The 115343-nt window shown below is 63.1% G+C and carries 90 protein-coding genes, 2 pseudogenes and 1 riboswitch (2 of these 93 only partly in view); of the genes and pseudogenes, 45 read left to right on the top strand and 47 right to left on the bottom strand.

Annotated elements, in window-relative coordinates:
* The 4 genes from AOT83_RS07725 to AOT83_RS07710 form a co-directional block, all read right to left on the bottom strand.
* Window positions 1-54, bottom strand: the 5' portion of a protein-coding gene (locus AOT83_RS07725; protein ID WP_057965557.1) for an SDR family oxidoreductase. Its footprint begins 813 nt before the window's first position; 54 of the gene's 867 nt are visible here — the first part of the coding sequence; its start codon is at window positions 52-54; its stop codon lies off the left edge, out of view.
* Between the two features lie 66 nt (window positions 55-120).
* The gene (locus AOT83_RS07720; protein WP_030097442.1) at window positions 121-1539 is read right to left on the bottom strand and encodes an aldehyde dehydrogenase family protein; all 1419 of its coding nucleotides are present in this window, start codon (window positions 1537-1539) and stop codon (window positions 121-123) included.
* Window positions 1540-1695: 156 nt separating this feature from the next.
* Window positions 1696-2646: an SAM-dependent methyltransferase gene (locus AOT83_RS07715; RefSeq protein WP_057965558.1), complete on the bottom strand. Its 951-nt coding sequence runs from the start codon at window positions 2644-2646 to the stop codon at window positions 1696-1698.
* Complete coding sequence (locus AOT83_RS07710) at window positions 2643-3560, bottom strand: class I SAM-dependent methyltransferase (protein ID WP_057965559.1); 918 nt, start codon at window positions 3558-3560, stop codon at window positions 2643-2645. The genes AOT83_RS07715 and AOT83_RS07710 overlap by 4 nt, the downstream gene beginning before the upstream one ends.
* A 335-nt stretch (window positions 3561-3895) precedes the next feature.
* On the opposite strand from AOT83_RS07710, the gene AOT83_RS07705 reads away from it, so the two are divergent.
* Window positions 3896-5155 carry a KasA/KasB family beta-ketoacyl-ACP synthase gene (locus tag AOT83_RS07705; protein WP_057965560.1) on the top strand — a complete coding sequence of 420 codons (1260 nt, stop codon included), beginning with the start codon at window positions 3896-3898 and terminating at the stop codon, window positions 5153-5155.
* 100 nt (window positions 5156-5255) lie between these two features.
* Here AOT83_RS07705 and AOT83_RS07700 read toward each other — a convergent pair whose 3' ends face one another.
* On the bottom strand, window positions 5256-6437 hold the full coding sequence (locus AOT83_RS07700; protein ID WP_030097449.1) for an acyl-CoA dehydrogenase family protein: 1182 nt from the start codon (window positions 6435-6437) through the stop codon (window positions 5256-5258).
* 119 nt (window positions 6438-6556) lie between these two features.
* On the opposite strand from AOT83_RS07700, the gene AOT83_RS07695 reads away from it, so the two are divergent.
* The 4 genes from AOT83_RS07695 to AOT83_RS07680 are packed head-to-tail and all read left to right on the top strand — an operon-like array spanning window position 6557 to window position 9548.
* Window positions 6557-6934 (top strand): DUF427 domain-containing protein, encoded by a 378-nt coding sequence (locus tag AOT83_RS07695; protein ID WP_057965561.1) that lies wholly within the window; start codon window positions 6557-6559, stop codon window positions 6932-6934.
* A 45-nt stretch (window positions 6935-6979) separates the two neighbouring features.
* Window positions 6980-7624, top strand: coding sequence for a methyltransferase domain-containing protein (locus tag AOT83_RS07690; protein WP_057965562.1), 645 nt, complete (start codon window positions 6980-6982; stop codon window positions 7622-7624).
* On the top strand, window positions 7621-8349 hold the full coding sequence (locus tag AOT83_RS07685; protein WP_030097452.1) for an alpha/beta fold hydrolase: 729 nt from the start codon (window positions 7621-7623) through the stop codon (window positions 8347-8349). Before AOT83_RS07690 ends, AOT83_RS07685 begins: the two co-directional genes overlap by 4 nt.
* Before the next feature lie 11 nt (window positions 8350-8360).
* A complete protein-coding gene (locus tag AOT83_RS07680) occupies window positions 8361-9548 on the top strand; it encodes an MFS transporter (protein WP_057965563.1) in 1188 nt (395 codons plus the stop codon).
* On the opposite strand, the gene AOT83_RS07675 is transcribed toward AOT83_RS07680, so the two are convergent.
* Window positions 9539-10960 (bottom strand): short-chain fatty acyl-CoA regulator family protein, encoded by a 1422-nt coding sequence (locus tag AOT83_RS07675; protein WP_057965564.1) that lies wholly within the window; start codon window positions 10958-10960, stop codon window positions 9539-9541. The two genes, AOT83_RS07680 and AOT83_RS07675, sit on opposite strands and share 10 nt — an antisense overlap.
* Before the next feature lie 119 nt (window positions 10961-11079).
* Between AOT83_RS07675 and prpD the strand changes: the two genes are divergently transcribed.
* From prpD to AOT83_RS07660, 3 genes are read left to right on the top strand one after another with little or no spacing between them, the layout of a single operon-like run.
* Window positions 11080-12594, top strand: coding sequence for a 2-methylcitrate dehydratase PrpD (gene prpD / locus AOT83_RS07670; RefSeq protein ID WP_057965620.1), 1515 nt, complete (start codon window positions 11080-11082; stop codon window positions 12592-12594).
* Complete coding sequence (prpB, locus tag AOT83_RS07665; protein ID WP_057965565.1) at window positions 12591-13511, top strand: methylisocitrate lyase; 921 nt, start codon at window positions 12591-12593, stop codon at window positions 13509-13511. Before prpD ends, prpB begins: the two co-directional genes overlap by 4 nt.
* Window positions 13508-14629, top strand: coding sequence for a bifunctional 2-methylcitrate synthase/citrate synthase (locus AOT83_RS07660; protein ID WP_030097457.1), 1122 nt, complete (start codon window positions 13508-13510; stop codon window positions 14627-14629). Before prpB ends, AOT83_RS07660 begins: the two co-directional genes overlap by 4 nt.
* A gap of 72 nt (window positions 14630-14701) precedes the next feature.
* Here the strand turns inward: AOT83_RS07660 and AOT83_RS07655 are convergent, their stop codons facing one another.
* The 4 genes from AOT83_RS07655 to metE form a co-directional block, all read right to left on the bottom strand.
* A complete protein-coding gene (locus AOT83_RS07655; RefSeq protein ID WP_057965566.1) occupies window positions 14702-15529 on the bottom strand; it encodes a DUF6578 domain-containing protein in 828 nt (275 codons plus the stop codon).
* 98 nt (window positions 15530-15627) lie between these two features.
* The gene (locus tag AOT83_RS07650) at window positions 15628-16158 is read right to left on the bottom strand and encodes a GNAT family N-acetyltransferase (protein ID WP_057965567.1); all 531 of its coding nucleotides are present in this window, start codon (window positions 16156-16158) and stop codon (window positions 15628-15630) included.
* Window positions 16159-16219: 61 nt separating this feature from the next.
* Window positions 16220-17119, bottom strand: a complete 900-nt coding sequence (locus AOT83_RS07645) for a mycobacterial-type methylenetetrahydrofolate reductase (protein ID WP_030097459.1) — start codon at window positions 17117-17119, stop codon at window positions 16220-16222.
* Between the two features lie 99 nt (window positions 17120-17218).
* Window positions 17219-19483 carry a 5-methyltetrahydropteroyltriglutamate--homocysteine S-methyltransferase gene (gene metE, locus AOT83_RS07640; protein WP_057965568.1) on the bottom strand — a complete coding sequence of 755 codons (2265 nt, stop codon included), beginning with the start codon at window positions 19481-19483 and terminating at the stop codon, window positions 17219-17221.
* 139 nt (window positions 19484-19622) lie between these two features.
* Window positions 19623-19832: riboswitch (cobalamin riboswitch) on the bottom strand.
* 99 nt (window positions 19833-19931) lie between these two features.
* Between metE and AOT83_RS07635 the strand changes: the two genes are divergently transcribed.
* Window positions 19932-20351, top strand: coding sequence for a PaaI family thioesterase (locus AOT83_RS07635; protein WP_030097461.1), 420 nt, complete (start codon window positions 19932-19934; stop codon window positions 20349-20351).
* Window positions 20341-20931, top strand: a complete 591-nt coding sequence (locus tag AOT83_RS07630) for a TetR/AcrR family transcriptional regulator (RefSeq protein ID WP_030097462.1) — start codon at window positions 20341-20343, stop codon at window positions 20929-20931. The genes AOT83_RS07635 and AOT83_RS07630 overlap by 11 nt, the downstream gene beginning before the upstream one ends.
* Here the strand turns inward: AOT83_RS07630 and fadD8 are convergent.
* Both fadD8 and AOT83_RS07620 read right to left on the bottom strand, forming a co-directional pair.
* Window positions 20928-22517, bottom strand: coding sequence for a fatty-acid--CoA ligase FadD8 (gene fadD8, locus AOT83_RS07625; protein WP_030097463.1), 1590 nt, complete (start codon window positions 22515-22517; stop codon window positions 20928-20930). The two genes, AOT83_RS07630 and fadD8, sit on opposite strands and share 4 nt — an antisense overlap.
* 139 nt (window positions 22518-22656) lie before the next feature.
* Window positions 22657-23754, bottom strand: a complete 1098-nt coding sequence (locus AOT83_RS07620) for an LLM class flavin-dependent oxidoreductase (RefSeq protein ID WP_030097464.1) — start codon at window positions 23752-23754, stop codon at window positions 22657-22659.
* Window positions 23755-23805: 51 nt separating this feature from the next.
* Here AOT83_RS07620 and AOT83_RS07615 point away from each other — a divergent pair, with 51 nt between their 5' ends.
* The 3 genes from AOT83_RS07615 to AOT83_RS27820 all read left to right on the top strand — a co-directional run bounded on the left by AOT83_RS07615 (window position 23806) and on the right by AOT83_RS27820 (window position 25722).
* Window positions 23806-24465, top strand: a complete 660-nt coding sequence (locus tag AOT83_RS07615) for a VOC family protein (protein ID WP_030097465.1) — start codon at window positions 23806-23808, stop codon at window positions 24463-24465.
* Between the two features lie 21 nt (window positions 24466-24486).
* Window positions 24487-25371, top strand: a complete 885-nt coding sequence (locus tag AOT83_RS07610; protein ID WP_057965569.1) for an AIM24 family protein — start codon at window positions 24487-24489, stop codon at window positions 25369-25371.
* 117 nt (window positions 25372-25488) lie between these two features.
* Window positions 25489-25722: a hypothetical protein gene (locus AOT83_RS27820; RefSeq protein ID WP_057965570.1), complete on the top strand. Its 234-nt coding sequence runs from the start codon at window positions 25489-25491 to the stop codon at window positions 25720-25722.
* 316 nt (window positions 25723-26038) lie between these two features.
* On the opposite strand, the gene AOT83_RS07600 is transcribed toward AOT83_RS27820, so the two are convergent.
* Window positions 26039-27748, bottom strand: a complete 1710-nt coding sequence (locus AOT83_RS07600; RefSeq protein ID WP_057965572.1) for an alpha/beta hydrolase fold domain-containing protein — start codon at window positions 27746-27748, stop codon at window positions 26039-26041.
* 96 nt (window positions 27749-27844) lie between these two features.
* Between AOT83_RS07600 and AOT83_RS07595 the strand changes: the two genes are divergently transcribed.
* From AOT83_RS07595 to AOT83_RS07585, 3 genes are read left to right on the top strand one after another with little or no spacing between them, the layout of a single operon-like run.
* Window positions 27845-28849, top strand: a complete 1005-nt coding sequence (locus AOT83_RS07595) for a GlxA family transcriptional regulator (RefSeq protein WP_057965573.1) — start codon at window positions 27845-27847, stop codon at window positions 28847-28849.
* A 44-nt stretch (window positions 28850-28893) separates the two neighbouring features.
* Window positions 28894-29268, top strand: coding sequence for a Rid family hydrolase (locus AOT83_RS07590; protein ID WP_030097471.1), 375 nt, complete (start codon window positions 28894-28896; stop codon window positions 29266-29268).
* Window positions 29269-29308: 40 nt separating this feature from the next.
* Entirely contained in the window at window positions 29309-30070 is a 762-nt protein-coding gene (locus AOT83_RS07585; RefSeq protein WP_057965574.1) for a DJ-1/PfpI family protein, read from the top strand.
* 75 nt (window positions 30071-30145) lie between these two features.
* Here AOT83_RS07585 and AOT83_RS07580 read toward each other — a convergent pair whose 3' ends face one another.
* Complete coding sequence (locus AOT83_RS07580; RefSeq protein ID WP_030097473.1) at window positions 30146-31003, bottom strand: helix-turn-helix domain-containing protein; 858 nt, start codon at window positions 31001-31003, stop codon at window positions 30146-30148.
* A gap of 93 nt (window positions 31004-31096) precedes the next feature.
* Here AOT83_RS07580 and AOT83_RS07575 point away from each other — a divergent pair, with 93 nt between their 5' ends.
* Both AOT83_RS07575 and AOT83_RS07570 read left to right on the top strand, forming a co-directional pair.
* Window positions 31097-31888 (top strand): SDR family oxidoreductase, encoded by a 792-nt coding sequence (locus tag AOT83_RS07575; protein ID WP_030097474.1) that lies wholly within the window; start codon window positions 31097-31099, stop codon window positions 31886-31888.
* A 22-nt stretch (window positions 31889-31910) separates the two neighbouring features.
* Window positions 31911-32984, top strand: coding sequence for a diacylglycerol kinase (locus AOT83_RS07570; RefSeq protein ID WP_057965575.1), 1074 nt, complete (start codon window positions 31911-31913; stop codon window positions 32982-32984).
* On the opposite strand, the gene AOT83_RS07565 is transcribed toward AOT83_RS07570, so the two are convergent.
* Together AOT83_RS07565 and AOT83_RS07560 are read right to left on the bottom strand one after the other, a co-directional pair.
* Complete coding sequence (locus AOT83_RS07565; protein ID WP_057965576.1) at window positions 32949-33467, bottom strand: hypothetical protein; 519 nt, start codon at window positions 33465-33467, stop codon at window positions 32949-32951. The genes AOT83_RS07570 and AOT83_RS07565 overlap by 36 nt on opposite strands.
* A gap of 37 nt (window positions 33468-33504) precedes the next feature.
* Window positions 33505-34080 (bottom strand): TetR/AcrR family transcriptional regulator, encoded by a 576-nt coding sequence (locus AOT83_RS07560; protein WP_030097477.1) that lies wholly within the window; start codon window positions 34078-34080, stop codon window positions 33505-33507.
* Window positions 34081-34200: 120 nt separating this feature from the next.
* On the opposite strand from AOT83_RS07560, the gene AOT83_RS07555 reads away from it, so the two are divergent.
* The 6 genes from AOT83_RS07555 (at window position 34201) to AOT83_RS07530 (ending at window position 38592) form a co-directional block, all read left to right on the top strand.
* Window positions 34201-35454, top strand: coding sequence for an NADH:flavin oxidoreductase/NADH oxidase family protein (locus AOT83_RS07555; RefSeq protein ID WP_057965577.1), 1254 nt, complete (start codon window positions 34201-34203; stop codon window positions 35452-35454).
* A complete protein-coding gene (locus AOT83_RS07550; protein ID WP_057965578.1) occupies window positions 35451-35867 on the top strand; it encodes a nitroreductase family deazaflavin-dependent oxidoreductase in 417 nt (138 codons plus the stop codon). Before AOT83_RS07555 ends, AOT83_RS07550 begins: the two co-directional genes overlap by 4 nt.
* Window positions 35868-35885: 18 nt before the next feature.
* A complete protein-coding gene (locus AOT83_RS07545; protein ID WP_030097480.1) occupies window positions 35886-36314 on the top strand; it encodes a tautomerase family protein in 429 nt (142 codons plus the stop codon).
* Window positions 36315-36375: 61 nt separating this feature from the next.
* Window positions 36376-37323 (top strand): oxygenase MpaB family protein, encoded by a 948-nt coding sequence (locus AOT83_RS07540; protein ID WP_030097481.1) that lies wholly within the window; start codon window positions 36376-36378, stop codon window positions 37321-37323.
* Entirely contained in the window at window positions 37320-37901 is a 582-nt protein-coding gene (locus AOT83_RS07535) for a helix-turn-helix domain-containing protein (RefSeq protein ID WP_030097482.1), read from the top strand. The genes AOT83_RS07540 and AOT83_RS07535 overlap by 4 nt, the downstream gene beginning before the upstream one ends.
* A gap of 70 nt (window positions 37902-37971) precedes the next feature.
* Window positions 37972-38592 carry a TetR/AcrR family transcriptional regulator gene (locus AOT83_RS07530; RefSeq protein ID WP_030097483.1) on the top strand — a complete coding sequence of 207 codons (621 nt, stop codon included), beginning with the start codon at window positions 37972-37974 and terminating at the stop codon, window positions 38590-38592.
* On the opposite strand, the gene AOT83_RS07525 is transcribed toward AOT83_RS07530, so the two are convergent.
* The gene (locus AOT83_RS07525) at window positions 38582-39136 is read right to left on the bottom strand and encodes an SRPBCC family protein (protein ID WP_057965579.1); all 555 of its coding nucleotides are present in this window, start codon (window positions 39134-39136) and stop codon (window positions 38582-38584) included. The genes AOT83_RS07530 and AOT83_RS07525 overlap by 11 nt on opposite strands.
* Window positions 39137-39373: 237 nt before the next feature.
* Between AOT83_RS07525 and AOT83_RS07520 the strand changes: the two genes are divergently transcribed.
* A complete protein-coding gene (locus AOT83_RS07520; RefSeq protein WP_057965580.1) occupies window positions 39374-39649 on the top strand; it encodes a YiaA/YiaB family inner membrane protein in 276 nt (91 codons plus the stop codon).
* Window positions 39650-39659: 10 nt separating this feature from the next.
* Here AOT83_RS07520 and AOT83_RS07515 read toward each other — a convergent pair whose 3' ends face one another.
* From AOT83_RS07515 to AOT83_RS07505, 3 genes are all read right to left on the bottom strand, one after another.
* Complete coding sequence (locus AOT83_RS07515; protein ID WP_057965581.1) at window positions 39660-40562, bottom strand: hydroxymethylglutaryl-CoA lyase; 903 nt, start codon at window positions 40560-40562, stop codon at window positions 39660-39662.
* Window positions 40559-41758, bottom strand: coding sequence for a CoA transferase (locus AOT83_RS07510; RefSeq protein WP_030097487.1), 1200 nt, complete (start codon window positions 41756-41758; stop codon window positions 40559-40561). Before AOT83_RS07510 ends, AOT83_RS07515 begins: the two co-directional genes overlap by 4 nt.
* A gap of 128 nt (window positions 41759-41886) precedes the next feature.
* Entirely contained in the window at window positions 41887-42660 is a 774-nt protein-coding gene (locus AOT83_RS07505) for an SDR family oxidoreductase (protein WP_030097488.1), read from the bottom strand.
* Window positions 42661-42809: 149 nt separating this feature from the next.
* Here AOT83_RS07505 and AOT83_RS07500 point away from each other — a divergent pair, with 149 nt between their 5' ends.
* Genes AOT83_RS07500 through AOT83_RS07490 form a run of 3 tightly spaced genes read left to right on the top strand, consistent with a single transcriptional unit; the run spans window position 42810 to window position 44891 of the window.
* A complete protein-coding gene (locus AOT83_RS07500; RefSeq protein WP_057965582.1) occupies window positions 42810-43814 on the top strand; it encodes a LysR family transcriptional regulator in 1005 nt (334 codons plus the stop codon).
* On the top strand, window positions 43804-44436 hold the full coding sequence (locus tag AOT83_RS07495) for a phosphoribosyltransferase family protein (protein WP_057965621.1): 633 nt from the start codon (window positions 43804-43806) through the stop codon (window positions 44434-44436). Before AOT83_RS07500 ends, AOT83_RS07495 begins: the two co-directional genes overlap by 11 nt.
* 26 nt (window positions 44437-44462) lie before the next feature.
* Entirely contained in the window at window positions 44463-44891 is a 429-nt protein-coding gene (locus AOT83_RS07490; RefSeq protein WP_057965583.1) for a hypothetical protein, read from the top strand.
* Window positions 44892-44894: 3 nt separating this feature from the next.
* Here the strand turns inward: AOT83_RS07490 and AOT83_RS07485 are convergent, their stop codons facing one another.
* Window positions 44895-45932, bottom strand: a complete 1038-nt coding sequence (locus AOT83_RS07485) for an endonuclease/exonuclease/phosphatase family protein (protein WP_057965584.1) — start codon at window positions 45930-45932, stop codon at window positions 44895-44897.
* Between the two features lie 155 nt (window positions 45933-46087).
* Between AOT83_RS07485 and AOT83_RS07480 the strand changes: the two genes are divergently transcribed.
* Window positions 46088-46747 (top strand): VTT domain-containing protein, encoded by a 660-nt coding sequence (locus AOT83_RS07480; protein ID WP_057965585.1) that lies wholly within the window; start codon window positions 46088-46090, stop codon window positions 46745-46747.
* Here the strand turns inward: AOT83_RS07480 and AOT83_RS07475 are convergent.
* Window positions 46744-47364, bottom strand: a complete 621-nt coding sequence (locus AOT83_RS07475) for a CGNR zinc finger domain-containing protein (RefSeq protein WP_057965586.1) — start codon at window positions 47362-47364, stop codon at window positions 46744-46746. The genes AOT83_RS07480 and AOT83_RS07475 overlap by 4 nt on opposite strands.
* Before the next feature lie 135 nt (window positions 47365-47499).
* Between AOT83_RS07475 and AOT83_RS07470 the strand changes: the two genes are divergently transcribed.
* Together AOT83_RS07470 and AOT83_RS07465 are read left to right on the top strand one after the other, a co-directional pair.
* Window positions 47500-47814 carry a hypothetical protein gene (locus AOT83_RS07470; protein ID WP_057965587.1) on the top strand — a complete coding sequence of 105 codons (315 nt, stop codon included), beginning with the start codon at window positions 47500-47502 and terminating at the stop codon, window positions 47812-47814.
* Between the two features lie 224 nt (window positions 47815-48038).
* Window positions 48039-48323: a hypothetical protein gene (locus tag AOT83_RS07465; protein WP_057965588.1), complete on the top strand. Its 285-nt coding sequence runs from the start codon at window positions 48039-48041 to the stop codon at window positions 48321-48323.
* Between the two features lie 83 nt (window positions 48324-48406).
* On the opposite strand, the gene AOT83_RS07460 is transcribed toward AOT83_RS07465, so the two are convergent.
* Window positions 48407-49195 (bottom strand): SDR family oxidoreductase, encoded by a 789-nt coding sequence (locus tag AOT83_RS07460; protein ID WP_057965622.1) that lies wholly within the window; start codon window positions 49193-49195, stop codon window positions 48407-48409.
* Window positions 49196-49547: 352 nt separating this feature from the next.
* Here AOT83_RS07460 and AOT83_RS07455 point away from each other — a divergent pair, with 352 nt between their 5' ends.
* Together AOT83_RS07455 and AOT83_RS07450 are read left to right on the top strand one after the other, a co-directional pair.
* Entirely contained in the window at window positions 49548-49835 is a 288-nt protein-coding gene (locus tag AOT83_RS07455; RefSeq protein ID WP_131726928.1) for a hypothetical protein, read from the top strand.
* Complete coding sequence (locus tag AOT83_RS07450) at window positions 49820-50278, top strand: GNAT family N-acetyltransferase (RefSeq protein ID WP_057965590.1); 459 nt, start codon at window positions 49820-49822, stop codon at window positions 50276-50278. The genes AOT83_RS07455 and AOT83_RS07450 overlap by 16 nt, the downstream gene beginning before the upstream one ends.
* 63 nt (window positions 50279-50341) lie before the next feature.
* Here AOT83_RS07450 and AOT83_RS07445 read toward each other — a convergent pair whose 3' ends face one another.
* On the bottom strand, window positions 50342-51055 hold the full coding sequence (locus AOT83_RS07445) for a DUF1326 domain-containing protein (protein ID WP_057965623.1): 714 nt from the start codon (window positions 51053-51055) through the stop codon (window positions 50342-50344).
* 142 nt (window positions 51056-51197) lie between these two features.
* Here AOT83_RS07445 and AOT83_RS07440 point away from each other — a divergent pair, with 142 nt between their 5' ends.
* Window positions 51198-52091: an amidohydrolase family protein gene (locus AOT83_RS07440; protein WP_057965591.1), complete on the top strand. Its 894-nt coding sequence runs from the start codon at window positions 51198-51200 to the stop codon at window positions 52089-52091.
* On the opposite strand, the gene AOT83_RS07435 is transcribed toward AOT83_RS07440, so the two are convergent.
* From AOT83_RS07435 to AOT83_RS07405, 7 genes are read right to left on the bottom strand one after another with little or no spacing between them, the layout of a single operon-like run.
* On the bottom strand, window positions 52088-53722 hold the full coding sequence (locus AOT83_RS07435) for an AMP-binding protein (RefSeq protein WP_109394526.1): 1635 nt from the start codon (window positions 53720-53722) through the stop codon (window positions 52088-52090). The genes AOT83_RS07440 and AOT83_RS07435 overlap by 4 nt on opposite strands.
* Window positions 53723-53745: 23 nt before the next feature.
* Window positions 53746-54051, bottom strand: a complete 306-nt coding sequence (locus AOT83_RS07430) for an acyl carrier protein (RefSeq protein WP_030097502.1) — start codon at window positions 54049-54051, stop codon at window positions 53746-53748.
* Window positions 54048-54734, bottom strand: coding sequence for an ABC transporter ATP-binding protein (locus tag AOT83_RS07425; protein ID WP_057965624.1), 687 nt, complete (start codon window positions 54732-54734; stop codon window positions 54048-54050). The genes AOT83_RS07430 and AOT83_RS07425 overlap by 4 nt, the downstream gene beginning before the upstream one ends.
* Window positions 54735-54739: 5 nt before the next feature.
* Window positions 54740-55846, bottom strand: a complete 1107-nt coding sequence (locus tag AOT83_RS07420) for an ABC transporter permease (RefSeq protein ID WP_057965593.1) — start codon at window positions 55844-55846, stop codon at window positions 54740-54742.
* Window positions 55843-57033 (bottom strand): cysteine desulfurase family protein, encoded by a 1191-nt coding sequence (locus AOT83_RS07415; protein ID WP_057965594.1) that lies wholly within the window; start codon window positions 57031-57033, stop codon window positions 55843-55845. Before AOT83_RS07415 ends, AOT83_RS07420 begins: the two co-directional genes overlap by 4 nt.
* On the bottom strand, window positions 57008-57409 hold the full coding sequence (locus tag AOT83_RS07410) for an iron-sulfur cluster assembly scaffold protein NifU (protein WP_030097506.1): 402 nt from the start codon (window positions 57407-57409) through the stop codon (window positions 57008-57010). The genes AOT83_RS07415 and AOT83_RS07410 overlap by 26 nt, the downstream gene beginning before the upstream one ends.
* The gene (locus AOT83_RS07405) at window positions 57409-58542 is read right to left on the bottom strand and encodes an acyl-protein synthetase (RefSeq protein WP_030097507.1); all 1134 of its coding nucleotides are present in this window, start codon (window positions 58540-58542) and stop codon (window positions 57409-57411) included. Before AOT83_RS07405 ends, AOT83_RS07410 begins: the two co-directional genes overlap by 1 nt.
* Window positions 58543-58652: 110 nt before the next feature.
* Here AOT83_RS07405 and AOT83_RS07400 point away from each other — a divergent pair, with 110 nt between their 5' ends.
* Window positions 58653-60197 carry a carboxyl transferase domain-containing protein gene (locus AOT83_RS07400; RefSeq protein WP_057965595.1) on the top strand — a complete coding sequence of 515 codons (1545 nt, stop codon included), beginning with the start codon at window positions 58653-58655 and terminating at the stop codon, window positions 60195-60197.
* Here AOT83_RS07400 and AOT83_RS07395 read toward each other — a convergent pair whose 3' ends face one another.
* Window positions 60198-60881, bottom strand: a complete 684-nt coding sequence (locus AOT83_RS07395) for a hypothetical protein (protein ID WP_057965625.1) — start codon at window positions 60879-60881, stop codon at window positions 60198-60200.
* An 83-nt stretch (window positions 60882-60964) separates the two neighbouring features.
* Between AOT83_RS07395 and AOT83_RS07390 the strand changes: the two genes are divergently transcribed.
* Both AOT83_RS07390 and AOT83_RS07385 read left to right on the top strand, forming a co-directional pair.
* Window positions 60965-61384 (top strand): TIGR03618 family F420-dependent PPOX class oxidoreductase, encoded by a 420-nt coding sequence (locus AOT83_RS07390; protein ID WP_030097510.1) that lies wholly within the window; start codon window positions 60965-60967, stop codon window positions 61382-61384.
* A gap of 18 nt (window positions 61385-61402) precedes the next feature.
* Complete coding sequence (locus AOT83_RS07385; protein WP_030097511.1) at window positions 61403-62197, top strand: alpha/beta hydrolase; 795 nt, start codon at window positions 61403-61405, stop codon at window positions 62195-62197.
* On the opposite strand, the gene AOT83_RS07380 is transcribed toward AOT83_RS07385, so the two are convergent.
* The 4 genes and pseudogenes from AOT83_RS07380 to AOT83_RS26720 form a co-directional block, all read right to left on the bottom strand.
* Entirely contained in the window at window positions 62198-62974 is a 777-nt protein-coding gene (locus tag AOT83_RS07380; RefSeq protein WP_057965596.1) for a glucose 1-dehydrogenase, read from the bottom strand.
* Between the two features lie 238 nt (window positions 62975-63212).
* Window positions 63213-63593, bottom strand: a pseudogene (locus AOT83_RS07375) (hypothetical protein); the annotation flags it as partial.
* 802 nt (window positions 63594-64395) lie between these two features.
* Window positions 64396-64698, bottom strand: a complete 303-nt coding sequence (locus AOT83_RS07365) for a hypothetical protein (RefSeq protein WP_030097515.1) — start codon at window positions 64696-64698, stop codon at window positions 64396-64398.
* A 49-nt stretch (window positions 64699-64747) separates the two neighbouring features.
* Window positions 64748-65029: a hypothetical protein gene (locus tag AOT83_RS26720; RefSeq protein ID WP_030097516.1), complete on the bottom strand. Its 282-nt coding sequence runs from the start codon at window positions 65027-65029 to the stop codon at window positions 64748-64750.
* A gap of 253 nt (window positions 65030-65282) precedes the next feature.
* On the opposite strand from AOT83_RS26720, the gene AOT83_RS07355 reads away from it, so the two are divergent.
* The 4 genes from AOT83_RS07355 to AOT83_RS07340 all read left to right on the top strand — a co-directional run bounded on the left by AOT83_RS07355 (window position 65283) and on the right by AOT83_RS07340 (window position 68518).
* Window positions 65283-65927, top strand: coding sequence for a TetR/AcrR family transcriptional regulator (locus AOT83_RS07355; protein ID WP_057965599.1), 645 nt, complete (start codon window positions 65283-65285; stop codon window positions 65925-65927).
* Window positions 65927-67159 carry a glycosyltransferase gene (locus tag AOT83_RS07350; protein WP_057965600.1) on the top strand — a complete coding sequence of 411 codons (1233 nt, stop codon included), beginning with the start codon at window positions 65927-65929 and terminating at the stop codon, window positions 67157-67159. The genes AOT83_RS07355 and AOT83_RS07350 overlap by 1 nt, the downstream gene beginning before the upstream one ends.
* 224 nt (window positions 67160-67383) lie before the next feature.
* Complete coding sequence (locus AOT83_RS07345; RefSeq protein ID WP_030097519.1) at window positions 67384-68001, top strand: TetR/AcrR family transcriptional regulator; 618 nt, start codon at window positions 67384-67386, stop codon at window positions 67999-68001.
* Window positions 68002-68074: 73 nt separating this feature from the next.
* Window positions 68075-68518 (top strand): hypothetical protein, encoded by a 444-nt coding sequence (locus tag AOT83_RS07340; protein WP_030097520.1) that lies wholly within the window; start codon window positions 68075-68077, stop codon window positions 68516-68518.
* 3 nt (window positions 68519-68521) lie between these two features.
* Here AOT83_RS07340 and AOT83_RS07335 read toward each other — a convergent pair whose 3' ends face one another.
* The 4 genes and pseudogenes from AOT83_RS07335 to AOT83_RS07315 form a co-directional block, all read right to left on the bottom strand.
* Window positions 68522-69196, bottom strand: coding sequence for an isoprenylcysteine carboxylmethyltransferase family protein (locus AOT83_RS07335; RefSeq protein ID WP_057965601.1), 675 nt, complete (start codon window positions 69194-69196; stop codon window positions 68522-68524).
* A gap of 10 nt (window positions 69197-69206) precedes the next feature.
* Window positions 69207-77363 carry a non-ribosomal peptide synthetase gene (locus tag AOT83_RS07330; RefSeq protein ID WP_057965602.1) on the bottom strand — a complete coding sequence of 2719 codons (8157 nt, stop codon included), beginning with the start codon at window positions 77361-77363 and terminating at the stop codon, window positions 69207-69209.
* Window positions 77363-101745 (bottom strand): annotated as a pseudogene (locus AOT83_RS28130) (non-ribosomal peptide synthase/polyketide synthase). The gene AOT83_RS07330 and the pseudogene AOT83_RS28130 overlap by 1 nt, the downstream one beginning before the upstream one ends.
* Before the next feature lie 17 nt (window positions 101746-101762).
* A complete protein-coding gene (locus tag AOT83_RS07315) occupies window positions 101763-101993 on the bottom strand; it encodes an MbtH family protein (RefSeq protein ID WP_030097524.1) in 231 nt (76 codons plus the stop codon).
* Window positions 101994-102533: 540 nt separating this feature from the next.
* Here AOT83_RS07315 and AOT83_RS07310 point away from each other — a divergent pair.
* Complete coding sequence (locus tag AOT83_RS07310) at window positions 102534-103937, top strand: cytochrome P450 (RefSeq protein ID WP_057964639.1); 1404 nt, start codon at window positions 102534-102536, stop codon at window positions 103935-103937.
* A gap of 25 nt (window positions 103938-103962) precedes the next feature.
* Here the strand turns inward: AOT83_RS07310 and AOT83_RS07305 are convergent, their stop codons facing one another.
* From AOT83_RS07305 to AOT83_RS07295, 3 genes are all read right to left on the bottom strand, one after another.
* A complete protein-coding gene (locus tag AOT83_RS07305) occupies window positions 103963-105228 on the bottom strand; it encodes a glycosyltransferase (protein WP_030097526.1) in 1266 nt (421 codons plus the stop codon).
* A gap of 7 nt (window positions 105229-105235) precedes the next feature.
* On the bottom strand, window positions 105236-106516 hold the full coding sequence (locus AOT83_RS07300; RefSeq protein WP_057964638.1) for a glycosyltransferase: 1281 nt from the start codon (window positions 106514-106516) through the stop codon (window positions 105236-105238).
* Window positions 106517-106830: 314 nt separating this feature from the next.
* Window positions 106831-107811: a class I SAM-dependent methyltransferase gene (locus tag AOT83_RS07295; protein WP_057964637.1), complete on the bottom strand. Its 981-nt coding sequence runs from the start codon at window positions 107809-107811 to the stop codon at window positions 106831-106833.
* A gap of 129 nt (window positions 107812-107940) precedes the next feature.
* On the opposite strand from AOT83_RS07295, the gene AOT83_RS07290 reads away from it, so the two are divergent.
* Together AOT83_RS07290 and AOT83_RS07285 are read left to right on the top strand one after the other, a co-directional pair.
* A complete protein-coding gene (locus AOT83_RS07290; RefSeq protein WP_057964655.1) occupies window positions 107941-108735 on the top strand; it encodes a GAP family protein in 795 nt (264 codons plus the stop codon).
* Between the two features lie 135 nt (window positions 108736-108870).
* Complete coding sequence (locus tag AOT83_RS07285) at window positions 108871-109656, top strand: GAP family protein (RefSeq protein ID WP_030097530.1); 786 nt, start codon at window positions 108871-108873, stop codon at window positions 109654-109656.
* Window positions 109657-109686: 30 nt separating this feature from the next.
* On the opposite strand, the gene AOT83_RS07280 is transcribed toward AOT83_RS07285, so the two are convergent.
* Window positions 109687-110682, bottom strand: a complete 996-nt coding sequence (locus AOT83_RS07280; RefSeq protein WP_232784678.1) for a sulfotransferase family protein — start codon at window positions 110680-110682, stop codon at window positions 109687-109689.
* Window positions 110683-110707: 25 nt separating this feature from the next.
* On the bottom strand, window positions 110708-111487 hold the full coding sequence (locus tag AOT83_RS07275; protein WP_057964654.1) for a methyltransferase domain-containing protein: 780 nt from the start codon (window positions 111485-111487) through the stop codon (window positions 110708-110710).
* 331 nt (window positions 111488-111818) lie between these two features.
* Here AOT83_RS07275 and AOT83_RS07270 point away from each other — a divergent pair, with 331 nt between their 5' ends.
* Window positions 111819-113234 (top strand): hypothetical protein, encoded by a 1416-nt coding sequence (locus AOT83_RS07270; RefSeq protein ID WP_057964636.1) that lies wholly within the window; start codon window positions 111819-111821, stop codon window positions 113232-113234.
* Window positions 113235-113283: 49 nt separating this feature from the next.
* Here AOT83_RS07270 and AOT83_RS07265 read toward each other — a convergent pair whose 3' ends face one another.
* Both AOT83_RS07265 and AOT83_RS07260 read right to left on the bottom strand, forming a co-directional pair.
* Window positions 113284-113622: a hemophore-related protein gene (locus AOT83_RS07265; RefSeq protein WP_057964635.1), complete on the bottom strand. Its 339-nt coding sequence runs from the start codon at window positions 113620-113622 to the stop codon at window positions 113284-113286.
* A 42-nt stretch (window positions 113623-113664) separates the two neighbouring features.
* On the bottom strand, window positions 113665-115343 hold the 3' portion of the coding sequence (locus tag AOT83_RS07260; protein WP_057964634.1) for an RND family transporter. The gene runs 1183 nt beyond the window's last position; the window shows 1679 of its 2862 coding nt (coding positions 1184-2862); its start codon lies beyond the right edge, outside the window; it ends in the stop codon at window positions 113665-113667.

Raw genomic sequence — 115343 nt, 5'->3', positions numbered from 1 at the left:
CAGGCCTCCACCGGCTCCGGTCACGACAATTACCCGGTCTTGCACTCCCGGCATGCAGAACTCCTAATTCACTTGGCACTTCATTGGGTTGCTGAATGATATGGAGGACGAAAACTACAACTACATAAGCTTTTTCATCAGCTTAAGGTTCTTCTCCAGGTACGGCGGGTACGGAAGCTTGAGGTCCATCTTGGTGCTCTTGTACAGAGTCGACTTGAGGTGACTGAACTCGTCGAATCCGGCCTTGCCGTGGTAGGCGCCCATACCGCTGGCACCGACTCCGCCGAAGGGCAGGTTCGGGATGACGGCGTGGTACAGCAGATGATTGATCACGGTGCCACCCGCGGGCACGTCGTCGATGAATCGGTTGCCGATGCGCTTCGACTCCGTAAAGGCATAGGCTGCCAGCGGCTTTGGCCGCGAATTGATGAAGTCGATGGCGTCGTCAAGGGTGTCCGCCGTCAGCACCGGAAGGATCGGGCCGAAGATCTCGTTCTGCATGAGCGGCTCGTCAGCGCTGGGATCAACAACGATCGTCGGCTCAATGGTCAGCGCGGACGCGTCGGAGGCACCGCCGGTGGCGACCTCTCCTTCGGTCGCGGCCAAGTAGCCCACCAAGCGATCGAACTGGCGCTGGTTCACCACGCGCAGTCCCTTGGATTCCTTGTCCGCCTGGAAATCTGCCCATGCCGCGGTGATCTTCTCGACCAGCTCATCGCGAACCGCCGGGTCCACCAGGACATAGTCGGGAGCCAGACACACCTGACCGGAGTTGAGGCCCTTCATGTATCCGATGCGGCGGGCGGCCACTTCGATGTTGGCATCGGCGGCGACGTAGACCGGCGACTTGCCACCCAATTCCAGTGCGACCGGTGTCAGGTGTTGTGCGGCGCCTTCCAGAATGCGCTTGCCGATCTCGGTGCCGCCGGTGAACAGAGCCTTGTCAAAACCCTGCGCCAGCAGTTCCTGTGTCACCGACCCGTCGCCCTCGACAACAGCAACGGCGTGCGGGTCGAGGTACTGCGGAATGAGTTTGGCCATCAACGCCGAGGAAGCGGGCGCGATCTCCGAAGGCTTGATGGCCACGGTGTTGCCAGCGGCCAACGCACCGACCACGGGACCCAGCGTCAGATACAGCGGGAAGTTCCACGCACCGATGACGAGCACTGTGCCGTAGGGCTCCGGTACCGACCATGCCTTGGCCGGTTGCTGTGCCAACGGAAGACCCCGTACCCGCTTGCGTCGCATCCAGCGCCGCAGGTTCTTGCGCGCATAGACCACCTCGACAACCGACCCGACCACGTCGGCGATCCAGGCCTCGGCCGACGAGCGACCCAAGTCCTCGTGCAATGCGGTGGCGATCGCCGCCTCGTTCTCGGAGAAAAGTCGCTCCAAGCCGACGAGCTGCGCCTTGCGCCAGTGGTACTCGCGGGTCCGGCCTGTTGCGAACGTCTCCCGCAGGCCCCGGACGATCCCCGGAATGCGGGAAGGCTCGGACGCAGCGTGCTGGTCGGCAGGCGTAGAGATCTCGGTGGTCATATCCGTTCCTCTCGATGGCACGCTCATCAGTGAGTGCATCTACGCAGGTCACGTACGCGCATACGGACTAGCGATGGCAGCTACGTGAGCTGTATCACCGATGGTAACCAACCAGTTGGGACCTGAGAACCCCGCACCCCTGAGGGCCGCGCTCCATCAGCCCTTGAGCTCGGCTTCTATCAGGGTGTTCCCCCGTATGTCTTCTTCCGAGTGCACCAGTCGGCCGGCATCCGCCATCTCGGCCTCGGCCGGAACCGCCCGGACCGTCCACCCACGCCCGGCGAGCCATTGCGGAACATCGGTGCGGTTCTCGTCGTGGTACATCAGCGATCCGACGTCCAGGGACTCGCCCTCGATTCCCGCCAGCTTGCGGGCCCGGTCGAAGTGTTCACGCATCTTGCTGCGGACCTCATGCCGTTTGGCGTTGTCCGGCCCGACGGCCTCGACGGCGATCCGGCTGCCCGGTGCGCTCTGATCCACGATCAGTTCGAAGAGCCTGTCCTGCGCCTCGGTCGGTAGGTACATGAGCAGGCCTTCGGCCAGCCACGCCGTGGGCACTGTGACGTCGAACCCCTCGCGTTGCAGCGCGACCGGCCAATCCTGTCGAAGGTCGACGGCCACCTCACGGCGCAGGCAGGCAGAGCGCACGTCGTGCTCGTCGAGTGTCTGACGCTTGTACTGCAACACGAGTGGCTGGTCGATTTCGTACACGGTGGTACCAGCCGGCCAGTCCAGGCGATACGCACGCGAGTCCAGGCCGGCGGCCAGGATCACCACTTGGGTGATTCCCGCCCGCGAAGCCCGTTCGAAGAAGCCATCGAAGAACCGCGTGCGGACGGCCTGATAGTCCACCGCGTACTGCATGATGCGGTCGGCTTCGGGATCGAGCTCGGCAAGCTGCTGTCGCACGTCGTCGCTCGCAATCACCGACCATGCCCCGGCACCGGCGCGCTCCACGAGAAGCTGCGCAAAAGGGTCCCGGATCAGTGGCGCGTCACTGCGGGTTTCAGCCGCCCGCGCGGCGGCCACCATGACCGCGGTGGCGCCCACGCTGCTCGCGATGTCCCAGCTGTCGTCGTCGGAGCGCGCGGTGGTCACATTGCTCACCGGAGTTCACCCTGGATCAGCTGGCCTCGGAATGTCCCCTGTTCGACGTCCTCGGTCACCGGCCTGCCCAGCCGGGCCATCTCCTCGTGCGCATCGGTCTTGGTCACCGACCAACCGTGTGCACCAAGCCATTCCGCAGGGTCGGCGCGGTTCTCATCTTCGTAGATCAAGTTCTCGATCGCGACGTCGACATCCACGGCGGTCTTGAATGCGGCTCGCACCTGCTCCCGGCGAGCGGCTTCCTCCTCGCTCTCGTCCAGAACCAGCTTTCCCTCATACCCCTCGACCGCGATGTGGCTGCCCGGAGCGCTCAACGCACCGATGCTGGCGAACAGACTGTCTTGGGCGTCGGCGGGCAGATACGGCAACAGGCCCTCGGCCAGCCATGCGGTGGGTTTCGCGGCATCGAACCCCGCCTCACGCAAGGCGGCCGGCCAGTCCTCGCGCAGATCGATGGCTACGGCGTGCCGTTGCGCCTTCGGTTCATGGGCGGCCAGTGCGGCGGCCTTGAATTCCAGAACCTGCGGCTGGTCAATTTCGAACACCATGGTGCCGGCCGGCCAGTCGAGGCGGTAGGCGCGCGAATCCAGACCAGAGGCCAAGATGACCATCTGCCGGATGCCCGCAGCCGCCGCTGCCAGGAAGTAGGCGTCGAAGAAATTGGTGCGGGTGGCCTGGTAGTCGACCATCCGCCCGTAGATCCGGCCCGCCTCGGGATCTGGCCACTCGATGTCGCCGGCCGCCAAACGCTCCCAGCCAGTCGATTTACCGGTCGCGTCAACGAGTATCTGCGCGAACGGATCGTGGATGAGCGCGTCGGTCCGCAGCGTCTCGGTGGCGCGTGCGGCTGCCACCCCGAGGGCGGTCGCCCCCACGCTGGAAGTGATGTCCCAGGTGTCCCCGTCGACCCGCATGCGGCTCCTCTCAAGGCAAACTAGACCCAATAGTGAGCAATGCTACAGATCTCCGTCTGTGGCCGGCATTGTGCGACGGGTCACATTCACCCAGGTGAGACCCAGGTAACCGAGCCCTAAATTCATTTGCCCGTTGCGTTTCGAGCACTGTGCTGGAGGACGTCAACCTCCCGGACACACTTCATCGATTTGTGCAGTTCCTACCCGAATCTCGCATAGGGTTCATGAGCGCATCCGCATAGATACCCACCCTGGCGGAGTTCGCTAGCAGAGACATCATTAAAATTCGGTTCAGCAGATAGCTCAGAAGAGTTTGAAAGGGGAGGGCGCTTCCAATGCCGAAGCCATCCACCGCCAACGGCGGTTTCCCAAACATTGTTGTGACCGGTATGGCCATGACGACATCAATCGCACCCGATGTCGAGGGCACCTGGAAAGGGCTCCTCAACGGCGAGAGCGGCATTCGCGTACTCGACGACGATTTCGTCGCTCAGTACGACCTGCCGGTGAAGATCGGCGGGCACCTCAAGGTCCGCGACTTCGACAAGGACATGACGAAGATCGAGCTTCGCCGCCTGTCCTATGTGCAGCGCCTGGCCGCGATCCTGGGCCGTCAGGTCTGGGCAGACGCCGGTGCTCCCGACGATATCGATCTGGAGCGCCTGACGGTTTCGGTGGGCACCGGCCTAGGCGGCGGCGAGAAGTTGGTCGAAGCCTATGACGAGATGCGCGCCCGGGGTACGAAAGCCGTTTCCCCCCTTACCGTTCAGATGTTTATGCCCAACGGTCCCGCCGCTGTCATCGGCCTGGAGCGCAAGGCGCGCGGTGGTGTGATCACCCCCGTCTCGGCATGTGCCTCCGGTAACGAGGGCATCGCCCACGCCTGGCGCCAGATCGCTTACGGCGACGCCGATATCGCCATCTGCGGCGGTATCGAAGCCGCCATCGAGGCCGCACCCATCGCCGCATTCGCCAACATGCGCATCGTGATGTCTACCGACAACGACAACCCCGCGGGGGCATCGCGACCGTTCGACAAGAACCGCACCGGCTTCGTGTTCGGCGAGGGCGGCGCACTCATGGTTATCGAGACCGAGGAGCACGCCAAGGCACGCGGCGCGCGGATCTACGCGCGCCTGCTCGGCGCGGGCATCACCTCGGACGGCTTCCACGTAGTGGCACCGCATCCCGATGGCATCGGGGCGGCCAAGGCGATGGACCGGGCTCTGGAGACTGCCGGGCTCGATGCCAAGGACATCGACCATGTCAACGCACACGCCACCGCCACCAGTGTCGGTGACGTCGCCGAGGGCAAGGCTATTCACAAGTCCGGTCTGCAGAACGCCGCGGTCTACGCACCCAAGGGCGCCCTCGGGCACTCGGTGGGTGCGGTCGGTGCCGTCGAGGCCATCATCACGGTGAAGTCGTTGCAGGAGGGCATCATTCCGCCCACCCTCAACTACGAGACGCCGGACCCCGAGATCGATCTCGACATCGTCAGCAAGGAGCCCCGCAAGGGCGACTACAAGTACGCGATCAACAACTCGTTCGGGTTCGGCGGCCACAACGTGGCCATCGCCCTCGGCAAGTACTGATCACCGCTCTTCCCCGACACGCCGTCTGGCGGCGGATTCGTATCGCACGATTCCGCCACTAGGCGGCGTGTCGGCGTTCAGGCACGGTCGGCCGCGCTGATCAGCGGAAGGCTGCGATCCCGGTGAGCGCCTGGCCGATGACGAGCGTGTGCATCTCGCTGGTGCCCTCGTAGGTCAACACCGACTCCAGATTGTTGGCATGCCGCATGACGGGATACTCGCCCGAAATGCCGTTCGCACCAAGAATTGTCCGGGCCGTTCTGGCGATCTCGATCGCCTCGCGCACGTTATTGAGCTTGCCGAGGCTGACCTGGGGAGTACTCAAGGTGTCCGCATCTTTACGACGTCCTAGATGCAACGCCAACAGCACGCCCTTGCCGTATTCGAGCGCCATGTTGGCCAGCTTCTCCTGGGTCAGCTGGAATCCCGCAATCGGCCGATCGAACTGTTCCCTGGTGTTGGCGTAATCGAGTGCGGTACGCAAGCATTCACGCGCCGCGCCCATCGAGCCGAAGATGATGCCGAAGCGCGCCTCGTTGAGGCATGACAGCGGCGCCTTGAGCCCAATGGCCTGCGGCAGCCGGTTCTTCTCCGGCACCCGCACATCGCTGAGGTTGAGTTCAGCGGTCACGGACGCACGCAAGGACATCTTGGAACGGATGGTTTGAGCGTTGAATCCCGCGGAATCGGTCGATACCAGGAATCCGCGAACACCCTCGTCGGTCTGTGCCCAGATAACCGCGACATCGGCAATCGACCCGTTGGTGATCCACATCTTGGTGCCGTTGATGATCCAGTCGCTACCGTCTCGCCGGGCATGGGTGCGCATTCCCCCAGGGTTGGAGCCAAAATCGGGTTCGGTAAGACCGAAACACCCCAGCTCCTCGCCTGTCGCCATCCGCGGCAGCCACTTCTGCTTCTGCGCATCACTGCCGTAGGCATAGATGGCGTACATCGCCAGCGACCCCTGCACGCTGACCAGCGAACGAATCCCCGAGTCGCCCGCCTCGAGCTCCATGCATGCCAATCCGTATGCGAGAGAAGATGTTCCGGAGCATCCGTAACCCTGAAGGTGCATGCCAAGCACACCGATCTTGCCCAGTTCCAACGCAAGCTTGCGCACCGGGAGGTCACCGTCTTCGTACCACCGCTGCACGTTCGGAACCACGCGCGCCTGAACCAGGGCTCGCACGCTGTCGCGGATCGCGCGCTCCTCGTCGCTGAGTAGCGCGTCGATACCGAACAACTCGTCGGGGTCACTTCGATCAGCATCCACAGCCATGCCGCCGACCCTAGCGCCCCCGGGCCTTCCCTCGGCCAGAAACCGAGGCGGGACAGCCGCTCAACCTACAGAGCCAGGGCAGCCTAGCCATAGTCCAGAACAGGCCTACCCTCGGAGATATGTCCACCCCCGACAGGCCGCGATTGGTTCCCGGCCCCGACCATCCGATCACCATCGAGCCCGCCAGCACCCGCGTCGTGGTCACGTCCGGCGATGTCACCATCGCCGACACCACCGGCGCCTTGCGGCTGCAGGAGGCCAGCTATCCGCCCGTGTACTACCTCCCACCCGATGCGGTGAACTGGGAGGTGCTGCAGCGCACCGACACCCACACGTACTGCCCGTATAAGGGCGAGGCCTCGTACTACTCGGTGCGCACACCCGAGGGAACGATCGAAGATGCCGTCTGGACCTATGAAGATCCCTACCCGGCGGTCGCCCGGATTGCCCGTCATCTGGCCTTCTATCCCGATCGGGTCAACGTCATCGCGGACTGACGCACCCGTCTGGCGACCCCCTGATTGCTGGCGTACGTTGTGCCCATGACGACGGTTCAACGACGAGCTTTCAACGACCAGGTGACGCGGTTCTGGGGACGCGCTGCCAAGGCATACGACTGGGCACCGTTACAACAATGGGTGTACCGCCCGGCACAGGACGAGATGATCGCCCTGCTGCGTCAGCACGAGTCGCAACGTGTTGTCGATATCGCCTGCGGTACCGGCATTCTGGCGACACGCATCCAGGAAGAACTCGAGCCCGAGCAGGTGCACGGGGTTGATATGTCCGAGGGGATGCTCGCCCAGGCGAAGGCCCGTTCCGCGTTGGTCGACTGGCAATTCGCGCCGGCCGAAAAGCTGCCGTTCGACGACGGCGCACTGGATGCGGTGGTCTCCACATCGGCGTTCCACTTCTTTGACCAGCCCGCCGCCCTCGCCGAGTTCCATCGCGTGCTGGCGCCCGGCGGCTTCACCGCGATCACCACCTTCACGCCCGACCGCGCCTCCGCCCCCATCCTGCGCCGGATCTTCGGCGATCGCGTGCCCGCGAGCGTTCCGTCGAAGGCCGAGATGCGCCAGATGTTCGAGGCCGCCGGATTCGAGGTCGCGGTGCAGCGACCGGTGCACCATCCGTTCACCCTTCCGTTCGTGGAGTTCGATCGACTCACTGTGGGCATCAAGCGATGACACGGTGGCTGCTGCTTCGTGGCTTGAGCCGCGAGAAGCGCCACTGGGAGCAGTTCCCACAAGTCTTTGCCGAATCGCTTGGCGTTCAGGTGGAATGCCTAGATGCGCCCGGATTCGGCACCGAATTCCAACGTGTCTCGCCGGCGAAAATCTCGGCCATCACCGATGACATCCGGTCCCGGCTGGACCGGGATAGCGACGGTTGGTCACTGCTCTCGATATCTCTGGGCGGCATGATCGGACTCGACTGGTGCGCGCGTTACCCCGGAGATTTCGAACGCGCCGTCATCATCAATTCGAGCACTGCCTCGACACCGATATGGCAGCGATTTCAGCCGTCGTCGATCCCCAACTTGGTACTCGGACGGTTCCGCGCCGACGTGCCTCGCGAACGTGCCATCCTGGAACAGACAGCCAATAGCCCCGATCTGGATCTCGACGCGCTGTCCCAGCGGTGGGCCGGTTACCTACAGACCCAGCGTCCGTCGAGCGCCAGTGTCGCCCGGCAGATCGCCGCGGCCATCAGCTTCCGGATGCCGAAGCGCGTCGATACTCCTCTGCTGGTTCTGACCTCCACGCACGACCGGCTTGTGAGTTCCGCGGCGTCACGCGCGATCGCCAACAGCTTCGGCGCACCCCTCGCGGTGCATCCCACCGCCGGCCACGACATTCCCCTCGACGACGGCGCGTGGATCGCCGAGCAGGTAAGACGGTGGATCGACTAGATTCACCAGCTGTGCCACAACGTCTTTCGGCCTGGCGATTCGTCACGACATTCGGCGTCATCAGCATGTTCGCCGATATCGTCTATGAGGGCGCGCGCTCGATCACCGGACCACTTCTGGCATCGCTCGGGGCATCGGCTCTCGTGGTCGGCGTCGTGACCGGAATCGGCGAGGCCGCCGCCCTGGCGCTGCGTCTGGTGTCGGGCCCACTCACCGACCGCACCCGCATGTTCTGGACCTGGACCATCGCCGGTTACGCACTGACCGTGATCACCGTCCCGTTCCTGGGCGTGGCCAGCGCGCTCTGGGTTGCCGCCACGTTGGTGATCGCCGAACGGGTGGGCAAGGCGGTACGCAGCCCCGCCAAGGACACCTTGCTGTCGCACGCCACCTCCGTCACCGGCCGTGGCAGGGGCTTCGCGGTGCACGAGGCCATGGACCAGGTCGGTGCGATTACCGGCCCACTCGTCGTCGCGGGCATGCTCACCCTCACCCACGGGAACTATCTGCCGACGTTCGCCGTGCTGGCGGTCCCCGGTGCCGCGGCGTTGGCTCTGTTGTTCTGGCTTCGCCGCCGGGTGCCCCACCCGGAACGGTATGAGGCCAGTGCGGACAGGCATGACTCACCCACTGCGCGCCAAAAACTCCAACTACCGATGCGTTTTTGGCTGTACGCGGGGTTCTCCGGGATCACCGTGTCCGGGTTCGCGACGTTTGGCGTGCTGTCATTTCACATGGTCGACCGGGGCATCCTGGCGCCCGCCGCGGTGCCGTTGGTGTACGCCGTCGCGATGGCCGCAGCCGCCATATCCGCCCTGTTCTCCGGCTGGACGTACGACCGGATAGGCCCCAAAACCCTTGTGGTCTTGCCTATTGTCGGCGCGGTCGTGCCCATGTTGGCATTCACAGACTCACTCATGGGCATCGTGCTTGGCGCGCTGTTATGGGGTGCCGCCATCGGGATTCAGGAATCCACCCTGCGTGCGGTGGTTGCAGACCTGGTGCCGCCCGCACGACGGGCCACCGCATATGGGGTCTACGCCGCTGTGCTCGGCACGGCAACCGCCGTCGGCGGGACACTCACGGGGTACCTCTATGAGGTGTCGATTCCCATGCTCATCGGGGTGGTCGGCGTGATTCAACTGGTCGCGCTGGTCGCCGCCGCACCCACAGTGCTGCGGCATGCCGATCAGGTGTAAGGCAGGCGACTGCTGGCGTCTTCGTCGACGTGGACGCTGCGGCCGATGTAGGGAAAAGCTCGCTGGGCACAGGAATCGCGGACGCACACCTTGCAGCCCGGGCCGATCGGCACCGCGGTTGACGGATCGTCGATGGCGATCCCCGTCGAGTACACCAGACGATGCGCATGGGCGATATCGCATCCCAGACCGATCGCGAACGATTTTGGTGTGCTGAGGAATCCGCCTGTTGATGTACTACTCGTGCGTGCCACCCAGAAGTACGTGCGGCCGTCGGGCATCTCGGCAACCTGGGTCACAAACTGTCCCGGATTCGAGAACGCCTCGTGAACGACCCACAGGGGGCAGTTTCCACCCACTCTGGAGAAGTGAAACGCCGTGGCGGATTGGCGTTTCGAGATGTTCCCCGCACGGTCGGTCCGGACCAGAATGAACGGAACTCCCCGCATGGAGGGGCGCTGCAGGGTCGACAGCCGGTGGCAAACGGTCTCATGCCCGACCTCGAACTGTCGCGCCAGGATGTCGACGTCATATCTAGTGGACTCCGCCGCATGGTGAAACTGTTTGTACGGCAACAGGAAAGCACCAGCGAAGTAGTTGGCCAACCCGATCCGGGCCACACCAATGGCCTCGGGGCTCAGCTGCTCGGCACCGGAGAGAATTGCCGCCATGGTTTCGGTCTGCGTCAACAGCGCCAGCTGCGTGGCCATTTGAAATGCGCGCTGGCCGGGCGTGAGCCAATGCGCGATACGCAAAACCCCTGCGTCCGTGTCGAACCGGCGTTTCGAAGAATCCGAAAGCGCCCCACCCTTGGCCACGGTGACGGCAATACCGTGGTCTTGCTTCAAGACCGTGGCCAGCTGCGTGTCGAGACCGCCGATGTGCAGCCCGTAGTGCTCGAATAGATCTTCGGCGGCGGTGTCGAGTTCACCAAGATAGTTCTTGTGATCGTAGAAAAGGTCGCGGACTTCTTCAAATGGCATGGGACGCAGCGGTTCTCTTATCGAATCACCGATCGTGGCCGCATTCTCGGTCGCGCGATAGCTCTCCAGCTCAGCGGTGACGTCCCGCAGCCTGCGGTGCATGCCCACCAGGGTCTGACCCACCGACGGCATCCGGGCGACTAGCTCTTCGAGCTGCAGGTCACTGATCTCGCCCACGGCAGCCTCGGTGAATATCTCGCCAAGGTCCGCGACAAGCCGGGCGTCGGAGTCCGGGGAGAAATAGTGCGGTGACAGATCGAATCGTTCGGTGAGGCGCAGCAGCACCGCGACCGTCACCGGGCGCGCGTCATTCTCCAGCTGGTTGACGTAACTCGTCGACAAATCCAGGACGCGTGCGAGCGCCGCTTGCGTCAGGCCGCGCTCCTCGCGCAACCTCCGCAACCGCGCTCCGGCGAACGGTCTGGACATGTTCGCCAGGATAACTCCATAACCATTCGCAATGTTTGCAAGATATGCGAACTAAGGATACAGAAATACGCATTTACATGGTCTTTTTATCTACTGACCACGTGCGTAATGTGCGAATCATGCACGTTCACTCCGTACACACCCGCCGCAGCGCCGACGTCTTCCCTCGCGACCAACACCTCGCCTGGAAGATCGCCGAGGTCGCTTCGGATCCCGTTGCCGTTCCCGCCGACACCGAGGCGATGGTCATCAACCGGATCATTGATAACGCCGCCGTCAGCGCCGCGTCGGTCATCCGCCGTCCCGTCACCGTCGCACGCCGACAGGCACAGGCCCATGCGGTGTCGTCCGGTGGACGTGGTGCCAATGTCTTCGGTGTCAGCGGTGGCTACTCGGCCGAGTGGGCGGCGTGGGCCAACGGCGTCGCAGTACGCGAACTGGACTTCCACGACACCTTTCTGGCCGCCGACTATTCGCACCCCGGCGACAACATTCCACCGCTGGTGGCCGTGGCCCAGCAGCTCGGCATCGGCGGGGCGGACCTCATTCGCGGTCTGGCCACCGCGTACGAAACTCAGATCAACCTCACCCGCGGAATCTGTCTGCACGAACACAAGATCGACCACGTCGCACACCTCGGCCCTTCGGTCGCCGCCGGCCTGGGCACCATGCTGAAGCTCGACACCGAGACGATCTATCAGGCCATCGGCCAGGCCCTACACCTGACCACCGCGACCCGGCAGTCCCGCAAGGGACTCATCTCCAGCTGGAAGGCCTATGCCCCGGCGTGGGCCGGCAAGGTCGCCATCGAGGCCGTCGACCGCGCCATGCGCGGCGAGGGTGCTCCGTCCCCCATCTGGGAGGGCGAAGACGGCGTGATCGCCTGGCTGCTCGGCGGTCCCGACAAGGTCTACGAGGTGCCGCTGCCTGGCCCGGGTGAGGAGAAGCGCGCGATCCTGGACAGCTACACCAAGGAGCACTCGGCCGAGTATCAGAGCCAGGCGCCCATCGACCTGGCCCGCAGGATGCGCGAGCGCATCGGCGACCTGGATCAGATTGCGACGATCGTGCTACACACCAGCCACCACACGCATGTCGTGATCGGCACCGGATCGAATGATCCGCAGAAGTTCGACCCCGACGCTTCGCGCGAGACACTCGACCACTCGGTCATGTACATCTTCGCCGTGGCCTTGGAGGACGGCACCTGGCATCACGAACGTTCCTACGCGCCCGAACGCGCACACCGCCCCGAAACGATCGAACTCTGGAACAAGATCAGCACCGTCGAAGATCCCGAGTGGACTCGTCGCTACCACTCAACTAACCCAGACGAGAAGGCGTTCGGCTGCAAGGCCGTCGTCACTCTCAAGAACGGCGAGGTGATCACCGATGAGCTCGCGATCGCCGATGCACATCCCCTGGGGGCGCGGCCGTTCGCCCGGGAGAACTACATCAACAAATTCACCGTGCTGTCCGACGGCATCATCGAGCAGCACGAGCAGGAGCGATTCCTTTCGGTGGCACAGGGGTTGGCCGATCTGAAGGCCGGCTCACTGGGTGCGCTCAACCCGCTCGTGGATGCCGTAGTTCTCGACAAGGCGCCCACGACACCGGAGGGGATCTTTAAGTGAGCACGCTTCTTGCCTCCGCCACGGACGCGGCCACCAAGCGTGCCGCGTTCCGGGCGGGCTTGTCTTCCGGTGAACTGCTGCGTTTTCCCGGCGCGTTCTCGCCGTTGGTGGCCAAGCTGATCCAGGAGGTCGGGTTCGAGGGTGTTTACGTCTCGGGTGCCGTACTGTCGGCCGATCTCGCGCTGCCCGATATCGGATTGACGACGCTCACGGAGGTGTCGGCCCGCGGCCGTCAGATCGCGTCAGTCACCGACCTGCCGACCCTGATCGACGCCGACACAGGATTTGGCGAGCCGATGAGTGCGGCACGCACGGTCGCCGTGCTCGAAGACAGCGGAGTAGCCGGCCTTCATCTCGAGGACCAGGTGAATCCCAAGCGGTGCGGGCATCTTGACGGCAAGGCCGTCGTCGAGAGCGCCGAGATGGTTCGGCGGCTCCGTGCGGCGGTCTCCGCCCGGCGCGACCCCAACTTCGTGATCTGCGCCCGCACTGATGCCGCGGGCATCGAGGGGTTGCCCGCGGCAATCGACCGCGCAAAGGCCTATGCCGACGCGGGCGCGGATCTCATCTTCACCGAAGCACTCAGTGATATCGGCGAGTTCGAGAAGTTCCGTGCCGCGGTCGATGTTCCCTTGCTCGCCAACATGACCGAATTCGGAAAGTCCGAACTCGTGACGGCCGACCAGCTCCGCGACGTCGGGTACAACGTCGTCATATATCCCGTCACGACCCTGCGGCTCGCGATGTTCGCCGTGGAGCAGGGTCTGCGCGAAATCGATTCGGCGGGAACACAGTCTGGCCTGCTGGACCAGATGCAGCACCGCAGCCGTCTGTACGAGCTGCTCCGCTATTCCGAATACAACCAGTTCGACACCGAGATCTTCAATTTCAGCCTCAATGGAGGAGGAGCCCGATGACCACCGCGACCCCGACCATTCACAAGGGACTTGCCGGCGTCGTGGTGGACACCACCGCCATCTCCAAGGTGGTGCCCGAGACCAACTCGCTGACGTACCGCGGATATCCGGTACAGGACCTAGCCGCCCAGTGCAGCTTCGAGCAGGTCGCCTACCTGCTGTGGCATGGCGAGTTGCCGAACGATGCCGAGCTCGCGCTGTTCAACCAACGCGAGCGGGCGCAGCGCCGCCTGGACCGTTCCCTGATGGCGCTGTTGGCCAAACTGCCGGAGACCTGCCATCCGATGGACGTGGTGCGCACCGCCATCAGCGTCCTGGGTGCCGAGGATCCTTCCGAAGACGACAGCACTCCGGAAGCCAACTACGCCAAGTCGCTTCGCATGTTCGCGGTGCTGCCGACGATCGTCGCGGCCGACATGCGGCGCCGCCGTGGGCTGGACCCCATTCAGCCCCACAGCCACCTCGGCTACTCGGCCAACTTCCTGCGGATGTGCTTCGGTGAGGTACCGGACCCGGTGATCGTCACGGCGTTCGAACAGTCGATGATCCTGTACGCCGAGCACAGCTTCAACGCCTCGACCTTCGCCGCCCGCGTGGTGACCTCGACACAATCCGATATCTACAGTGCGGTCACCGCAGCGATCGGCGCACTCAAGGGCTCCCTGCACGGCGGAGCCAACGAGGCCGTCATGCACGACATGATCGAGATAGGCGACGCCGCCAAGGCTGCGGAATGGTTGCAGGGCAAGCGGACCCGTAAAGAAAAGGTCATGGGCTTCGGGCACCGCGTATACAAGAACGGCGATTCCCGGGTGCCGACGATGCGCGCGGCGCTGGAGGACGTGGCCCGGGTTCGTGACGGTCGCCAATGGCTCGAGATCTACAAGGTGCTGGAATCCGAGATGGATGCCGCCACCGGAATCAAGCCCAATCTCGATTTCCCCACCGGGCCCGCCTATTACCTTATGGGATTCGATATCCCGTGCTTCACACCGATTTTCGTGATGAGCCGGATCACCGGCTGGACCGCGCACATCATGGAGCAAGCAGCGGCCAACGCCCTGATCAGGCCGCTGAGCGAATACTCCGGTAAGCCCCAGCGGTCACTCGCGTCGTAAGTGCGATCGCCGAGTGTGCGGTTTGTGTCGAAATCTCGCTAATTATCGACACAAACCGCACACTCGAGCTGGCTAGTTCGGCATCCTGTCGCAAAGCAATTGGATGAAAAACTCGTCCGCCGGGGGCGCCTCCGGGTCGATGTTGAGGAAGCTGGTGTAGAAGCCATCTGGTGAGTGCACCGCGCGACTTACTTGCCCGGCAATGCCCGTGACAACACCCGCGTAGCCACGCGTATCGTCCACGCCCAGCCGCGGATCCGCCAGATCAACCGTCACTCGATCTCCCCGCGATGGGATCACCGCGCCAAACGCGTCTGGTGGCCCGAATAGATGCAACGTCCTGCGGCCACGATCTCGCGCATCACGCAGCGCCTCAATGTCATCGCCGGTCGGCTCCACTACTGAGGTCACACGCAGACCCACAACGGATCCGGTCATCACTCGATGCCCCATCTCACCCGACGGCGGGTGATCTGGCCAACGTGTTGCGAGTTCGGTGGGCCGGTACTGAAACGATGACGGCTCTTGGCTCACCTGACCGGACTCATTCAGACAGGTAGTGGCCGACACCTCATACAGCTCCTCGACGACACCCCGAAGACGGGGCCAGCTTTGGCTGTCATGCCAAGTAGCCCAGAGGATTACCAGCGCATTCGCAGGATCTCCGAGTGCTGGATCCCAGCTCGCACAACCGTAGGGAAACCGGACGATCTCGCGGTCCTCGTCCCAGTCGACCGTAGCAGCCGATGCCAGTAGGTAGCCACCCTCAGCGGGATGGGCAGAGATCTGCCAATCGACAGACTGGCCTATCTCGGGAGTCCTACCGCAGCACTGGTATTCCCAATGTGAAATACCCAGGTATACAAGCGATTCATTTCGATTGAGAATCTTGTTATTCACTGAAGAACCGGGTGTTAGACGAACGGAGCACGAACGCTCCGGACCCGGTGTACCGAATCCAAAGGTTAGCCAGCATCACGCCTAGCGTCAACACCCCGTCACTCGGGCCGGGACAAGAGCCCGCCAACCCACCAATCCGCCGGGGCCTCTCGCCGATACCCACGCTGACGCAGCAAGCCCTCCATGTCGAATCCGACGGCTTGCGCCACCGCCCGCGAGCCATCGTTGCCGACGACCGCCCACCATTCGATGCGGTGCGCGCCCAGCGCGTCAAATCCCCACTGGCACAGCCGCCGAATGGCCTCTGTTGTCAGCCCCTTACGGCGATGCCGTAAGGCAGACCAATACCCGACTTCCACCACGCCAGGCGCAATCGACTTAAGTGAACAGGTGCCCACGAGTTCATCTGTGTCGGCGAGGAAGAACCCAAAGCCGTATCGCGCGTTGTCCGCCCATCCCTGCGCCGACCTGGCGACGAAACTCCGGGCGTCTTCACGGGTGTACGGAACCGGCAGCGGAAGGTAGTACGCGATCTGCGGTTCGTTGCACGCTTCGACAATCGCAGCCTCGTCCGCAGCAGTGACCGCGCGCAGAACCAGCCGGTCCGTCTGCAACTCGGTAGGTTCCATGCGACCAGTCTCAACCACGAATTACAACGTGGTCAAAGGAATTCCGTAGACCGGGTCTGCGTCAGGAGGTCTCGGGTACCGGCGACCAGTACTCCAGCATTTCCGCGAAGGTCTCGAAGGCCGGCCTGGCCAGACCGTACGGCGCTTCGAAATGCACGCTCAGAGGAAAGCCGAGGTCTGCCACTCCATCGATGACTCGCTTGTAGAGATCCACAAGCTGTGGCCGCCGGACATCTGGTTCGCAGGCAGCCAGCGACTTCACGAAATCCTGTTCGCGCGCAACAGCTTCATTGCCGGGGTCTTGGATCAACCAGTCGATGAGCCCGACCTTGGACTCCAGCTTCGGGACGAAACCGAACGAGAGCAACACCTCTGGCCGGTGTTCGGTTGCGCGCGCGAACTCCTGCAGAAAGCCAACCACCGCATCGGAATACAGCAGCTGGGTCATGGCGAAGGTGGCACCCTTGTCGCATTTGAAGGAGAAGCGGCCCTGTTCGCCACTGCGGGTGGGGATCAGGATCACTCCCCTGTTGTCGACGATGTCATCGAACTTCGACAACGCATCAGTCGGTGGAATGCCCGAACCGTCGCCGTCGCTCATGGTGCGCGGTACGCCGACGAAGATCACGCCGTCCATCCCGGCTTCCGTGAGGCCGGTCAGCCGGCTCCGTAACGACGTCTCATCCGAAAAGGAAGTGACCTGCGTGCACAGTCCCCGCATAGTGGGTAGCTCCGACCGGATGATCGACCAATAGTCGACGACATCCAGCTTCGGCTTCATCTCCAGCGGACGATCCGCGTCTTCCACGATCATCGACGGGATCATGACGTGGTCGATGCGCCCATCGATGCCGAACTCCGCCGAGAACCTGGACAGTTTCTGCAGTTCTTCGGATGCCTTCTCGAGGCCGCCATCGACATTGGGAGGCACCAGCTCCAGCGCAACGGTATTCATGGACACCAAGGACCTCCGATTAGTCTCGCTAATGGTTTATACACCAATCAAATTCACGCGCGAGCAGTCCCCCGCGAAGGGGACTGCTCGCGCGTTCGTCGGGAACTAGGCGCCCGCACGCACCTCGGTCGCAGCCGCCACCAGGTTGGCCAGCGAGGCAGTTACCTCGTCAGCCTTCCGGGTCTTCAGGCCACAATCAGGATTGACCCAGAGACGCTGGGCCGGAACGGCCTGCAGCGCCTCACGCAGCGAGTTCGCCATTTCGGCCGTCGAGGGCACCCGCGGCGAGTGGATGTCGTACACACCCGGGCCGACGCTGTTGGAGAATCCGATCGCGTTGAGGTCGTCGAGCACCTCCATATGCGAGCGAGCCGCCTCGATGGAGGTGACGTCAGCGTCCAGATCGGCGATCGCACCGATCACCTCGCCGAACTCCGAGTAGCACAGATGCGTATGAATCTGGGTCGCATCGGACACACCCGAGGTGGACAGCCGGAACGCACCGACCGCCCAGTCCAGGTATGCGGGCTTATCCGCCGAGCGCAGCGGCAGGAGCTCGCGCAATGCGGGCTCGTCCACCTGGATGATCGCAATCCCGGCGTCCTGCAGATCCACCGTCTCGTCCCGGATGGCCAGTGCGATCTGGTTAGCGGTATCCGCCAACGGCTGATCGTCACGCACGAAGGACCACGCGAGGATGGTCACCGGCCCGGTCAGCATGCCCTTGACGTACTTGGGAGTCAGCGACTGGGCATAGGTGGCCCACTCGACGGTCATCGGGTTCTGCCGTGCGACATCGCCGTACAGGATCGGTGGGCGCACGCAGCGGCTGCCGTACGACTGAACCCAGCCATTCTGGGTGGCAAAGAATCCGTCGAGCTGCTCGGCGAAGTACTGCACCATGTCGTTGCGTTCAGGCTCACCGTGGACCAGCACGTCCAGGCCCAGCTTCTCCTGTAGCGCAATAACATCGGCAACCTCGGCACGCATCCGCCGCACGTACTCGGCCTCGTCGATCTCGCCCTTGGTCAGGGCCTGACGGGCCTTGCGGATCTCGACTGTCTGCGGGAACGACCCGATGGTGGTGGTCGGCAGCTCGGGTAGCTGCAGACGCTCATCCTGGCTGCGGCGACGCTCTGCGGCGTCACCGCGGGAAACACCAGCCGCCAGAATCGAATCCAGCCGCGCACGGATCTGGCCGTTGTTCAGACGCGGATCCGTCTTGCGAGATTCGACAGCCGCATTCGACGCCGCGAATTCCGCGGCGTCGCGATCCCCGCCCAGTGCCCGGGCCAGCACCACAACTTCCTTGACCTTCTCGTCGGCGAAGGCCAACCAGCTGCGCAGCTGGTCATCGAGTTCGGTCTCCGGTTCCAGCGAATAGGGCACATGCAACGTCGAGCAGGACGTGGAGACTGCCACGGCACCGGCGGATCCCAACAGCGTCCCCAGGGTGCTCAGCGCGGACTCCAGGTTGGTGCGCCAGATGTTTCGTCCGTCGACAACGCCCGCGACGATGGTCTTTCCGGCCAGCTCTGGCACCAAGGCCACACCCGATGCGGACCCGTAGACCAGGTCGACGGCAATCGCCTCGACGGGGGTACGTGCCAGCGCCGGCAGTGCGGCACCGAGGTCCCCGAAGTAGGTGGCGACCAGGATCGCGGGGCGATCGGCCACCGTGCCGAGACGGCCATACACCTGCTCGGCCAGTTCGGGACCATTCGGCAGGATGTCGGTGACGAGCACCGGCTCATCGATCTGCACCCAGCCGACGCCTGCCTCGGCGAGCTGCACCAACAGCTGCTCGTACAGCGACACCACCTCGTCGAGCCGTTCGATGGGCGCGGGGGCGCCGTCGACTGACTTACTCAACGCGAGGAAGGTGATGGGACCGACGACGACCGGACGTGCCGGAATGCCCAGCGCCTGAGCTTCTTTCAGCTCTCCGAACAGCTTGGCCGGGTTCAGTTCGAACTTCGTGTCCAGCCCGATCTCCGGCACCAGGTAGTGGTAGTTGGTATCGAACCACTTGGTCATTTCCAGCGGTGTCACATCATCATTGCCGCGAGCGGCGGCGAAGTAACGATCGAGCTCATCGGCGATACCGGCGACACGGGGCGGGAGCGCTCCCAGCAGCACCGCGGTGTCCAGCACCTGGTCGTAGTACGAGAAGGTGTTCACCGGTACGGAGTCGAGCCCGGCGGCCGCCAATGCGGTCCAATTGTCGCGCCGAAGCCCTGCGGCGACAGTTTCGAGCTCGGTACGGCTGGTACGTCCGGCCCAGTAGCTCTCGGTAGCCCTCTTGAGTTCACGCCGCGGGCCGATACGCGCGGATCCGAGCGTGGTGGCGGTCAAAGGTAGAGCAGTCATGAATTAGTCCTTCATCAACAGCGGGGTAGCCACCGCCCGGGGACGAAGAACCGAGCACGGAACCACCGCGACAGATATCTGCTCGGTGAAACCGCTTCGGCCATACGCCCATTCCGCGAGGCGATGATCCGCCGGGTGCGGCGCACCCGGCACAGCTGGCAGGTCTTCGGACTTACAGGCTTTACCCGGACTCAGGTTTTCCTACTGGCCGCCGCTTCCCAGGCTTGTTGGTGCTCAACCCAGTGCATATGACGACTGTCGTTCCTGCATACCGCTGCGGGACAGTCCCGGATTCTCACCGGGTTCCCTCTTATGCCGGACCCGAGGGCCCGGCACTCGATGCTGATAACGGCTCGGATAAAACCCGTGCCACTACCAGCAGACCAGCTGCGTTTCTCATCATATGCGCGCTATCCAACACAAATATTAGCGACTATTCTCTAATATCGTGATCACCCTGGACCAGGCTCAGCGGGTGCTCGATGCGCAGCCCTTCAGTCGCCTCCTCGGCGCATCCGTGTGCCGGGTCGATGAGTCCGGAATCCGGCTCGCACTTGATATCCGTGACGAGCTGCGGCAGCAGAACGGGTTCATCCACGGCGGCGTATTGAGCTATCTCGCCGACAACGCGATCACCTACGCCTGCGCCCTTGGTTTGGGTGCGGACATTGTGACCAGCGGATACACCATCGAGTACGTGTCCCCAGCGGGCGATGGGGTGCGACTGCTCGCGGATGCCTCGCTGGTCAGCGCCGGCCGCACCAAGGCGCTGGGCCGCTGCGAAATCTCCGTCGAAGGTCACGACGGCAAAACCAAGCTGGTTGCGGTTGCTCAGGGCACGAGCATGGTCCGGCGCCGTGGGGCGTAAAGCGCAGTACACCGCGGACGACATCCTGGACGCGGCGCTGGCCCTGGTGACCTCGGGCGGCCCACCAGCGGCCACCGCCTCCGCCATCGGACGCATCCTCGGAGCACCGTCGGGTTCGATCTATCACCGATTCGCCAGCCGTGACGAGCTCATGGCCCGGCTCTGGCTGCGATCGATCGCCCGCTATCAGAACGGGATACTCGCGGCCCTGTGTCTGCCGGATCTCGACGATGCACTTACGGCGACCATTGACCACGCCTTCGATTGGACTGCGGCGAACCGCAACGAGGCGCAGCTGCTACTCCAGTACGAGAAGGCCGATTTGGTCGCGCACTGGCCCGACACCCTCGCCGCGGAGCTCACGACACTCAACTCACGGGTCCGCACGGCGTTGCGCGAGTACACCAGGCATCGGTTCGGCGCGATCACTCCCGAACTGATCGACAAAACGATGTTCGCATTGATCGACATGCCGTACGCAGCGGTGCGCCGTCACCTGCCCGACAGGGGCGAGCCCGCGCCGTGGCTGCGCGAGTTCGTCCGGGCCAGCGCCCGGGAGCTTCTCGCCCGCGAGAGTTAGACCGTGGCGTATTTCTGGCGCAGGGCCTTCTTGTCGAGCTTGCCCAGCGCGGTCAATGGCAGCGAGTCGGCGACGATCACGTGTTTGGGTGACTGCACCGAACCCTTGCGGTCCTTGACCGCGGACTGGATCTCGGACGTCATCTTGGACACCGCGTCGCCGCTGTGGTCGGCATCCGCACGCAGCACCACGATCGCCGTCACCGCCTCGCCCCATTTCTCATCGGGCACCCCGATGACGCCGACCTGCGCCACCGAGGGATGCTCGGCGACAACGTCTTCCACCTCTCGTGGGAACACGTTGAAACCACCGGTGACGATCATGTCCTTGGTTCGGTCGACGATGAACCAGAAACCGTCCTCGTCTTCGCGTGCGACATCGCCGGTGCGCAGCCAGCCGTTCTTGAACGTGTCGGCGGTCTGTTCGGGCAGCCCCCAATAGCCACCCGCCACCAGCGGACCGGCCACACAGATCTCGCCGGGCTCACCCTGCTTCACCGGCTGATCGTTCTCGTCGAGCAGCGCCGTGCGCAGGAACGCCGAGGGCCGGCCACAGCTGGAGAGCCGCTGGGTGTCGTGATCGCCCTTGGCCAGATAGCTGATCACCATGGGCGCTTCGGATTGGCCGAAGTACTGCGCGAAGATCGGCCCGAATCGCTTGATCGCCTCCGCGAGCCGTACCGGGTTGATGGCCGAGGCGCCGTAGTAGACCGTCTGCAACGACGACAGGTCGCGGGTCTGAGAATCCGGGTGATCCAGCAGCGCATAGATCATCGACGGCACCAGCATGGTGGCGGTGATCTTGTGCTCCTCGATTGCCGCCAGCACGGCGCCCGCGTCGAACTTGGGCAGCACCACCATCGATCCGCCCTTCATCAGGGTCGGCATGAAGAAAGCCGCCCCTGCATGTGAAAGCGGGGTGCACATCAGGAATTTGGGGCGATCCGGCCACTCCCACTCGGCCAGCTGGATCTGCGTCATGGTGAGAATCGACTGTGAGGTTCCGATGACGCCCTTGGGCTTGCCCGTCGTGCCACCCGTGTAGGTAAGGCCGTTGATGTGATCCGGCGACAAGTTGATCGGAACCAAAGGCCTCGCCTCGAAGCCTGCGGCCGCGGCAACCAGGTCATGCCCCACCTCAGCCAGCTCAGCGGGCACCGGCCCGAGCGTCAGCACGCGGGTCAGCGTCGGTACCTTCTCCACCAGGGCGGCGGCGCGCTCCACGAACTGCGGCGTGGGGTCGATGACGAGGGTGGTGATCTTGGCGTCGGCCAGCACGTACGCATGATCGTCGAGCGAACCGAGCGGATGCAGCGCGGTACGCCGGGTGCCCAGCAGCTGCCCCGCGCCGATCACCAACAGCACCTCGGGGCGGTTCAGGGCCAGCATGCCCTGGCCATCGGTCGGATCCGGCACCAGCGCGGTGAAGGCCTGGATGTACTTGCTGATCTCGTCGGCCATCTGGGCGCCGGTGAGCGTCACATCCCCGAGCACCAGCGCAGGCGCGCTCGCGTTCTTTTTCAGCGCGGCGACCAGCAGGTGCCCGGAGTTGATCGACCCGTGCAGCAGGTCAAATGAGTCAGGCATCGCGCTCCTTGAGTGGATAGTCGCCGATCAGGCACTTCGCTCGACGTTAGAACATGTTCTAGTTTTGGGCAAGAACGCGCTCCTGCCCCGCTGCACCGGGGTCAATGGCCTTACAAGCGCTGCCCGCGACGGATGCCCCTCAGACTGCGGTGAATCCCTTGGCCCGCTGCGCGTCCTGCGCACCCCACAACGTCGACGTGATCTCCGCCTTCACCAGCGGGACCACCTCTTCGGCGAATCGGCGCAGGGTGTCCTTCTGCTCCTCGAAGTCGGCCTCAGGGCTCAACGAAATCGACTGGAACTCGTGGCCGAAGGCCTCATGCCACTGGATGATCTTCTCGGCCACGCGTTCCGGCGAACCGGCCAGCACCGGGCCGCGATCCGCCGCGTCCTCGATGGATTCGAAGGAAGGAAACTTGCCAACGGCCTTCGGGTGGTCCTTGAGCTTGGCCATCTGCGCCAGGCGTGCCTCGTAGATCGGCCGGTACTGCGCGATGGCCTGTTTGGTTGTATCCGCCAGGTAGAGCCCTCCCGAACCCGCACCCACGTGCAGATTGGCCGGGTCGTGCCCGTTCTGCGCGTACAACTCCCGATACCTGTCGATGAGAATCTTGTAGTTCTCCTTGGGCTGCAAAGCATTTGCTGTGACTATCGGATCGCCCCACTTCGCGGCGAGTTCAACCGCGAACGTCGAGGTCGCCGACCCATGCCAGATCCGGAACGGCCCGTCGTACGGCCTGGGCAGGGTTGTCGCGTCGGCCAGCGGATGCCGGTGCGTGCCTGTCCAGTCGACGTGTTCCTCGCGCAGTAGCCGCCGTAGCAGCTCATAATTCTCTTGCAAGTACTCATACTGCTTGGCGATATCCAGCCCCATCAACGGGTACTGCCGGTCTTCATTGCCCTTCCCGATGACGATCTCGAGCCGGCCGCGGCTCAGCTGGTCGATGGTGGCGAAGTCCTCCGCCGCACGCACCGGGTCCAAGAGGGAGAGCACCGTAACGCCGGTGGACAACAGGATCCGTTCGGTCGCCGCAGCCACCGCTCCCAGCAGTACCGTGGGCGCCGAAGACAGCACGTCTCCCGCATGCCGCTCCCCGACTGCAAAGGAATCCAAACCCAGGCTTTCAGCCAAGACCGCGGTCTCGACCACGCGGTTCAGCCGGTCGGCGGCGGGCGCCAATGCCCCCGTGGCGGGGTTCGGCAGATAGAAGACAATGTCGAGAAGCTGAAAGCGCATATCGTCAGTATGCCGAAACGGACCCCGGTCCGGCAGGGAGGAAATGTTCTGATGATCACCGAACTGGACTCGGTGCTTCTCGACGTTCCAAATCTCGCTGACGCAAAGGCTGCCTATGCGCGGCTGCTCGGAACCGACACTCCGCACCCCCAGCTCCATCTCGGGCTCCCGGATTGGGCAACGCACCCCGGGTTGCTGTTCGGCGTCGCAGACCTGTCGTCCGCGGCGCGGACGGTCGATCGCCGCGGCCTAGCACTGGCCTCGCACGGGGAGCTCGTAGCAGGACAGGCCGACGGACTCACCCTGGGACTACGCGCGCGACCGGCAACACACGCGGCCCCGGTGAGCGAGCAGATCGATCACCTGGTGCTGTTCTCCCCCAATCGCGACAGGATCATCGCGACGCTCTGCGGACGGCTCGGCTTCGATCTGCGCCTGGACCGCATGCAGTCGTGGGGCGTACACCAACTGTTTTTCCGCTGCGCGGGCCTGGTGGTTGAGGTGGTGCTGCGCGATGACGACCCCGCCGGACCCGACTCACTGTGGGGAATCGCCTGGCGCACCAATGATATTGACGCCTCGCATGCTCGGCTAACGGATGCCGACGTCACTCTCAGTGCCATCCGAGACGGCCACAAGCCAGGCACCAGAGTCGCGACGGTCAAAGATCCAGGGCTGGCAGTCCCCACAATTTTGATTGAACAGCGCTAGCCGCCGACTAGGTTGGGGTCTATGACGACTCCGAACCCGGGAAGCTGGCAACCCGACCCCGACGGACGATTCGAGTTCCGCTGGCACGACGGTCACCGCTGGACGGATCAGGTAGCCCATCAGGGAAAAGTCAGTTCAGCTCCGCTCGGAGGCTCCGCACCGGCCGCCCCACAGCCCAGCCCATCAACCCAAGCCGCACAACCGGCAGCACAGGCCCAACCTCTCGGGGACCAATTCTCAGGTATCAGTGGAGATTTGGTGGACGGCCGCTTTAGCGAGAATGAGGCCAAACCAATCTCGAACCAGAACGCCAAACTGTTGCGCGTTCGCCTTGGCGAGCCATTCCTGGCGCGTCAAGGATCAATGGTGGCCTACCAGGGCAATGTCGATTTCGCCTTCGAAGGCGGCGGTGCGGCGAAGTTCTTGAAGAAGGCACTCACCGGAGAAGGCTTGCCGCTCATGCGGTGTTCGGGCCAGGGCGACGTATTCCTGGCCGAGCGCGCCTTCGACGTTCATCTACTAAACCTCAACAAAGCGGGCCTTTCGATCAGCGGCAAGAACGTGCTGGCCTTCTCGGCAGGCCTGAACTGGAACATCGAGCGGGTCAAGGGCGCCAGCATGGTCACCGGCGGCCTGTTCAACACGACATTGAGGGGAACAGGGTGGGTGGCCTTGACTACCGACGGTCCGCCGGTGGTGCTCAATGCCGCAGAGGCGCCGACATTCGCCGACACGAACGCCGTGGTGGCGTGGTCGGCCAACCTTCAGACACAGCTCAAGACGAGCTTCAAGGCCGGCGCCCTCATCGGCCGCGGTTCGGGCGAGGCACTCCAAGTCTCATTCCAGGGCCAGGGATTCGTCATCGTGCAACCATCCGAGGGCGTTCCTGTCGTCACCGCCGGCTAGAGCGTCATCAGCCCCAACAGCTCCCGGCCCCGGATCAGTGCCTCAAAATTTGAGCATCGGTGCAGGTCGAAAGACGCTTTCACGAACCCCACGGCGCCAAGCTCGGAGAAGCACGCGGTGGAAGCCAGCACGGGGGTAACGGGTGAGCAGTTGCCCATACTCATCCCGGCGCACGCGGGCCAACGCCGGTATGCCGCTGATGTCGGCAGCATCTGCTCTCCGCATCGCCTCGACCAGAGGGTGCGGATGTCTGGCGCGGCGTATTCGGTGATGTTCGTCGATCATCGCATCAACTACCGACGAGAAACCTTGTTCTTCGGGTCGCAGCTCTGCCAGTGCTCGCCGGCGTGATTGAGGAAGATAATCCCAGGTCTGGTCATACCAAACCGCCGAGTCATGGAAGTACACAGCGACCGCTACAGGTCGGCATGTCTCTACGCCCACGGGAAACTGCAAGCCAATGAGACCAGCGACTCGCTGAACATGGCCTCGGTACGCTGCAAGGTCCTCGCCGAACACATCGGCGTCGCGACGGAACAACGCGTCAATCTCTTGATGTACACGTTCGACCGGTAATTGACTTATATCCAAGTTAACGCCTCTCAGTCTTCAAACCGAACGAATCAGACTCAAAAGCCTTGTACAACTTACTTTTAACCGCCTCAGTTCAAGGCCGGGACCGTTGTGCGATGAATCCGGCCATCCGTCTGATGGCCTCGTCAGCCTCGGGCATTTGTCCGGCGGACATGTGCCAGACATGCCAGAGGCCCGGCGAGACATCGAGTTTGGTTTCCACGCCCGCAGCATCGGCAGCCGCAGCCAGGTCCACCGCGTCGCTGTAGAGAATTTCGGCGTCTGTCACCTGAATCAGCGTTGGAGGCAGACCGCTTAGATCGGCGAACTGCGGGGACGCGAGCGGGTCGCCGGGGTTCTCGCCCGCCAGGTAGGCCTGGCCTGCATCTGTCAACGACTTCACCGTCAGTAGAGCATCGGTTGACTCGTTGGTGGCGACGCTGATTCCGGATAGTGACAGGTCGCTCCATGGTGATAGGCAAATCAGCGCGGAAGGCATCGGAAGACCTGCATCGCGCGCCTGGATAGCGCACGCGAGCACGAGTCCGGCGCCCGCGGAATCCCCCGCCAGAACGATCTTTTCGGCAGGAGTGCCGTCGGCGAGAAGAGCTTTGTAAACAGTCAGAGCATCATGCGGTGCGGCCGGGAACGGGTGTTCGGGAGCCAACCGATAGTCCACGACCGCGACCTCGGCACGGCACTCTTTGGCAAGCTTGGCGGTCAGGTTGCGGTGGGTGAGCGGCGAGCCCACCACGTAACCGCCACCATGGAAATAGATAATCAGATACTCGCGGAAGCCTTTCCGGGAACGTACCCACTCAACCGGCACGCCGTCCAAATCCTGGTGTGTCACGTGCGTGCCGGGCCGTCTGGCGAGCACGTTGAATCGCGCGACGCGGTTGAGTTGTGCGCGTTTGGTGGCCGGTGCAGCCTCGGAGGTCAGGATAGGACGCAGCAGCTTGCCCGTTACCCACCGAGAAGCGCTAGCACGCAATGAGATAGGCGGAATGTTCTCCCGATTCCGAAGTAGTGCTACCCCGAAGACGAGGAGCCACAGCGGAAGGATGATCACCGCGACAGCTTCCACCAACTTCATCGCTTCGAGGGCCCCGAAGCCGACGGTCACAAAGTACGCCGCGTACAACAGCCCCGCCGTCACGAGTAACCACCAGGACTTGAATCCAGAACCACGCAGCTGCGATCCGGTAAACAAGGCCCAGATCGCCATGGCCGGCCCCTCGAACCACCACAGACCGCGCTGCGTCGCGTACACGATTGCGAGCCAAGCACTTTCCGCTCCGGCTCGCACGGCGGCGTCGGGGGAATCATGAGCCGCCATCAGCGGGTCGATCGTGGCGAACTGGATCACGGCACCAGCAATGCCCAGTAGGGCATAAATCACGATGGCGAGCACTGCCATGTCTGCCCGCGCCTGCCCCCGTGACCGAAACCGCGACCACAGGTATCCCCCGACGACCACGAAGGAGAAATAGAAGCCGAGGCTGTCAGCCAGCATGCCTGCCCGGAACCACTGCGCCGAACTCTGCGACATGTTCAGCGCTTCGCGTGGATCGAACAGAAGCTCGGTACCGCCGGTGGTGATTCCCACGGCGACGACGGTGAACCATGCCAGCACTGCCGCGACGATCGCCGACCACCCAGTCAGCCGTCGGCCGGCGTTCGAACCGGGATCGTCATGGACTGAACGCGGAGGCGCAAGTTGCTGAGCCGGGATCAGCGGAGGTCCGGCACGAAAAGTGTCATGCACAATCTCATCCTCGACGGCGATGCAGCCGGTAGCCACGACACACTTATGTCAATTCGCGCCAACCTGCACCATGGCGTGAATTGCAATAGACGTGACGTAGACGCCACGGCGTCCCGGGCTCACGATGGATGCATGGCTCCTTCTCCTCGTCAGGTCAAGCTGGTGGTGTACGACGGGTTCCAGATGCTGGACCTGGCCGGACCAGCCGATGTCTTCAGTGCCGCCGCGGTTCTCAGCGGCAAGCCCCTGTACGACGTCGAGGTGGTCGCCACCCAAGCCGGACCTGTTCGAGCCTTGAACGGCTTGCAAGTCAACGCGTCTCGTATCGACGATCTCGATGCCGATATCGACACCTTGGTGGTCACCGGGGGGCTGTCATTCGACCACGCAGTAAAGGACCCAGCGTTAGTGGGAGAGATACAGCGTGTCGCGCGACGCTCCCGGCGCGTGGCAGGGGTGTGCGCGGGCGCGTTTCTGCTCGCGGAGGCCGATCTATTGAACGGGCGGACAGTCACCACACATTGGGCGGGGGGTGCCTTGCTCGCCGAGCGATACCCCGAGGCCAGCGTGGCCCCGGACCGCATCTACGTCCAGGACGGTCCGATCTGGACCTCCGCTGGGGTGACCGCCGGCATTGATCTTGCGATCGCGTTGATCAGCGCCGATCACGGCCCCGACCTCGCGCGCGAGGTATCGCGTTGGTTGGTCGTCTATCTGCACAGGCCCGGCGGTCAGAGTCAGTTCAGCGCACCGGTCGCGTCGTTGCCGCCGCGCAAGGAACCGCTGCGGGCGCTACAGATATGGATCGAGGAAAACCTCGCCTCGGACCTCTCGCTGGACGCTCTCGCCAAACAATCGCAGATGAGTACCCGCAACTTCTCGCGTGTCTTCGCCTCAGAGGTCGGTGTGACACCCGCTCGCTATGTCGAGACCGCACGCGTCGCCGCCGCACGTCGACTGCTGGAGACCACTGACTACCCGCTGGATCGGGTGGGTCTCGCGGTGGGAATGCCAAGGCCCGAAACCCTTTACCGCGCATTTCAACGCTCGCTCGGAGTGGCCCCGGGGGAGTATCGCGAACGTTTCGCACGCCCTCGCCCGGCACATGAACTGCCATTGCAACCCACCGGCACATAGCCAATCGTCCGCATACCGACCACACAAAGTTAGGGAATTACAGCATGATTCACCGCCTGCCGCAGGATGCTCCCTGGGAAGTCGATTATGGATACACCAAGGCAGTTGTCGCCGGGCCGTGGGTTCTGGTCTCAGGCCATGTGTCCCTCGAACAAGAGGATTCGGTGGGGCAGGCCCGCGCCGCATTCCGCGATGTGTTGGCCACGGCCAAGCGTGTAGGGGCGCAACCATCCGACGTGGTTCGCGTCCGGATCTTCTATACGGAGACCGATGACGCCGACGCCATCTCGCGGGCCTTCAAAGAAGTCTTCGGTGGGGACCACCCACCGGCAGCCACGATGGTGCGCGTGGCCAGTCTGATGCTGCCGCAACTGAAGATCGAAATCGACCTCGACGCCTACCTAGACAACACGCGCTGACGCAATCACTCCGCCGTTTCGATCCCGAAAGAGAACTCTCATGCAGATCGCTTTTGTCACCTACCCAGGCATGACCGCGCTAGACATGGTCGGGCCCTACGAAGTGCTCCGGATTCTGCCAGATGCCGAGTTACGTTTCGTATGGCACGAACCCGGGCCCATCGCCACCGACTCCGGCGTGCTTTTTATGGGTGCGACGCACTCGTTCGCCGAGACGCCCGCACCCGACATCGTCCTGGTCCCCGGCTCCGGCACATCGACGATGTCCACCGCCAGAGACGAGAAGTTGTTGGCGTGGCTGCGGGCAGTCCACGAGAACACCACCCACACAGTCTCGGTGTGCAGCGGGTCGGTAATCCTGGCTGCCGCAGGGCTTCTGGAAGGTAGAAGGGCTACCTCGCACTGGCGGGCCCTTGACCTTCTCGCCCCCTTCCGCGCTCGGCCGGATTCTCACGAGCGCATCGTGAAGGACGGCAAGATCATCACCGCTGCCGGTGTTTCCGCCGGAATCGACTTGGGGCTGTCCGTGGCCGCCGAGGTCGCCGGGGTCGCGCATGCCGAGGCAACTCAGCTCGCCATCGAGTACGACCCGCAGCCCCCATTCGACTCTGGACACATGAGCAAGGCGACGCTGATAACCAAGACACGGGCCCATGCGTTGATGGCTAAACACGGAATGTTCAAGCCCTCCGAGATGGCTGTCGGCACCCGGCTGCTGTGGGACGCCGCGCTGTCCCGGCTGCGTCAACCCAAACGCAGAGCGCTAAGGCATCGCGACGGCGCGGTCGCTGAATGGGTTTAGTGGCATAGGCACCCAGATCCTGAACTTGACGTTTGAGTGATTCGGTGTTGCAACGGCACCCATCCGGACAGTCCGCTAGAGCGTCATCAGCCCCGACAGCTCCCGGGCCCCCCGGGTCAACGTCGTGATCAGTACTTCTCGCTCCGCGCGGGTCGCACTGGGCAGCAGCGGCCCCAGCTGAAGTTCGTAGGCGGCATCGGCACCCACGAAGATGGGCGCCGCTAGATAGCTGATCGGCAGCACATCGTCGGATACCAGCTCGTCGCGCGAGTACAGACGCGAGGTGAGCCGGGACAACTGTCGCAACAGCCGTTCGCGGAGCGCCGCCTCCATCACCTCCGAGCCCACCGAACCGAGCAGATCCGAGAGCAGATCAACCATCCCGGTGTCGTCATGGTCGGGGCGGTAGATCACGTATCCGCAGTCGGAAACCTGCCGCAGAAGCCGCTGGCCGGAACGCGCGCTCAAGCCGCGGGCGGTGCCGAGCCACTGCGCGCGTTCTTCCGATGAACGCCAGGGCATCACGGCCGAACCCGCGGGAAAGGCCAGCGGTATCGTCTGCCCGACCGCGAATCCGGTGACAGCCCTGTGTCCCGCTTGCGCCTTGGCGACGATCGTCAATGTCTTCGGACTGATTCGGCTGATGGTCGCCCCCGCCTGTGCTGCCCCGGCGATTCGGCCCAGCACGTCCTGAACCTCGCGGGGCATGGTCGCCTCAACCGCACGTGGCATCGCCGGCCCAACCCGATAACGAAGCTCACCATCGCGCGTCAACCATCCCGCCGATTCCAGCTCGTTCACCACGGCGGTGGCGGTGGCACGGGGAATACCTGTACTTGCGGCGATCTCGCTCAGCGATTTGGGTTGTGTTGCAGTAGCGAGCATTTCCACGATTCTTATGACGCGTACGGTCGGCGGTGAAATGGTCGGCATAGGTTCCCTCCCTCTTGCGCGTTGCAGTGCCCAGGTCTACAGTGCATCGACTATTCGCCCCAAGGTAGTCGAATATTCGACACGGAGGTAGACATGATTCTGGACCGCTTTAGGCTCGACGGCAACGTCGCGATCGTTACCGGCGCGGGTCGTGGACTGGGCGCGGCGATCGCGGAGGCCTTCGCGCAGGCGGGTGCCGATGTGCTGATCGCCTCGCGTACCGAATCCCAACTGCACGAGGTCGCCGCGAAGGTGGCTGCTGCGGGACGCCAGGCCGAGGTCGTCGTGGCCGATCTGTCCGATACCGAAGCATCCGCCTCCCTGGCACAGAAGGCCGTCGACCGGTTCGGGCGACTCGACATCGTAGTCAACAATGTGGGCGGCACCATGCCGAAACCCTTCTTGGACACTACTAACGACGACCTCGCCGAGGCCTTCTCGTTCAACGTTCTCAACGGTCACGCACTGTTACGTACCGCGGTGCCGCACCTACTCAAGTCTGATAACGCTTCGGTCATCAACATCACGTCCACCATGGGCCGGCTTCCGGGCCGCGCCTTCCTCGGATACTGCACCGCCAAGGGTGCGCTTGCGCACTACACCCGCACGGCTGCAATGGATTTGAGTCCGAGAATCCGCGTCAACGGCATCGCCCCCGGCTCTATACTCACCTCTGCACTGGAGGTCGTGGCGGGCAACGACGAAGTGCGCGGGACCCTCGAAAAGAACACGCCACTGCACCGGCTGGGCGATCCGGCCGATATCGCGGCGGCCGCAATCTATCTCGCATCGCCAGCCGGCAGCTTTCTCACCGGCAAGGTCCTCGAAGTCGATGGCGGCCTCATCGCACCCAATCTCGACATTCCCCTACCCGACCTCGCCTGACTACTTCCAGAAGGAACCTGATATGACGAAGACACGTGTAGCCGTCTGGGGCACAGGAAATGTCGGCCAGCATGCGCTCGCCGGGGTAATCACCGACCCGACCATGGAGCTCGTCGGCGTATGGGTGTCCGGAGCCAACAAGGCCGGAAAAGACGCCGGTGAGCTGGCCGGGCTCGCCACCACCACCGGTGTCGCCGCGACCACCGATGCCACCGAGATCTTGGCACTCAAGCCCGACTGCGTGGTGTACACCGCTATGACCGACAACCGCCTGATGGAGGCGATCGAGGACTTGCGCTCGATCCTGGCAGCCGGTATCAACGTCGCTGCCAGCGCGCCGGTGTTTCTGCAGTATCCGTGGGGCGTCCTGCCGGATAACATGCTGGAACCCATCGAAGCCGCAGCACGGGAAGGCAACTCGTCGATCTTTGTCGGTGGTATCGATCCTGGTTTTGCCAACGACCTGCTGCCGCTGGCGCTCATGGGTACCTGCCAGCACGTCGATCAGGTGCGCTGTATCGAGATCGTCGACTACGCGACGTACGACAGCGCAACGGTGATGTTCGACGTCATGGGCTTTGGTAGGCCGATGGACGAGACCCCCCTCCTGCTGCAGCCGGGAGTACTGTCGCTGGCCTGGGGTTCGGTGGTGAGGCAGCTCGCGGCCGGTCTGGGCATCGAATTGGACGAGGTCACCGAGAAGTACGAAAAGCTATCCGCACCTGAGGATTTCGATATCTCATCGGGACATATCCCTGCGGGCACCATGGCCGCGCTGCACTTCGAGGTTCGTGGGATGAAGGGCGGCAAGGTGGTGACGGTCCTTGAGCACTTCACCCGCCTGCGCGAGGATCTAGCGCCGGACTGGCCACAGCCCGCACACGAGGGTGGCACCTATCGTGTCGAGATCACCGGGGAGCCCAGCTACATACTGGATTTGGGATCGTTCAGCGCACACGGTGATCACAACTACGCCAATCTGATCGCGACGGCGATGCGCGTGGTCAACGCGGTACCCGCCGTCGTCGCAGCCGATGCGGGTATCCGCACTACTTTGGACCTACCGCTGATCACGGGAAAGGGGCGCGCGCGATAGCGTCCGGGCAATGCTCCCGGCGTGAATCCAGTTGCCCAGCCACACCGGCATCGCGAGCGCACCGCCAACCAATCCAAGCGGCCCGGGGAGCAGTGAAACGATTTGCAATGCGCACCACGCTAAACCCGTTGCACGCCAGATATTTCGATTGATATCGCTAATGGTCGGCGATGCCGCAAGGCTTCCGGCGATGTCGTTGACGATGAAGAAGTCTTCAACGAAGTTGAAGGGCAGGGCGAACATCAACCACACCGACCGAGGAGACCGCGTGCGCCCCCATTCGGGTAGGCGCACGAGAATGCGCTGCAGGGTAAGGCAATAGAGGGCCACCAGGCCGAAGAACGTCACGATGGTGGTCACCGCTGCCACTGGGCCGGTTGCGGTGATTTCCCCGAGAATTCCCGATCCCCACCGCGGCGCCCATAGCGGCTGCAGCAGCAGTGCTACCACCGGGATGGTGAGCACCACGGTCCATGCACGCATCAGCAGACCCTACTGGCGGCTCTTGCGTGGTGGAGGATTACGGCGCGGTGCCGGCGGGGACGTACAGCCTGATGAGCTCTGCCAGCCGCTCACCGACGTCGTCGAGCGTCTCCGTCGACTGCGCGGCGATCGACATGATGACGGCGCCTTCGATCGCCGCGATCATGGTCCGGGCCAGCGAGCGTGCCGCCTCGGCAGCCACGTGATAGCGCGTAAGCCGCTCGGTGAGAATGGCCTGCCAATCCTCGAATGCATCCGCCGCCACCGCCGAGGCCTCGGGCGCCTCGGTGCGTCCCAGCACGGCGGCGACGATCGGGCACCCCGCCTGCATCTCGGTTTCGCCGAGTTGCGCCTTCCACAGTTCGATGAACAACTGAATGCCGTGTGCCGGATCGATATCGTCACCGGCCGCCTTGATGATGGCCGTCAGCTCTTGTCCCGCGAGGCGGGTCGCCTCGGCGACCAGTTCCTGCTTACCGCCGGGAAAGTTGAGGTAGATGGTTCTCCGTGACACACCGCTGTCTTCCAGCAGTGCGTTGAGACCGGTTCCCGCGACGCCCCGGCGCCGCACCAGACCCGTCACGCTAGCGATCAACGTGTCACGTGCCGACATCCTGCCCGCCTCCCAACTTGTCAGGTGTTAACTATACCGCTCAGTCTACCGAGTCGCCGCCGGGCCCGGGCATTTATCGGAACATTGCGGTAAACCAATCGGTGTACTACCGTCGGCCGAGTGGCAGACCTACACGATCCTCTTCCACTGGCCTCGGGCCAGGTACTGCGCAATCGACTGATGAAGTCGGCCCTCAGCGAGGGCCTCGGCGACACCTCTCAGGGACCCGACCACCGGCTCGTCGAGTTGTACCGCCGCTGGGGCACCGGCGGGTTCGGCCTCGTCGTCACCGGCAATGTGATGGTTGACCGCAGCCACCTGGGTGAGCCAGGAAATGTGGTCATCGAGGACGACCGGCATCTCGATGGCCTGTCGCGTTGGGCTAAGGCAACCAAGGATGGCGGCGGCCTGATCTGGATGCAGGTGAACCACCCAGGGCGGCAAGCCAACCCGCTCGCCACGGCGTCCCAGCCGGTGGCACCGTCCGCGATCAAGATGAACGTCCCCGGATGGCAAGCGCCACGTGAACTCACCGATGACGAGATCGAGAACATCATCGACCGGTACGCGACCACGGCGTCGATCGCCGATGCGGCCGGGTTCGACGGTGTTCAGATCCACGGCGCACACGGCTATCTGGTGGCACAGTTCCTGTCGCCACGTACCAATCGGCGCACCGACCGGTGGGGAGGCGACCCGGAACATCGGATGCGTTTCGTTCTCGAGGTTGTCCGCCGCGCGCGGGCGGCGGTGAGCCCCGGCTTCTCGGTCGCCATCAAGCTCAACTCCGCGGACTTCCAGCGTGGAGGCTTCACCGAGGAAGAGTCGCGGGCAGTCATCGCGGCACTCGCCTCCGAAGAGGTCGACCTCATCGAAATCAGCGGTGGTACTTACGAATCACCGGCGATGGAGGGCAGGCCGCTGGTGACATCGGCGTCGACCCAGGCCCGCGAGGCCTACTTCCTCGAGTACGCCCGCACCGCCCGCGAGGCGGCCGGTGACGTCCCGATCGCCGTAACAGGAGGTTTCCGCACGGAAGCCGCCATGTCCGACGCCATCCGATCGGGCGATTGCGATGTCGTGGGGCTCGGACGCCCGACAACTGTCAATCCCGAGTCCGCCGACAGCCTGCTGACGGCGCGTAAGGACAAGCTGACCGTTCCGGATGCTTCACTGCCCCTACCTGGCTGGCTGGCATCGACCGGCAGGGCGAAGTCTTTCCTGAGCGCACTGGAACTCCAGTGGCATAACACCCAACTGCACCGCCTGGGCGCGGGGACCGACCCGGACCCCACCATCGGCCCGTGGATCACGGCACTTCGACTCCTCAAGAACAACGGGGTCGACGCCTTTCGGAGAAGGAGAAGTTCATGACGGACAAGACACTGCGCAAGTTCCGCAGAGAGCGCGCCGTGGGCCGTTACCTGCTCAACCCTGCCGTCTCGGCCCTGACGAAGCTTGGTCTGCGCACAGCGCTCGCCTCGGAGCTGGAAACCACCGGACGCAAGACCGGCCAGCTACGGCGGGTCCCGGTCTCGGTCCAATTCGACGCGACAGGCGCGTGGGTGATCAGCCAGCACGGCACCCGCTCGGGCTGGGGCAGCAATATTGCCGCGAATCCCAATGTCCGCCTGAAGCAGGGAAACCGGTGGCGTACCGGAACCGCCCAGTTCCGGCCCGATGACGATGTCGTCGCGCGGGGCCGCAAGTTCGGGGCCGTCGGCGCGCGGGTGGTCAAGGCACTGGAGACCACCCCCATATCGGTGCGCATCGATTTCACCGACTGAGGACAAGGAATACGCGATATGCCTCTCTACCAGTGCATAACACGCGCGGAGAGCCTCACCGACGAGGTGCGGCAGACCATCGCCCAGGAATTCACACGTATTCACTGCGAAATCACCGGCGCTCCGGCGGTATTCGTCCACGTGGTCTTCAATGAATACCAACCAGGCCACCACTATCTGGCGGGAAAACCGGAAAGCGACACCACCTTCATCGCAGGCACTATCCGTTCAGGGCGTTCCCTGGAACAACGTCAACAACTGCTCCGTGAACTCTCGTCCGCCTGGCACGAGCTGACGGGCCAGCCGGAGGAGGAACTCGTCCTGAGCATTTCCGAACAGGACGCCTCCGCAGTCATGGAAGCCGGACTCATTTTCCCCGAGGCAGGCGCCGAGGCCGCCTGGTTTGAGCAGAACCGAGAGAAGCTGGGCTTCCTTCTCAACCAGTAGGCCCAAACCCTCTCAATGGCACACTTGCGCACTTTTGTGCCATTGAGTTAGCGTGGTGCTCATGGTTGATCAGAGCGCCATCACCCGTCCCGTCAGCCTCGACGAGGGGCTCCGGGAAGCAATCCCCATGCCCGTAGAAGACCCTGCGGACGACTCCGTGGAAACCCCGCGGCTGGGCGCCGACTCCCTGGTGTGGAAGTTCTACGGGGATGTCCGTGGCGTACTCGGCTTTCAGCGGCTCGCCGGCACCGAGAACTGCATCGAACAGCTGGGTAAGGCGGTCGAGGACCATTCGGTGATCTTCACCGACACCCTTGGCCGCGCACGCCGCTCCGGGCCGCCCATCATGAAGACCATCTACTCGGCGGACCCACAGAAATGGGGGCGGATGGTGCGTGATTTCCACAAGCCGATCACCGGAACCATCAGCGACGGATCGCGTTACCACGCACTCAATCCCGAGCTCTTCTATTGGGCGCATGCGACTTTCGTCGATCAGGTCTTGTACATCACCGACACATTCATCCGGCGTCTCTCCTACGCCGAGAAGGTGCGGATCTTCGAGGAGAGCAAGGTCTGGTACAGCCTCTACGGGGTCAGTGCACGCAATCAGCCGCAGACGTACGACGAGTTCGTCACCTACATGGAGGGCATGTTCGACCGGTTCGTGCCGACAAAGACGATCCTCTACGCGACGGGTTACATCCGCCAGGGCGTGCCCGGGCCCAAGCAGATTCCCAAGCCGCTGTGGCGTCTGCTGTCGGCGCCACTGAACGCCTTCATCCGGACGGTCGTCGTCGGAACGCTCCCGCCGCAGATGAAGCAGGTCTGCCGACTGGAGTGGAGCGACAAGAAGGAACGCAACTTCCAGCGCTTCGCCACGGTCATGCGCGCATTGAACCCGTTGTTCAACAGGCTGCCGGTGCGGGCGCTGTACCTGCCGTGGGCGTCCGAGGGCTGGAATCGTGAAGGAGTCGACCCCCGCCCGCTATACAACCGGGCGGCATGACCACACTCGTGGGGGTGACCAGCGCCCCACCCACCGATGCCGTACTCGATGCCGCCCGCATTGAGTTCGAGCGGCACGGTATGCGCCGCGCCAACATGGACGCCATCGCACGTCGCGCCGGGGTGAGCCGCCGCACCCTCTACCGTCGCTTCCCCACTAAGGAAGCGCTGTTCGAGCACCTCATCGAGGCAGAGAGTCTGGGCATCTTCGGCCAGCTCGCCGTCGCCGCCAACGGCCAGGATGCCCAGGGCGCCATCGTCGAGTGCTTCACGCTGGCCATGCGGCTCATCACGGAAAGCCGGCTAGCGGGCACCATCATCGAGAACGAACCCGAACTCGTCATCGGCCTCAACACGCCTTCTGGCGAGAAGGCCATTGTGCGAGCCAGCGCGCTGGTGGCGTCCAGCCTGCGGCACAGCGGCGCCACAATGCCCGATGACGCGGTGCTGGCGGTGTCGGAAATCCTTGTGCGACTGGTTGGTTCCCTGCTCACCAACCGCGCCGGCGTACTCGATATCACCGATACCGTGGCGGTACGGCGGTACGCACAAACCTATCTAGCTCGATTGGTCTGGTAGTACTGCTCGTTCAGAAACCGACCTTGAGTCGGCATCTGACTAAACTGCCTGCATGGCGACACGGCGGCAGATGTACGCAGAACAGACTCGTTCGGACCTTCTGGATTCCGCGCGCCGGCATTTCACGACGACCGGCTACAACAGCGTGACCGTCGACGACATCGTCAGCAGCATCGAAGTCAGCAAGGGCACGTTCTACTACCACTTCTCCGACAAGCAAGCGATGTTCAGCGCCCTGCTCACCGAATGCCTGACCGAGACCGCCGATACCGTCACCACGGCCATCCGCCTCCTGGACAAACCCGGCGCCAACGGCCCGCAGGTCGCCGCCACGTCAGCATGGGTGTACCTGTCCCGATCGCGTGACGACAGGACCTACCGGGAGCTCATGCGCCAAGCGCCGATGGTCCTCGGCGAGGAGACCTACCGCCACATCGACGAGACCATCGTGCTGCCTCCCTTGGTCACACTCATGGAGACTCTTGCCGCTCGTCATGAACTGAAGGCCGGCGTGCACACCCATATGGCCGCCCGGATGCTCATGACCATGTTTGTCACCGCCAACAGCATCATCGCCGAATCCGACGATCCCGCAACGACAATGACAGAAGTCGCCGATACGATCGCCACCATGTTCAGCGGGATCGTGCTCGGAGACGTCCCGCTGTCGCGGGCCGCCGCTAACGGATAGCCAGGAACAACAGCGTCCGCAGGAAGGGGCGCACCGCGAACGCCGTCCAGCGCAACGGGAACCATCCCACCCACTTCGGAGTGAACGCGACTGTCCAGCGCACCAGCACCTTGTTCCCATCAGCGGCGAGCTCCCAACGCTCACCGAATGCCTTGAGAACCAAGGGAACCGAAACACCGGTCCCGATCGCGACCAGCTTGAGGCCCTCTTCGCTGTGAACTACCTTCTCGGTGATCGCGAACAGCGGAGTGCGAGTCACCACCTGGTCACCCGATCTCACCGGGCCGGACACAAAGGGAATCGTCTCCAGGTAGCCGCCCTCGGAGACCTGAGTCCACACCCGCTCGACGGGCCCCGGCACGGTGACCTGCGCGGTGACAGCGAACGATGCCCGCTTGTCGAAAAAGTCGGTGTCCGGCATGGTCACCCCGAAGCGTCGCGGCCCGCTGTCGCCGGAAGCCAGGGCGAAGAGCACCACAGCCCCCAGCAAGCCCCCGAGGGCCAGCACTCCCACGACGATCCCGATCAGCACCGGAGTGGACATGGTCCTCCTTGAGTACGAGTTGCCATTAACTGACTCGCGAGTCAGTTAGCAAGCTAGCCCTCCTACCAGCACCCACAGAAGCGCAATCGCACAAGTTCGTGACCGAGGCCAGTCTGAGGCGCCCATTTCTTGTGACCCAACCCCGTATCGCTACCGGCGGCCCGCACGCAAACTTGCGTCGACGATTCGGGTAGCTCTACTCATGTTCTATCGGGCCTCAGCTGCCACCGTGGTCTCATGAGCACATCGGAGCCCACCGTCCGCGCCTCCACGGCGTACTACGTTCAGTCCGCAATCGCCTTCGCGGTCGCATTCGCCTCCACGCTGGGCGGCATCGTCTACCTACCGATATCACCGTGGCCCCGCGCGTTCCTCGCGGTGTGCACCCTGTTCTTGGTCACCAGTTGCTTCGGGCTGGCCAAGGTCATCCGGGATACCCACGAGTCACAACAGGTCCGCAACCGCATCGACGAGGCGCGCATCGAGCAGATTTACGCGAGCACAACCCGCTGAAACCGGCGATCTAGTTCAGCACCCGATCACCGGCACGCAACAAGGCACTGGGCACCTCGTGCCCGACGACCGATTGCACCACCCGGGCGGCCGCGATCGCGGCTTCGAGGTCCACATCGACGCCGATACCGCTGTCCCGCAGCAGATACACCAGATCCTCGGTGGCGATGTTGCCGGTCGCGCCCGGCGCGAACGGGCAGCCACCGAGTCCGCCGATCGAGGAGTCCAGCCGCGTCACTCCGGATTGCACAGCGGCGTACGCGCTGGCCAAACCAGATCCACGCGTGTTGTGGAAATGTGCGCCCAGCGGTGCATCACCGACGATGGGCCGCACCGCCGCAACGAGATTCGCGACGCGGCGCGGTGTCGTAGTGCCGATGGTGTCGGCAACGGCGTAACGGTCCACCCCCCAATCGCGGGCTCGGCGCACGATGTCGAGCACTCGATGTTCCGGGGTGGGCCCGTCGAAGGGGCAGTCCCATGAACAGGCCACTATCACCTCCACCGTGGCGTTGGCTTCACGGGCGAGCGCCACGATTTCCTCGATGCGCGCGGTGGCCTCGGCGCTGCTAGCGCCGACGTTGGCTCGACTGTGTCCATCGGATGCCGAAACCACATACTCCAGCGAGGTCAGTCCCGCCGCCAGGGCACGCTTGGCGCCGTTGGGGCTGGCGATCAGGGCAGAGAATTCGATATCCGGGTAGTTGTGCAGCTGCGCCGACAACTCGGCGGCGTCGGCCAGCGCCGGCATCTTGGAGGGTGAGACGAATGCGGTGGCCTCCACCTCTCGCACCCCTGTCGCCGCTATCGCATCGAGCAGTATCAGCTTGTCCGCCAACGAGATCGGTGCCTCAAGCTGAAGTCCGTCCCGCATCAGGACCTCGCGGATGGTGACGTGGGCAGGCAGACTCATACGACCCCCTCGGCCCGCAACTTTTCGATATCCTCGGCGCTCCTGCCCAGCAGTCCCCCAAAGACGTCCTCGTTGTGCTGGCCGGGCCGGGCCGGGCCGGCGTTGCGGACACCGCCTGGCGATTCGGACAGCACCGGGACCACGCCGGGCCCCAGCACCGACCGGTCGAGCCGTTCATCGAAATGTTCGACGAGCATCTCTCGGGCCTTGAGCTGTGGGTCCTGCACCACATCGGCGACGGTGTTGATAGGGCCTGCGATGACACCGGCCGCACTGAGCACGTCGATGATGTCGGCGGGTAGACGCCCAGCCGCCCATTCGGCGATGATCGCGTCGAGTTCGTCCTGATTGCGGCCCCGCGCAACGTGATCGACAAAGCGCTCATCAGTGCTCAGCTGCGGCTGATCCATTGCTTCGCACAGCCTGCGGAACACGGTGTCTTGATTGGCCGCGATGACCACCCAGCTGCCGTCCGCGCTCTGATAGATGTTCGATGGCGCAATGCCCTCCAGCCGGGTTCCCGACGGGCCACGCACCACCCCACCCACGTCGTAATCAGGAATGGTGGATTCCTGCACTGCCAAACAACTCTCGGTCAGTGCCGTATCGACGATCTGTCCGCGGCCGGTGACGGTTCGCCGGTACAGCGCGGCCAGCGCACCCTGGGCGGCGAACATCCCGGCAAGGGTGTCACCGATCGAGAGCGCCATCCGGGGCGGCGGACCGCCCGGAAAGCCGTTGAGATGCCGCAACCCACTGGCGGCCTCGGCCACCGAGGCGTATCCGGCCTTGTGCGCGTCCGGACCGGTCTGCCCGTAACCGGAAACACGAACCAAGACGATGCCCTTGTTGCGTTCGGCCAGAACGTCGTAGCCAAGGCCCCATTTCTCCAGGGTGCCGGGCCGGAAGTTCTCGACGATCACATCCGACTTCTCGACGAGATCGAGGAACAGCGCGCGTCCGGGCTCGGTCCGCAGATCCAGAGTGATGGCCTTTTTGTTGCGTGCGTGCACCGTCCAGAAAACATGGTGCCCATCGACCTCGGCCTGCCCCCACGTCCGCAGCGGATCCGGCGCACCGGGCGGCTCGATTTTGAGCACCTCGGCGCCCATATCCCCGAGTAACCGCCCTGCGAAAGGCCCGGCGATCAGGGTGCCCAACTCCAGCACCCGGATCCCATCAAGAGCACCCGTCATGCAGTCACCATAATCCGCACCGAGGGTCGACTTGTCGCGCCGTCGACTCGCACTTTCGCCCGACAAGTCGACACCCGGCGGTGGTCAGCTGCTCATAGAGCTATAGGGGTCGCTATCGCAACCGGTGACTACTTCGTGGTGTAGCCACCGTTGATCAGGATGGTCTGCCCGGTGATCCACCAACCGTCGCTGACGAGGAACCGGATGAACGGAGCGATGTCTTCGATATCGGTCAGTCCGGTCTTCGAGAACGGCGAGAGCGCGGCAGCCGTCTTGTGGTACGCCACCGCGTCTTCACCCTCGGCCGGGTAGAAGAACGGGGTGTCCATCGGACCCGGGCCCACGGCGGTCACCGAAATGCCGCGCTCCCCGAATTCCTTCGAAGCGGCGCGGGTGAAGTGCTCGACAGGCGCCTTGGTCCCCGCGTAGGCCGCGTAGAACGGGGTATACGCACCCAGCAGCGACGTCACCAGCGTGACGATCTTGCCGTTGTCGTTGACATGCTTCCCGGCCTCCTTGAGGAACAGGAAAGCGGACTTGGCGTTCACCGCGCTCGCGGAATCGTACTCCTCCTCGGTGATCTCGGTGAACGGCTTCTTGATGACCTTGCCGACGGTGTTGATCGCGATGTCGGGACGCCCAATCGCTTCAACGGTATCTGCGAACAGTTTGCTTACCGCGTCCCCGGTGGTCAGGTCTCCCTGGAACGCCACTGCCTTCGCTCCGGCCGCTTTGAGGGCAGCCACCGTCTCATCCGCGGCATCCTTGCTCGACGGGCTGTTGTAGTGGATCGCGACCGCACCAGCGCCATTGGCGACCAGATCCCGGGCAATGAGACCACCTAGATTCTTGCCGCCACCGGTGATAAGAACAGTCTTGCCCTTTAGTGAATGATCTGTCACTCGAGTATCTCCCTCTAGTACGTTGTGGCCTTGTCATTGCGGGTGGGGCTCCACGATCGCCCACATCTCCATACGAATCGTAGGTTTAGGTAGCACAAGGGAAAACCACATTATTCTTGTATAAACACAATCAGGAGTTGTCATTGCAGATGAGCGCGACAGCAGAGGGTAGTTCACTGGTCAATTTGCTGGATTCCCGGCGATTGTTTCAGTTCGTCGTGGCCGCGGAAGCCCCGACGCTCGCGGCCGCAGCGGCCGAACTGTTCATCACGCAACAGGCGCTGTCCTCGGCGATACGCCAGCTGGAGCGCGACCTCGGCGTCGCGCTCTTCTCACGCGCGCAACGCAGCCTGCAACTGACCGATGCCGGCCACGAGCTGTACACCGGTGCAAAACCACTTCTAGCCGGAATACGCGTGCTGGCCAACGCGACACGCAACCACTCGAATCCCCAGCGGGCCTTTGTCATCGGACACTCTCCGGCGATTTCCAGTGAAGAGGTCTACCGGATCATCGAGCCGACGGTCATCGCGGATCCCACAGTGTCGATCACCGTCCGGCAGGTCTTCCCGAGCACCATCGGTGATGGCCTCCTGGACGGCTCACTGGACTTGGCCCTACGGCGCGGGGTGGATATGCCCGCAGATTTGGCCACCGACACCCTGCTCTACCAGCCATTGCGTATCGCAGTCGTGCGCTCTCACGCCCTTGCCGCCCACGATCGCATCGACATCACGGAGATCGCCGAGCACCCCATCGTGGTGTGGGCTCCACCTCGACACTCGTACTACACGGACTTACTGGTTTCACATTGCCGTCGAAGCGGTTTCGAACCCCAATTGCTGGTCAATCCGGTGCAGGGCACCCCGCCGCACACGGCCGTGCTGGCCCACCCCGATCATTGCGCGTTCGTCACCGATGACCCGGGCGCCGTCTACCACGGCAAGGTGAAGGTGATCGAGATCGCCAATCCCCCATTGGTTCCCGTTCAGGCGGTCTGGCTCCCGCATTCAGTGTCGACCGTCCGTAACAGGCTTTTCGAGAATGCCCGTGGTGCAACTGTTGTCAGCGCGGGATCGCAGTTGGAAGATGGAGGCATCCGGGCAAGCATTCCGAGTACCTCCCATGTCGCACACGCATCGGATGTTCAGTGATCGCCAGGACGCGGGCCGCGTACTGGCAGGCATCCTTGCGCGGTACCAGGAGCAGGATGTGGTGGTGCTCGCGTTGCCTCGCGGCGGAATACCGGTGGGGCGGGAGATTGCGACAGCCCTGAACGCCCCGCTAGAGGTGCTGGTGGTTCGTAAGCTCGGCGTACCCGGACACGAGGAGTACGCGATGGGTGCCATCGCCAGCGGCGGAGAGGTAGTCGTCGACGAGGGCATTGTGCGCACCATGGGGATCAGTCAGGAACAGCTTCGAGCCGTGACCGCCAGCGAGCGTCGCGAGCTTGCCCGGCGCGAACAGCTGTACCTGACACATCGCAGTATCGAAATCGAGCGCAAGACAACCATTCTGGTTGACGATGGCGTCGCCACCGGTGCCACGATGCGGGTCGCACTGCTCGCGATCAGGCGAACATCGCCGGCTCGGGTGGTAGCGGCCGTTCCTGTTGCACCTCGATCGGCGTTCCACCGATTCAATTCCCTGGTGGACGATTTCGTGGTCGCCTGTTGTCCCTCTCCATTCCAGGCAGTGGGGGATGCGTACGAGGACTTTCGTCAGGTCTCCGACGAAGAGGTCCGTGCCCTGCTCTCGCCGCAGATCACCAAATAGTCCGGTCGGGCGCATACCGTGGTGCCATGCGCCTGGTTGTGATGGCAGTCCTCCACCTCGCCCTCCTGGTGGGCTGTGGCGACGGCGGGCTCGATACGCCACGAGCAGCAGCCGATACCCCGGCGGCTACCCCGACCGAGGTTGCGCTTCCCGCTTCATCTGTCGTGTTTGAGGACGACGCACGAATCCTCGACAGCCGTCCGATGACATTCGACAGCTGGAGTCGCTCCCCCGACGGCACGGCCGTGATCGTGCACTTCACCAGCGGCACCCCACAGTGCCACGGCGTGCACGCCACCGTCCGAGAGACCGACGACGCCGTCGCGGTTGCGTTGCGCGGTGGTACGCCGCCAGAGGCCGCAGGCAAGGCCTGCATCCTGATCGCCGTTCAAGGCAGCCTCGCCGTGCCACTGGCGACCCCTCTCGGCGACCGAAGAGTTCTCAGCGTCTCGTGACTGTCACTTCACGGGGTCGTGTTTGAAGCTCACCCTGACGATGCCGTGGTCTCCGGTACCAGTCTCCCGATGATTCTCGAAGTTGAGATGATCGTTGTTGATCAGCAGCCCTTCGAAGAGCCACACCCGCTTACGGCTGTGGTCATAGAACTGCTCGCTCACCATCACGTGGTCGAGCGACTCCCGCAGATCTTGATGCACGTGGGTGTAATACACGTCGCGGGTGTCCCGGTACTCCTGCAGCGTCTGCGCCGAATAAAGACCAAAATCACTGCCCCCCTGCGAGTCTCCGACGAGATAGCGCGGCTGGCTCGTCAGGATGTTGGCCGTGTTGCTCTCCTTGCCGTCGTTGATATCGCCCAGTACGACGACCGGAGTCTCCGTGTCGCGCATGACGCCGTTGAGCAGCACCCGTACGGCTACCGCCTCGGCCGTTCGGCGGATGGTTGAGATCCCATCGCCCAGCGCCTGTTGATGTGGCCGATACGTCGCCGAGGACTTCTTGTACCAGGCCTCCTTGCTGATCTGCGTCGGCAGCTTGGACTTGAGGTGCACCACAAAGATTTCCGTGGCCGGTTCGTCGTCGCGCAGCTGAACCTGAAAGTTCAACACCGGCCGGGAAAAGCTCTTGATCGAGACGTCGATGACAGGTGCCTGGGGATCGGCCGGGTCATCCCTGGATTCAAGCCGCACCGCCTTGGGGAAGTCGGTTATCCATTTGGGCTTTCCGGTGAGGAGGCCCTTGCGCACCAAGGCGGCGCAGGTAATCGAGGTTCCTACCGCCGGAGTGGCCAGGACGTCGTACTCGTCGGCCAGGCCCTGCGGATCTACCGCGAGGACCGACTCCAGGGCACTTTTGCTCCACACTTCCTGCAGGCCGACGACGTCGGCGCCGAGAGTCCCCAGTTGCCATGCCGCCCATTCGGTCTTGCGCTTGAACTCCTCGGGAGTCCATGGCTTCGACGTGGCATAGAGCGGAGTGTCTGCGTCCTGCAGGTTGTACATGTTGAACGTCGCGACGCTGAAGGTGGTGCGGGCCATGCTCGTCAAGGTATTCCGCGAACCGTCGAACGTCGAGAGTATTCACCCGGTTGCCACTCATCCGTCACACCCGAACGCTCACCGACCGCGAGCACGCCAGGTGGGGTTCTCGTGTTGTTTCCTGTCCCGCCATGTTCCGTGGCTAACTTCCAGCCATGGACATGGGTCTGGCGCCCTCGGACGTCATGGATCCGATGTATTGGCTGGGCGAGGGCGGACTATTCGGCGGCGCCGTCCTGGCCGGCGTCATGGTCATCGTCTTCATCGAAACTGGCTTACTGTTTCCCTTCCTGCCCGGTGACACGCTGTTGTTCTCCGCGGGGCTGATTGCCGCTCAGCCGAATTCCCCTGTCTCGATCCAGGTGCTGGCGCCATGCGCGGCGTTAGCGGCCCTACTGGGAAGTCAATGCGGGTACTTCATCGGACGCCAGCTCGGCCCGGCATTGTTCAGAAAAGAAGACGCACGCTTCTTCAAGCAGCGGTATCTAACCGCCTCTCGAGAGTTCTTCGACAGACACGGACCCAAGACGCTGCTCGTCGCCCAGTTCATCGGCGTGGTCCGCACCTTCACCCCGGTCATTGCCGGCATGTCTGGCATGAGGTATCCAATTTTCTTGCTGTACAACGCTATTGGTAGTGCGTCATGGGGTGTCGGGCTGACGACGGTCGGCTACTTTCTGGGTAACGTCGCCTTCGTCGGTGAGCATCTGGATGTCTTCATCCTGGTGATCGCCATTTTGTCGACGCTCCCGGCCGCCGCCACAGCGGCCAAGGTGTACTTGGAGAAGCGGCGCGCGGTCACCGACAACGGCTAAGCACCCGTCGAGGTTTGGCGGTCGTAATGCCGCTTCACCCGCGCACGGTTACCGCATTTCGGGGTGCACCACTCGCGACGAGGATGTTCCTTGACGAAGTAGAGCACGCAGTGCGACGACAGGCAGGCCCGCAGCCGGTGGCGTTCCGGGCCACCGAAGAAGTCGATTGCCTGACGCGCGATCAGACCGACCGTCAACCGTGCTTGCGATCCGCGGGCCGTCGCCGCCCTGCTGGGTTCTCCGCTCACCGGCCATACCAGCTCTGCCCGAGCACGAGCAAGCGTGTTGATCGTGGCGACGGCCTGGGTATGCGTCATGCCCGATGTCGGCGGTCTCGGATCTGCGGTGACCTCCGCGGCCAGACACCGTAGGGCGTCACGCAGAGCCCGCAGATCGTCGGCGATGAACTGGGCATCCTCCAGCGAGAAGGCAATAGAGTGCGCCCCCGATTCGGCCAGTATCCGATCCGCCATCGCCACGAGCCAGGCATGCACAGGCTGGTCGCCCTCCAGAGCATCCATTACCTCCCCGCGCCCACCGCGGACGGTGTTCATCAGCTCCACAGGGAGTGGTTCACCCAAGATCGCGGCGATAGTGCCCGACGTGCTCGTTTCCATGCCACGACCTTATCTCCCCTAATGGATAGCACCACTTGTAACCATGTGGCCTATCTAACAGTGCAGAGGAAATACCGCCTAACGCTTAGGGGTTCCCATAAGCGTTAGAACTTTCCGACGGTGGAAGGAACCGCCATGAAGACCCAGATCACCTCATTCACTCGGTCGGCCATTCGATCGGCAGTTTCGTTCATGGTGGCGCTGGCCGCACTCGGGGCGATGGCCGTGGCCTCATTCGCATTCACCGCACAAGCCTCTGCGTCCGCCGGGGGCGCCTCGTCGGCCGCCGACACCGTGAACCAATTACAGGCGCAGGGTTACACGGTTCAGCTGAACGGCATCGCAGACACACCACTATCGGAGTGTGTGGTGACCGGTGTCGAAGGACTGCGCGGCGCCACCGCTTTCTCCACGGTCTACGTTGATATCTCCTGCCCCATCCACAACTGAAGACACAACACAGAAGCTAACGCGGACTGCCCCCGGTCGAATGGCCGTGGGAGTCCGCGTTTGGCGTATTCGGTTGTCCTGCTTATTCGAACAGGCCGGTGCTCGAGATTATTCCGGCCCCGGCTGACTGACTTATCACAGGTGATGACGGATTGCAGCCGATAGCGCTCACGTTATTAGAAGCATCGCAAGCAGATCTTCAAAAGCATTGGAGCACAGACAAAATGACCGCTATCACCGCCACCTCGCAGGCAATCTCGACTAACGCTCGCCGCGTTGTCGCCGCGGCCGGCATCGGTCTCGCGATTCTGGTGCCCACCTTCGCCGCCATCGAATTGGCAACGGCCCCCACCTCCGCTCTGGTCGCTGGCGCCGGTAATAACGGCTCAGGGGGCAACAACCGCGACCACGCCCGGCTGGGCACCGGCCAGTACACGATGAGCACCTCCGGCCCACAAATGCGGTACACCCCTCCCGCTAGTGGCCAGTACATCGGCGGCATCAACTAGCCCGTCGGAAACACTAAGGGCCGCTTCCGGAATACCCTCCGGAGGCGGCCCTTAGTGTTGTTCGGCGCTAAGCCCGATTGGGACTAGGGCAGAATCGAGTCCACGTACCCGCCGTCGGCGCGAACCGCAGCACCTGTCGTGGCCGAGGCCAGCGGCGAGCTGAGGTAGCTCACCAGATTGGCGATCTCCGCCGGCTCGATCAATCGCTGCAGCAGCGACTGAGGGCGATGCTTCTTCATGAATTCACGCTGTGCCTCATCCCAGGGCAGCGACTTATCGACGAGCTGATAGACGAAATCTTCCACGCCCGCGGTGTGCGTCGGCCCGGCGATGACGGAGTTGACGGTGACACCCGAGCCGGCCGCGTCCTTCGCGAATCCTCGTGTGACTCCCAACAGCGCGGTCTTGGACACCCCGTAATGGATCATCTCCTGCGGGATGACAATCGCCGAGTCACTGGCAATCTGAATGACGCGGCCCCATCCGGCGTCAATCATTCCCGGCAAGTACTCACGGATAAGGCGCACGGCGGACAGCACGTTCACCTCGAAATAGTTCCGCCACTGTTCATCGGTGATCTCGCGGGCCGGCGCCGCCCCGAAGATGCCCAAGTTGTTGACCAGGATGTCCACTTCGGGGAGTTGCGCACGAAGCGTCTCGACGCCTTCCGCTGTCGAGACGTCCGCCGCAACACCGATCACGCTGCCGTTCTGAAGCCCAACCTCCGCGATAGCCGCGTCGACGCGTTCCTGGGACCGGCCGTTGACCACAGCGCGCGCACCACTGGCCGCGAGCTGCCTAACAATCTCCAGGCCAATGCCCTGTGTGGATCCCGTTACTAGCGCTGTCTTACCGGTCAGGTCGATGTTCACGTATTCATTGAAGTCGCCCCGCACCCGAGTTCATTCCCGAACGGGCTGATTGACTGGAATCATGAACCCGTTCCATCGCCGACGTGTCCGCTGGAGCGGTCGCAGTGCCATACCTGCCTGGCGAGTCAGGAACGTTCACGAACGGCTACTCCCAGGAATAACACTCGACGCTGTCAAGCCGTTGTTCGCGACCCTCGGATCGCCGCAGGACCGAATGTGGCCGGGAACCGACTGGAGCCCAATGATTTTGGATCGATTGCTGGCCAACGGCGCCAGCGGGGGGCATGGGAGGATCCGATACACATGCACCGCATATCTTCCGGGACGGTTCGCTGAGTTCACCTTCGACAGCGTGAATGGGAACGTCATTGACGGCAGGCATGTCTTGGAAGCGGTGCCCCGCCATGCTGGAGTGCTGCTTCGGCACACACTCGACCTCGAATGCAGCGCCAGCGATTGGATCAAGCTCAAGGCTCGCGTCATCCCCGCGCACGACGCGGTCATCGAACAACTTCTCGACAACATCGAACGCTCCATCACCGGGACCGCCGCGCATCCACATCGATGGAGACTTCGTGTGCTGTTGATTCGTCGGCTCTTTGGCCTATCCACGACAATGGCGCCATGGTCGGGCACGTGATCACCCTGGGCGATCCGGTCGATGTCGCCGCATTACGTTGGCATTGGGCACGAGACGACCTTCCAGGCCACTACGTCACCGAGACACCGCCGCCTGAGTTCGTGTCCCAAGTCGCATCCTGGATGATTTCGCGCACCGTCTGGACGGCACACTACGAGGGGTACGCCGTTGGAATGGTGTGCGTGACTACGCATGACAGGATGCCCAGCCCTAGCCCTCGATCGGCAGCAAGCTGGGGATATCTAGGACACCTATATGTCCTCCCATCCGCGCGAGATCGCGGCATCGGCGAAGGACTCATTCAGACCGCACTTGCGGAAGCCGAACGTCGGCACTACGCCAAACTCGTTCTCTCTCCGTCCGAGCTCTCCGTACCCCTTTACCGGCGCTGCGGATTCACAGACGCCCACGCGATGATGGTGTGGCGGCCGCAAGACGGCTAGTCCCGTGAGAACCGGAAACACCCCCGGATTGAGGCCAAGGGTGTTCCCGGCCCGGCGTCCTGCTCAGTCTGAGCAGCAGCATCCCCCCTGCTGAGCCGACGCCAACTCCTCCGAGACAACCTCCACCTTGCCGTCGGGGCGCCAATCGAACGGGAAGTGCTTGCTCGACTCACCGCGATGGTCATGTGACCACTCGAACCCGACCGAGTGGTCCTTCTTGACCACACCCCAGGTCGCGATCTGACCGGGGCCGACTTCGGCTCCTGGGGCGTTCGCGGTGGTAACCCGACGACTTGGGTCGGCGGTCGGGCCGGTCAGGGCCTCAACACGGAGATCCACTTTGCCGGGGATCTCCGCACCCCAGCTCGCAAGATCGTCCGCCTTGTCGAAGTTGATCGGGACGTACTCGATGCCGCGCAATTCCTCGATGAGACTCGCGAACTCCGCGGGCCAGCCGCCCTCTTTACCGGTGAAGATCCGCTCGAGGGCGATGCGCTGGCGAGCGTCCGCCGCCTCGTCGATGTAGAACATCAGCTTCATGGTCGCGTCCGGGTCACCTATCCACATGTTCCCCTTGAACTCGCCCTGAGCAACCACGCCAAGATTGCTCAACTCAACGTCGCCCCAATGGCCTTCGCTGACATGCCACACCAAGGTGAACAGGCAGTCCCCGTGTGTGGGCTCCTGCGCAAAGCTGCACGGGCAGGGCAGCTTGCAGCTGCACACGTCGAACCAATCGCCCTTGAGATTCCAGTCGTAGGTATCTGTTGCCGACATTTCGTCCATTCCTTTCCATACCCCATAGGGGTATCCGACCTCCCGAACGTAGCAGCGATCGACACGCCTTGGCAAGTACCCCTAGGGGGTATATTTCGAAGCCGTTGGAGGCCGAGAAAACTCGATTGATATAGATAGGCGTATGCCCGAATCAGCCTTCGACCCCACACCTGTCACAAAGATCTGGCAGGAGCTGGGTGTCCCGGGGATCGTGGACGTGCACACCCACTTCATGCCCAAGCCCGTCATGGACAAGGTGTGGGCGTACTTCGACTCGGCGGGGCCTCTCATCGGGCGCCCCTGGCCGATCACCTACCGCACCGAAGAGTCCCAGCGGGTACAGACGCTGCGAGAGTTCGGCGTGCTCCGGTTCACCTCGTTGATCTATGCCCACAAGCCGCAGATGGCTGCCTGGCTGAATCAGTGGGCCACCCAGTTCGCGGCACAGACCCCGGACTGCGTGCACACCGCCACCTTCTTTCCCGAAGCCGGCGCCATCGACTACGTGCGCGAGGCTATCGAGGCTGGCGCGGGCGTCTTCAAGGTCCACATCCAGGTGGGGGCGTTCTCCCCCATCGATCCGCTACTCGTCCCCGTGTGGGGGCTTCTCGAGGACGCCGCTGTTCCGGTGGTGATCCACTGCGGCTCCGGACCGGCGCCGGGCGAGTTCACTGGGCCCGAGCCAATCCGGTTGCTGCTCAAGCAGTTCCCCCGCCTGCGCCTGATCATCGCGCATATGGGTATGCCCGAGTACTCCGACTTTCTCGATATCTCCGCGCAGTACGACGAGGTACGTCTCGACACCACCATGGCCTTCACCAAGTTCTCAAATGAGAAGGCGCCGTTTCCGGAATCCGCCTACCCGCGACTGACAGATCTCGGTCACAAGATCTTGTTCGGCAGCGACTTTCCGAACATCCCCTACGGATATGCCGAAGCGGTCACCGCGCTGCAGGTGTTGCCCGGTGTCGACGACAACTGGATGCGCGATGTCCTCTACCGCAATGGCGCCGCACTATTCCGTGTTGACAGCTAGACGAGCGAGCCCGCCCGATAGGCCTCCCGGACCATGAGCCGCTGACGTTTTCCGCTCGTGGTCCGGGGAATGGTTCGCGCCGGCACCACAACCACCTCATCGAGGGAGAACCCGAAGGCGGCACGCACACCCCCGGCGATACGTGTCCGAAGTTCCGCATACTCGTCGACTGGCGCGCGCGTCCCGACGACGGCGATCACCGACTCACGGGCCCGCTGTTCGTCACGCAAGGAGAAGACGACAGATACTCCACCGGCGCCGGACATATTGTCGATCTCCCGCTCGATGTCGTAGGGCGGGAAATTGCGACCACGCACGATCAGCATCTCCTTGTGTCGGCCCACCACGAACAGTTCGCCACCGGCGAGAAAGCCCCGGTCGCCGGTGTCATGCCATCCACCCACAGGCGTGGCCACGCCCCCGTCTGCGGTGAGGTAGCCCGCCATCACCGATGGCCCCTTTACCTGAATATCGCCGACCGTACCGTCTGGTGAGCGCGTGCCTTCCGGGGTAACGATCCGAATTTCCAAGCCATCCACCACCTTCCCGCAGGAGACCACGGGCTCGCCGTCATCCGGGCCGCGACCAACCCGCACCCGTCCGAAGGATGGCGCGTCAGACATACCGGCTTGCAGCGCAACGGTTGTGGCGAGCACTGTCTCGGCCATGCCGTAACACGGAACCAACACATCGGTCCGCATGCCCAGCGGTGCAAACCTTTCGGTAACCTCGCGCAGCACCGAGAACGCAATGGGCTCGGCGCCGACGTAGGCGTGACGCAGCGACGACAAGTCCACGTCTGCTACAGCACCACCACGCGAGATCGCCTCCGCTACCGCCCGATACGCGAACGGTGGCCCCGCGGTATGGGTGGACCCATGCTGGGACATGTGCCGTAGCCAGGACACTGGATCCCGCAAAAACCCCATCGGGGTCATCACACCGACCCGAAGGCCGTAGAGCAGCGCGGCCAGCACCTGGATGAATCCCATGTCGTGGTAGAACGGTAGCCAGCTGAACACTCGATCCTGCCCCCGTAATGCCCTTGTGCCATAAGCGATTGCCGTGGTGTTGTGCACCACATTGCCGTGCGTCAACAGCACTGCTTTAGGGGCCGACGTGGATCCGGAAGTGAGCTGGACGTGGTGGATGTCGCCGGGATCGGCACGCGAGCACCGCTTCCAGTCAATCGGTTCAGAATCAGTCAGCTCGTCATACATCACGACCAACGGGTGCGTGATCGCCATCTCTACTCGTGGCTGTGTGATGACCATGGCCGGGTTCAACACGCCCAGCGCCGCACTCAGATGCGCCACTCCCGCAGATTCCGGCCGCGACGGCGTCGGCGGTGGTGCGATCGCGCACGGTACCGCGCCCAATAAGAGCACTGCCAGCAGCGTGGTCAGGTACTCCTCGTCGCTCACCGCAATCATTGCCACTCGGTCGCCACGGCGAAGACCCCGCGCAGCCAGCGCCGCAGCACGAATCCTTGTGGCATGAACCAGGTCTACCGCCGTGAGGGTATACAGATGGCGGCGCGAGTCGTAGAAGTCGATCTGCTCCAAATCCGAGCGCAGCAGCGCTGCGTAGTCGATCGCGCCGGGGGCCAGAGCCGGAGCATTTGCCCTCACATGCCGACTAATTGCTATGTCACTCATGCCTGTTCGCGGCGTTTCGCCTTATCGCTAAGACGCTGACGGATGAGCACTCCGATATCGCCCACCACCGTGAACGCGAAGGCTTCCTCTTCGGGAATGAAGACCGAGAACCTATCCTCTAGCTCGTTCATCAACGCCATCAGCACCACGGAGTCGACGGGTAAGGCGAGTAGCGGCGAATCGACGTCGACCGCCTCAAGATCGACCTGCGCCAGATCTTCCGCGGGAAGCAGCCGGGTCAAGGCATCTCGAAGCGCACCGATGATTTCCGTATCGTCCGGGAGCGCAACGGTTTCGGTCATTTTTCCTCTTTCTCCAGCAACACGCCATCTTCGAGGTGCAGCACCCGATCAGCGATCCCGGTGAGGCGCAGATCGTGTGTCACGATCACCACCGCCGCTCCTTGAGTCCGGGCGGCATCCGCGAGTTGTTCGGCCACCTTTTTCCCGGTAGCCGAATCCAGGTTCGCGGTGGGCTCATCGGCTAGGACCAGCCCTGGTCGCGCTACCAGGGCGCGTGCGGCAGCGACGCGTTGCTTCTCTCCGCCCGAGAGCGCCGGTGGGCGATGGCCGGTCCGGTGCCCCAATCCCAGCTCGGTCAGCACTTCCCTAGCCCGTGTCATCGCGGCATCCTTCTTGACCCCGGCATAACGAAGCGGCAGAGCCACGTTCTCCGCGCTTGTCAACGCGTTGAGCAGGTTGTACTCCTGAAATAGGAAGCCCAAGCGCTCCAGGCGGATTCGCGATCGCTCCCGTTCGCCGAGTTCGCCAACGTTCTGTCCGTCGATCCGGATGTGCCCCGAATCCGGGGTTAGCAGAAGCCCCATGACAAGAAGTGCGGTGGTCTTTCCTCCACCGGAGGGGCCGACGACCAGAACCACCTCATGGGGTTTGACCGTCAGATCCAGACCCCGCAGAGCGCGCACCGCGGCATCGCCGGTTCCGTATTGGTGTTCGACATTCTCAAGTTGCAGTACAGGATTCATCGAATTCACCTCCGGAAGGCCTGAGCAGGGTCGATCCGTGTGACCCGCCGAACGGGAATCAGTGATCCGATGATCGCCATGACGCCCGTGGCCGCCGCCATCGCGGCGAGCATGGTGGGAGTGACCTGCACTGTGACGTCCCCGAGCCGGTCTTTCACCAGGAACTGCACCGCGTAGGTGACGCCCGCGCCCAGCACATATCCGAGTCCGGCGATCAAGGCGGCCTGGGTAATCACAGTGCGGCACAGCTGCGCCGGACGCACACCCAGCGCGCGCAGCACTCCGAAATCACTCATCTGCTCGGTGGTTACCGCGAGCACGGTCAACCCCACCAGCGCCACACCGACAAGCGCGGCGATCCCGATCATCGTCTTCAATGGTCGTCCGATCATCGAGATCACAATCGCCCGGCTGTTCTCGGCGAACGTGTCGGAGGTGAGTGCGTCCATTCCGGGAGCTGACTTGCGGACCGAATCCGCGACCTGGACGGAACTGAATCCCTCGGCCGGTTGGACCAGGAAGTAGGACACGCGATTTCCCGCACGCAGTAGACGCGTCGCATCAGGCAGCGAGATGAACGCATAGAAGTTGCCCACGGCGGCTGTTTGGTTCGACAACCCCACAACCGTGAAATCACCGTCCACGAGCTGCACCGTGTCGCCGACATGGATCTTGTTCTTCTTGGCGAGGACGCGATCGAGCACGACCTCACCTGACCCCGCCACGTTGCGCCCCTCCGACAATGACCACGGGCCCCCCACACCGGTGGCCGTGTCGTATCCGACGACGAAGTAGGCGGTGTGCCCGCCGTTGTGCACGAAATCCGATGGGAGTCCGAGAATCGGGTCGGCCGACTGCACACCGGGGACCTTCAACAGCTGGTCCTTGCCATCGGCGGGCAACCACGACACCGCGCGGAACATCTGGGAAACGCCGGGCTGGACAACCCACACCGCCCCCTTGGAGTGGTCGATGTAAGTGGTGACCTGATTCGTGGTTCCCACGAAGATGCCGGACATCACCAACACCAGGATCACCGCGACGGCGACCCCGATCACCGAAAGGACAAATCGGGCGCGTTCTGCGACAAGATTCTTGACGGCAACGATCATCGGACCATCCCACCGGCCATGGCGCGCAACCTGTGTACGGCCCGAGTAGTGATCGCGACGACCCTGTCGACATCGTCCGGTGATACGTCGGGGCCCATCGAGATTCGCACTGTGGCCCGCGCCTGGTCCTCGGTCAACCGCATCGCCTGCAGCACATGAGAAACCGAGTCTTCTCCGGCGTGACAGGCCGATCCGGTAGATACATAGATGCCGTGCATATCGAGATCGTCAGCGAGGGTGTCGGCGCGAATTCCGTCAAAGCGGACGCTGATTGTTTCCTCCAGCACCGGCTCTGTCACGTTGAGATGCACACCGCCAACGGCACCAAGCCCGTCGAGCAGCTGCTCGCGGCGGTCGCGCATGCCCAGCCGGTAGCCCATCGAGACCGAGCTCAGACACGCGTCGGCCGCGGCGGCCATGCCCAGCGCACCGGGCACGTTTTCGGTACCCGCGCGCAGCCGGTTCTCCTGCGGTCCCCCGCGCATGACCGGCAACAGCTGATGTCCATCGCGTACCAGTAGCGCACCCATTCCCCGTGGTCCGCCAAACTTGTGCGCGGAGACCGAGATCATTGTGGCACCAATGCTTGTCAGATCAAGCTTGCCGGCCGTGTGCACGGCGTCCACATGGAACGCCGAACCCGACCGTGCGGCGATCTCGGCGATCTCCCCAACCGGCTGGATGGCACCAGTCTCGTTGTTCGCGTGCATCACCGAGATCAGACGCGTCTCGCGGCGCAACGCACGAGCCACCTGCGCCGCATCCACATGCCCGGTCGGCGCGGGATCGACGAAGGTCACTTCCACACCCAGGTCCTGCAGCGCGTGAGCATTCGCCAGGACTGCCGGATGCTCGATCGATGAGGTCACCAGGTGGCCCTGAAACCCCACAGCCGCAAAGGTTCCCCATAGTGCCAGAGTGTTGGCCTCGCTTCCGCCGGAAGTCAACACCACCTCCTCGGCATCAGCGCCGAAGAGCCTGGCAACGGTCTGGCGGGCATCGCTGAGGGCGTCCGCGGCGTCCCGCCCCGCGCTGTGTCGGCTCGACGGATTTCCGACTAGCCGGTGCCCGCTCAATATCGCCTGTGCGGCACGTGGATGCAGGGGTGCGGTGGCGGCGTAATCCAAGTAGATCTCTGCCGGCGCTATCTGCGCGGGTGGACTAAGTACCGGGGAGGGCGCTGACATCTTCGTGAATTCCGTTGCGGTAGTTGTTGGCTAGGCGTTGTGCGACATCGGCGCCCAGGGCGGCGACGTGCTGCTGTTCCGGCGAGAGGCCCCCCGACCATTCCGCGACCTGCACCGCTTCGATCGCGGCGATCGTTTCCACCGGCATGCCGGTCAGCCGCTCGGTGAGGATGGACGCGACCGCCAGGGAAGCCGAGCATCCGTAGGCCTCGAAGCCGATCTGGCTCACGGCCTCGCCCTGCACCTGCGCGGTCAGCAGAATCTGGTCCCCGCACACCGGGTTGCCAATGAAGGCCGAAACATCGGATTGCGCAAGGCGGCCCGAGTTGCGCGGGTTGGTGAAGTGATCGATCACCGTCGGACTGAACCGGGGCACTAGGCGTCCGCCAACTCGCACTCGGAAACGACTTCCCGAGAGTCGATGTACTTTTCGATACTTACTGCGCAGCAGCCTAATTCGGCGCCCTGGCGTCGCCGACGGAACTTTACGGTCTGGCCGGTACGGCCACACGGACAGTCACCCTCGTCTACCTCCCCGACGTCGTCGGAGAGCAGGAAGCCGGGATACGCGGTGTTTAGCGCGTCAAGGATCGCTATTCCGCCGGTCTTACCGGGTTCAAGCTCGACGGACGCGTCGGTGACGTCGCGGATCGAGATGTAGCACCACGGCGGCACATGTTTGCGTTGATGCTCGCACTCGATGGCGAGCATGTTGGACTCGATCATGCCGTACATGTCGCGGATGCGGGTGCGGTCAATGCCCAGCATGCGCTGTGCCTTTTCGTTGAAGTCGTCCCGGCTGATCGAGTTACCGGTGTACTGCTTCCAGCCGCCCAACATGATGATCAGTGAGTCGGGGTCGAGGGTGAGCGGAATGTCCTCCAGCTCCAGGTACTTGAGGAATCTGGCGATGATGAACGGCGGACCGATCAGGTGCCGGGTCATCCGTCCCTCCCAGCTCCGCAGCTGGGCCAACGCCTCCTCGGGGTCGAAGGAGTACTCACGCACGATGTAGCGATGGTCATCGAGCATGCCGGTGAGAAGGTTGAAGATCTTGACCATGCCCATCTCGGGCACTTCGGCGGTGGATGGGCACAGGAACAGCCCCGCGCCCTGGGAGATACCGAAGAAGTCCCGGTATCCACCGAAGATTCCGACCGATGCCCGGGTGACGGTCGTCGAATCGCGCCGCGCCACCGATGGCACACCGCTTGTGCCGGTGGAGCGGATCTCGATCTCTACATCCTCAAGGCCGCAGGTCATGAGGACGTGCGCGCCAGCCTGTTTGAACATGCTGACGGGAAGCAGAGGGATGCGCTGCAGGTCAGCCCAGGCGCGGATGTCACTCGGGGCGAGTCCGGCGGCGTCGCACTGGGCGCGGTAGAAGCCGTTACGTTCGAAGTGCAGCGCGAAGGCCTGACGTACCACGTCGGTGAGCGACTCTCGCCAGTCGTCCCGCGCCACCCGGAGGGCTTCCCCCGGCATCCCGAGCATGGTGACCAATTCCACTGCGCATCTCCTTTGACTGCCTAGCCCACACAGGGCACCGGTGGAGTGGTCGAATCATCGTGAGGAAAAGTTCCCGCAGAGTTTCGGGCTGTTATGGAAGAGTCCGGGCCATGGCTGATGAACCAATGCGCGCTGATCACGCTGAGCTATTGAGGCGACGTGCGCTTACCGAAGACGCGGCTCGCCCCGATGCAGTTGCCCGCCGCCACGCGGGCGGCGGCCGCACCGCGCGCGAGAACATCGCCGACCTGGTCGATGCGGAGTCGTTCGTCGAATATGGCCGATTCGCTATCGCTGCGCAGCGCCAGCGACGGGACATCGCCGACTTGATCGCCCGCACACCCGCCGATGGTCTGGTGGCAGGGACCGCACGGATCGCGGGTCATCCGTGTGCCGTGCTGTCCTACGACTACACCGTGCTCGCCGGTACGCAGGGGGCGCTTGGGCACCACAAGAAGGACCGGCTGTTCGATCTCATCGAGCGCATGAAGCTGCCGACGGTGTTCTTCGCCGAGGGCGGCGGCGGGCGTCCGGGCGATACCGACTATCCCGTTGTCTCGATGCTCGATGTACGGGCGTTCAAGTTGTGGGCCGCGCTCTCGGGCGTGGTGCCGCGGATCTCCGTGGTCAAGGGCCGGTGCTTTGCGGGCAATGCCGTGATCGCGGGGTGCTCGGATCTGATCGTGGCAACCAGAGACACGTCCATCGGCATGGGCGGTCCGGCCATGATCGCTGGCGGCGGTCTCGGCGAGGTACACCCCGACGAGGTCGGGCCGCTGTCGGTGCAGTCGCCCAATGGGGTGGTCGACGTTGTCGTCGACGACGAAGAACAGGCCGTCGCTGTGGTCAAACGGCTCATCGGGTACTTCCAAGGGGCAGTGGAGCCAGGACACGCAGCGGACCAAACCGTCTTGCGCACAATGATTCCCGAACGTGCTCGGCGAGCCTATCCCGTGGGCCCCATCATCGAGACGCTGGCCGACGAGCACTCGGTGACATTTCTGCGAGAGAAGTTCGCACCCGAGATGGTGACGGCACTCGCACGTATCGAGGGCCGTGCCATCGGGATTCTGGCCAATAATTCGATGGTGATGGCGGGAGCGATCACCGCGGCCGCATCGGATAAGGCCGCTCGTTTCCTGCAGCTGTGCGACGCATTCGGGTTGCCGGTTCTTTCGTTGGTCGACTGCCCGGGATACATGGTGGGTCCCGCGGCGGAGGCCGATGCGTTGGTGCGGCGCGCCTCGCGCATGCTCGTCGCCGGAGCGGCACTTCGAGTACCGCTCGTCTCAGTCATCCTGCGTCGAGGGTATGGCCTTGGCGCGCAAGCTATGACCGGCGGCAGCCTGCACGAACCACTGCTGACGGTGGCTTGGCCCGGCGCACATCTGGGACCCATGGGCTTGGAAGGCGCGGTGCGTCTGGGGCTGCGCAAGGAGTTGGAGGCCATACCCGACGAGGCTGCCCGGGAGGAAGCGGTACGTCAGGCCACCGCGGCGGCACAAGAGAATGCCAAGGCGCTCAACGCTGCTCAGATATTCGAGATCGACGATGTGATCGATCCTGCAGAGACGCGATCGCTCATCGCCTCGACATTCGCCGCGGCCATGCGAGAGCCCCTGCCGCCGCGCAAATCCGTCGTCGACACCTGGTAGCTATTCCCCTGTCGCTATGAAATCGCGTTTTCCATACTGAATACTGGCGTCCTGCCAACGGCCACCGGCCGCATCCACGAGGCGATGCGCGGTGCTCACATCCTTGATGTCGGCAATCAGGATCAGCCACCCGTCTTCGGTGATCGACCCACCGACCAACGCCTCCCGCGCGGATGCGTCCGCCGCGAGCGCGTCGTGGAACCGCACGCGGTCGACGCCCGGAACCTCCACCGCCACAGCGTTTATCTCCGCATCTCCGGCCGGTAGGTATTCGAAGGTGAGCACCGATTCCTGACCGTACTGCCGCCGCACCTGCTCACCGATGCGTTGCAAGTCATCGCGATCCACGCACGCGAGTTCGAACGCGCGCGACCGCTCGTAGGTCATGTGGTTGTTGTCCTGAGACCAGTACACGCCGTCAACCGGTGTCGACCGCACCGGCAGCACCAGATTCTGAGCGGTTATCGCGCTCACCTGCAGCGAAAAGTCATCGAGGGGATCCAGCAGACGCCCATCGGCAGGATCGATGATGACCGCGGTGTTGTTGGTGGCGAAGAGCTCCGCTTGAGGCCGGGCAGCATCACCCGGAACACATGCCTGTGGGTCGGCGTGAGCGAACCCCGCAGGCAGCCCGCCCAAGATGAGCATCAGCGCCGCAATTCCGATCGCGAACACGCGGACCATCCGGCCCATTATTCAGACACATCGCCCCTGACGGAAGTACGGATTTGACCTCAAGCGCGCTTGAGCTTCTAGGTTGTGGATCCATGACCTCGATCCACGATCCGGCCGTCCGGCAGTTCCTCGATTCGACTCCCGCTCTGGTAGGGCAGCTGGGCTATCTCGGAAACGACGGACGGCCGCTTGTGCTGCCTATCTGGTACCGGCTCAACGAGGACCACCTACAGTTCGTCACGCACGTGAGCACCCTGAAAATCCGTTCTTTGCAACGTGATCCGCGCGCGGTGATCACCGTGGCCACGCCAGCAGAGCCCTACCTGTATGTCCAGGTTCAAGGGGAAGCCCATGTGGAACCCGGCACCTCGGAGGTTCGAGGCACCCTGATCGACATCACCACCCGGTATCTGGGAGCTGACCGTGCCGACGCGTACGTGGACGAACACCACAGCGCACCCGGCGAGGCGATTGTGCGCATACATCCCGTCCGTGTCCACGCCGCTCTCTGACACTCGGGAGGAGCCACGATGTACACCATCACCGTCAATGGAGCGCAGCTCACCTTCGACGATCAAGGCCTGGACAACGGACCGGCCATCCTGCTGCTCACTGGCTGGGGGCACGACCACCGTGCGTATGACGAGCTACTGCCCTACCTCGTTCCCCACCACCGCGTGATCCGCATGGATTGGCGCGGCCACGGTATCGACCGCACACCCGCAGCCGACTTTGGTCTTACGGAACAGGTTTCAGATGTCATCGGGCTGCTTGATGCCCTCAGCGTGCAGTCGATCGTTCCCGTCGCTCATGCCCATGCCGGGTGGACCGCGCTTGAGATAGCCGACCGTCTCGGGACCGGGCGGGTGCCAAGCCTCGTGATCATTGATCTGATCATGTCAGCGGCTCCTGCTGAATTCCTCAACGGCATAAGAGACTTTCGTGATCCGCAACGCTGGCAATCCAGTCGCCTCGAATTCCTCCGAGCCTGGCTATCCGGCAGCGACAATGAAGCCGTCAACCGGCACATCCGTTCCGAGATGGGCGGTTTCGGGTTCGACGTGTGGGCGCGAGCCGGACGAGTCATCGAAGATGCCTACGCCACGTGGGGCTCACCCATGTCGCGAATGGAAAAGCTGGCCGAACCGCGACGCGTTCATCACATCTTCTGCAACCCCGAGCGCACTGCCTACGATGATCTTCACCAAGAGTTCCAATCCCGCAATCCGTGGTTCAGCTACGTTCGCCTGCGCGGCACGACCCACTTCCCGCAGCTGGAGTTACCCGCACAGGTCGCAGCGGAGATCACGCATCTGCTCTCGTAACTACTGACCCGTCATGGTCTTCAGGGTGGGGCCGGCCGTCCAGCCGCCGTCCACGGCAAGTTCGGCCCCCGTGACATAGCTCGCCGCGTCCGAAAGCAGATAGGTCACCGCACCGGCCACCTCGTCGGGAGTTCCCACTCGCCCCATGGCGGTGATGGGCATATTGCCTTGCCCCTCCCGAAAACCGGCTTGGGCCGTCATGGGGGTGTACACGACACCAGGATGCACTGAGTTCACCCGAATCCGCTCGGGGCCTAACTCAACCGCCGCAACCTTGGAAAGTCCACGTACACCCCATTTCGATGCGCCATAGCCAGAGGTGAGGGCCAGACCGACCAGACCGGCGGCAGAGGAGATGTTCACGATCGAACCGCCGCCCCGTGCGCGCATCGACGGGATAACGGCCTGCATGCCGATGAAAACACCGACCAAGTTCACCTCGATCACCTTGCGAAAGTGTTCAAGGTGCTCGTCGGCAACCAACGAGGCACTGGAGATACCGGCGTTGTTCACCAATCCGGTGACAGCGCCGAACTCCGCCAGCGTGGTTTCGACCAGCGCGCGCCACTGGTCGGCGTCTGTTACGTCCAGCCGGGCGAATCGCGCGGAGTCACCGAGCTCGGCCGCGAGCCGCCGTCCATCGTCCTCGAGCACATCGGCCACGACGACTTGGCCGCCCTCCGACACTATCCGGCGCGCAAAGGCCGCGCCGAGCCCGCGAGCGCCACCCGTGACGATGACGCTCTTTCCTTGTAGCAGAGAAGAATTGCCATTCATGTTTCCAGGCAATCACAACGTTACGAAGGCACGCGGAACTTGTCCCGCCTATCGGGAACAGTGAGCGACAACACCAATTACGGGGTGGCGCCTATGGATTGGAGATTCCTTAGATCGCGACGGCGTCTGCTTCAGCGGGGGCCTCGTCGGCGGGAGCCGGCTCGGCATCAGGCGCGAGGACCGACGCGGGGATCACCTCGGGACCTTCCCCATGAGCGGGCACATCCAGCGGAGCGGCTTCACCCTCATTGTCCATCGGCAGGTACATGTGCCGCTTGAACTGCGCCTGGTAGGCGCCGCCGCCACCGATCTTGACGCCACCGCCTTCGCCACTGGACACCGCAGTGCCGTCGGGCAGCGTGACGGCGGTGTGACCGCCGTTCCAGCCGATCACCAATGCACCTGGTGCGGTGCCGTACTTGAAACCACGCGCGAGGAGGGCACGCTCTTGGTTCCCCGTATTGAAGCGAGAACCAAAGGCGGGACGATCGGTGGCGACATTGGACACCCAGGAGGCCAGACCGGAGCAGTCGGTGCCACGGGCGGAGTCTCCGCCCGAGATATACGGCGTACCCGAGACCTGATGGATAAACGCCAGCAAAGCAGCGAGATCAGACATGGGACGCGACGCTAACAACGAGCTTGACGACCTACCAAAATATGTGGCTTGCGTCATATTTTGCTGAAAATTATGGCGAGAATTACTCTCCGCCAACGCCTTACTGATTACGGTAGAGCATGGATGAACGCTCGTCCAATCCAACAAACGCCCAGTACATGATTGGTTTGTTGAATGTTCGATGACCCTGCGTCGTAATTTGCTGTGCGCTAATCACATTGGTCACTTTTCTCACACATCCATGCATCTCTTGTATTAACGCAGGAAATTTTCTGTTACCCATCCCACCTTTTGGGCACCCTTCGTCCCACTCTCTGGGATGGCTTGCGCGCTATCTCATTCGGCGACATAGCCGCGCGTCACGCCCATGAAATAGACGCGGCATGCATTTTCTTCCGGTGGTGGCCGCCGTCATCCACGAATACGAGAACAAGGAGCTGCCGTCTGACGCCGAACCGCCTCTTGCACTTCTGAATCCGATCCCGACCCAGGTGTTCGCACTCGCGAAGCATCCGTGCGCCAGGCAACTCCAATCTCATCGACGAGTATCGGACCGTATTTACTTGTACCGCATGCGTTTCCGATGAATATCTTTATCCCACAGCACAATACGTGTCGTCCGTGGGGAGTCATGCCTCGGGCGCGCCAGCTGGGGAGACCGCGGTGCTCTCATACGTGCGGGCCGAGTTCTCTTTCGAGAATCGGCCCGCAGTCTCAGTGCTCATCCGGGTAGTGGCGACGCGGCAGGAGGATCGTTGGCAGATCCGCTCACAACCAGGTGCCGTCACCACCGAAGGGGTGGTTAGCAAGCCAGCGTGACGTACGCGACCTTTTGTCCCGCAGTAGGAACCGTCGTCGGCTGGTTGCGCATGTTGCGTCCCGGCTGCACGTTCTGAACGGCGGACTGCTGTGACACTCCTTGAACCGTGCACTGCGACGGGTGATCCGACCCCACCTTGGTGACAATGACTCGGTACCCGTTGGACTTGAGGTCATTGATGACGGAGTCCGGGTCCGCAGCGGGACCAGCCAAGGCTGCGCCGGCTGTGGCCAGGGACAGTCCCGCGGCAGCGAGTAGCGCCGCCGCGGTCGTGATCTTCTTCATGGTTGTTGCTCCTTCTGCGTCGACGAAGATGAAGCGGACTTACATCTGGTTACGAAGCGTTGTTTTTGTTGGTGCCAAAGGGGACGTGCGGGTTGGTGCCCAGCGGGACCAACGGGTTGGCGCCTTCATACGTCGGCTGGTGGACGCCCTGCTCATAAATGACATCGCCCGGAGCCACGCAAGGACGCAGATCAGTAGCGTTGACACTGGTCTCGCTGGCGTAGCAGACCGGAGGAGGCGTCGGCCCCGCCAGGGCGACAGGGGCGCCCATGACGGCGACGGCTACAGCGATGCCAGCGCCGCCGACGATTGCAGCGAGTGACTTTTTCATGTGGTGTTTCCTTTCCGCTCGGTCATCTTGCTAATGGCCTAGGAAGTGAACATCACTTGCCAAAGACATCAACGTTGATGCATTCACCCTGTTCAACGGTATTAAGGTCCACCTGGTTCCCAATTTATGAGATCCTCGGCTGATTCTCAGCTAAAACTCAGAATACCCCATGGGGGTTGGGGTCAGCGAAAAGTGGTATATAGCCGTTAACTTGCCGTTAACCAGGCGAAACAGTCTGAACTGTCTAGATCAATTGATCTATACTTCGATCATGCGATCGAAAACCGATCGGGAACCGACGTTTACCGAGGTCGCCCGCCGCGATCAGATCGTCGCGTGCGCCATCGAAGTCATCGCCGAGGTGGGTTATCCGCAGACCTCGATTCGGAAGATTGCCGAGCGTGCCGGAATCGCGATGAGCGTGGTGCTGTATCACTTCGGTTCCAAGGATGGACTCGTCGAGGCGGTGATCGCCTCCATGTACCGGTCCGGACTCGATGCGGTGATCCCCGAGGTTGATCGAGCACGGACGCAGACTGACAAGCTTGCGGCCTATATCCGTTCCAGTATCAGCTATTTCGACAGCCACCGGATTCAGTTGGCGGCGCTGACACAGCTCGCAGCGGGCTACAAACCCAGCGGCGGCAGACATCTGCGCGATATGGGATTGACACCCGAGCTGACCGCGCAATTGACCCAGCTCGACCCATCAGTCATTCTCCGAGCCGGTCAGAAGTCCGGCGAATTCTCCTCCTTTCCAGTCGATTCCACTGCGATCGCCCTGCGAGGTGCGGTCAATATCGTCGTGGAGAAGATCCTGCAAGACCCCGGATTCGATACACACGGATACACCGAAGATCTCGTGAAGATGTTCCGGCGAGTAGTGCGGAGGGTGTAGTGGCCCGTATCCTCATCGCCGCCATCGGCAGCCACGGTGATGTCGCCCCGCTGACCGGTGTCGGTGTCCGCCTACGCCAGGCCGGACACCAGGTGACAATTGCCGCTTTTGATCGCTTCAGCTCCTTGATAACCGCTTCAGGCCTGCATTTTCGTGGCGTTGCTCAGCCGGACACACCGGCCCAGGACGCCGACGTCAACGTCTCCAAGGGGCTCGCCGAGTTTCTCGCCCCGAGCGGCATGCGGTCCCTCGGCGCCGCAATAATCAGTGCCGTTCAGGACGTGACGACAGACATCTTGCTGCTGTCGCCCTTCTCCGAATTAGCAGGGCATCCCCTAGCCGAAGCGAAAAGCATTCCGTCCATGGGGATTCGGCTACAGCCCTGTTCTGCCACCTCCCAGTTCCCGCCAGCGACCCTCGGAGCTTGGTCCGCGGGCGGGGCGGGCAATCGTCTGGCATCCCACGCGGGGGCCTGGCTTGTCGATCGCCTCTATGGCGGGGTGGTAGCCGGCTTCCGGCGAGAGCTTGATCTGCCGAAAGTATCGGCAGACAAGTCGCGCAAGAACCGTACAGAGTCGAAATGGACTGTTCTGCACGGATTCTCGACATATGTTGTACCGCGCCCGCTGGATTGGCGGCCGGGCCTGGAGGTCGCCGGGTACTGGTGGCCGGAAACCGATCCACAGTGGCGACCCGCCCCAGAGCTGACCGATTTCCTCGCAGCGGGTGATCCACCGGTGTACTTCGGCTTCGGCAGCACGATGACGTCGGCTGCGGACGCTGCACGCCTATCGGAGCTCGTGCGCGGCGCGGTACACCTGGCGGGTGTGCGGGGAATCGTGCAAACAGGTTGGGCCGGGATCAATGCCGACGATGATGACATCCTGTCAGTGGACGAGCTGCCGCACAGTTGGCTCTTTCCACGCATGGCCGCCGTGGTACACCATTGCGGCGCCGGGACAACCGCTGCCGGTCTGCGTGCCGGAGTGCCCACGGTGGCCGTACCCGGCCTCGGAGATCAACCCTTCTGGGCTGCACGGCTCCGGAATCTGGGGCTCAGCACTGACACCATCCCACAACGCGCCCTGACGACTGAACGACTCTCGGAGGCCATCCGTGCGGCCACTACTGATCAAGAGCTCAAAGATCGGGGCCGCCGGGCGGCGAATGTCGTCGGGGCCGAGGACGGCGCTGCCTACGCTGTCGCAGCCATCGACCGACTATTGGGCTGAGGGTCGCCGCGAGTCCTGGTCAGAGGCGACCGAGGAAGTCCGCGACACCCCTCATGAGCCAGTCCACGTCATCAGCGCGGTGTGGACTCGGTCGCGGTTCCCTGGTCATGCCATCTGACTGAATTACGGAGACAGTGTTGCCGAAATTGCCGGGCGGTGTCAAGAGGGACATACTGGCCGGTGTGACGGACGAGCGACGAACACGCGGTCGCCCACCTGTACCGATGGATTCGATCGTCGACGCGGCGCTGCGGATCGTGGACGAAGAGGGCGGCGAGGCGCTGTCGATGCGCGCGCTGGCACGCCGGCTCGATTCCGGGACCGCGACGATCTACCGGCATTTCGAGAACCGCACCGAGCTCGTCGCGCATGTCGTCGATCGAGTATTTGGAGAGGTCGAGTTCGACGACGAGAAACTCGCGGAACTTCCCTGGCAGCGCGCGTGCATCGTCACCTCGCGTGCGTTGTTCGAGGCCATGCGGCGGCATCCGAATGTCGCCGCGTTGCTCACCGAGCAGTTGCCCGTCGGGCCGAAGGTCTTCATGCTCCGCGAACGCACGCTCGCGCTGTTTGTGAATGCGGGGTTCTCCCCGGGGGATGCGGCCCGCATCTATACGACTGTGGGCCGATACGTCCTGGGCTTCGCGACTCAGCTAGGAGTGGAACATAGGAGCCGCGGCACCGATCCCGCACTCCTGATGCGTCTCGTGCAGGACCTCGACCTGGCCAACTTCCCGATGACACTCGCCATCGGGAACTCCCTGGCCGTTTCGATTGAGGATGATTTCGAGTTCGGCCTGGGACTGCTCGTCACCGGCCTGGAACATCTTCACGACAAGTAACCGGGCGCTCGTGGTTGACCTCAACCGAAACGAGCGCGCGGGGCCCTAACCTCTTGGGGAAAGGACGGCGACAATGACCAGCACCGGATACTTGCTCAGCACCGACACCGCCATAACACTTCTTGCGGCCGGGCTCATCTTCCTTCTCGCCCTCGGATTGGGCGTGTGGAAATACCGTCAGATGGTGACCAGCCCAAACCATCTCGCGCACCCGTATGTGGATACCGCGCATCGCGCCGCCCTGCTCTACGCATTCGCCACCTTGCTCACCGCGGTATTCGTCGAATTGAGCGGGTGGCCCAGCTGGGTAAACCTCACTGCCGCAATGGTACTGGTCTTCTTCTTTCTCGCCGCGATCGTGAGCTACATGTTTCATGGCGCGCTGCGTGACACCACCAATCAATTCGAAGAACCCAGTGCGGCAATGCACCTGGCCATGGTCTCACTCATCGCCGGCGAGATAGGTGGTTTCGCGGTTCTGCTCGCCGGATTTGCACGTGCGCAATGGTTCTCGTGACAGTCACCACACGTACGGCAGTAGGCGATAGCGCGCCTTCTGGGCATACTCGCGATACCCGTCCAACTGCGTGACAAGCAACTTCTCCTCGTCGTGGATGCGTACGATCAGTGCACACACGCCAGGTAGAACAAAGACCAGCCCCCAGTACGAGCCAAGCGCCAGAGGAAAACCGACGATGGTGATCACGTTGCCGGTGTACATGGGGTGGCGCACCAGCCCGTACAGGCCGGTGGAGACGACGGTCTGATCCGCTTCGACCCGCACGGTGGAAGCGGCGAAACTGTTCTGAATGACCACGAGGCTTGTGATACCCAATCCCACGGCCACGAGGACGTCACCCAGTACGCATATCGCCGCGGGCACCGAAGACCAGCCAAAGCGGTGGTCCAATGCGCTGACCACGACCATCGCCACCAGCGACACATACCAACCGCCGATAAGGAACTTTTGTACCGTTCGGGACTCCGCCACCGGTCCCGCGTGCTTACGCCTCTCATGCGCAGCCGGGTTGACCTGCTGCAGATACAGGGTGGGTACCCAGGTCGACAAGGCAAACACCACGAGAAAGACCCACACCTGCCAGTAGTCGAACGTTCCCGCGAGCAAGAACAGCACCAAGCCGAACACGGCAAGTTCAACGAGCCCCAATGTCAGCACTCGTGCAATGGCATTCACAGACGTCCGATCATCGCGTGGGACTGCTTGCCAGCTGCTGGGTCAAGCTTCTGACTGACGGCGCGTCAAACAGCGCAAGCATCGTGAGGTTGGCATCCAGGGCGGTGTTGATCGCGGCAACCACACGCATCGCCCCCAGCGAGTTGCCGCCCAGGTCAAAGAATGACTCGTCGACCCCGACGCGGTCCACGCCCAGTACGTGGGCGAAGATCCCTGCCAGGATCTGCTCATTCAAAGTTGCAGGGGGACAATATGATCCCGTTGTGCTACCGACTTCACCGGCCGACATCTCCGGCATCGGCACAAGATCATCGCTCCCCCCGCTCCACCGCGCTCGGCCAAGCTGGTCCAGCAGTTCCAGGGAGGACAACGCGCGCCCGGGATGGGCACACATCGCCACCAACACCTGCTTGAACCTCTCGATCAGCTCTTCAATACTCTCCGCGCTGAACACATCGGTGTCGTACTGGACCCTAAGTTCCAATTCACGGCCGGACGCGGCCTGCACAGCGATCGGATAATGGTAGTAATCGCGACTACTGAAACCAGTGATAGCCAAGCCGTCGATTTCCGATGCCGTCCCGGTGTCGGTCGGATAGTTCTCATACACGAAGACGGTGTCGAACAGCCTTTCCTGGCCGGTGATGCGGTGGATGTCACTCAATGAAAGGTGCTGATGCTCCAGAGTGTCGTTATGGGCACTTTGCAATTGGTGCAATAGATCTGAGGTCGTCGTGGTGGGAGTGATGGTGGCCCGCACCGGCACCGTGTTGATCAACAGGCCCACCATCGATTCCGCCCCGAGGACTTCGGCCGGGCGTCCCGAGACGGTCGAGCCGAACGCGACATCGCAGTGACCGGTCACCGAACTCAGGAGCAACGCCCAGGCGCCCTGCAGCACGATGTTGATGGTGGTGTGGTGCGAACGTGCGAGCTTCGTGAGCGCACGCGTGGTCTTCGCGGGCACGCTGAACGAGTCGACGCTTCGTCGCCCGAATTGCAACTTCTGTGACGGGCCAACGAGAACGGGAGTCTCGAAGCCGTCCAGTGCCTCACGCCACGCCGCATGCGCGGCCTCATGATCTCGCTCTGACAGCCAGGTCACGAAGCTTCGATACGACGCGGCTGGGGGCAACCGCATCCCGTGATAGCCCGCGAAGATCTCCTGCATGAGGATCGGCATCGACCAGCCATCGAGCACAATGTGGTGATTCGTGAGCACAAACCGGTGCCGATCGTCCCCGATGCGGATGAGCGCGGCCCTAAACGCGGGCTGGTCGGCGAGATCACAAACAGCGGCGCGTTCCGCGGTGCAGATCTGCTCAATCTGCTCGCCAACATCGAGATCTGTTTGATCAGCTGATAACTCGACATACCGCCACGGCACCACAGGATCGGAGGGAATGATCTGCAACGGATGCTCGAACTGTTCGCAGAATCGCGCTGCCAGGTGCGGATGTCTTGCTACCACTGCCTGCACCGCATCACGCAGTCGGTCCGCCTCCAGCAATCCGCTCATCTCGATATCGAACTGCACCGCATACACATCATCACCGGAGCAGTTCGCGATGCCAGCGTGGAAAAGCAATCCCTGTTGTAAGGGAGTAAGCGGCAATACGTCGGCGATCCGGAACTGACTCTGCAGAGCATCGATCTGGCGCTGGCTGAGCCGAGCCGGAACGATATCCGAGGGAGTCAATCCCCCTCCACCCCTTCGCACATGCGCGCATATACCTGCCAGAGCGTCGAACCACAGCCGGTTGATACGCATGACCGCCATCCGATCCAGAGCCGTGGGCGCCCACGTCCAGGTCGCGTTCAGGTGCGGTCCGGTGTCAGTGTCGATGGTGACCGCGTTGAGCTCCACGGTGTGTGGCAGCGCAATGGGCATTGCCCCGGCAGCTCCGGTCAATGACAAGCCGTCTTGACTGAAGCGCCACACGTCTCCCGATGCGTAGGCTGCCGGAGCCCCCAGCCGCCCGAGATAGTTGAATCCGATTGCGGGGTCCGATCCCGGCAGATCCACCTCAGGATGGAGATAGCGCAGCAGACCATAGGTCAAACCGTCAGGCAGATCTCGAAGCTGCTCCTTGGCATCTTTGATCACCGCGCCGAGCGCGGCGTCTCCGGCGACAACCTGAGTCCAGCGCAGTCCACCGACCGCCAACGACACGGGGTACTTGGTAGTGAACCAGCCCACTGTGCGCGACAAGTCGATACTTCCGGTGGTTCCGCTCGTATCTGCCAACTCCTCTTGGCGTCCATGACCCTCCACGTCGATGGCGATGGGAGCACCACCGGTACCCAAGTGCTGAGCCCACGCCAAAGCAAAGGCAATCAACAGGATCTCGTGCACGCCGGCATGAAATGCTGCCGGCACCTCACCGAGCAGCATGTGTGTGGTCTCGGCATCCAGAAACTCGGTCAGGTACCCGGCCGTGGCGAACGTATCCTCGACCGGTTGCGGCGCCGGCAAGCTCGACGGAATCTCCCCCACCTGACGCCAGGCGCCCGCCTCCCCGACCACCTCGGGGCGGCGTGCGTGTTCAGCCAGTAGCTCCGCCCATCGCCGGAAAGACGTCCCCGCCGGTGGCAACAGCACCTCCTGGCCGCCGCGCAGCTGGGTTGACGCAATGGTCAAATCCTCCAACAGAATTCGCCATGACACCCCATCGACAGCCAAATGGTGAACGACCAGCACCAGCTGGCTGGTGCTGGTCACCCACAGCGCGCTCAGCATCACTCCCGCGGCCGGGTTCAACCGCGAACGTGCTGCCACCACTACCTCGTCGGTCAAGACATAGACCGATTGCAGACACTCGTGAGCATTGACCGTGCCCGGATCGGGCACCGTCAACGACCAGCCGCCATCCCCATCGTTCGCTGCGCGCAGCCGCAGCATGCCATGTCTATCCAGGAGAGCCTGCAACATGATGACAACGGCTGCCTCTGTGACACCTGTCGGTGATTGCAGTACTACGGTCTGGTTGAATTCGTCAATCGGACCGTCAATTCCCTTTAGCCACTGCATTATCGGTGTCGCGACGACCGCACCGAGTCCCTGGTCTGCCATGCCACCGGTACCGTCGGCCATCCTGACCACCCGCGCCAGCCGGGCTACCGTCTGCTGGACGAAGATGTCGCGCGGGCGACCGACCAGGCCCGCGCCGTGCGCCCGCCACACCACCTGAATGGCCGAAATACTGTCGCCCCCGAGATCGAAAAACGAATCGTCAACGCCGACCCGGTCCAGGCCCAGAACTTGGGCATAGATCCCGGCCAGGATCTCTTCGACAAGAGTCGCCGGGGCGCGGTAATGATCGATATCGGTGTATTCCGGTGCGGGTAAAGCCTTTTTGTCGAGCTTCCCGTTGACCGTCAAGGGCAAGATCGACAAGGCGACCACCGCGGCCGGCACCATGTAATTGGGCAGACACTCTCCCAGCTGAGCGCGAATCTTGCCTGTGTCTGCGGAACCGGTGATGTAACCAACCAGGCGCTTGTCTCCAGGGCGGTCCTCACGGGCGATCACGACAGCCTGCTCAACCCCCGCCAAACCCATGAGGGCCGTCTGGATTTCACCCAGTTCGATGCGATGACCGCGGACCTTCACCTGCTCATCGGCGCGCCCTGCGTACTGCAGCTGGCCGTCATGTCCCCAGCTCACCAAGTCTCCGGTGCGGTACATCCGCGAGCCTGCCGTCCCCAAGGGGCACGCCACAAACCGCGCGGCAGTCAGGCCCGTCCTGCCCACATATCCATAGCCCAACCCCGCGCCGACCACGTACAGCTCGCCGACCACGCCAACCGGAACGGGGCGCAGCCACTTGTCCAGCACGGAGAACGCCAGGTGACCCAGCGGCCCGCCTATCGGGCTGACCGCGTCCTCGAGATCAGCGGCCGTGATCTCCCGGAACGAGGCATGCACCGTCGTCTCGGTGATCCCATACATGTTGATCAGCCTCGGCAAGACCGGATGCCGGTCCAGCCACGGCTTCAATCGCTGCGGTTCCAGTGCCTCTCCGCCGAAGACCACTATCTCGATACCGAGCTGACCCGCGGGCTCGGCGCCCATCGCGTCCACGGTTTGCAACGCGTAGAACGCCGACGGCGTCTGACTCAACACACTGACCTGCTCGTCGACCAGCAAGGCGTGGAACTCCTCCGGCGACCGCACCACAGTTTCGGACACGATCACCAACCGCCCGCCATGAAGCAGGGCGCCGAAGATCTCCCATACCGAGAAGTCGAAGGCCAACGAGTGGCTCTGCGCCCACACCTGACCGGCCGACAACTCGAGATCGGCGTCCAGCGCTCGCAGCAGGCTGGTCACATTCCGATGCGGAATGGCCACGCCCTTGGGCACGCCCGTCGTACCCGATGTGTAAATCACGTAGGCGATGTCCTCTGCCGCCGGTCCCACCGACGGCGCACCGACCGGCTGGACACCGAGGACCGGATCGTCGATGTCGATGACCACAACTCCGAACCCATCCAACCGATCCGCGAGCTCGGTGGTTGTCACGACAGCGACTGGGCCTGCATCAGCGACCACGAATTCCATCCGTGTATCAGGCACCGCAGGATCGATCGGCACATAGGCCGCACCGGTTTTGAGCACTCCCAAGATCGCCACGATTGCCTCGACCGACCGCGAGAACAGTAACGCCACCCGCTCTCCCGGGCCCACGCCATACTGGACCAGCAGGTGCGCCAACCTATTCGACGCCTCATCCAGTTCGCGGTATGACATATGACTGCCGTCGAAACAGACCGCCACCGCGCCTGGCACACGAGAGACCTGCTGCGCGAACAAGGCTGGGATGGATACCGAAATCTCGGGCCTGACCAACTCTGCCCGGTTACCCCAGCCGTCCAACTGTTCGAGCTCCGCCGCGTCCAGCACGTCGATCGTCGACAGTGGCCGTGTCGCATCGGAGGTCATCGCCTCGAGCAACCGTCGTAGCCGGTCGATCATGGTCCCGATGCTGCCGGCGTCGTATACATCGGTACGAAACTCGACGGTCCCCGAAATCCCTGTGGCCTGGCCTGATTCGTTCCAGCATTCCGACAATGAGAACGACAGATCCATCCGGGCCGAGTGGGTATCCAGCGGTACCTGGCTGAGCTGCAAATCTCCCAACGTCAGTCCACCGCGAGCCTCGCTGATCTGTCCGGGCACGTTCTGCCATGCCAGCATCACTTGCACCAACGGATGATGGGTCAGGGACCTGGCCGGGTTCAATCGCTCGACGAGTACCTCGAAGGGCACGTCCTGGTTCTCGAAAGCACCCAAACTGCGCGCACGTACCTGTTCCAGTACCTCAGCGACACTGGGATCTCCCGCGAGCTCCACCCGCAGCACCAGCGTGTTCACGAAGAACCCGACCAGCTCATCCAGCGCCGGATCACGGCGTCCGGCGATCGGAAACCCCACCGCTACATCAGAACTCGCGCTGAGCTTAGAGAACAGCACTGCAAGTGCCGCCTGCACGACCATAAAACTGGTGGCGTTGTGTTCGCGCGCCAGACGATTGACGCGCTGTTGCAGATCTGCCGGCCAGTTCACATCGAGTCGGGCACCGCTTTGGTCGGCGACCAAAGGGTAGGGGCGATCGGTCGGCAGCATCAGACGTTCCGGCATACCGGCCAGTGTTTTCTCCCAGAACTCCAGCTGCCGGGAGATCCGGCTGTCGCCGTCATCGAGTACACCCAATTGTGCACGCTGCCATAACGTGTAATCGGCGTATTGGACCGCCAACGGCTTCCAATCGGGAGCCTGTCCTACGCATCGGCGCGCGTAGGCCACGCCCAGGTCGGTCACCAACGGCGTCATCGACCAACCGTCTGCGGCGATATGGTGCACCACCGCCACGAGTACGTGCTCGTCGTCAGCGATGCGGAAAAGCCGTGCCTTAATTGGGATCTCGGTCGCAAGGTCGAAACTGTGCCGCACCGATTCCGCGATCGACTCTTCCAGCCGGTCCGCCGGCCATTCGGCGGCGTCCGCGACATCCCAGCTGAATTCAATCTCTTCGACCGCCACGACCAGCTGCTGCGGTTTTCCGTCCACCGCCGGGAACATCGTGCGCAGACTCTCGTGACGGTCCACCACGTCCACGAACGCTGCGCCGAGCGCCTCTGCATCCAGCGGCCCCCGTAGGCGCAGCCCCACAGCCAGGTTGTACACCGGTGAAGGGCCGTGCAGTTGGTCGATGAACCATAGCCTGCTCTGCGCAAATGACAGCGGCAGCGACGCCGGTCGCACGGCAGCGACCAAGGGCTGCAGTCGACGATCGTCCCCACCGATCAGGAGCATCAACTGCGCGACCGTGGGGGCGTCGAACACCGCGCGCTCGTCCAGGCCCGCATCCATGGATCGGTTGAGCGCGGCGACCAAGCGCATCGCCAGCAGTGAATCACCACCCAGGTCGAAGAACGAATCGTCGACGCCTACGCGGTCCAGACCCAGTATTTGAGCATAGATCCCGGCCAGGATCTCCTCGGTGGGACTGACCGGGGCCCGGTACTGATCGACGCAGTGATATTCCGCTGCCGGTAGTCCGCTCTTGTCGAGTTTTCCGTTGACGGTCAAGGGGAAACTCGGCAGCGCGACCACCGCGGCGGGCACCATGTAGGTCGGCAACCTGTCGGCCAGTGCGGCGCGCAACTCCACGGGGTCGGCAGTACCGATGATGTAGGCGACCAACCGTCTATCGCCCGGACGGTCCTCCCGGGCAATCACCACGGCCTGCTCGACGCCATCGAGAACCGTTAATACCGACTGTATTTCACCAAGTTCGATCCGATGGCCACGGATCTTTACCTGCTGGTCGGCACGGCCCAGATATCGCAGTTGTCCATCGGTTCCCCAACACACCAGGTCTCCGGTGCGGTACATCCTGGCGCCCGATTCTCCGAATGGACAGGCCACAAAACGGGTGGCGGTCAGGGGGGCCCTTCCCAGATAGCCACACCCCAAGGCCGCACCGGCCACGTACAACTCGCCGACCACATCAACCGCCACCGGCTGCATCCAGTCATCCAGAACCGCGAATGCGAGATGTTCCAGGGGTACACCGATCGGGCTGTCCGACCCGTCGGCGTCCTCGGCGGTGATCTCACGGAACGAGGCATGCACCGTCGTCTCGGTGATCCCGTACATGTTGATCAATCGGGGCGATCGCGGATGGTCCTCGAACCACGCCTTCAGCCGGTTCGGCTCCAGAGCCTCCCCACCGAAGACGACCACCGCCGGAGCGAGTTGACTTCCCCGCGGCCTGCTCGTGTCCACGGTCTGTAACGCATAGAACGCTGACGGAGTCTGACTCAACACACTGACCTGCTCATCTACCAGCAAGTCGTGGAACTGCTCGGGTGAACGCACCACCGAATCCGAAACCACTACCAGCCGCCCGCCATGCAGCAGAGCGCCGAAGATCTCCCACACCGAGAAGTCGAAAGCCAGCGAATGGCACTGTGACCAAACTTGTCCCGGTAACAACTGAAGATTCGCGTCAATGGCTCGGATCAGTCGGGTCACGTTGTGATGCGCAATGGCAACACCTTTCGGAACGCCAGTGGTTCCCGAGGTGTAGATCACGTAGGCGATATCCTCGCCGCTGAGCACCGCCGATGTTGGCCCTTCGCCAACCGCGCCGGTCTCGGCGTTCGCCGGCACGTCGCCCACATCGAGGACCACTAACCCGCGACCGTCCAGACGGTGCGCCAGATCGCCGGTGGTCACCGCGAGCACCGGCGATGCATCGGTCAGTACGAACTCCAGCCGCGCGTCGGGCACCGCGGGATCAATCGGCACGTAAGACGCACCGGCCTTCAGCACCCCCATGATGGCCACGACCGCCTCGACCGATCGTGAGAACAGCAGAGCCACGCGCTGGCCCGGCCGCACGCCATGTGCAACAAGCCAGTGTGCCAACCGATTCGAAGCCTCGTCGAGCCCGCGATACGACACGTGGCTGCCGTCGCAACTCGCCGCGACCGCACTGGGGTGGCGCGCCACCTGCTCGGCGAACAACTCCGGAATCGACGCCGAGGTCACGGGGCGATCCAGCGCCGCACGATTACCCCACGCATCCAGCTCTGTGCGCTCATATGTATCGCCCAGATCCATGGACAACAAGCGCCTGGTGGCATCGGCCTTCACTATTGCTGTACCTCCCCCGTCATCGCCTCCAGCACCCGCTGGAACCTCTCGACGATCTTCTGTACCCGGCCCACACCGAACAGTCCGGTATCGAATTCGACCCGCAGGAACAGTTCGCTTCCGGGCATGGCCTGCAGGGTCAGCGGGTAGTGGTTGTACTCGCGGCCAATGACTTCGGTGATCGCCAACCCGTCGGCCATGGATGCCGCCACTGCCTCCACCGGATAGTTCTGGTAGACGAACAGCGTGTCGAACAACTGCTCGTGACCGCTGGCATGGTGTATCTCGCTGAGAGCCAGGTGCTGGTGGTCAAGGGTGGCGCTGTGCCGCCGCTGCAGATCGCCCAACAGGTCGGCAATAGTGGTATCGGGCGTGATCGTTGCCCGCACCGGCACGGTGTTGATCAATAGCCCAACCATGGAATCCGCGCCTGCCACCTCCGCCGATCGCCCCGAGACCGCAACCCCGAATGCGACATCGTGCCGGCCCGTCAGCCACATCAGCACCTGCGCCCAGGCAGCCTGCAGCACGGTGTTGACAGTGGTGTGTTCCGAGCGCGCCAATTCGGTAACGGCCCTTGTCGTCTCGGCAGGCAGCCGGTACGTCTCGGTGGCACGCGGTCCCGGTGTGGTCCTGCCCCGGGGCGCGACCAGTGCGGGGGTGTCAAAACCCGCAAGCACATCACACCAGGCTTGCCGTGCGCCCTCGATGTCTCGATCAGCCAGCCACGTGACGAACCTGCGGTACGACCCGGCAGCAGGGAGACGCTGCCCGTAGTAGCTCGCGAAGATCTCCCGCAGCAGGATGGGCAGCGACCAGCCGTCGAGCACGATGTGGTGGTAGGTCAGGACGAATCGATGCGCGTTATCGGATAGGTGAATCAAGGCCGCCCGGAATGCGGATTGCTGGATCAGGTCGCAGACCGATACACGTTCGGCGGCACACAGCTCCCGCAGTCTCGTGTCGATATCCGTTCTTTCCGTGCGCATATCAACGTACTGCCAGGGCACACTGGGTTCTGCCGGGATGACCTGCACCGGTTCGTCGAACCGTTTGTCGAAGCGGGCCGCCAGGTTGGGATGCCGGTTGATCACCGTGCATACCGCCTCGCGTAACCGGTTGGAATCGAGCGGGCCCGTCACGGTGACATCGAGTTGCATGGCATAGACGTCGTCCTGGTTTCCGCGAGTCGCGTTGGCCTGGAACAACAGTCCCCGCTGCAGGGGTGTCAGCGGCAGCACATCGGCGATCGGATGATCTCGAGCGAGCTCATCGATCTCCAGCTGGGTAAGCCGGGCGGGGGTGATGTCGGACGGTGTAAGACCGCCGCCGCCACCACGCACATGTGCGCAGATCCCGGCCAAGGCGTCGAACCATAGCCGGTTAAGTCGGCCGACCTGGGCGTCGTCCAACGCCGAGGGGGCCCATGTCCAGTTGGCATAAAGACTCGGACCGGAATCTGTTTCGACGGTGCTCGCGTTGAGTTCCAGCGTGTGAGCCAGCGGCATGGGTATTGCGGCAGCCGCGGCGGACACCGCCGCGCCGCCGGGACAGACCTGCCAGAGCTCTGAAGTGGACACGGACTGCGCGGTGTCGGCCGCACCAAGTCTGCCGAGGTAGTTGAATCCGATGGTCGGATCCGACCCGGATAGGTCAACGTCCGGATTGAGGTAGCGCAGCAGTCCGTACGTCATGCCTTCGGGCAGCGCACGCAGTTGTTCCTTGGCGTACTTCACCACCTGCCCGAGCGCCTGATCTCCGGCCACGATCTGTTCCCAGCGCAACCCACCCACGGATCGTCCGACCTGCCCCGCAACACTCAATGCCACCGGGTACTTAGTGGTGAACCAGCCCACAGTGCGCGACAGATCGACGTTGGGCCCGGTGTCCCCCAGTTCCTCGACGCGGCCATGTCCCTCGACATCGATGCCGACCGGCAAGGTGATACCCAGGAACTCCGTCAATGCCAACGCATACGCGATGAGCAGTATGTCTTGAACCCCAGCGTGGAACGCTGCCGGAACCTCCCCGAGGAGCGCGCGGGTCGTCTCAACATCCAGTGACTCCGTGAGATGCCCAGCGGCAGCGTACGTGTCCAGGCCGGCCCGCACCGAGGGCAGTGCCGACGGCGTTGCCAGCACTCGGCGCCAGCGATCTGCCTGGTCCACAACGGTCTTGGCGTGCGCATAATCGTCGACCAGTGCGGCCCAGCGGCCGAAGGAGGTTCCCGTTGTCGGCAGCGTAAAGGATTGCCCGTGACGATGCTGGGCCCAAGCGATGTTGAGATCTTCAAGCAGAATCCGCCAGGACACCGCGTCGACGGAGAGATGATGAATAGTCAAGACCAGCTGGTTCGTGGATGTCACCCATAGCGCGCTGACCATCTCCCCGGCAGACGGATCCAACCGCGACCGGGCTGCCGTCAACGCCTCGTCCGACAATGCCTCCACGGAACTCAGATACGCTGATAGTGAAGGCTTTTCGGGAACATGAAGAGCCCAACCCTGCGCATCGTCAACCTGCACGCGTAGTCGCAACATGGCGTGCCGGTCAAGCAGGGCACCCAAGACCATCGCCACATCGGACTCAGTGACTCCCGGCGGGGCTTGGATCACTACCGTCTGGTTGAACTGGTCGATCGGGCCGCCAGTCCTTTCGATCTCACGGAGCCACCGCATGATCGGAGTCGCGGGCACCGGCCCGATACCCTCGTCCGCCGGGCCCACGTCGTGGCTAGACAATCCGACGACCTGGGCCAGCCGCGCCACAGTCTGTTCCACGAAGATGTCGCGCGGGCGACATGTCACACCGCACGCGCGTGCCCGGGCAACAACCTGCATGGACAAAATGCTGTCTCCACCCAGGTCAAAGAACGAGTCATCGACTCCAACTCGATCGAGCCCGAGCACTTGGGCGTAGATGCCTGCCAGCGTCTCCTCGATCGCATCGGCCGGGGCACGGTACCGATCGATGTCCTGATACTCCGGCACCGGCAACGCGCGAGTGTCCAGCTTGCCGTTCACCGTCAAGGGCAACGCGTCCAGGACGACGATCACGCTCGGGATCATGTATCCGGGAATGTTGTCTGCCAATCTATTTCGGAGTGCGACCGAGTCCACCGCACCCTTCTCCGATTCGGTGACATAGCCGACAAGCCGCCTGATACCTGGTTGGTCCTCGCGGGCGACCGCCACCGCCTGAGATACCTCCGCCAGGGCGGACAAAGCGGTCTGCACCTCGCCGAGCTCGATGCGGTACCCGCGGATCTTCACCTGATCATCGGCGCGCCCGAAATACTGCAGCTGTCCATCGGAACGCCAGGTCACCAGATCGCCGGTGCGGTACATACGCGCACCGCGCTCGCCGAATGGGCAGGCCACAAAGCGTGATGACGTCAGCCCCGGCCGGCCCAGGTAGCCGCAGGCCACACCATCACCGGCCACATACAACTCGCCGACCACGCCGACCGGCACCTGACGTAACCACTCGTCGAGCACGAACAGCGCCGAGGTCGCAACGGGCGCACCGATCGGCGCGGCGCCCGACCCTGCTTTCAACGGTGCACTCATCGACGCGTACACCGTGATTTCGGTGGGGCCATAGGCGTTGATCACCGTACGCCCAGGTGCCCAGCGATCCACTACCTCACCCGGGCAGGCCTCACCGCCGAGAAGCAGCGCAATCGAGTCCAGCCCATCCGCCGGCAATGCCCCAGCCGCAGAGGGAGTCTGGGTGAGCACGTTGACCCGCTCGCTGACCAACAGTGCGTGGAATTCCTCGGGTGCACTAACGACGGACTCGGGCACTATCACCAGACGTGCGCCATCGAGCAACGCGGCCCAGATCTCCCACACCGAGAAATCAAATGCGTAGGAATGACACTGAGTCCACACCTGGTCCGGTGGCAGGCAGGCGGGCCTCGAGCGCGCCAGGTGGGTCAGATTGCGATGCGTAACGGCCACACCCTTGGGTACCCCGGTGGTTCCCGAGGTGTAGATGAGGTAGGCGATGTCCTCGGGAGCCGCGGCACGCAGTGCATTACCAAGTTCGTCGTCCGCCAGGGTGTCATCGAGACCGGACATATCGCCGACATCGATGACCACCAACCCGCGACCGTCCAACCGCTCGGCCAGACCGCCGGTGGTCATCGCGACGACGGGCGCCGCGTCGGCCAACATGAACTCCATCCGGGCCGCAGGCGCCGCCGGGTCGATCGCGAGATATGCCGCACCGGACTTCAGTACTGCCAGCATGGAGACGATCGCTTCGGCGGATCGCTCCATCAGCAGCGCAACGCAACCTCCAGGCCCCGCACCCTGCGCGATTAGCATGTGCGCCAATAGATTTGCAGCGCCGTCGACTTGCCGATATGTCATCGAACGTACGCCGTCGGTGATCGCGACCGACTCGGGTGCGCGCGTCACCTGCTCGCCGAATAACTCGGGGACCGACACCGGAGCACTTCCCGTTCGGCACAACATCGCTCGATTACCCATCACGTCAAGGCGAGTGTGTTCCTCACTATCAACCACATCGATCGATGACAGATGCTGATCCACATCGGCGGTCATCGCCACCAGCACCCGTTCGAACCGATTGATCAGTGTTTCGATGCTGGCCCGGTCAAATACATCGGTGCGGAACTCCACCGTCCCGCCGATTCCGGCAGGATCACCAGTGTGCGTGCGGCGTTCGGCCATGGAGAAGCTCAGGTCCATGCGGGCGGTCTGGGTGTTCGCCGCCATCTGGGTCACCGTTAGATCACCAAGTGCCAGTCCTGGTCCGGTCTCGCCGCCACCTTGTCCGGGGACGTTCTGCCAACCCAGCGCCACCTGGACCAGCGGGTGATGGGTCAATGACCGAGTGGGATTGAGCCGATCGACGAGCACTTCGAAAGGCACGTCCTGGTTTTCGTAGGCAGCCAGGCTCCGTCCTCGCACCTGGGCAAGCAGCTCTGCCACCGTCGGATCACCAGCCAAGTCCACCCGTAATACCAGGGTGTTGACGAAAAATCCGATCAGCTCATCGAGAGCAGGGTCGCTGCGCCCTGCAATCGGGAATCCGACGGCGACATCAGTGCTTCCACTGAGCTTGCCCAGCAGCAGCCCGAGGGCGGCCTGCAGCACCATGAAGCTGGTCGCGTTGTGTTCCCTTGCCACCCTGGCGATCTGCTGCTGTAGCGTGACAGGCCAGTCCAGGGACACGGTGTCGCCCCGCTGGTCCGCAGCCGGCGGGTAGGGCCTGTCGGTGGGCAGCTCGATGCGCTCGGGCATGCCCGACAGCGCCTCCTGCCAGTGCGCCACCTGCGTCGCTATGCGGCTGCCACCGTCATCAAGATCACCCAGTTCGGTGCGCTGCCACAGCGTGTAGTCGACGTATTGGACCGCCAAGGGTGCCCATCCGGGGGCCTGGCCCGCGGACCGGCTGGCGTAGGCCACTCCCAGATCGGCTACCAGCGGCGTGATCGACCAGGCGTCCGCTGCAATGTGGTGTACAACCGCGGCCAGCACATGTTCGTCACCGGTGATGCGGAAAAGCTGTGCTTGCAATGGTATTTCGGTGGCCAGGTCAAATGTGTGGCGCGCCGCCTCACCGATGGCCGCCTGCAGTTGCACGGCCGACCAACCGGTGGCATCGACGACGTGCCAGCCGAACTGCGCGTGCTCGGATGGCAGGATCCGCTGCTGCGGCACTCCCGCTGCCGCCTGAAACAGCGTGCGCAGACTCTCGTGGCGGGCCACCACATCGGCCAGCGCCGCGCTCAGCGCGTCGACATCCAGATTCCCGCTGATCCGAAGAGCCGTCGCCATGTTGTAAACCGGTGAGGGCCCTTGCAATTGGTCCAGGAACCACAACCGAGACTGGGCAAACGACAGTGGAACCTCCGCGGGACGCTCGACCGCGACCAACGGGGAGACGGTGTGCGACTTTCCGGCGATGCGCGGTGCCAATTGGGCCACGGTGGGCGCCTCGAACACGGTACGCACCGAGATGGCGGTATCTAAGTCGGCGTTGATCGCGGCGATCAGACGCATCGCGGACAGCGAGTCCCCACCCAGATCAAAGAAGGAGTCGTCGACTCCGACACGTTCGACGTCCAGCACCCGTGCGTAAATTCCGGACAGGATCTCCTCGGTAGGAGTGCTGGGCGCACGGTAGCGATCGATGTCGTGATACTCCGGTGCGGGCAAGGCGCGGGTGTTGAGCTTGCCGTTGGTGGTCATCGGCAACGTCTCGAGTACGACTACCGCAGCCGGAACCATGTAGGCCGGTAGCTGCTCGGCCAACTGGGTGCGCAACTTGGCAGGGTTCGTTGTTCCGGTTACGTAGCCGACCAGACGCTTGTCTCCGGGGCGGTCCTCGCGGGCGATCACCGCTGCGCGCTCGACGCCGTCCAACCCCGCCAATACCGTCTGGATTTCGCCGAGTTCGATGCGGTATCCGCGAATCTTGACCTGCTGATCGGCACGGCCCACGTACCGCAGTTGCCCGTCGCCGTCCCAACGCGCCAGATCACCGGTCCGATACATCCGCTGCGGCGCTGTTCCCGCGCCGACAAAAGGGCACGCCACAAAGCGTGAGGCCGTCAAACCGGTCCGGCCCACATACCCGACGCCCACACCCCGACCAGCGATGTATAACTCGCCGACCACACCGGGTGGTACCGGACGTAACGCGCCGTCCAGCACGAACATCGCCGCGCCCTGGACCGGCACACCGATCGGGGGCGCCCCCGTGCCGACCGCCAAAGACGCTGTCCTGGAGGCACAAATTGTGGTCTCGGTCGGCCCGTAGGCGTTGACCATCAGCCGTCCGGGGGCCCAGCGGTCCACCACCTCACCCGGGCAAGGCTCACCGGCCACCAACAAAGACACCGATCCCAAGGACTCGGGCGCCAGCATCGCGACGGCGGAGGGGGTCTGGCTCAAGGCGCTGACCTGTTCGTCCACCAATAGAGAGGTGAGGTCTTCTGGTGATCGCGTCACCGGCTCCGGCACGACCACCAGCCGGCCTCCGTGCAGCAGCGCTCCCCAGATCTCTTCGACCGATGCGTCGAAGGCATAGGAGTGCCACTGCGTCCAGACCCCGCCCGCCAGGAAGGTTTCTTGTGTCCCTAACAACTGGGTCACGTTGTGGTGCGTGATCGCAACGCCTTTCGGCACGCCGGTGGTGCCCGAGGTGTAGATGATGTAGGCGATATCGTCCGGGCTGGGTGTCTGTCGTATCGACTCCGCGGCAGGGGCGACGCAATCAGCGCTATCGCAGATGTCCATAACCACTAGGTCATAACCGGCCATCCGATCGGCCAGCCCCGCTGTTGTCAGTGCGGCGACCGGTGCAGCATCGACGAGCATGAACTCGATCCGCGCGTCGGGCAGCGCCGCGTCGATCGGCAGGTACGCGGCCCCGGTCTTGAGCACAGCCAGCATGGCAACGATCGCTTCCGCGGAGCGCTCCGCCAGCAGCGCTACACATCCGCCCGGTCGCACACCATGTGTGGTGAGGCGGTGCGCCAACCGATTTGCGGCATCATCGAGTTCCCCGTAGGTCATGCCGCGTCCGTCGAAACTGATCGCGACAGACTCCGGCGTGCGCATGGCCTGTTCGGCGAACAACGCCGGAATTGACATCGGGAGCGGTGCCGGGGCCGCCAAAACCGCCCGGTTGCCCCAGTCGTCGATACGGGCGTGTTCTGGCTCGTCCAGCAGATCAATGGCCGAAAGTCGCTGGGCGGTATCGGCTGTCATCGCCGCCACGACTCGCCGCCACCGTTCGACCAATGTTTCGATGCTGGACGTGTCGAACACGTCCGTATCGACGAGATACCGGCGGGTTCACCGGCTTGGGTCCAGCGCTCTCCCAACGAGAACGTCAGGTCCATCCGGGCGGTCTGGGTGTCCACGGTCAGCGGGGAGACCTGTAGATCACCAAGACGCAGTCCGCCAGCTGGGCCGGTGTCTTGCCACGGCAGGTTCTGCCAGGCCAACGCGACCTGCACGAGCGGGTGGTGGGTCAGGTTCCGGACGGGATTGAGCCGCTCCACCAGGACCTCGAAGGGAACGTCCTGATGCTCATACGCTGCCAGGCTGCTCTGCCGCACCTGCGCCAACAACTCTGCCACGGTGGGGTCACCGGCCACATCGACGCGCAGCACCAGGTTGTTGACAAAGAATCCCACCAGCTCGTCCAGTGCCGGGTCGCGGCGCCCAGCGATCGGGAAACCCACGGCCACATCGGAAGTTCCGCTGATCCGGGAAAGCAGCACGGCCAGCGCGGCCTGCATCACCATGAAGCTGGTCGCTCCGTGCTCACTCGCCGCCGCGCGCACTTGCTGCTGTAATTCGGCCGGCCACTGGACCAGCACGGTGGCGCCGCGCTGATCGGCTACCGGTGGATACGGCCGATCGGTGGGCAGCGCCACCCGATCAGGGAGACCCGCCAGGGCGTCTTCCCAATAGGACAACTGCGCGGCGATGGCACTGTTGCTGTCGTCGAAATCGCCCAGCTGCGCACGCTGCCACAGCGTGTAATCCGCATACTGCACCGCCATCGGCTCCCAATCGGGAACTGTGCCGCCGCATCGGCTCGCGTACGCCACGCTCAGATCACGCACCAGCGGGGTGAGGGACCATCCGTCAGCAGCAATGTGATGTACCACGGCCACCAACACGTGCTCGTCCGCGGTAACGCGGAAAAGCGTAGCCCGCAAAGGAATTTCGACGGCGAGGTCAAAACTGTGACAAGCCGCGGATGCCACGGCCTCGTCCAGTCGGCTCTGCGACCAGGTCGTGGCATCAACAACATCCCAGCCGAACTCTGCCTCGTCCGCGGGCATCACCACCTGCCGAGGAACTCCATCGGGCGCCTCGAAGCGTGTGCGGAGGCTTTCATGTCGGCCGATCAGGTCTGCCAGCGCCGCACCCAGTGCACTGGTATCCAGGCACCCATGTAGCCGCAGACCCACCGGCATGTTGTAAACCGGTGAGGGGCCTTGTAGTTGATCGACAAACCACAATCGATTTTGGGCGAACGAGAGTGGAATGACCGAAGGACGATCTTGCGTCACCAACGGCTCCAGCCGACCCGTGCCCGCCCCGATACGCGGGGCCAACTGGGCAACGGTGGGCGCTTCGAAGACCGCGCGCGCGGAAAGATCGGTATCCAGGTTGGCATTGATCGCCGCAACCAGACGCATGGTGGAGACCGAATCGCCGCCGAGGTCAAAGAAGGAGTCGTCAACTCCCACACGTTCCACATCGAGGACGCGGGCGAAGATTCCGGCGAGAATCTCTTCGACCGCCCCTGCTGGAGCCCGATATTGCTCGACATCCTGGTAATCCGGTGCCGGTAGTGCCCGCGTATCAAGCTTGCCGTTGACCGTCATCGGCAATGTCTGCAGAGACACCACCGCGGCGGGCACCATGTAACCCGGCAGCCGATCGGCCAACGCGTTGCGTGCGGTGACCGCATCGGCGCTCCCGGTGATGTAACCGACCAGGCGCTTGTCTCCGGGGCGGTCCTCGCGGGCGATTACCGCCGCCTGCTCCACACCTGCCAGCGCGGCCAGTGCCGACTGGATTTCACCGAGTTCGATACGGTACCCGCGAATCTTGACCTGCTCATCGGCGCGGCCCAGGTAGTCCAGCTGCCCGTCGGCGCGCCAACGCACCAGGTCGCCGGTGCGGTACATGCGTGTTCCGGGCTCACCGAACGGGCAGGCCATGAACCTCGACGCGGTGAGGCTCGAGCGTCGCCAATACCCTATGCCGACCCCCGCACCGGCCAGGTACAACTCACCGACCACACCCGCAGGCACCGGTCGCAGCCATTCGTCCAACACGAAGAACGCCGCCCACGCCGTCGGCGAACCGATCGGCGGTGCCGCCTCTCCTGCGGAGAGGGGTGCGCTGGCGCACAACCACATCGTGGTCTCCGTGGGGCCATAGACGTTGACCATGACCCGGCCCGGCGCCCAGCGATCCACCAATGCAGGTGGGCAAGGCTCTGCGCCGATGACCAATGACGCCGCCTCCAGACCATCCACGGGCAGCATCGACACCGCCGACGGAGTTTGCGTCAGCACCGTCACCTGTTCGCGCACCAGCAGCTCATGGAACTCCTGCGGCGAGCGGGCGACCGTTTCGGGCACCACCACCAGCCGTCCCCCGTGCAGCAGGGCTCCCCAGATCTCCCACACCGAGAAGTCGAACGCGTAAGAGTGGAACTGCGTCCACACCTGTTCCGGCCCGAGCGGCACCCCGATCCGCAGCGAGTGGAATAGCTGAGTCACGTTCCGCTGGCTAACCGCAACGCCTTTGGGCAGTCCGGTAGTGCCCGAGGTGTAAATGATGTGTGCCATGTCATCCGGGGCCGGACCCGGCAGAGGGGTACTCGGCTGGGCGGCGACCGCCGGGTCATCGACATCGAAGACTGCCAGGCCGTGCCCACTGAAGCGATCGAGGAACGCCGTCGCGGTGACGGCGACGATGGGCCCAGCGTCAGACAGCATGAACTCCACACGAGCCTGTGGCAGCGCCGGGTCGATCGGCAGATAGGCCGCGCCGGTCTTGAGTACTGCCAAGATCGCCACGACCGCCTCGGCGGAACGCGAGAACATCAATGCCACCCGCTGGCCAGGGCCGACCCCTCCACCAATAAGCAGGTGCGCCAACCGGTTCGCCGACTCCTCCAGCTCCCTATACGTCAAGGTCCGGTCGCCGCATACCAGCGCCACCGCCTCCGGAACACGCCCCGCCTGAGCGGCAAACAGCTCCGGCACTGTCCCCGACTCGGGGAGATCGGTCAGCACGGTCCGGTTGCCCCACCGCTGCAGACGGGTGTGCTCGGTTCTGTCCAACATCTGCAACGAGGACAACGACCGACCTGGCTCGGCCGTCATCGCTACCAGCACCGCCTCCATCCGGCGGGCGAGGGCTTCGATCTCAGCCGGTTCGAAGACTGCGGTGTCGTATTCGATACGCAGACGCAGTTCCTCACCGGGTATCGCTTGCATCGTCAGCGGATAATCGGTCGATTCGTGGGTGGTGATCTCGGCGATGCTGATCCCGTCAGCACCTGACAGTGCGCCGCCGTCGACCGGGTAATTCTCAAACACGAACAGGGTGTCAAAGAGTCGATCATGGCCAACGACTCGGTGAATCTCACTGAGTGAGAGATGTTGATGCTCAAGCGTCTTGGCGTGGGAACGGGTCAACTGATCGAGCAGATCAACCGTGGTCGTCCGCGCGGCGATGTCCGCACGCACCGGTACCGTGTTGATCAGCAAGCCCACCATCGACTCTGCGCCCGCTACGTCGATCGGCCGTCCGGACACCACGGTGCCGAAGGCAACGTCGTGCTGGCCGGTCAACCCGGTGAGCAGTAGCGCCCAGGCGCCCTGCAGCACAGTGTTGACGGTGGTGTGCTGCGATCGCGCCAACTCTCCAACTGCCCGGGTCGTATACGCGGGCACTCGATACATACGCATCCCCCGGCGCCCCGGAACGGACTTCTGCGACGGGGCGACAAGAGTTGGTGTGTGGAAACCCGACAGCACCTCACCCCACGCGGCGTGCGCAGCGGCCTGATCCCGATCGGCCAGCCAGCTGATGAAGCTCCGGTACGGCGTGGCGGTGGGCAACCGGTGCCCGCGATAACTGGCGAAGATCTCCTGCAACAAGATCGGCAACGACCAGCCGTCGAGGACGATGTGGTGATTAGTGAGTACAAATCGGTGCCGATCCTGTGCGGTGCGGATCAAAGCCACCCGGAAGGCCGGCGGATCGGCCAAATCGCACACGGCGGCACGTTCAGCGGAACACACCCGCTGGACTTGCCCTTCGGTTTCGGCACTGAGGAATTCGATCTCGGTGTCGATACCAAGATCGACATATTGCCAGCCCGCGGTGGGATCCACGGGGATGATCTGCACCGGCTGGTCGAACTGCCCGCAGAATCTGGCTGCCAGGTGTGGGTGGCGGGCCACCACTGTTTGCACCGCATCATGTAGACGATGCCGGTCGAGTGGTCCGTTGATCGCGATGTCCAACTGCACCACGTACAGATCCTCGGGCCCACCACCCGTACCGCTGTGAAAGATCAGGCCCTGCTGTAATGCACTCAATGGCAGTACATCTGCTATGCGGTACTGCTGCTCTAGCACATCGAGCTGCCGCTGGCTCAGTAGAGCCGGCGCGATATCCGACGGGGTCAGTCCACCCCCACCGCGTCGCACGTGCGCGCAGATGCCGACCAGAGCGTCGAACCACAGTTGGCTCAAACGGGTGGCCTGAGCATGGTCGAGCACTGACGATGCCCACGTCCAGTTGGCTTGCAGCCGTGGCCCGGTACCGGTGTCAAGGACGCCGGCATCGAGTGCCACGGTATGGGTCAACGGCATCGGAATTGCCGCGGCGGCGCCGGTCGACGACATGCTTTGGGCGGCGATCCGCCACATACCATCGGATGATTCGGTGCCCGTGCCGCCGAGCCGGCCCAAATAGTTGAACGCGATCGCCGGGTCGGCGGTCTCCAAGTCGATGTCTGGGTTCAGGTAACGCAGCAGGCCGTAGCTCAGTGCATCCGGCAGTGACCGAATCTGCTCCTTGGCGTCCTTGATCACCGCACCCAACGACACATCACCGGACACCACCTGCGACCAGGACAGATCACCCAACGCCAACGCCACTGGATACTTGGCTGTGAACCACCCCACCGTGCGCGACAGATCAACTCCAGCGGCAAGATCCTCATGGCGTCCATGTCCCTCGACGTCGATGCCGACCGGCGCGGCCCCGGTACCCGAGAATTCCGCCACCGCCAGACCAAGTGCGATCAGCAGGATGTCTTGTGGCCCCGCATGAAACGCGGAAGGAACCTCGCCAAGAAGCGCTCTGGTGCTTGTGCTATCCAGCGACACCGACAGTTGTCCGGCATTCTCGTAGGTGTCGATCCGGGGGCGTGCCACCGGTAACACCGCAGGCGTCTGTGCCACCCGTCGCCACGCCAGCGCTTGCTGCTCGACCTCGGGACTGCGCGCATGCACATTCAACAGCTCGGCCCACCGCCGGAACGACGTCCCCGTGCGGGGCAGCGCCACGGGCTGCCCACCGCGGTGCTGCGCCCACGCAATGTTGATATCTTCCAAAAGAATTCGCCACGACACCCCATCGACGGCGACGTGATGCACGATCAGAACCAGCTGTGCCTTCGAGGCCGCCCACAGCGCGTTCACCATGAGCCCTGCCGCCGGGTTCAGCCGCGACCGCGCCGCAACCACCGCCTCATCGGACAACGCATCCGCCACATGCAGGCACTCTCGCGCCAGAACCGAGCCCGGCTCGGTCACCGTCAAAGACCATCCGCCCATGCCGTCGTCTTCGACGCGGATACGCAGTGCCGCATGACGATCCAGCAAGGCCTGCAGCACGGTCACGACGTCGGTCTCGGTGACATCGGCGGGAGCCTGCAGCAGTACCGCCTGATTGAACTCGCCGATTGGGCCGTCAATATCATTCAGCCACCGCAAGATTGGGGTGGCTGGAACCGGCCCAACTCCTTCATCGATCGGTCCGCAGGTGTCTGTGGCCACGTCGACAACACGCGCCAACCGGGCAACACTCTGCTCAACGAAGACATCCCGCGGCCGGCACACCAAGCCTGCCATCCGGGCCCGTGAGACCACCTGCATAGACAGAATGCTGTCGCCACCCAGATCGAAGAATGAATCGTCGACGCCGACCCGCTCCAGGCCCAGCACCTGAGCGTAGATATCCGCGAGAACCTCTTCGACGGCGTCCTCCGGGGCGCGATACCGTTCGTGGTCAAGGTAATCGGGAGCCGGAAGAGCACGCGAGTCGAGCTTTCCGTTGACCGTCAACGGCATGGTGTCCAAGACCATGATCGCCGCGGGCACCATGTAGACCGGCAGACGGGCGGCCATCGCGTGACGCAGCTCGCCAGGATCGGCAGTGCCGGTGATGTAACCCACCAAACGCTTGTCCCCCGGCCGATCCTCGCGTGCGATCACCACGGCCTGCCCGACATCGCCGAGGGCCGCCAAAATGGCCTGTACCTCGCCAAGTTCGATGCGATGACCACGGATCTTGACCTGCTCATCGGCCCGCCCGCGATAGTGCAACTGCCCGTCCGATCCCCAGCACACCAAGTCCCCGGTGCGATACATCCGCTGCGCCCGCGTCCCCGCGCCGACAAATGGACAGGCCACAAAGCGGGACGCGCTCAAGCCGGTCCGGCTCACATAGCCGTAGCCCAATCCCGCACCGGCCACATACAGTTCACCGATCACACCGGCCGGGACCGGACGCAGCCATTCGTCGAGCACAAAGAGCGCGGCTCCGGGCACGGGCGAACCGATCGGCACACCCTGCCCGGCTTGTAACGGTGCGCTGATTGCCACGCACATCGTGGTCTCGGTGGGACCGTAGGCATTGATCATCACCCTCCCGGGTGCCCACTGATCGACCACTTCCGGCGGGCAGGCTTCACCAACGACCACCAGCGCCGCTGATTCCAGACCTTTGCGTGGTAACACTCGTACCGCCGAAGGTGTTTGAGTGATCACGCCGACGTTCTGACGAACCAGCAATTCATGGAAGTCCTCCGGTGAGTTCGTCACCTCCTCCGGGACGACCACAACCTGTCCGCCCCGCAGCAGCGCACCGAAGATCTCCCACACCGAAACGTCGAATGCCAGAGAATGGGCCTGAGACCACACTCCGGAATGCCGCAGCCCGACGTCGAGCGTCTCGAGCAGCTGCGTCACGTTGTGATGGTTGAGCGCGACCCCCTTGGGCACGCCCGTCGTGCCCGAGGTGTAGATCAGATACGCGATATCGTCCGCGGCCGGCATGGGCAGCGCTCCGCAGAGCTCGGCCGCAACGGAATCGGCATCGAGACTGTCGATATCGATGATCCTCAGTCCATTCCGATCCAGCCGATCAGCCAAATCGGCGGTGGTCACCGCCACCGCCGGTCCGGCATCGGCCAACACGAACTCCAACCGCGCATCGGGCACGGACGGATCGACCGGCAGATACGCGGCTCCGGTCTTGAGAACGGCCAAGATCGCCACAATGGCCTCCGCCGACCGATTCAACAGCAGCGCGACGCACTGCCCCGAGCCCACGCCCTGTTTGATCAGCAAGTGGGCCAATCGATTGGCGGAATCATCGAGTTCGCGGTAGGTCAAGGAACTCACGCCGTGAGTCACCGCGACCGCTTCGGGAGTGCGCGTCACGTGCTCGTGGAAAAGCTCGGGAATCGACACCGGTCGCGGCGCGTTCCTCAGCAGCAACGCGTGGTTGCCCAGTGCGGCAAGACGATCGTGCTCAGCCTCATCAAGGACGTTCACCGACGACAGCCGCATCATCGGGTCTGCCGTCATGGCCGTCAGCACGCGCTGAAGCCGCGCTACCAGCACCGTGATCGATTCGGCGTCAAACACATCGGTGCGGAACTCGACCGTCCCACCGATTCCCGCTGGTTCACCGGACTTCGTTCGGCGTTCGGCGAGCGAGAAGTTCACATCCATTCGGGCTGTGTGTGTTTCCACCGGTATCGAGGTGACACGCAGATCGCCCAGCACCGCGCCGGCCGCTGAATCATTGATGTCTTGCCCGGCGACGTTCTGCCAGGCCAACGCCACCTGAATCAGCGGGTGATGAGACAGGGAACGGGTCGGGTTCAGTCGCTCGACGAGTACCTCGAACGGTACGTCCTGGTGTTCGTAGGCAGCTAGGCTGCGCGCGCGCACCTGCGCCAGAACCTCGGAAACGGTGGGGTCGCCGGTTAGGTCAACCCGCAGCACCAACGTGTTGACGAAGAACCCGACCAGTTCATCGAGCGCTGGATCACGGCGTCCGGCGATCGGGAAGCCCACCGCCACATCGGAACTGGAGCTGAGGTTGGACAATAGCGCCAGCAGCGCCGCCTGCACGACCATGAAGCTGGTCGCGTTGTGTGCACGGGCCACCCGCGCAACCTGCTGCTGCAACTCCACGGGCCAGTCGACCGCGATGGTCGCCCCGTGGTGCTCGGCCACCAGTGGGTACGGCCGGTCCGTGGGCAGGGCGATGCGTTCGGGCATCCCGGTCAACGCCCCTTGCCAGTAGGCGAGCTGCCTCGCGATGCGGCTGTCGCCGTCCTCAAGATCCCCGAATTGCTTACGCTGCCACAGGGTGTAATCGGCATACTGCACCGACAGATCGGTCCAATCCGGAGCCCGTCCCAGGCACCGCGCGGTATAGGCCGCCCCCAGGTCGGCGACTAGCGGGGTGATCGACCAGCCATCGGCAGCGATGTGGTGCACCACCGCAGCGAGCACATGCCTTTCCTCGGCAATACGGAAAAGCGTGGCCCGCAAGGGAATCTCGGTGGCCAGATCAAAGGCATGACGCGACGCCGCATCCATGGCCTGCTGAAGCTGAGCGACGGTCCAGTCTGTCGCGTCGACGATCTGCCAGCCGAAATCAGCACTGCCCGAATCCCTCACCACTTGGCGAGGGATGCCACCGGGCGCGGCGAACACGGTGCGCAAGCTCTCGTGACGCCCCACCACATCGGCCAGCGCCGCACCCAACGCAACGACATCGAGTGCTCCGTCCAGCCGGAACGCAGCCGTCATGTTGTAGACCGGGGACGGTCCCTGCAACTGATCCAGGAACCACAGTCGCGATTGGGCGAAGGACAACGGAACCGTAGCGGGCCGCTCGACTGCCATCAACGGCTCCAGCCGCGCCTCTTCCCCACCAATGCGACCGGACAACTGCGCAGCCGTCGGCGCATCGAATAAGTCGCGCACGGCGATACCGGCGTTCAGCGACTTGTTGATCGCGCTAATCAGACGCATCGCGGACAGCGAATCGCCGCCGAGGTCAAAGAATGAGTCGTCAACACCAACGCGCTCGAGTCCCAGGGCACGAGCGAAGGCGTCGGTCAGGATCTCCTCGGCAGGGCTCGCGGGTGCCCGATAGTGATCGCCATCGATGAATTCCGGTACCGGCAGCGCACGGCGATCAAGCTTGCCGTTGACTGTCAGCGGCACCGCATCTATCGCCACTACAGCGGTCGGCACCATGTAGCTCGGCAGCCGCTCGGCCAGCAATGCCCGTATCTGGCGCGGATCGGCGGTACCGGTGATGTACCCGACCAGACGCTTCTGTCCGGGTTCATCCTCCCGAGCGATGACCGCGGCCTGAGACACTCCGTCGAGTACCGCCAGTGCCGCCTGGACTTCACCAAGTTCGATGCGATATCCGCGAATCTTGACCTGCTCGTCAGCGCGCCCCAGGTAGTGCAGCTGTCCATCCGCACTCCACCGCGCCAGATCTCCGGTCCGATACATGCGCGCACCGGGCTCCCCGAACGGGCAGGCAACAAATCGAGAAGACGTCAAACCTGAACGGCGCCAGTAGCCCAGGCCCACACCGCGGCCCGCGACATATAACTCACCGACCACCCCGGGCGCCACCGGATGCAACCACCCATCCAGCACGAACAGCGCCGCACCCGATACCGGTGCGCCGATCGGCACCGCAGGCCCCGTGGTGAGCGGTTCGCTCAGCGACGCGTACACCGTGGCCTCGGTCGGGCCGTAGGCGTTGATCATCACGCGCCCAGGAGCCCAGCGCTCCACCAGCTCCGGCGGACAAGCCTCTCCCGCCACCACCAGCGCCGTCGAGTCCAGGTCCTGTGGAGAGATCATGCCCGCCGCCGATGGGGTCTGGCTCAACACCGTGACCTGTTCGGCGACAAGCAAGTCGTGCAGGTCTTCGGGCGATGCGGCGACCGGTTCAGGCACCACCAGCAGCCGCGATCCATGCAGCAGTGCACCGAAGATCTCCCACACCGAGACATCGAAGCTGTAGGAATGCCACTGAGCCCATACCTGTCCCGGCTCTGACCGGACGTTGCCACCCAACGAACCGAACAGTCCGGGTACGTTGCGATGCGGTATGGCAACACCTTTGGGGACACCGGTGGTTCCTGAGGTGTAGATGAGGTAGGCGATGTCTTCGGCGGCAGGGCCTGCCAGCTCGGCACTGGGCCCGTCATCGGTGTCCGCCACATCACCGATCTCGACTACGGTGAGTCCAAGCCTGTCCAGCCGGTGCCGCTGCCTCGCGGCGGTAACCCCCAGGATCGGTGTGGCATCGGCCACCATGAACTCAATGCGGGACACCGGTAATGCCGGATCGATCGGAACATACGCCGCGCCAGTTTTCAACACTGCCAGAATCGCCACGATGGCCTCCGCAGAGCGGGAGAACATCAGCGCCACAATCTCGCCCGGGCGCGCCCCCTGTGCCGCCAGGGCGTGCGCAAGCCGGTTGGCGGCCTCGTCGAGTTCTCGATACGTCATCGACCGGCCGTCGAAGGTCACCGCTACCGCGTCGGGGGTGCGGGTGACCTGCTCCGTGAACAACGTCGGAATGGGCTTTGGGTCTGCACGTTTCACCAGGTCTGCCCGGTTACTCCAGCAGTCGAGGCGTGCGTGCGCGGCCTCGTCCAGAAGACTGATCGATGACAACGCCCGTCCTGGCTCGGCAATCATCGCCGCTAGTACCAATTTCAGCCGCTCGACCAACGCTTCCACGGCGGCGAGGTCGAAACTGCCGGTGTCGTATTCAACACGAAGGCCAAGCTCGCGGCCCGGCAGTGCCTGCACAGCAAGCGGGTAATGGTTGGATTCGCGGAAGTCGAATTCAGTAATGGACAAGCCGTCGACGCTCAGCGACCCGGTGACGTCGATCGGATAGTTCTCGAACACCAATAGGGTGTCGAACAGCGCGTCCTGGCCGGTGATGCGATGGATATCGCTCAGTGCCAGGTGCTGATGCTCAAGGGTGTCATTATGAGAATTCTGCAGTTGGTGCAGGAGGTCTGACGTGGTAGTGGTCGGCGTAAGGGTCGCGCGCACGGGCACCGTGTTGATCAGCAGGCCCACCATCGATTCCGCACCCGCGACCTCGGCCGGTCGTCCGGAGACCGTGGTACCGAACGCCACATCGTGCTGGCCGGTCATTGAACTCAGGAGTAGCGCCCACGCGCCCTGGAGCACGGTGTTGGCGGTGGTGTGATGCGAGCGCGCCAGATCACCGAGCGCTCGCGTGGTGTCTTCCGGCAGCCGGAAGGATTCGACACCTCTGCGTCTCAATGTGTCTCGGCTGCTCGGGCAGACCAGTGTGGGGGTGTCAAGACCGGCCAGCACCACACCCCACGCCGTTTGGGCACTCACGCGATTGCGCTCGGTCAACCAGGTGACAAAGCTGCGGTACGGCGTGGACGCGGGCAGCCGTTGCCCAGCGAGGCTGGCGAAGATCTCCCGCATGAGGATCGGCATCGACCAGCCGTCGAGCACGATGTGGTGGGCGGTCAGGACAAAACGGTGCCGGTTTTCAGCGATGCGGATGAGCGCGGCCCGGACAGCCGACTGGTTCGTGAGGTCACAGACTGCGGTGCGTTCGGCGGCACAGATCTGCCGAATCTGCCCGTCGACATCAAAGTCGGCGCCATGCTCGTTGACGAGTTCGAGGTATCGCCAAGGCACTTCGGGGTCGAGGGGAATCACCTGCACTGGGTGCTCGAACTGTTGGCAGAAACGGGCCGCCAGATGCGGGTGTCGTCCGATCACAGTGCGAACGGCGTCGCGGAGACGCTCCGCATCGAGTGCCCCGTTCATGACGATGCTCAGCTGCATCGCGTAGACATCGTCGGACCCCTGTGCCGCGCAGGCATGAAAGAGCAGACCCTGCTGTAAAGCGGTGAGTGGCAATATGTCGGCGATGCGGTGCTGCTGGCTCAGCTCGTCGATCTGCCGCTGACTCAGCGCGGCAGGAGCGATATCCGAGGGGGTTAGTCCGCCTCCACCACGGCGCACATGCGTACAGATGCCGGCCAGCGCGTCGAACCACAGTTGGCTGAGCCTGTCGACTTGTGTGTGATCAAGCACCGAGAGTGCCCACGTCCAGTCGGCGTGCAGGCGTGGGCCGGTATCCGTGTCGACGGTGGCGGCATTGAGCTCAACACTATGCCCGAGTGAAGTTGGCACCATCCCGGCAATGCGTGTCACCGACAGACCCTCGGAACAGATTCGCCACGCGTCGCCCGCGGTTCCACCGAGGCGGCCCAGATAGTTGAATGCTACGACGGGGTCGGGCATTTCGAGGTCGACATCGGTGTTGAGGTAGCGCAGCAGACCGTAGATCACGCCGGACGGATGGCTATGTAGCTGCTCCTTCGCGTCTTTGATCACCGCCCCCAGCTCGGCGTCACCGTCCACCACCTGGGCCCAGCGCAACCCGCCCAATGCCAGCGAGGCCGGATACTTCGCGGTGAACCACCCGACCGTGCGCGAAAGATCGACACTGCGACCGGCGGCTCCCCCCAAATCAGCCAATTCCTCGTGGCGTCCGTGCGCCTCCACGTCGATACCGATGGGCAGACCGCCGCTTCCTGCAAACTCAGCAACCGCCAATCCGAATGCAATCAAAAGGATCTCGTGCACTCCGGTGTGGAAGGCCGCCGGCACCTGGGCGAGCAGTGTGCGCGTAGTCTCGGCGTCCAACGATAGCGAGAGCTGTCCAGCATTCTGGTAGGTATCCGTCTCGGCACACGGTGCCGCCAACGTCGCCGGCACCGACATCATCTGTCGCCACGCCTGTGCTTGTTCCACGGCACTCGGGTTCTGGGCAGCATGGACCAGCAGCTCGGCCCACCGTGCGAATGATGTGCCCGTCGATGGCAGCACGACCGGCGATCCGCCGCGGTATTGGCGCCACGCGATATTCATATCTTCCAACATGATTCGCCACGACACTCCGTCGACGGCCAGATGGTGGACGATCAACACCAGCTGGCTCGCGGAGGTCACCCAGAGCGCACTGAGCATCACTCCCGTGGCCGGATTCAATCGCGACCGCGCTGTCGTCAGCGCCCCATCGGACAGCACATCCACCGAGCGCAAGCACGCGCGCGCATCGACCGCGCCTTCCTCCGGCACGGCTAACGACCATCCGCCTGCGCCGTCATCATCCACACGCAGCCGCAACATGGCATGACGATCGAGCAGGGCCTGCAACATAACCACGGCGTCGTTCTCAGTGACACCCGCAGGCGCCTGGATCAGCGCCGTCTGGTTGAACTCACTGACCGACCCGCCGGTACTCTCAAGGCTCTTCAACCAGAGCATGATTGGTGTTGCCGGCACCGGACCAAGGCCCTCATCGACCGGTTCTTGGATACCGCTGGTCGCGGCGGCTACCCGGGCCAGTCGCGCCACAGTCTGCTGGACAAAGACGTCGCGCGGACGGCACTCGAGCCCCGCGACGCGCGCTCGCGAGGACACCTGCATTGCCAGGATGCTGTCCCCGCCGAGCTCGAAGAATGAGTCGTCGACGCCAACGTGGTCCAGGCCAAGGACCTGGGCGTAGATGTCGGCCAGGACCTCCTCGGTGGTGGTGCTGGGTGCCCTGTACCGATCGACGAATCGATACTCCGGCGCGGGAAGCGCATTCTTGTCGAGTTTTCCGTTGACCGTCAACGGGAAGGTTTCCAAGACCACGATCGCCACCGGCACCATGTAGGACGGCAACCGCTCCGCCATCGCGGTGCGCAAGGCACCGGTGTCGGCAGCCCCGATAATGTAGCCGACCAGGCGCTTGTCTCCCGGACGATCCTCCCGGACGATCACGACCGCCTGCTCGACATCGTCGAATGCCATCAACGTCGACTGGATTTCACCAAGTTCGATGCGATAACCCCGGACCTTGACCTGCTCGTCCGCACGTCCTAGATACTGCAGCTGTCCATCGAGACCCCAGCACACCAGATCACCGGTGCGATACATCCGCGCGCCGCGGCCACCGAACGGGCACGCCACAAATCGAGTTGCTGTCAAAGGATTTCGGCCGACATAGCCATAGCCCACGCCCGCACCGGCGATATACAACTCTCCCACCGCACCGGCCGGCACCGGGCGTAGCCACTCATCGAGCACAAAGAAGGCCAAGTCGGCCAACGGAACACCGATCGGGCTGGCGGCAGTGCCCACATCGGCAGCGGTGATCTCCCGGTACGAGGCATGCACAGTCGTCTCGGTGATCCCGTACATGTTGACTAATCGCGGCAGCCCCGGATGGTCGGCCATCCAGGTCCCGAGACGCTCTGGCATCAAGGCTTCCCCGCCGAACACCACCACCCCGAGCCCGAGCTGCTGATGTTCGGGCAGCAGCGTATCGACGGATTGCAGAGCATAGAAGGCCGACGGCGTCTGACTCAACACACCGACGCGTTCGCGAACCAGCAGGGCGTGAAGGTCTTCCGGCGAGCGCGTGACTGCCTCGGGAACCACCACCAGCAGCCCGCCATGGAGCAGCGCACCGAAAATCTCCCACACCGAGAAGTCGAAGGCCAGCGAATGGCTCTGCGCCCATACCTGTCCAGGCGGCAGTTCAAGGTCGGCATCGATCGCTTCTAACAACCGTATGACGTTGTCATGCGGGATGGCTACGCCTTTCGGCACGCCGGTAGTGCCCGAGGTGTAGATCAGATACGCGATGTCATCGGGCTCCGGTGTTACCTCTAATGCTGCACTCGGCTGGCCGTACACCGTGCGGTCGTCAACATCGATCACAGTCACCGCGCGCCCATCCAGCCGATTCACCAGGTCCGCGGAAGTCACAACGACAGCTGCCCCAGCATCGGATAGCACGAACTCCAGCCGCGTATCGGGCACCACCGGATCGATCGGCACGTAAGCCGCACCGGTTTTCAGCACACCCATGATCGCCACGACCGCCTCGACAGATCTCGAGAACAGCAACGCCACCCGCTGCCCGGGACCCACTCCGTGCGCAACCAACAAGTGTGCCAACCGATTCGAGGCAGCATCCAGCCCGCGATAGGTCATTGCACTGTCGCCGAATTTCACCGCTACCGCGCCCGGATCGCGCGCCACCTGAGCGGCAAAGACCTCCGGGATCGATACCGGTTGACGCATCGGCGAGATCAGCGCCCCGCGATTACTCCATACATCCAGCTGGGGGCATTCGGCCTCGTCGCGGACATCAATCGCCGAAAGCGGACGGCCCGGATCTGCGGTCATTGCCAACAGCACTCGCTCGAAGCGGTCAGCGAGGGCTCGCGCATCACAGTCGGAGAACAACGTCCCGATACCCGATGTACTGAGGAAAAGCTCCTCATCGTTCTTGATGAAGACGAGTCCGAACTGATCTACTAGCCCCGTGTGGGTTACGGTCCCCGACCCCGCCGCACCGGCGAAGTCCGCCAACCGTGTTGTCGGGATGAAGTTGATGGCCGCGCGATTCTCCACCTGCCCACCGCGCTGGAAACCTGTCTTGTTCTCAATAGCCCGCAACGGGAAGCGCTGATGGCGCAACGCTTCTTGGATACGCCCATCGACGTGTCGGCAAAAGTCGGCCACCGTGGTAGTCGGCGATGTTGCCAAACGCAAGGGCACAACACCAGAACTCATTCCGGGCACCAACAACGACTCCGGGCGTACCCGTCGACTCACCGGGAAGTCGAGGACGATCTCCGAACCCCCGACCTCGCCATGCACCAGCAGTGCGCACGCCGCGGTGATCACGGCGGCACGGCGCACCCCCAACACATGGGACAACTCACGGGTCTTGGCGACAACCGGCGGGTCCAACTGAATCGGTGCCGACGGCTCATACTCTCTGGTTGGAGTCACGACAACATGTGTCGGACCTCGCTGCGGTTCACTCTCCAACGGTCCGCAATTGGCCCAATAGGCCTCGTCGGCGACGTAGTCGTCAGACGCCTCGTACTCGGACTCACAGTCGATGAGACTTTTCAACGATCCAAAGATGGGCGCAGGTATCGGTGCATCCGTCGCGATCGCAGAGTAGACCGTGGCGATGCGGTGACACAGAAGTCCCATGCCGATTCCGTCTGTCGCGATGTGGTGGCAGCACACGAAGAAATAGAAGTCGTCAGCCCGTGCCTGCATCAGTGCAAACTTGAACAGCGGGCCGTTGAGGGGCATCGGCTTACGCCGGATCGACGCCGCTATCCGATAGGCATCACCCATGGGATCCGAAGAGCCGGTTAGGTCATGGTGAGCGAGCTCGACCTCCGGATAGTCGACTACCGTCTGGAAAACCTGGCCATCCCGTTCAGAAAATACGGCCCGGAGTGGTTCTGCCTCACAGACCACATGGCGCACGGCCCGCTCCAGCAGGTCATGGTCGATGACGCCTTCGATGCGGCCGAGCATGCCCAGCTGCCATTTGACACCAGCGTGACCAGTTTCCTCGGCAAGCCAAATGTCCAACTGCCCCCGCGTAAGCGGGAGCGCCCCATGATCACATTCCATTGGTCCCCACCCACTGCTTAATGATCAACAGTCCGACCCTGTGCCACCCTCTCGCGCAGGCTTTTTGGCCGGATATCCGGCCAGTTCTGCTCTATGTTGTCAAGGCAGGCGGCGCGGTCCGCCGCACCGAAAACCACCCGCCAACCGGCCGGCACCTCGACAAAGGCCGGCCACAAGCTGTGTTGCTCCTCGTCGTTGACCAAAACGAAAAAGCTGCCATTGTCGTCATCAAATGGATTGATACTCAACGATTCTCCCGACACCATCCACGCACGATAAGTGGAACCTGTTCTAAAACTAACCGAGAGATCGCGGCGAGTGCGTGTTTTCAGAGAAATCGCCGATACTTGCTACTGGCCAGTTCAGGCGTGAATGTACCGTCCGACATTGCCGAACATGTGAGCCTCAGGAGAGACGAATTGGCTGCTAGCCGTGACCAAACCGGGCGTGAACAGCTTGACGCCACGGCCACGGCACAGATGAGGTCAGTTGTCTCATAGTTTGCTGTACAGCCCCTGGCACGCATCGATTGACGTCCGACGAGGTACCGTACGTGACCAAATATGTGGTGTGAAGATCGCAGTCGACAAACCTGGGTGAGCCTCCACGCCAACGAAGTACCCGACTTCCGAAAGTACGTGCGTACCCGCCGCAACACTCGTACCGTTGGATGGCACCGTAGCGTCTCGAACTGAGTCACTCTCCGCGACAGGCAAACTCGCGCCAGTGACGGCCGGGACCATCGGCATATGAGCTGTCATACCCACTATTGCTTAGGATCGCGCACAGTGAGCAAAATCGCGAAACCGGTACTACCGCCCGGACCTCCACTCCCATTGGTGGCGCAATCCATATTGATGGCGGCCTATGGTCTGCGCTTTCTCGCCGGCTGTCAGCGCCGCTATGGCAATGTGTTCACACTGCGTATTCCCTTGTCGGGCAAGGTCGTATATCTGGCGGATCCGGCCGATATCAAGAAGGTCTACGCTGGCGACCCGCGGGTCTTTCATTCCGGAGAGGCACACTGGTTTTTCCGTGGCCTGCTCGGTGACAGCTCGTTGTTCGTGCTCGACGAGGACGAACACCACGATCAGCGTCGCCTACTCATGCCCGCCTTTCATCGTGATGCCGTCGCGCGCCAGACGACTCAGATGACAGAGATCGCTGCCGCAAACATAACCAAATGGCCGGTTGGTCAGAGCTTCCCCGTTGCCCCGTTCACCACAGAGATCACACTCGAGGTGATCCTGCGAACAGTTATCGGCGCCACCGACCCGGTACGGCTAGCCGCACTGCGCAAGGTGGTGCCGCGTCTGCTCTACATGAAGCCGTGGGAAACCCCGGCGATTACCAATCGTCGCCTGCGGCGGTATTTCCCATGGCGGGAGGTCGGCAGACGGATGGCAGAGACCGATGCTCTGCTCTACGCGGAGATCGCCGAGCGTCGTGCTGACCCCAACCTGGACGAGCGCACCGATGTGCTGGCCATGCTTGTCAGCGCCACCGACGATGACGGCCGCACGATGTCCGACCAAGAACTGCGTGATCACCTTTTGACGTCCATCGCGGCCGGACATGAGACCACCGCGACCGCACTGGCCTGGGCGCTGGAGCGGCTGACACGGCACCCTGCCGCGCTGGCCAAGGCTGTACACGCCGCCGATGCCAGCGCAGCAGGGGATCCCGCCGGCGATGAGTACCTCGACGCCGTCGCCAAGGAGACGCTACGAATCCGCCCGGTGATCTTCAGCTCGGGCAGGGTGCTTAAGGAGCCCGTGGAGATTGGCGGCTATCGGCTACCGGCAGGCATCATGGTCGATCCGGCCATCGGACTCGTGCACGCGAGTGCCACGGTGTATCCGGATCCAGACCGCTTCGATCCGGACCGAATGCTCGGCACCACGCAGAGTCCAACCACCTGGTTGCCGTTCGGCGGCGGCAATCGCCGCTGCCTCGGCGCCACCTTCGCGATGGTCGAAATGCGAGTAGTGCTGCGCGAGATCCTGCGCCGGGTCGACTTGAGCACCACCACCGCGCCCGATGAGAAGCAGCAGGCAAAACACGTCACATTCGTGCCACACCGTGGCGGGTACATCGAGGTTCAGGCGATCAGGGACTGCGCGCCCGCAGCTCCACCACGGTGTCCTGCTGGCTTTCATGGCACGGCGCAGTCGGCCGACCCCCGGCGGTGAACCTACCCTCGCGGATCGGACTCGGTCACCGCCGACTACTCCTGGCCAGGCCTTCAACGAAATCTGCCGCGGCCATGACACTTTCAGCGGGCCTGGTCATCCGGGTGGCGACCTCCCTGGCGCGATCCACACAATGCGGTTCGAGAATTGTGCGTAGGTCGGTCACCAACGTCTTCGCGGTCGTGGTCGAAAAACGCCGGGCGGTACCCACTTTCAATCGTTTGACACGTGTACCCCACAACGTCTGATCGAGGTCTGTGGAGAGAATCAACGTGGGAACGCCTGCCCGCAGGCCCGCAGCGGTTGTCCCGGTACCGCCGTGGTGCACCACTGCGCGGCAGACCGGAAAGACCGCTGAGTAGTTCATCGCGTCCACCACCTTGATGTTCTCTGCGGACAGCACCTGACTGAAATCAGAACCGGCAGAACACACCAACGCCCGCTCGCCCAACTCCTCACACGCCGAACTGATCATCGCAAGCGTCTGGGCGGCAGATTCCACCGGCAGGCTGCCGAAGCCGAAGAAGATCGGTGGCGTCCCGGTAGCGACCCACGAAGCCACCTCATCATCGAAATCTGTTGGTAAATCCATTGTCAGCGCACCGACGAAGGGCCTCCGGCCCTCATGCTCCGCCCATTCCTCGGCGAGGCCAGGAAAACAGACCCGGTCATAGGCCTGGATCTCCAGCGATCCACGTGCGGTGATTCGCCACGGTGAGGGCGCCGTGGCTCGCGGCAGCGCCAGCTCACCGCGCTGTACCCCCTCGACCTTCTTCGCGTTCTGCCATGCCAGCCACTCGCCGAGCCTCATCGTCAATCGGCCCAACGGCGCGGGCAGAAAAGGTAGGAACCGCCCGTTGGCCCGCAACGGAAAGAAATGCAGCGTGGCCAGCGGAATGTCGTAGTACTCCGCCACATTCCCCGCTGCGTCTTCGAAATTGACGCCGGTAAAGAGCACGTCAGCTCCCTGCGCCAACGATGTCAGCGTCGCGACGATGTCCTTCCAACATTGCAGGAAGGGCTCCACGACCTCACGGCGCATTCTGATCAGCTCTCGGACCTTCCAGAAATTACGAAAGAAGTGCGTCCAGAAATCGCGATGTGCGTCCAGAACCGCCTGCAGATCCGGGCCGTAGGCGACCGCGGTAGGTCCGGCCGCTTCCACAAAGGCGATGAGATCGGGTGGGACGGCCATCTGCACGTCATGGCCCCGACTCAACAACTCACGGCCGACCGCGACGCACGGCTCGATATCGCCGCGCGTCCCGTAGCTCGCCAGTACAAACTTCATCGGGGCATCAGCCGGCCCGCTTGAGGCGGACGAAATCTTCCAGCAGATCGGCGGCGGTCACCGGGCTTTCGGCGACTCCGGTCATTCGGGTAGCGACCTCGCGGGCCCGCCTGACGTACTGCGAGTCGAGGATGGTCCGCAGGTCGGCGAGCAGAGTCTTCTCGGTGGTGGCCGAGAAGCGGCGGGCGGTACCCACTCTCAGTCGCTTTACCCGCGCTCCCCACAGCGTCTGATCGAGATCTGTCGAAAGAACCAACGTGGGGACTCCAGCCCGCAGACTCGCGGCGGTGGTGCCGGCGCCGCCGTGATGCACCACCGCGCGGCATGCTGGAAAGACCGCGGTGTAGTTCATCGCGGCAACCACTTTGACGTTCCCGAAAAGTGAGACACCGCTGAAATCACTTCCGCCGGCGCACACCAGCGCCCGCTCTCCCAACTGATCACATACCGCGCTAATCATGCCCAGTGTCTCGGCGGCAGATTCGACGGGCATGCTGCCGAAGCCGAAGCAAATGGGCGGTCTTCCCGCCTCTATCCACGAGGCCACTTCGGAATCGGAATCTGTTGGTAGATCGAGTGTCAGTGCACCGACGAAGGGCCGTCGACCATCGTATTGGGCCCATTCGTCGGCCAGACCAGGCATACAGACCTCGTCGTAGGCCTGGATCTCCAAAGAACCACGCTCCGCGATCCGCCACGGCGAAGGTCCGGTGGCCTTGGGGAGGCCCAGCGAGCGACGCTGTGGGTCCTCGAGCCTCTTGAACATTGGCCAGCCCAGCCACTCAGACAGCCGCATAATCGACCGGCCAAGCCGCGCAGGTAGTCCCGGGACGAGCTGGCCGTTCGCGCGAATCGGAAACACGTGCAGCGTGGCGAACGGAAGGGAGTAGTACTCCGCGACGTTACCGGCCGACTCCTCACCGAGGACACCCGTGAAAAGCAGGTCGGCGTCCGCCGCCTGCGATCTCAGTGTTGTACTGACGTCTTCCCAACACTGAACCAAGAATCGCCAGTCTTCACGGAGCAGCTCCCGGAGATCCCGGATGCGCCAGAAGTTCTTCCAGAAATTCCGCAAGAAGCGCGCCCAGAAGTCGCGATTCACGTCCTGCCATACCCGAACATCTGGTCCACAGGCGACCGCCGAGAGTCCGGCCGCCTCCGCAAAGCCGACTAGGTCGGGCGGAACGACCATGCGTACCTCATGCCCACGGCGTAGGAGCTCGCGGCCGACGGCCACGCCCGGCTCCACATCGCCGCGTGTGCCATAGAATGACAGTACGAATTTCATCGCAGAGCCCTTCACATCCAGTGTTCCTGCGGAATGAGAGCGGGAGCCTCGCCACAGCTCAACCGCCCGGCAGCATATCCCGGTGCCTCCGTTATCGTCTTTCAATTCAAGAGATTTGGGCAGTACCTCAACAGCCTCCCGTGCCGGGGCGGACCTTGTGGATGATCCTCGGCCGCTGCAGGCCAACTCCAGCGACAATCCAAAGATGTCTGGCCGGAATCATCGGCGCTCGTCGGGTCGCCTTCAATTGACCTGAATCGTTTGAGTAGCAAAGGAATACGATCGCATCTCTAGACAAGACGTACAGATTCAGATCATTTGAGCCGCAGCACAAAGCCGGTCTGGTCACCACGGTTCTGCTGATTGAGCTGCGTGGCCCGCTTCTCCCACTCCCAGATCTGTTTGGGACGGAACATGCGAAGGATCTTGGGGTCGGTGACCGGAACATCATCCCGATAGGCCTCGCTCCCGGTGAACTGACCGAAAGTTGAATCGTCAAATGTCTGATCCACTCGCAGACCGGCACGCTCGGCAGCGAGCGCCATTCCCTGACGCGACGGTATGACCATGTGCCGAGGCGCATCGGCCTGCACCCAGTCAGCCCCGTATATGGACCACGCCTCCGATGACGTTGTGGGCACCCTGGCCAGGCATGTGCCGCCGACGGCCAGCTTCTTGGACGCTACCTCGAGTGTGGCCACCGGATCGGGCATGTGTTCGAGCGAATGGTTGAACATGATGAGGTCGAATTCACCTGGTACGTCACATAAATAGCGTTTCAGGAGCGGTATACGTTCACGTGACTCACCATCTTCGGCGATGAACGGATCCGCGCCGAGGAGGCTGACGAAGCCGACCCGTGCCAGCCTGTCGAGCAGCGCGCCGCTTCCACATCCAACATCCAGGATCCGCGCATCACGTTCAATTCCGAGCCCGGCGAGCATCTTGACAGCATCCCCGCCCAGCAGCACTCGGAAGATGCCCTCCGGTATGGGGGAGGTCATAACAGAACCGAATACTCTTCCACCACTGCGTAATTTGAATCTGTCGCGCTGCGTGACCAACCATTGAAATACCTTCGGCTGGGCCGATCCGTTGTGCGAGTAATAGGTCTGCGGGTAATGCCGCATGAGCTCTTCGCCCTGCAGCACGTCGACCATCTGCAACGTGTCACACGCGGCGCAACTGAAGTACTCGAACACCTCACGGGTGCCAAACATCATTTCGCGTATCTCAAGGGTTCGATGAGGACCCGTCGAGCCGCACAGTCGGCATGTACTGGTAACCGCCGTCATTCACATCTCCCCTACGAGACTCTGGGTCCGGAGAACGTGCACTGCTTGCCATGGGCTTGTGACCGGGCGCCACAGAACAGCTTTCAAAGGAACCCCAGACGACGAACCTACCGCGTAGTGTCTTTGTACGTGTGGGGATCGGTGCTAGCGCTCGTGGTATTGGTCGCCCTGAATCCGATACGACTGGGCATCACCCTCCTCGTGATCTCGCGGCCGCAGCCTGTGCAGAATCTGCTGACTTACTGGGCGGGCTGTCTCATCGGCTGCATCCCCGCCGTAGTGGTTCCGTTGACACTTCTGCATGTCACACCGATGTTCAGATCATTCGCACAAGGTGTGGCGGGAAGCCCCACCATTCGGCACGTCCAACTCGGCATGGGAGTGCTGGCACTGTCTGTCGCCGCACTCATCGCATCGCGGCCACTGCTGCGTGGCCGCCAGCTCCAGCTTCAGGGAGCAACGAGTGCAACCGCGGCAGCCCCCCAGACGAATCTTCCTACCCAGAACCCGATCTCGCGGATCCTGGGGCGCGCGGGAGACGCGCCGACTGACGTCGGCTCGCTGCTCCAGCGATTGGTGCGCCGGGCCACCAACGCCTGGGAGAGCGGTTCGTTATGGGTCGCCTTCCTGATCGGCCTGCTCCTCGGCGGTATCGAGCCCGACGCGGGCCTGTTCCTTATCGCCATTCTGGTGACCTCCGGTGCCGCACTCGGGACACAGATCACCGTGGCTGCCGTTTTCATCGTCGGGGTGCTGGCGATCGTGGAGCTCACCCTGGTCAGCTATCTTGTCGCGCCCGCGAAAACCCAAGTGGTTGTGCAACTGCTGCATGACTGGGCGTTGGCTCATCGTCGAAAGATTCTGGTAGCCATGTGCATAGTGGCTGGGATATCACTTCTGATTCACGGCCTGGGAGGTATCTGAGGAACCAAAAGCCCGATACTTGCGCGAAATTCATTCGGGCACAACGGTTCGCCAAATTCTTTCGGGGGGGTTGCCGGCCCACTCGGTTCCCAATTCTGCCGAGAAATTGCGCCCACCTGGGTAGTGTTCCGGGCCGTGTGGGGTCTACTGCTCGCGATGGCGATCATGTTCGCGGTCAATCCGGTACTTCTTGCCATCATCGTCTTGATGATCTCGCGCCCTCAGCCGGTACAGAATCTGGCGGCATACTGGATCGGCAGCACAATCGTCAGTCTTGCCGGCCTACTGATTCCGCTGATGGTGCTGCACATAGCGCCGTCGTTTCGCACCTTTGTGGAGAATATGGCCACACCGGGCAACAGCATCACCACGCGGCTCGTCAACCTCAGCATGGGCGTCCTCATGCTGTCGATAGCCGCACTGATGGTCGTACGGTCACTTCGTGAGCGGTCACGCGTGGGCGCAATGGCAGGCGACACCTCCGCTCAGCCACACGACTCGGATATGGCCCACCACATCACATCGCCGTTCGGCACGCCCCAGAGCGAGGCCGCGGCGGGTGGTTCGGTGTTCCGCAGACTTCTCTACCGCCTTCAAAAGGCCTGGGAAGACGGGGCCCTGTGGGTTGCGTTCGTTTTTGGCCTCGCCGGGCTACCGCCGCCCATGTTGGTGATCTTCGTACTCACTCCCATAGTGGCCTCCGGCACCCCGATCGGTACCCAGGTCGTCGCCGTCATCCTATTCGTCTTCGGAATGTTCACGGTTGTCGAGATCACGCTCGTCAGCTATCTCGTTGCACCTACCAAAACCCTTGCGGTACTGAGGCCATTGCACGACTGGGCACTCGCACACCGGCGCCAGATGCTGATTGCTATTTTCTCAGTCGCTGGAATGATTCAGGTAGTCAACGGTATTGCCTGAATAGACGGCTCGATACGAGATTCACTCGTGTCAGGCCCATGTCCCACTGCGCCCGTTGGCCGTCGCCATGACTTCGTAGATCAACTTCATCATCGACGGGCGAGTGCGCCGGCTGAGCTTGTGGAATCGCTGGAAATCCTCGAGCATCGCCCGGAAACCTCGTTCGCTCGTCCGATACGCGTCCAAAACCTGGTCCAATACCGACGGCTCCCAAGGCTCGTCGGCAGCGGCCGCGCAGAGCGTTTCGTACACCACCGACATCCAGTCCGTGCCGAAGGGCTCTGTGACGGGCCCGCTGTACTTTTGGCGCCGAAGGCCGGTTTCCAGGAAATCCTCTATCGCGGCCTCGTCCCTGGCGTCTAAGTCGAGCCCGAGCGCTAACGAAGTACGTTTCATCTCCCGGCGCCAGTCCTCGAGGAGGTTCGTGTACCCCACAAACACCCGCGGCACATCGCGTGTACATGCCTCGGCCAACAGATTGAACTTGAGCCATAGCGCGCTCGAGAACTCCGGCGACGCGGCGGCCTGGGCAGCAACCGAGGCAATGACCTCCGTTGGGTGGCGCACCGCTATCACCGTCGCGACATCGAAACCGGCTAGATCTGCTGCTTCGAACCACATATCCGACAGCAGATTTATCCTCGGGTCCTTGACGATAATCACTGGCGCCGACGGCAACGTCCCCAGGTATGTCCGGATCTCGGCGATACAGGTTGCCCTTTCACCAGCGTCGAACGCGCCTTTTTCTTGCAGACGCAACGTCGTGTCGAACCTCGAGCTGCCGTTGCGATGCAGAATCCTCTCGTTGAGGATGATGACTTTGCGTGGTTCCCAATATCCCCGTGGATTGGCCGGGTTCGCACCCGCCAGGGCTGACGGGAGCGCGCCGCCGCACAGGGACAAAGCACGGGTTATCGCCGATGTCCCGGATCGGGCCATACCCATGACAAACAAAATCACGGGGCGGGACTGACCAGCCGAGGTCACGAGGCCGCCCGTCTCAAGACGCAATTGACTGCCGCACATCGAATCATGAATTTTTCCCTGTTTCTCAATCGTTTTGCCCAGCGCGACTGGCAACCATCACCGTCGGGCCCAGCCCACGTCTAGTCCGAAACTCGACGGCGATGTCCGGATCTGCGTGATGGGCCAGCGCGCGCAGCGCGGACGGGCTGTAGGCGCGTAGGGAGCTGATGAATCCGTCGTGCTGCAGTGGCGAGAGCCTGACAAGGGGTAGCACCACTGCCAACAACGCGATATGAAGGGGGACCGGCGGCCTGGGCAGGTCCACGATCAAGAGCTTCCTCGCCGCACGGGTTCCCGATGCGAACACTCGAGCAGCGAGATCTGGCGAAAGATGGTGCAGCGACAACGCGAATACCGCAAGGTCGTAATGGCCGTCCGGAGAGTCGATCGCGGTGGCATCCATCTCCCGCACCGTGGCGCGGGGGTGGCTGCCGAGATCACTGGCGGCCACCGCGCCCACGAAGCTGGGGTCTATGTCGGTAATCGTCACCAGGGCCGCTGGGTGCATGTCCAACAACTTGCGTGACAATCCACCAAGACCAGCACCAAGTTCAAGGATCTTCGGAGAGTTCACATCGGCGACCTCGCGCAGCGCCATGCGGGCACACTTCTCGTGGATACCTATCCACCGTCGCCGCCCCGCACGATCGAGCGAGCACATGACCTTGCTCTTGAGATCATCGACGTCATCGCGGTCCAGATACTCCAGACGTCCGGTCTGTAACCGCCTGTCCAGCCAGGAAGCATCCGGGCCGCCCCGAGGCATGCACGAGATATCGCGGGCTCTGTTCTCCACATAGAACATCATGGATCACAGCGGCGGTGTACGGCAGGACAGTCGTGAAATCAAATGCGCTGCAGGGCATGAAAAATGCAATGACGACGCAGTTATTCATCTGTGTACCAGGCCCTAGATCTGGGTCCATGCGTCCGTCAGATACTCCAGTGTCCGCGGCGAAAAAGATTTCGCCACAACATGTCCACCGAACAGCTAGGCTCCCGATCAATTCGGTTGATCAAGCTCGGCTGGGCAACTCGCAGCGTGCACCGCAATCTGGAGCACGCGCGTCGTCAAACCCATTGTCGCCCACCACGCGAACCGCAAACGCATGGCTAGGAATGAAGGAGTCGGACTGGTGCCTGGGCAGTTACATCGGGTGCGAAAGTCTCTCGACGACCGGAAGAAGGCCAAAGCTACTGTACGGCTGGACAATCGGCTGGCCCTGGCAGACGAGGCCCTATTGGCTGAGCACCACGCCGCGGGCATGAACGTGATCATTCAGGTGACCTGGCTCTACAGCCAAGCCGTCGACCTCGAGGCGTTGCGGCGCTTTCATCACAATCTCGGTCGGGGCCTGTTGGGCCGACGCATCGAACGCCCCGCACTGTCGATCGCCCGGCATCGCTGGGTGGAGGACCGGGGGGCGTCCGATATCGATGTCGTTCAACACGCACGGCCCCGCAGCGAGTTCAGCGACTGGGTCGATGCACGTTCGCAGATGCGCATCGACCCCGAGGCAGGCCCCGGCTGGCATATCGGTGTCCAGCCTCTCGACGACGGAACGACCGCGATCAGCCTGGTGCTCTCGCACAATCTGATCGATGGACTCGGGCTGGCGCTTGTGATAGTTGAAGCGGCCCTGGGCAAGACCCGCGATCTTGGCTATCCTCTGCCACAATCGCGCACCCGGCTACGAGCATTGGGTCAGGATGCGCGACAGACCGCGCGTGACGTACCTCAGGTCGCGAAAGCTCTGGTGGCGGCGGTGAAGCTCGGCCGAAAGCAGGCGCGCGATAGGAGTGAATCGGACCGTGTGCCGGCACCTCGACCCGTCGCTGTCGAGCCGGACAAGGCCGATGAAGTTGTTCTCGTACCGGCCCTCACGATCTACGTGAGCTTGGATGCCTGGGATGCCCGCGCGAACGCCCTCGCCGGGGCGAGCCATACGCTTGCCGCCGCCTTTGCCGCGCGGTTCGGGGAGCGAATCGGACGGCGACGCGCAGACGGCGGCACCGTGACCCTGCAGATCCCGATCAGCGAGCGCACTGAGGACGACACCCGTGCCATGGCACTTTCCTATGCCCGCGTCAGCATTGACCCAACCTCGCTCACAACGGATCTACGCGATGTCCGGTCTGCCATCAAACAGACGCTGACCGCCCTGAGGGAGACGCCCGACGAGTCCAAGCAGCTCCTGTGGTTGCCCTCGTTCGCACCGAAACGGACGCTCCAACGGATGGTCGCCAGGATGCCCGCTGATCCCGATCAGTCGGTGTTCTGTTCGTATCTAGGCGATCTCAGCTCAATGATCGGCTATCCCGCCGGAACACTCGCCGATTTCCAGAACGCACGAGCCACCGGGCAACGCGAGAGACGACAGCTACTCGAGCGCACAGGTGGTCGCATGTTCATACTCTCCGGGCGCCTCAACGGCAAGATCTTCATCAGTGTCGGCGCCTACCAGCCGGGCGCCACGAACACCAAAGAGTCCCTGCGTGAGCTGGCCGAGCTCACCCTGGCCGATTTCGGTTTGATCGGCGAGATCCACTGACGGATTTCTGCGCCACGTGCGGTCGCGCCGAACGGGCGAACCTTGCGGGTCAGAAGTTGTGGCAGGTGCGGTAGGCCTGTTCCATCGCTCCCAGGTATGGCTGAAAGGCCGGTGCATTCGCCACGTCTTGAGCGGTCTGTGCCCGTTTTTCTGGCCCGGCCGCCAGGAATTCGCGTAATCCGCGTTGCAGTATCGGCGATTGGGACAACGCCTTTCCGAATTGCGGATCCTGCGCATTGAGGGCCGCCACTACTTGCGGATAGCTACACGTGGTGTTGATGGCCAAATCCAGGTCAGGATCCGCGGATGCGATCCCGACCGCCGCGGTCAACGACAACGCCAGTGCTCCCAACCCTACGGACACTCGAGCAAGCGACACAGAGAACATATACGTACTTCCTTTCTTACCAATATTTTTCGTAATCCAAAGTCAGGCATCTTGCATCACCAGGGGGCGGGGTCTTTCCACGTCTCGTCGCACTCTGGTTGGGCGGCGAAGTACCCGCTGCGGCCACCAGAACCACCTGCCCAACAGTGCGGCGATCGCTGGCGTCATGAACGCACGCACCACCAAGGTGTCGAACAACAGACCGATCCCTATCGTGGAACCAACCTGCCCAATCACACGGAGGTCGCTGACCACCATCGACAACATGGTGAACGCGAACACCAAACCCGCAGAGGTCACCACCTTGCCGGTGCCGCCCATGGCCCGAATAATCCCCGTGTTGATTCCCGCGCCCAGTTCCTCCTTCATTCGCGAGACCAACAACAGGTTGTAGTCAGAACCCACCGCCAACAAGATGATCACGGACATCGCCAGCACCAGCCAATGCAGTTCGATGCCGAGGATGTTCTGCCAGATGAGCACGGAGAGCCCGAATGCGGCGCCCAACGAAAGTGCCACTGTGCCAACGATTACCAGCGCCGCGACAAAGCTTCGCGTCATGATCAACATGATCCCGAAGATCAGACAAAGCGCCGCGACCCCCGCGATCAGCAGATCGTATGCGGACCCGTCACGTAGGTCTTTGAACGTCGCGGCGGTCCCAGCGAGTTGAATCTGCGCATTCTCCAACGGAGTTACCTTAAGCGCCTCCTCGGCGGCCGTCCGCACCGCATCTACCCGCGACAGTCCTTCCGGCGTCCCCGGGTCACCCCGATACGTCAGGATCAGACGTACCGCCTTCCCATCTGGTGAAAAGAACAGGGACATAGCACGTTTGAAGTCTTCGTTCTCGAACACCTCCGGAGGCAGATAGAAGGAGTCATCGTTCTGGGCGCCGTCATAGATCTTTCCCATCGCGGTCGCATTCGCAGCCGTCTTGTCGATGAGAGAAAAGATCCCCGACATGGTGCTGTGCATCGTCAGCATCATGGCGCGCATTGCCTTCATGGTCGTGATCATCGGCGGGAAAAGGGCGATCAGGTCGCGCTGGTACCCGTTCATCTGCTCCACGCGTTCCAGGATCTGGTGTGTCCGAAGGCTAAGCTGGTCGGTGCCGTCGAGGGCCTGAAACACCGATCTGATGGCGAAGCAGATCGGGATGGTCTCGCAGTGTTTCTCCCAGTACAGATAGTTGCGTAGAGGTTTGAAGAAATCGTCGAAATTGGCGATGTAATCGCGTAGCCGATCAACGGTCGCCGTCAGCTCCCGGTTCATGACGACCGTCTCGTTGGTGATGTCGGAGATGCTGCGCATCAGCTCGTAGGTGTGCTGCATCTGGTTGATCATCTTCGTCGTGTCGTCGGCCTGCCTCAGCATGTCGTCCACGCGTTCTTTCCCAAATGGCAGGATCTGCAGCATGCCGGCACTTTGCAGGCTGATCTGAAACGGTATCGACGTGTGCTCGATGGGGCTTCCCTCTGGCCGGGTAATGCTCTGCACCATGGAGATACCTGGAACGGCGTACAGGCCTTTGGCCAGTTTGTGCAGAACCACGAAGTCCGCCGGGTTGCGCATATCGTGGTCTGCCTCAAGCACCAGGACGTCGGGCGTCATCCGCGACTCGGGAAAATGACGTTCGGCGGCGGCGTACCCCAGGTTGGCGGGGATGCCCCGGGGCACATAGAGCCTGTCGTCATAGCTCGTCTGATATCCCGGAAGTG

The organism is Mycobacteroides sp. H001, from assembly GCF_001440005.1.
In the GTDB taxonomy this organism is placed as follows: domain Bacteria; phylum Actinomycetota; class Actinomycetes; order Mycobacteriales; family Mycobacteriaceae; genus Mycobacterium; species Mycobacterium gwanakae.
Note: the sequence above shows the minus strand (reverse complement) of the source record. Positions and strands in the feature narration are given on the sequence as shown.

What these genes read in the sequence shown, in the direction of transcription:
- AOT83_RS07720 (WP_030097442.1), bottom strand. Translation starts at nt 1,539, where the DNA reads ATGACCACCGAGATCTCTACGCCTGCCGACCAGCACGCTGCGTCCGAG.
- AOT83_RS07710 (WP_057965559.1), bottom strand. Translation starts at nt 3,560, where the DNA reads ATGCGGGTCGACGGGGACACCTGGGACATCACTTCCAGCGTGGGGGCG.
- AOT83_RS07705 (WP_057965560.1), top strand. Translation starts at nt 3,896, where the DNA reads ATGCCGAAGCCATCCACCGCCAACGGCGGTTTCCCAAACATTGTTGTG.
- AOT83_RS07700 (WP_030097449.1), bottom strand. Translation starts at nt 6,437, where the DNA reads ATGGCTGTGGATGCTGATCGAAGTGACCCCGACGAGTTGTTCGGTATC.
- AOT83_RS07695 (WP_057965561.1), top strand. Translation starts at nt 6,557, where the DNA reads ATGTCCACCCCCGACAGGCCGCGATTGGTTCCCGGCCCCGACCATCCG.
- AOT83_RS07690 (WP_057965562.1), top strand. Translation starts at nt 6,980, where the DNA reads ATGACGACGGTTCAACGACGAGCTTTCAACGACCAGGTGACGCGGTTC.
- AOT83_RS07685 (WP_030097452.1), top strand. Translation starts at nt 7,621, where the DNA reads ATGACACGGTGGCTGCTGCTTCGTGGCTTGAGCCGCGAGAAGCGCCAC.
- AOT83_RS07675 (WP_057965564.1), bottom strand. Translation starts at nt 10,960, where the DNA reads ATGTCCAGACCGTTCGCCGGAGCGCGGTTGCGGAGGTTGCGCGAGGAG.
- prpD (WP_057965620.1), top strand. Translation starts at nt 11,080, where the DNA reads ATGCACGTTCACTCCGTACACACCCGCCGCAGCGCCGACGTCTTCCCT.
- AOT83_RS07660 (WP_030097457.1), top strand. Translation starts at nt 13,508, where the DNA reads ATGACCACCGCGACCCCGACCATTCACAAGGGACTTGCCGGCGTCGTG.
- AOT83_RS07650 (WP_057965567.1), bottom strand. Translation starts at nt 16,158, where the DNA reads ATGGAACCTACCGAGTTGCAGACGGACCGGCTGGTTCTGCGCGCGGTC.
- metE (WP_057965568.1), bottom strand. Translation starts at nt 19,483, where the DNA reads ATGACTGCTCTACCTTTGACCGCCACCACGCTCGGATCCGCGCGTATC.
- fadD8 (WP_030097463.1), bottom strand. Translation starts at nt 22,517, where the DNA reads ATGCCTGACTCATTTGACCTGCTGCACGGGTCGATCAACTCCGGGCAC.
- AOT83_RS07620 (WP_030097464.1), bottom strand. Translation starts at nt 23,754, where the DNA reads ATGCGCTTTCAGCTTCTCGACATTGTCTTCTATCTGCCGAACCCCGCC.
- AOT83_RS07615 (WP_030097465.1), top strand. Translation starts at nt 23,806, where the DNA reads ATGATCACCGAACTGGACTCGGTGCTTCTCGACGTTCCAAATCTCGCT.
- AOT83_RS07610 (WP_057965569.1), top strand. Translation starts at nt 24,487, where the DNA reads ATGACGACTCCGAACCCGGGAAGCTGGCAACCCGACCCCGACGGACGA.
- AOT83_RS07595 (WP_057965573.1), top strand. Translation starts at nt 27,845, where the DNA reads ATGGCTCCTTCTCCTCGTCAGGTCAAGCTGGTGGTGTACGACGGGTTC.
- AOT83_RS07590 (WP_030097471.1), top strand. Translation starts at nt 28,894, where the DNA reads ATGATTCACCGCCTGCCGCAGGATGCTCCCTGGGAAGTCGATTATGGA.
- AOT83_RS07585 (WP_057965574.1), top strand. Translation starts at nt 29,309, where the DNA reads ATGCAGATCGCTTTTGTCACCTACCCAGGCATGACCGCGCTAGACATG.
- AOT83_RS07580 (WP_030097473.1), bottom strand. Translation starts at nt 31,003, where the DNA reads ATGCCGACCATTTCACCGCCGACCGTACGCGTCATAAGAATCGTGGAA.
- AOT83_RS07575 (WP_030097474.1), top strand. Translation starts at nt 31,097, where the DNA reads ATGATTCTGGACCGCTTTAGGCTCGACGGCAACGTCGCGATCGTTACC.
- AOT83_RS07570 (WP_057965575.1), top strand. Translation starts at nt 31,911, where the DNA reads ATGACGAAGACACGTGTAGCCGTCTGGGGCACAGGAAATGTCGGCCAG.
- AOT83_RS07565 (WP_057965576.1), bottom strand. Translation starts at nt 33,467, where the DNA reads ATGCGTGCATGGACCGTGGTGCTCACCATCCCGGTGGTAGCACTGCTG.
- AOT83_RS07560 (WP_030097477.1), bottom strand. Translation starts at nt 34,080, where the DNA reads ATGTCGGCACGTGACACGTTGATCGCTAGCGTGACGGGTCTGGTGCGG.
- AOT83_RS07550 (WP_057965578.1), top strand. Translation starts at nt 35,451, where the DNA reads ATGACGGACAAGACACTGCGCAAGTTCCGCAGAGAGCGCGCCGTGGGC.
- AOT83_RS07545 (WP_030097480.1), top strand. Translation starts at nt 35,886, where the DNA reads ATGCCTCTCTACCAGTGCATAACACGCGCGGAGAGCCTCACCGACGAG.
- AOT83_RS07540 (WP_030097481.1), top strand. Translation starts at nt 36,376, where the DNA reads ATGGTTGATCAGAGCGCCATCACCCGTCCCGTCAGCCTCGACGAGGGG.
- AOT83_RS07535 (WP_030097482.1), top strand. Translation starts at nt 37,320, where the DNA reads ATGACCACACTCGTGGGGGTGACCAGCGCCCCACCCACCGATGCCGTA.
- AOT83_RS07530 (WP_030097483.1), top strand. Translation starts at nt 37,972, where the DNA reads ATGTACGCAGAACAGACTCGTTCGGACCTTCTGGATTCCGCGCGCCGG.
- AOT83_RS07525 (WP_057965579.1), bottom strand. Translation starts at nt 39,136, where the DNA reads ATGTCCACTCCGGTGCTGATCGGGATCGTCGTGGGAGTGCTGGCCCTC.
- AOT83_RS07520 (WP_057965580.1), top strand. Translation starts at nt 39,374, where the DNA reads ATGAGCACATCGGAGCCCACCGTCCGCGCCTCCACGGCGTACTACGTT.
- AOT83_RS07515 (WP_057965581.1), bottom strand. Translation starts at nt 40,562, where the DNA reads ATGAGTCTGCCTGCCCACGTCACCATCCGCGAGGTCCTGATGCGGGAC.
- AOT83_RS07510 (WP_030097487.1), bottom strand. Translation starts at nt 41,758, where the DNA reads ATGACGGGTGCTCTTGATGGGATCCGGGTGCTGGAGTTGGGCACCCTG.
- AOT83_RS07500 (WP_057965582.1), top strand. Translation starts at nt 42,810, where the DNA reads ATGAGCGCGACAGCAGAGGGTAGTTCACTGGTCAATTTGCTGGATTCC.
- AOT83_RS07495 (WP_057965621.1), top strand. Translation starts at nt 43,804, where the DNA reads ATGTTCAGTGATCGCCAGGACGCGGGCCGCGTACTGGCAGGCATCCTT.
- AOT83_RS07490 (WP_057965583.1), top strand. Translation starts at nt 44,463, where the DNA reads ATGCGCCTGGTTGTGATGGCAGTCCTCCACCTCGCCCTCCTGGTGGGC.
- AOT83_RS07485 (WP_057965584.1), bottom strand. Translation starts at nt 45,932, where the DNA reads ATGGCCCGCACCACCTTCAGCGTCGCGACGTTCAACATGTACAACCTG.
- AOT83_RS07480 (WP_057965585.1), top strand. Translation starts at nt 46,088, where the DNA reads ATGGACATGGGTCTGGCGCCCTCGGACGTCATGGATCCGATGTATTGG.
- AOT83_RS07475 (WP_057965586.1), bottom strand. Translation starts at nt 47,364, where the DNA reads ATGGAAACGAGCACGTCGGGCACTATCGCCGCGATCTTGGGTGAACCA.
- AOT83_RS07470 (WP_057965587.1), top strand. Translation starts at nt 47,500, where the DNA reads ATGAAGACCCAGATCACCTCATTCACTCGGTCGGCCATTCGATCGGCA.
- AOT83_RS07465 (WP_057965588.1), top strand. Translation starts at nt 48,039, where the DNA reads ATGACCGCTATCACCGCCACCTCGCAGGCAATCTCGACTAACGCTCGC.
- AOT83_RS07450 (WP_057965590.1), top strand. Translation starts at nt 49,820, where the DNA reads ATGGTCGGGCACGTGATCACCCTGGGCGATCCGGTCGATGTCGCCGCA.
- AOT83_RS07445 (WP_057965623.1), bottom strand. Translation starts at nt 51,055, where the DNA reads ATGTCGGCAACAGATACCTACGACTGGAATCTCAAGGGCGATTGGTTC.
- AOT83_RS07440 (WP_057965591.1), top strand. Translation starts at nt 51,198, where the DNA reads ATGCCCGAATCAGCCTTCGACCCCACACCTGTCACAAAGATCTGGCAG.
- AOT83_RS07430 (WP_030097502.1), bottom strand. Translation starts at nt 54,051, where the DNA reads ATGACCGAAACCGTTGCGCTCCCGGACGATACGGAAATCATCGGTGCG.
- AOT83_RS07425 (WP_057965624.1), bottom strand. Translation starts at nt 54,734, where the DNA reads ATGAATCCTGTACTGCAACTTGAGAATGTCGAACACCAATACGGAACC.
- AOT83_RS07420 (WP_057965593.1), bottom strand. Translation starts at nt 55,846, where the DNA reads ATGATCGTTGCCGTCAAGAATCTTGTCGCAGAACGCGCCCGATTTGTC.
- AOT83_RS07415 (WP_057965594.1), bottom strand. Translation starts at nt 57,033, where the DNA reads ATGTCAGCGCCCTCCCCGGTACTTAGTCCACCCGCGCAGATAGCGCCG.
- AOT83_RS07400 (WP_057965595.1), top strand. Translation starts at nt 58,653, where the DNA reads ATGGCTGATGAACCAATGCGCGCTGATCACGCTGAGCTATTGAGGCGA.
- AOT83_RS07395 (WP_057965625.1), bottom strand. Translation starts at nt 60,881, where the DNA reads ATGGTCCGCGTGTTCGCGATCGGAATTGCGGCGCTGATGCTCATCTTG.
- AOT83_RS07390 (WP_030097510.1), top strand. Translation starts at nt 60,965, where the DNA reads ATGACCTCGATCCACGATCCGGCCGTCCGGCAGTTCCTCGATTCGACT.
- AOT83_RS07385 (WP_030097511.1), top strand. Translation starts at nt 61,403, where the DNA reads ATGTACACCATCACCGTCAATGGAGCGCAGCTCACCTTCGACGATCAA.
- AOT83_RS07380 (WP_057965596.1), bottom strand. Translation starts at nt 62,974, where the DNA reads ATGAATGGCAATTCTTCTCTGCTACAAGGAAAGAGCGTCATCGTCACG.
- AOT83_RS07365 (WP_030097515.1), bottom strand. Translation starts at nt 64,698, where the DNA reads ATGAAGAAGATCACGACCGCGGCGGCGCTACTCGCTGCCGCGGGACTG.
- AOT83_RS26720 (WP_030097516.1), bottom strand. Translation starts at nt 65,029, where the DNA reads ATGAAAAAGTCACTCGCTGCAATCGTCGGCGGCGCTGGCATCGCTGTA.
- AOT83_RS07345 (WP_030097519.1), top strand. Translation starts at nt 67,384, where the DNA reads ATGGATTCGATCGTCGACGCGGCGCTGCGGATCGTGGACGAAGAGGGC.
- AOT83_RS07340 (WP_030097520.1), top strand. Translation starts at nt 68,075, where the DNA reads ATGACCAGCACCGGATACTTGCTCAGCACCGACACCGCCATAACACTT.
- AOT83_RS07305 (WP_030097526.1), bottom strand. Translation starts at nt 105,228, where the DNA reads ATGAAGTTTGTACTGGCGAGCTACGGGACGCGCGGCGATATCGAGCCG.
- AOT83_RS07300 (WP_057964638.1), bottom strand. Translation starts at nt 106,516, where the DNA reads ATGAAATTCGTACTGTCATTCTATGGCACACGCGGCGATGTGGAGCCG.
- AOT83_RS07295 (WP_057964637.1), bottom strand. Translation starts at nt 107,811, where the DNA reads ATGACGGCGGTTACCAGTACATGCCGACTGTGCGGCTCGACGGGTCCT.
- AOT83_RS07280 (WP_232784678.1), bottom strand. Translation starts at nt 110,682, where the DNA reads ATGTGCGGCAGTCAATTGCGTCTTGAGACGGGCGGCCTCGTGACCTCG.
- AOT83_RS07275 (WP_057964654.1), bottom strand. Translation starts at nt 111,487, where the DNA reads ATGTTCTATGTGGAGAACAGAGCCCGCGATATCTCGTGCATGCCTCGG.
- AOT83_RS07265 (WP_057964635.1), bottom strand. Translation starts at nt 113,622, where the DNA reads ATGTTCTCTGTGTCGCTTGCTCGAGTGTCCGTAGGGTTGGGAGCACTG.